Raw genomic sequence first — 115,343 nt, forward strand, 5'->3', positions numbered from 1 at the left:
CGCTGTAGCTCATGAGTTACATTTCGTCCAACCAAACTTGCACATCATCTACATAAGCACTATCAGCAAAGCGTGCACTCAATGGTGTGATCGATGCAAAACCCTGAGCAACCGCTTCAAAATCTTGCATTTTGGATCGCTTAGTTTTTCGAAATGGCCCTGCCGCGCCCAGTCGGTATACGGCATTATCGCCATCCCCCGATTCACGGCTCGATATCAACGGTGCCTCGCGCTCACCAAGCACTGTTGCTTTATAGCCGCGCAAATCGGCGGCAGGCACATCGGGCACATTTACATTTAAAACTGAAATCAACGAACGATAGTGCAAATGTGACATCGCGTTGACCATTTGCACGGCAAGATACGCGGCTGTTTCATAGTGCTGTACATTACGCTCGGTAACCGACAACGCGATAGCCGGCATCGCCAAAAAACGCGCCTCCATGGCACCAGCAAAAGTACCCGAGTAAAACACATCATCGGCTAAATTAGTGCCATTGTTGATACCGCAAATCACCAAGTCAACGGGCTCATCGACCAGATTCAACAAGCCCAGATAAACGCAATCGACCGGCGTTCCGTCAACCACATACTGATCCTCAGCGACACGTTCAACCGCGACCGGTTGACGCAGGCTAATGCCCATGCCGCAGCCACTCCGATCAGACTTAGGCGCGACCACAGTAACGCGGTGATATTGATTCTTTAGGGCTTGATGCAACACCGCTAATCCGGGAGCATCAAAACCGTCATCATTGCTGATTAAAATATGCAAGGCTGGCAACAATCTTAGACTGGGTTGAACGAAGACTGATTCTATCTGGTTCTGCTGTTAACAGGGCTAGTTAACAACAAAAAAACTGCCATTAATTTAGCAACCACACCTTAATCACGCCACTCAGGAACGAATATCGACACCTGCTCACCTTTGGCGCACCTCGGAACGGTGAAATATCGGCAGAGACTTACTCAGGCAAATTTATTGTTCACCAAGTAACCAGTCAGTAATTGCGCCGCCAAACTATTGATGATCAATAGCAAGTAAAGCGCTGATGTTCCGAATCGTTACCTATTGTCGGCTGGCTCATTATACGCACTATATTGCTATACTGATCGGTCCAGGTCGGCAAGTCTTTTACTTGCCCTTTATTGCATGCTTGTGGCGACACAAGTTGATTCAAGAAGTCTTGATTATCAGTCATCAATATCCAGTCAGACGCATAGACGGCGCGCGATTGATCATCCAGATTACTCGCTTTAACTACAGTCTTACCCATCTCTTTGGCAATTTTAATTATCACTGGAGCAATATCTAAGTGCCGGTTAGATATATGCATGGCGAGAATGCCATTGGCGCTGAGGTTTTGCCAATACAGTTCGACTGCCTCGTACGTCAACAAATGTACTGGAATCGCATCGCCACTAAAAGCATCAATCGCGAGCACATCGAAGTCAAATGGCTCTCCGCCGGCCACTGCCCCACTTAATGATATACGCCCATCGCCCTCAATAACATCCACGCTTACTCCAGCCGCCCTCGCCTCAGCTATATTTGAAAAATAGCGCTGTTCAATATCGATTACATTTGGGTCAATTTCAAAAAATGTTAATGTACGACACGACTCGCATAAGCTCGCAATCGTGGCCGCTCCCATACCAAGAACTCCAACTCGCGGGCCAGGTAAGTGCTCTTTGCCAAGCTGATACTCAATCGCTAGCCCTACACCACTCTGCTCACTGTAATAACTGGTCGGTTGAAATAGCGGTTTGCCGTCAAGCGTTAATTGCGAGCCATGAATAATTGAGCCATTTTTTAATAGTCGAATACGACGCGGTTCAGGCGAACTCGCTTCATCGAAGAGGTGCTCGCTTAAAGTCAGAACCCCATAAAATCCGCGCGTCTGCTCACTGACATTGGCTTTACGGTTTTCAATATGTGCATACAACATGAAGCTCAACACCACACACAACAGGGTCCATGCGACCTGCGCCCCTAAATCCATTAAACGCGATTTAAACTTAGCATTAGCGAACAAACACAAACCCACTAACACAAACAGGACAACCCAAACCAAGTGCAGCTCCCAATACCCAGTAAATAACAAGGGCGCTACTAGTGCCACAAAAAAACCGCCTAGCGCACCACCCAATGATACGGTTAAATAGAACTTTGTCAGCAGCGCTGGATGCGGCCTCTTGGCGTACAACTCACCATGACACACCATGCAACCGACAAACAACATGCCGGTGTATGCCAAAATTTGATACCAAAAGCTTGCCGTACTTCCTTTCATTATCGCTATTAAGGCAGCAACCGATGACGCAATCAGCAACGGCACCCAAAAGCGCCGTCGATACCAGGTTGGCTTATCAAAGCAGATAATGAATGAGATTAAGTACAGCGCTAACGGCAATATCCAAAGAAACGGCACCGACGCTATATCCTGTGTAATCTGATTTGTCGTCGCCAACAACAATACCGATGCGGTAGCGGCCAAACCAATCCAAAGCAGTATGGTCGGGAGAGTTGGACGCAAGTTTGACTCATGCGTGTTATCTGCGTTGTGGTCTGCTAAGCGCTCATTCGCTCCGCTGACCGGCACCAAGTTTCGTTTGGCGGACCACAAACAAACTAGGCAAATAGCAAAATAGACCAGAAAGCCCACGGACCACAAATTAGCCTGCTGCTTTAGATCCAAAAAAGGCTCAAACAGCAATGGATACGATAGCAACCCAAGCAACGAACCAGTATTGGAGAGAGCGTACAGACGGTATGTAGCGCCGCTAGGGAAATCATGCTGAAACCAACTTTGAAATAATGGCCCTGATGACGAGATCAGCGCATACGGCAAACCAATCGTTAACACTAACACTAACAAAATTTCGATCTGCGGGTTATCAGTTAGACCTGACACGGCAGCACCAGAGGGTTCAATCGGCAGGAACGCCAGCATCGCCAAACCGACCAAGCACACATGAATCAGTGTCTGGTGTTTGATCGATGCTATCTTGCATAACAAATGCGCGTACAAATAACCGAGTAACAGAAACACCTGGAAGAAAACTAAGCAAACGGTCCAAACACTCGACGCACCGCCAAACCATGGAAGTAAGTACTTTGCCACTATTGGCTGGACTTGAAATAGCAAAAATGCTGATAGGAATACCGCTAGCGCGTACTTTAGCAATTTGTTAACCCTCAGTTAAACGGTTAGAAACGATTTTTATCGTGAAAGAAGTTACTCGGCCGCGAACCCGCGTCAAAGGATGAACGTTATTTGACGGCAATGCGGCACAGCATAGAGTTTCTACAAGAATAGAATGCGCACAATAGGTCAGTGCCGCTTGCTCAGAAAACGGCAGCATTCTAGGCCTCGTGTATCAGATGAAACGAACCAACATAAAACTATCTAGCCACCTATTTAGCCGTCTACGCGAAGACGATAAATGTCTACCTTACGAGCTAAAGACGGAGACCTTCCGGCAACGTGAGTCTCACCACCGCCAACATGGAATAGACGTTCCTTATCAATACCGGCTTGCTGCACTAACGCTTCGACTAAGTGTTGCGCGCGCAGTTCTGACAACGTGAAATTAGTTTGCGCGCTCCCTGCCGTGTCAGTAAAACCTACTACTAAGAAACGATCCGTTGCGGACGCATCTCGAACTCCTTGAATCAGCGCATCCAGCTTTGTCGTATCAGTGACGTTACTCTGACCAACATCAAAATACACACTGCCAAGCTTCTCAGCTGGAGTTTGACCACTGCCTTCCGCTGGAAATGATGCCGCCAGCCCAAGCCCGACCACATTACGCAACGCAAGGTCGTGAACTGAGGTCAACACTAAGCGTGGCCGGCTATCAAACTCAGACACATACACCATTGTGGCACTTAAATATTGACTCCCGTTACTGATCGAACTTAATAGAAAGTACTGATTGTCGCTATTCCCAGCGATATATTTATTCAGATACAAACTCCAACCTTCAACTTCACCACATTCTGCACGCTGGCATTCAAAACTCAGTGATTTGCCATTTTGAAGGTAAGCAGAACGCAGCGACTGGAACACTGATAATGCGCTCGCTGATTCGTCAAAATCATACACCTCTTGACAAAACGTTCCGGCAATATCATGACTCTGACTCGGTCGATAACCGACGGAAAAGCCGTCCTGCACTGACTCTTGATACTTGATCGGACCTTCAATAATGGTGGTCATTGTGTTGGACTTAGCCACTCGACTAAACAGTTCAGCATCAGTGGCCTGGAACCCCGAGCAAGCTATGCTGCTGCTTGAATACACTAGCAACAAACTCAACAGTACGGTGTATCGGTCAAAAGAGAGAAAGGTCACACGTTTCATAGTTTATGTATCGGTTGGTAAAGATTGATTAAGCCAAATGGCTGATTTTCTGCCTGCTACGTTCATACGACTAATTTTCTAATCCGCCGCGGTATATTGGACTTTGCATGCGAACAATGGAATGCGCGGTGATCGCAACATATACGCTGCCAGTGGCGGCTCCAAGCGCATTGCACGAGCGTTGTTCAGCGGAACTTCCAAGCCCGAAGAACCCTCTAAGAATCGTGCGATACGCTAGATCTCGCAACCCCGGCACTTTGAGCCTATGACACCAAAGTGTCTTTATCTTTAATAGGTTGGCATCTTGAATATTGATATCGAGATTCTGGCTACCTATTCGTATACGACGTGTGCGCGTTTCTCGAAATTGCAAATTGTCATTCGGTATGGCGTCCACATACGATACTCGCTGTCGCCGTTCGTCTAACACCGGGATTCGTCTCTTGAACGACTGGAAGACCCGTAGGTTTGGACTAATAATTTCAACTGTGTCTAAGTCTCCAATCGCCGCCACATTAAGACTGGCCTCAAAGGCACGTGCTTCAACATATGCTCGACCTAGACCCGCCACCGATTTATCACCGTCAACAAATAGCGGCATCATGCCATTAGCTAACGCTTGTCGCATTTCACCTCGGTCTGCATTCTTCAACGAACCCAAGCGTGCAGCCTCGAAGGTTGCATTGTTAAGCGTGGCCTTCGAGCGATATACGTAGGACATCTCAACAATGCCAAACAACAAAATGAAAAATAATGGCAGCACATAAATGAGTTCTACCAACGTTGCCCCAGTCTCAGTAGCTCGGTATCTTTGCTTAGAAGGATGATTATGCATTTTCATGACATGACTCCGCTCTATTGCCCACTCGTATCGTCTGTAAATCCAGACTTATTATCATCAAGCTGATCGCTTCCAACACGGCTCGCTGGTTCAATCTCTACTGCCTGCGTGTCACTAATTGGCGTCTCAACCTGCTCAGATTTTTCCGCCACGCGGTTAATCAACCGCTCCTTTAATGCAAGCGCGCGGTCAAAGTAAGGAGAATCATGCGCGATATAGGGCAATGCTTGATCAATCACTTCTACCGATTGGCTAACACGCGTCAGCGCTAAGTTATACCAAGCCTGCTCATAAGCACTATCATTAACTAGCACTTGCTCATAGGCATTAACCGCCGCGGCATAGCGACCAGACCGATAATAGATATTGCCCAGTTTGAACCACGCATCAGCTAGGTTGGGATGATCTGCGACGATATTTAAGAACCAGCGCTCGGCTTCTACCAACATGCCGTCTTGATAAGCGCTGTTGGCTTTTTTGAACTTTTCATCCAAACTTAATGCGCCGGGTATACGTGACGACGAACTGCTGCCGGCGTCAACTTGAGTGGTTCTCGACGCCGACACACAACCAGCACTAAAGCTCAGCGACACCAATAACAAAGTCGCAAACACGGAACGTGTGGCGCATGACACTAAATAGTTAAACATGTTCGATAAACCTCAGTCTTTGTCCTACTGTTATATGTAGCTGATCACTCTGTCCGGCACACACCTCCAACACAGAATGACCACGCCATGACCACGCCACTTGCCACGGTCGTAGCTCTTTATGCACCTTGACAACCTTAAAATCGCGATCCAAAAAAATGGCATCGATTGAAAATGTCATGCCGAACATGTGAACGCTCGAACAGCGATCAAACCAAAAGGCGTCGGATTTACTAATAGAGTTTCGAAACAGCAGCCCTTTGAGGCGCTGGCCAAACGTATCCATGCTGATAAGCGAAGCAAATAATTCATTACCATGTAGGTCAACGACGCGCATTTCGGCTTAGGTTTCCATGATGAATTTGAGCACGATCGGAAAAAACAACACAACGAAGGTGCACGGAAAAATAAATGCCACAAGCGGAAAGGTGAGTTTTACGGGCGCTTCCATGGCCATTTTTTCGGCTTTTTGAAACCGTTCAACACGCCGCTGTGAAGACTGGATACGTAAGGTCTCAGACAGGCTTGCGCCGGTGCTCTCAGCCTGAGCTAGCGCTGCCACCAAACTATTAATCTCTTTTAGATTGAGTCGCGTCGCCATCAACCGCAGTGCGTCAATTCGACTCATTCCGGCACGCACATCGCGCAATACCGTATTAAACTCAACGCCCATTGGCCCCGGCGGCCCTTTCTCGACCGCTTGTTGCATAGCACCACTTAAGTTCATGCCGGCCTCAATCGCCATCGTGATGAAATCTAAGTACACCGGCAATGATCGTATAAGTTGTTTCTCGCGCTTTTTACGTCGATCATTAGCCGAAATGAGCGGTAGAAAAAAACCCAAAATCGCTGCCATCATGACGTACATCCAGGTGAACATATCAATCATATTCAAGGCGACACCGGCTAATACACTCGCGATTAATGCTGAGGTAATCTGCAAGCCAAATAGCTGCTCGGGCTCCATTAAGTAAATCAATTCAGCTCGTTGCAGCTTGCGTTTACTCTGCTCAATATATTCAATACTTAGAAATCGCCCTATGTAGTGCGCGAAAAAATTCGCTAACGGCCAGATCAATTTCATTTTGAACGGCAATGGGTCCTTGTAGCGGCGATCATCTTTGGGAATGGTGTGTCCGATATTGCGGACCGCAAAGATCAACACACACAGCGACACTGAAAACAGTAGCCCAACGACAATAATAAAGAATTGATTAAACATCGATATTTACAATCTTATGAATGAAGAAATAACCGAGACTTAACATGACCACCAAAAACGCGATCGTTAACCAGCCATACCACTCGGTAAAGAGTTGCCCCATATAAAGTTTGGTCGACTCCATAAAGAACAAAGCGATTCCAACAAAGATCGGCAAACACACCATCACAATGCCTTGCATTCGACCTTGCGCGGTCAACGTTTTGACCTTTCCCTCCATCTCGAGTTTGGTACGAATCGTGTCGGATAATCGACGTAGAACATCGGACAAATTGCCGCCGACTTCGCGCGAAATCTTCATCGCGGCTACTACCAGCTGTAATTCTTGCGTGTCCATTCGTAGATTCAAATTATCCAGTGAATCATCAAAATTCACACCGAGTCGCAATTCATTCAAGAACAGATCAAACTCCTGCTGCAACGGACCGCCTTCTTCGCGCGCACTCACCTCGATGGACTGGGTCAAGCCCATACCGACCGCCATGGTGGTCGACACACTCAGTAGGAAATCAGGCAATTGATTAACGAACGCTTCTTTACGACGACTCTTTAACACGCGCAAAAGCAGCGTAGGAGCGAAAGACAATAATGACGCCGCCATCGCGGTAAATACAAAGGAGCGTGTCGCAACAAACAAGATCAGCGATACTAAAAAGATAAGCGCTAGCGATAATATGAATATCTTTTCAGCATCAATAAACAGATACATATCAGCCAAACTCATCTTGGTCTTATCGATAAATTGCATCTTGGCTCGATTGGCCGAATCAAATAGCGGGACCACCACTAAATACATCAAAATCATGATGGTAATGCTGAACAGTAAGGCGACCAGAAAGCTCATATCAACTCCGCTACACCGCTTCCTTTTTGTCATTATTAAAGAGACTGATATCGACCGGCACACCGCTGGCTCGCAGTTCTTCAACCACTCGTGGCACCAGCCCTGATGCGACAAACTCACCCTTTACTTTGCCATTTGAATCACGCCCAGTTTGCTGAAACTTAAATATTTCACCCAGTTGAACCACACCTTGATCGATACCGGTGACTTCACAGATGCTGGTTACTTTTCGTGTACCACAAGAGAAACGCGTTTGCTGGATAATAATATCGACGGCCGATGCAAGTTGCTCGCGAATAGCCTGAATAGGTAAATCCATGCCGGCCATCATGACCATGACCTCGATCCGCGAAATACAATCACGCGGACTATTGGCATGCGCCGTAGTCAACGACCCGTCGTGCCCGGTATTCATTGCTTGCAGCATATCCAACGCCTCGCCGCCACGACACTCGCCAACAATAATGCGGTCGGGCCGCATACGCAGGCAGTTTTTTACCAAATCCCGAATGTGTACCGCACCTTTACCTTCTTGGTTTGGCGGGCGCGCCTCCAGGCCGACAAGATTCGGTTGATAGAGCTTTAATTCAGCCGCGTCTTCGACGGTAATGATTCGTTCGTTATCTGGGATATAGTTTGAACAAACGTTTAGCAACGTCGTTTTACCCGACCCGGTGCCACCAGAAATAACCACATTCTGCTTATGGGTCACTACCGTCTCAATAAAATCCACCATGCGAGCATCCATTGAACCGAAGCCAACTAAATGTTGCGCGGTCAATTTCTCCTTCATGAATTTCCGTATCGTGATGGACGAGCCTTTAAGTGCCAGCGGTGGAATAACGGCATTCACTCGCGAGCCATCTTTGAGTCGAGCGTCAACCATTGGTGAGCCCTCATCAATGCGCCGACCGAGCGGTGTCACGATTCGTTCGATCGCGTACTGCACAGCACGGTCATTAGTGAAGGTTATCTCCGACTTAAACAACTCGCCTTTCTTTTCATAGAAAATGTCATCGGCAGAATTGACCATGATTTCACTGATATCATCGTCCGCAATTAAGTCTTCTAGTGGACCTAAGCCAATCGACTCATCCAGCACTTGCTTAACCAAACTCTTACGATCTAAAGTCTCGGGAAAGTCAGTGAACCCATTAACAATGTCGGTTAACATTTTTTGTGTCATGTCGAGCACATCGTCGTCGCTCATGTCTTTAACATTAACGCGCCGAAGGTCCATTTGACTGAGCAGTGTCTCATGCATTTTGGCACGCCACTCACGACTTAATTCCACCTTTGCCTGATCAATTTTTTGCACCGCTGCCTGAGCCGCGTCGGCAGCCACCTTCAACTCGGTAACCACCGCCGTTGGCGACTCTACCCCAGTCGATTTATCGCGTGCTTCCGATGTCGGTTTAGACTCATTTTGCTGTGAGCGATCGGTGCGGTCTTTCACCGTTAATAAGTACGATTCAATTTGAATTTGGTCCGATTCAGACAGCGGCCCATAGCGTTCAACTTTTTTACCATTAACCAGAACACCGCCAGACGCGCCTTTCATATCAAGCACATGGACGCCGTCATCTTGATTGTAGAACGTTGCATGCTCCTGACCGATTCGCCAGCCACGAAGTTGTACTTCGCAGCGTTTATCCTTACCAACCAGAACTTTTTTTTCCGACGTCACCAAAGTATCGACATGCGTTCCTTTGGTTGTCTTTATGCTGATTTCTAACATAGTTTAATCCGCCAGTTGTTCACTAAAAATCCCACCATTGCCGCGTATTTCACGGAGCTCATCCATGTGTTTTTGCAGCTTTTCACTACGCACCGCTTGCTGCGTCGTATCGACAATTTCGGTGGTCACTAAAAATATAATTTCAGTACGTTGTTCTTGAAAACTTTCAGAACGAAACAACGCGCCAATAATGGGCAACTCACCAAGTAGCGGAATGCTATCTATGTTGCGAGTATCATTAGTTGATAACAAGCCAGAGATAGCAATGGTGTCGCCTGGCTTGATATTGACGGTGCTTTCGGTCTCGCGAATCAATAGACCTGGTACGCCCAAAACCGTAACAGCGGTGTCGATTGAACTCACTTCGGCGGCAATGGTAGACACAATATTGCCCTGACCATCAGCGGTCGGTAATATTTCTAAACGCACACCATATTCTCTAAATTCGACTACTGTCTGTCCGTCGGAATCAGTGAATGGAAATGGTATTTCACCGCCCGCTAAAAAGGTAGCTGACTCGCCGCTTCGAGTACTAAGATTGGGCTCTGCAAGAATACGACCAGCGCCATTTTCCTGCAGAAAATCTAAGCGCGAAGTTAGGGTAGTGGCTAGCCCAGAATAGGGGTAAAAATCTTTGTCACTAATTGGAATTAGGCCTTGAATTTCGCGCCAATCAACCAAATCATTTTCAGGAAAGATACGATAAACAGGGTTGCTTCTGAATGTACCAATAGTGCCAAATAAGGGACCTTCTGCAGAGTCAACCCAATCAATTCCTAGGTCCTTACGATAGCGCTTATCAACTTCCAACACCTGTACCTTTAAACGAATCATCTCTTTCGATTCGGGTACGGGTTTCACGAACGAGATAACGTTTTCTAAGGAAGCGACTAATTTCTCAAAACCATCTACATCGGTTGGATCGACCATTCCTTCTAGCACGATCTTGTCCACCACGATGCGTGATGACACTCGGTCAAAGTTCTGCAAAATTGCATCAACAATAGCCTTTTTATCGCTCATATTGCTGGCCAAGACCTGAACACGGTAACGCTGTTGGCGTTCTCCCGTTTTCCAAACCACCAATTCGGTATCGCCGGGCTTTAAAGGAATCAACATCATTTTGCCGGTGTCTAAGATAGTGGCGGTAACCACTTCATCGTCTCCCACGGCTAAACGCACCACCTCACCAACTTCGAGCAACTGAATGTCGCCCATATTAAGTGAGACTTGAGTCAAATCAGACGCAGTTGCATTAGCCGTGAATGCTAATATTACAGGCAGAAAGATGCCCAAAAATACAATTTTTCTATTCATTTTCAGTTGAACCTTCAGGGTCATTTTCTGGCGAATTTTGCTCTTCGATTTGCTCGTCTTGTTGTGATCCTTGCTCGATATCTGGGGCGGCATCCGCAGCATCAGGCTCAACGCTCGGAACCTCGGGTTCATTATTGTCAACCGTGCCAACGCGTAGGCTTTTAATAAACGCTCTACCTTTGTTCTTGGTCGGTAAATTGCTGGCGATAACACTGCGCGATTCGGGCTTAATGCCACCAGCAATTTGATTTCCTTTTCCGAAAAAGGCGTATGATTTTTTCTGTGTGCCGGAGCTATTCTCCAGAACCGTGGCGCGATCGACAGTAGACCAATTGCGCATCTCAGTATCATTAGAAGGCCGCAGGAGAAATACGATCTCGCCAAGGCTAGATGCAAACGCCAAGTTGTCTGCGTTATCAGCATGGAGAGCGAGCGTGACAGACGTATAGTCAAACGCTTCGTCGTCGTTCAAGTAATCTTGTCGGCGATAGTCTTGCTCGCGGGTTAATAGTGGATGCCGATCAACCGCTACCACTTTGATGCGCTGATACAATGGCACCAAAACCTCTTCGTTCGACTTCGCTCCATCTCCATCCGTTTCAGATTCTGCGAAAGGGCCAGATAAGAAAATATCGACATGATCACCTACCGACAATAAACCAGCGTTGCTGGTTAAAGTGTCGACCTCAATGGTAACCGCGCGCTGCCCGTCTTCGAGCAGCTCCGAAAACCGTTCTATAAGAACCCCTTCTAGAAAATGCTCAAGCAAAGGCTCACCTCGCGACATCGGAACTTTAAGCAAGCTACCATCGACTCCGTCAAACATATCGGGCGTCACTACCGCGCCGGACAGGTTAGCGGTAGACAGTTGCGCCACAGCCAAATTCTGTGAGCTGACAGCATCACCGGGCGCAATGTCTACCGATGCCACCACCACATCGATGGTTTCGCCATCAATGCCAGCCAAACTTCGCTTAATGTTTTCTTCAGCGTCCGACAGATAACTGGTCGCAGTAAAAAACGCCAGCACGCCAACCACTAGGGCTACTAGGAGCATCCCCCAAGACTTCAAAAAATCGCGCATAATGGTCCGTTTAGTTTTCGGGTGAAGGCAAAGAACTTGCGTATATATATGCTGAGTGCTCTTTCTTGATCGCTTCTTCGAGCAACTGAACCACGTTTTTGTTTTTAGTAGGAACCGGCGCCAGCAACACTGTGATTAGCGCTACTAGACCAACTGTGTACTCCACCATGGTAGCGCCCCGCGATCGCGTCGCAACACACCTCATGGTTGGTTTTGTAGTGGGAATGTTTTTCATATTTTAGTAGGGTAGTGAAAATATTATTATTTTAGGGTTACGGCGACACCGTAGGTGACGCCTTGATCTCGGACGAAACTCAGGTTCATCTTTTGTTCGCCCTTGTTCAGCGCGAACGCGCCAAGTTCAGCAGCTTGCTCTGCATTGCTGCCGAGTAACTGCCAACCATCGGACATCATTTTTCTTAGGTAAAAGTTAACGTTTTGACGAATACTTTGTTTATTTGAAAACATTAAGGTCTGTGAGTCTTGGCCAAGATCTTCAGAGCGAATATCGCTAATCACTTGTGATGAAGGCAGCATCGGAAAATCCTTACCAACTGACTTTTGAAGTTTCGCCAACTTTCGATCGCTCTGCTCGGCCAATTTGAACGCCGGCGTAATACCCATGGTGCCATGCGTTAACTGATGATCACCTTGCTCAATTTGCACCGTTAATAAATAGTCGCCATCGCGATGTGACAATATGCGCCAATCACCAAACAACACATCGGTCATTTCCTCGCCCCATTCGCCTTTGTAGAAATCAACAATATGCGCTTCGTCTTTGGACGTTTTAAATTGAAATGCACGCATACGTATGCCGTTAACCTGCATGTCATTTGCCACAATTAGCACATCCATTTCCTTGGAATAAGGAAAGTCAGGAAAACCCTTTGCGGTGACGATTGCACAGCTCATTAGAAGTCCAATTAGACTGAGAAACTTAGTCATTTTTGCTCGCATAAAATAGCTCATAGAAAAACACTCATGGTCGATAACGAGTAAGTCGAGAGGCTGGCACCGGCTCAGAATCAACTTTGCCAATCTCTAATGAAGAGGGCCGTAGCGGGGTAAAAAAGAAGCCAGCGAATTGTTGAATTGAACTGGTAACAGGTCCATTAATCCAATCTTGTGGAAAAAATGGAGTGACCCGAGCTTCGACATCAGATGGACCACCGGCATTCCAACCATCAGTTAACAGTGCTGTGTGGGCAGTAAACGTTGGCTTGACGCCATTAAACTCTGGGAACCAATCAAACTCCTTGATCTCAACGCTCACGGAACCTGTGTAGTAGCCTTTTTTATTTACATTGAAATCGCCGAGACTGCCTAATGTGTTGATCACACCTGCTCCTGCATTGGCTAAGCGACTTGGTGGTGCCCGGTCCGTTTGGGTTAACACGACATAGCTGTCTTTGCCACTCACCTCGCCTTTTTTAACCAGCAATGTATCGTAACGGTCTCTACCGCTTTTATTGCGATTGTGAAAGCGTTGCATTGGGTCATAATCTATATTATTGAGATCGATATGTTGGCGACTATGCACAACACTGTCCGGCTCTGAAAATACCCGCTGATGGATCTCATTTTGGAGTTGCGCATTGGTCTTCTGCAGGTTGCGATTAGGGTGATAGCTGGGTCGTCGCTGAAACCAAACCGTTCTCTCCCAACCAGCATATCGACTACTCTGTTCAACCTTTTGCTTGGTGTCGATCATCTTGCCGACCAGCGGAACCAAGGTGAAAACACTGATTAAAACAAACGAAGACACAACCACAAACTCCGCCCAGACGGCACCAGATTGTTTACCCGGCAATGAAGCGACTGCAATCATTTTCATAGCGAAAACCCCGCTGCGGCCACCATCACTGCCGCTTTATCACTAGTGCTAGTTTCAATCAAACGAGGCTGCCAAAACGGGTTGTACAGATTACCAAATTCAATATTCCTGTCGCCGCGTGCCCACAAGTCATGCGGCCTTGAAAAATAGGGTTCCGCCTTCGAGACGCTCAATATCTGATCTTTGGCAATTCCGCCGTTTTCAGCCACGTCGTAACGCGGTTGTAGATCATAATTAGCCGTTGTTTTTGCTACCTCTTTCCAAACTCGAACAGGCTCTAATGGCTTTTTAAGCACTGCGACCATCGCTGGCCCGCGTTCACGTAAGCCATCTTCTTCTAAATCATAAAATGGCCTGATGCTCTTGGTTCCAGAAAAGTTGTTGCCGCGATCATCCCACCGAGCGATGCTCGCCGCCGAACTATTACGCCAAGCGCCGCCCCACTTCCGCGTATTCCGACGGTAATTATAATTTCGCCCTTGGTATAAAGCGTGCCCCGCCCCCCAACCTAATGGCGAGCTTAATACACAGCCGATAAACGGCGGGCATGGGGGAATTCGAACCCGCATGGTGTCCATAGCGGTCCACTCCCAGACATAGCGATTATTAACGATTCGCCGACTATACTCATTGCCACCAAGCTCACGAATTACGCCAATAAAACTTGCATCTCGGCTTCGTAAAAAACGATCTCTTGAGGCTATCGTTACGTCTGCGAATTCATTAAAACGTTTCAAATGAAGCCGGTTTTGCGCACTATTGTTATACGGTCGAGGCGCACGATTTCTTTCTAGCGTGTCATTATGCGCATCGATAAATTTTGCGATGGTAAAGGCTCCGACAATAAACGAGCTCTCGATATCTGGGTCATTGCGACGTGCCACATCGTCGTAGACTTCTTTACTCGCCACCAACATCGCGCCGTGAAATGTCTGCTGTGCCACCGACAGCACTTGGATGAACCCGTCGTTGATCGGAATAACGATTCTAGCCGCTCTATCAAACGCTTGCTTTAACGCTCGAGCCCCACGTCGCAATGCGTCGGTGATCCGAGCCACAGCAGTACCAACTCCCGGGATCAGGTTAGCGATCTGACCAATCACATTTATATTAAATGCAGTTTGCTCGATCATATGACCGTACGAACTCAACCCCACCATTTGACCAATGGCGACTTGATTCGCAACCATAGCTCGATTGGTCGTGGCCATAAAATTTAAGTCTCTAGAGACGATCACCGCGACGCTGTAAGCTGATGCATCTGCTGCATTTTGCCCGCGTATTTTATGCGTACTCACTTGACCAACGTCATACAGCGAGAAGATAGAAAGCGCCATGGTGGTCATCAGAATAATGCCCAACGCGGTGGCATAGCCACGCTGCCGTGACGGGGTTTGCTTAAAATGTCGCATTCTATTCATCATTACTCCGGAAAAGTTTTAACAGCCTTCAATCACGCGAAGATTATTCGCGGCGGACAATGCTCACGATCTCAAAAATTATTTGGATCAAATGAACCCTCTGGATAACCAAGGCAAATTGCTTTGCCCTTGTTGTAAATTGCATCACGGCCAAGTTTGCCTTCAATCGCAGAGAGAACTTGATCGTAATAAATACGGCCCATTGAACCCTCTTCGGTGCCGTCATACCCAAGCATCCCCTTGGTACCTGTAGCCGGATCCGTATCACCCATCTCGGCGCGAGCCTCATAGTCATCCAACATAATCAACGCAAAATCACCCCAGTAGCCGCATTCAGAGTGCGAGTTAGTCATGGTTTTCAATTCGCCAGAAACGGCATTTAGCGGCGCAAGGCAAGCCATCGCTAAAGTGACAAACGCAAGATTTTTCAGGTATGTTTTTTTCATCATATTGAATTACTAATTCGATTGTTGTTGTCAAAGAATATGTGTCGTTATTTGCTAACCGCGCTATCTGCAACTAACTCAACGCGTCGATTCAAGGTTCGGCCAGTATCGGCCAAATTCGACGATTTTGGTGACAGAGGCCCAACGCCGTAGGCGGTTAACTGCTTACTGGATATGCCATATTTATCAACTAGCGCCGTAATTACCGCAGTAGCGCGACTGGTCGATAGCGCCAAATTATGTTGCAAGGATCCTCGACTATCGGTGTGTCCTACCACAAAAAAGCTTTGCATCGGGCGTTGCTCTAAAAAGTGTGCAAGTGCCTCTAGCGCGGCATTGGATTCAGCGGTCAACTCAGCGCTATCGGTCTTGAAGTAGATTCCATCAAGCACAATTTTGCCGCTACCTTCCATCGCGCCAAAGTCTATTTCTTTAATCGAAATAGCCTCAGGCTCGATAACATCCTGCGCAATAAACAAGCTGTTCCCGCGATATTTATAGAGAAAGTAAATCACGTGCATTACCGCCTCAGCATTGTTTTTCTGCGCAGCGATATAATAAAAATCGTTATACACTGGGCCTGACTGTCTAACCTCGGTGTAACTCGACTTGAGTGATAAATTTGCAAACAAGGTTTGCACCAAATCACCACCACATTGCTTATTCGAGCACTGATAAGAGACCGTAAATCCGTCACCGGCCAGCGCTTTCAAAATACTTTCATGTGCAACTAAAATTGATTCGTCTTCACTTCCCTCATAAAGACGATGGGCTAACTTGCCGCGCACTCTATTTGTTTTCAGAGCGCCACGCTCATCGATCGCGGCTTGTGCTATTGGATACTCGAGGTATTCTCCATCGAAGCCGTCAATAAGTTCCGTGTTGGGATAGCGTGGAATAAGTGGATGATCGGATAACGCCGATTGTGCACACGCAACACCGGCCGTAAACATGCAAGCAATCCCGATTAAGGTAGTTCGAATCATTCTCGTCGCGTTCTACTTATGCCTAATTAGTTATTTGTATTGACCAAGCCCAATTCGGACTTGGCCAACACAACACAAAAACAAACCGACAGACTACTGAGTACCAGTGGTCGCAGTTTGATTGTAGTTATCTAGCTTGTTGTTAGCCTTGGCATTAGTTTTCGCGCCTTTGACTGCTTTATTCACCTCAGTCATGTCCGCAGACTCACCACCGAGTTCTTGTGTCATTCCTGACATCTGACCACGGATAGCTTTACCAAATTGACTGTACACACCAATTGCGGCAATCGCGATTAGAGCCACGATGATGATGTATTCGGTCATACCTTGACCATTTTGACGATTTTTTGCTTTTGAAATAAAACGATTCATTGTAAATAAACTCCTAAAATTAATTAATTAATTAGCGTTAGCTTAAAAGTCTAACCAGAGCAATTTGGCCACTCCGGTATTCACGAAACCCCGCGACTTTCACAAGTAGCCGAGTCTTTTTCACAGTGCGTTTCTTATCATCACGTTTCTCCAGGCAACACTTACCCCGCCCGCCTATCGCGAAATTTTAAAATTGCACCTTATTTATTAAGTATTGATTTAATGCGGAATGCGTTAAGCGTAGACAGCAGTGTCTATCGAGTTAACATCGACTAGAAACAATGTGAGAATGATCGTAGCTCTCCCCCGCAGCAGGACGCTGCCAAGAGAAACCGTGGGTCAAATCAAAAACACAAAGCTAGCCAGAACATTCTGAGCCAACAACATCAAATAACACTTGTGTCTCTCTAGTCCCCCCGTTAGAACCCACGGACTACAAAGCAAGTCAGACCTAAGTCTGATAAACAAAAATTAACACACATCAGTACAGTAACCAACGATTTTTTTTGCTAATCAGAAAATCTGTAGGAGGAAATTACCTAATTTTTGTGACAGTGATATTAAAACACTACTTAATTCGCGAAAAATTCGGCCAAATTATTTTAGTCGCCAATCCATTGATTTTATTACCTGTTTACAGAATAGAGTGCTGACGTAGAGTATTTCTTTTTGAGCCAAAAGGCGCTTAGGTGCTTAGTTTCATCGAAAATCTGCCTCGTTTTAATAGACGAATTGTATGATTTTCTCTAGACGCGTGAAATTGCTGAAATTCATGCCAAATAGGCAAAAAAAGTTCGATTAAATCACTTAGGTCTGAACATATTTAGGACACTAAAACTAACAAGAAAAAATATCTTAAAATTTAGTTTTGGGGAATGAAAAATGTCTTAATTGTCATCAAGTGAACAAAAAATTGATGGTCGGACTCGGAACATCATTGAATAAGTCGACAGAAAAAGGTTATCGCTGATGCGCGATTAAGACAAAAAATCGATATTGATCGGTCCTTCAGATCGATTAAAAATTGGTCGGGATGACAGGATTCGAACCTGTGACCACCGCTCCCCCAGAGCGGTGCGCTACCAGACTGCGCTACACCCCGATCAATGTTAGGGGAATATATACTATTTTTTGCGGATGACAACCTTGCAAGCCATCTTAACGGAGAAAATTAGTCTGCCAATAAGCTTGGCCAATTCCTATTTGCCCTATCAATGAGATTTACTTTATCTGACAACCACTTTTCATTAACCGATTTACTGTAATTTAGGTACAACTTGCCTTCGTGAATAGTGAATAGTTCCGGCTTAATCGACGCCGTGGTGTTATTTGCCACGGCATAAGCACAATACCCACCAAATTGCGGCGCGTACTGACTGGGGTTAGCGCTAAATAACGCCAAATTCTCGGCACTTGAAAACAACCAAGTTGCATCATTGTATTTCGCTTGATATGCCTCATCCCCTTTGACTGCTCGCCCGACGGTAAAATACGCTACGGTGTCATACCCTCTAATGGCCTTATCCGAGAAAAATTCAGTATAAGTTGGATCAACCGCCTGCGCATTTGCCGAAAGCAATAAGCCGAGGCTAAGCAAAAATATCTGTAAATTGTGTTTCATAATCTAGGTCTCGATTTCTATTCAGATGAGATAAACTCATTCAACTTGTCTGCGACGATTTTTTGGCAGTAATCGGCACAGGCTTTGCGAGTTTCAAACTCGTCGAGATAACAGACCGGATGAAGGTGAACTTTCACACCACATTTTTTCAACGGCATTAAACCGATAAAGTGCGGTGCAAATGGCATTCCCGCATACCAGGCATAGTGATCAAGTATTGCCTGGTCATCAATAAGCCGACCATCGTAATGGGTATAAGCGACAGTGATTGGCTGAATACCAACGCGAACCCCGGCGTGATTTAAACTAGCGGATTCAAACAAGCTGGATTTAAACGGCTCGACGTGTCGGCCTTCAGTACTGGTGCCTTCGGCAAACAAGGTAAGACTTTTCCCCTCACTCAAATGTTCCTGCATCTGCGCTAGCTGTTGCTTTGCGCGTCCAGCTTTACGCTCTACGAACAGAGTGTTTTGCAATCCGGCCAGTTTTCCGAGCACCGGCCATCCGGCGACTTCCGATTTAGCAATAAAATAGGCTGGTAAAAAACCCAACACAAATACATCCAAATAAGAAATGTGATTACTCACGTAGAGCGTAGGAGGGGTAGTGCTCAATGTGCCGGAAACTTCGACGCGCAAACCAAAGATACGACACAGACCCGCATGAAAGATCGGAATAAGGCGCAAATAGCCAGGTACCCTAAAAAGCCGGGCTAGCACGAACACAATCGGCATAAGCAATATCCACAGCAGCATAATGATGGTGCGGGTTAGCCCTACCAAATAATTTTTACGTAATGACATAAGGGTTAGCCAACGGCCTCGATACGACTAGTGGTGAACAGATTTATTTACCAATGCATGGTTAGAACCAAACATATAACTGGCATCTACATAAATAGCAACGAAGGTTGTATTAAACACCGGATCAATCACAGCGTGGTCGCTGATATGTGCCCCAATCTTCAAGTAGCCGCGCAGCATAGTCGGCACTTTACCGCGCTCCTTGCCCTTGCCTGGCGTCTCAGAGAAACTTTTAATCGACACACTGTGCACGGCTGGCTTAGGAATCGGCATCAGTTCGGGCGAGGCGAGATGTTTATCGTACAGATAAGACAGTATTTCAGTATGCTCAAGGTAGTCCGTTCCCTTAAAGCTGGCACAACCCAACATTACATCATATTGATTTTGCTCAATGAACTGCATTGTAAACTTCCAGATCAACATTAAAATCGCGCCCCCGCGACCGTCTGGTGAGACGCAAGCTCGACTCAGCTCAAGAAGCTTGCCATAGCGCGCACGTAAGCCCGTAATATCAAACGCATGCTCGGTGTAAAACTGCTGTGCATCTTTAAGTGCCGTACTGCTCACCAAGCGCATGGTACCAACGACATGATTGTCATTACGCCGGTCGAGCACCACCACGTGATAAGCTATCTCGTCCCATTCATCTTCCTCTTGCTCGCTGTTTAGCATTTGCGGCGTAACCGTGCCGCCACTCTCTTTGTAGAGCACTCGGTAACGAAGCTTTTGCGCATCAATAACTTCAGCGTCGCTTTCAGCTAAGCGCACGTCGTAGCGACCCGCTGACATGCTGCCAGCGATCAACTTGGTCATTTGCTTGAATAGTTTAGGTTTTATCGCCATGGTGTTATCTCGTTAGCGGTAGGTGCGTTTTAAATGGGTAATTAGATGCCCAAGCGAAATTCTTGGTGCACCGAGTTGAATCGCTTGCTGACCAATCTCAAATGCTTGTCGCCATTGTGCAAATAGAATTCTATATGCTTGAAAAATTGAATAACTTGGGTCGTACATATTGGTGGACTCTGACGTTACCCCATTCACTTCGAGCACCTTAATTTCAGAGCCTGCCTGTAAATCCTCAACACTAGGCACACGAATATCATAACGGCCGAAGTTAAACCCATCGATTTGGCGCGACAACCGATCGATCAATGTTGTTAACTCAGGTGTGATGTATCGATTACCGTCCAAAAACACCGATCCACGACAATGAGAACCGATTTCAACAACCTGGAATGTCTCGCCCTTGGGGAGTACCCAACTCAATTTATCGGCATGCAAATCAAGCAAAAATTCAGCCATGTAATGCGTACGCGGATTGTTCATCAGCAGTTGCTCCAGCGACAGCTCCCCGTCACCGATAAGCACCGGAAAGGTTTTCTCTGTAATAGAAAATACCTGCGATGTATCGGATCCGGGATATCGCATGTAGAAAATACCGAACTCTAAGCCAGACACATGCTCTTGCAACAGTATATCAACGGTACTGTTCGCCAAATATGTTGCTAACGATGCGGCACTCCGAATGACGGCAACATCTTGGCCGCGCTGCCCAAAATCAGGTTTAAGCACAACCGGCCACGTCAACGCCAAGTCCTGCATAATACGTTCAGCGGTCTGCACACGCTGCGATACCGACAGCTCAGCGGGTATAACATCAAACCTAGCCAGTTCCGACGCTGGGTCGAGTTGCGCTAGAGTCTGAGCTTTACGTTCACCAATCAAACCGCTCATTGGCAGTCCAGGATTGACCGACAGAAAACTGAGGCCACGAAACCGAACTACCAAGTAAAGGATATAACCGACTACCGGTGTGTAAAAGATTGGCATCGGCCAGAATTCCCAGCGTACGGCACGGCGCAACTTAGATTTTAATATTTGTATAGAACGGGTTCGCATTATCGGGTGGCACAAGCCGGTAAATGGGTAGACTGGTTTTGCAAGGGTTAACGGCAGCAACCAAACTGACAGATAGAACTAGACGTCATCGCAAAGCCAATAAGTGAGGTGCTCAATCGAAGGTCGTCAACTGGCGGCAAGCAACTCTTGCACGTCAGAACAACACGCGTCAGTACTGCTGTTGGGCTGACGTGCAAAACTCATATGAATCGGGTCACTGAGCGCGACTTCGCAAGGTGATCCGTCGGCATACCGAAACTCAATCCCAGACTCTGATACACGCACATGCGACAGACTGACAGTCTTAGCATCATCACGATGCATACAGACCGACTCTTTAGAGCGACTTGGCAAATGACTCGAATGATAATCCACATAGTCAGAACTATTCTGTGACTCAGCCAAGTCAAGACGATTAAACAAATCCCTACGCACCGATTTAACGTGTCGTGCGTCTACCGACGAGGATGACTTTGGCGTCCTCACATTTTGTTCGACGCGCGGAGTATGACCATCCCAGACACATAGATAGTTGCGCCCACTGCGGTCAACTATAAACATTCTGAAAGCACGAAAATCGTGCAAATTGAGCGCGAAAAACCGTTGTTTGATATCGCTAACATCTTCGGTTTCCGCAAAATATCTCACTATTTCGCCACGACTGATCCAATCTTTGTAGGTGGCAATTTGTTCAAACTGATAGTGGTTCAGTAAACACACTGTAACCCCATATGCATTGACCGCTATCCACGTGCCCCCAGCATCGGCATCAGTCGGCGAAAGATAATGAACCTCGCCGTCGGATTTAACACTTGGTGGCTCGGCGCGTCGACGTGAGAGTCGCTCGTCGCGATTAAAAAACAGTTCATAGCCATCATCAGCAGTAAACCAAGTCATTGTGCACATGACGACTTACCTCGCAGTAACGGTGCTGGTAAACCGGATTTTTGATGTTCACGAGTGGCTTCCGCAACGCCAAAATCCACGTCTGGCCGTTCACCTAAGGTTCGAGAGATTGCACCAATCAGCGCGTAATGATGCACGGTATGAGACTGCAAAAACAACAATTCGCGACCGAGATTAGTATCGACCTTACAACCAGACACAAGATCATGCAGTTGAATCGGTCGACTAAACCGGCTGCTATCTAGCGCGTCAAAGGCGGTGATTAGCTCCGCTGCAGTACGCTGTGCGTAGTGAATGTCGCGCTCTAGAATTTGATCACGTTCACGTCGCTCATAACAAATGACGCCACTATTCAATTGACCAAAGAAACACCGATAGTGTTCGAATACGTGCCTAAAGTGAGCACCGATGGTCGATTCAAAAGCCGGGCTTGCGGATTTAGAATAATGGCTAATATGTATTTTCGACAATAAGTCAGCACCTTCGCGCAAAACACGAGCATTGGCTTCCACTAAACATTGATTTGACGACAAACCAGGTCCTCTATTTACCACAGCGCACGAAAACGAACGCGTCGATTTATATTGTCTATTGAAAGACCTTGCCACATTTGAATATCTTTCACAACTAACACCGTAAGTACGACAGACAACCCACATTAACCGTTGTGGATGTATTTAGCCCATTGTGCGAGCGCCGAAACCACGGCTGTTTCAGTGCGTAAAATATACTGGCCAAGCCACAGAGGAGTGACACATTTAGCCTCAAACAACTGAATCTCAGCCGCTGAGAAGCCCCCTTCAGGACCAATAAACAACGTTGCTGCCGTCTTAGGCGGCGCGCAGTCTAGCATGCTTGTACCACTGGCGTCGCAGTACATTGCGGGCTGTTGTAGGGAACCGACGAACTCTTGCAATCGTTGCGAGCTGTCGACCTTCGGTAGCCAAGGATTTTGTGATTGCTTACACGCTTCCAATGCCGTGCGTTGCCATTTTTCTGTGGTGCTTGAAGTGAATTTCGTTACTGAATAGTCATACTCAATCGGCACGATTCGGTGGACTCCCAGCTGGGTAGCCATGTCAATCATGGTCTTTTGGCGGTCCCCTTTGGGAATTGCCACAGCAATTGTCAGCGGTGCTCGTTGCGACTCCTGCTGGCTGACTTGGTCGATAGCTACTTCAAGCTCTGCACGTGCAGCACTAATAATATGGCCGTTTGCAAGCAATCCCTGCCCGTTAATCAAGCGTACTGAATGCCCGACCTTTAACCGCCTAGATTTGAGTGCATGCAAGGATTCATTACGACTCAGGCACACTTGTTGGTCGTCCGCCATTAGCTCAGTATGAAAAAAAGTTGGTGTCGCCACGTAAATTACTCGCTTGAGGTTGATTTGCCGTTTACAGATGAACGAAGATTATGCGTTAAGGTAAACATCATAATGAATAAGCTTACTGGAAAACTGTGTTTGGGGCTGACCCATCAATGGCTCGGCATAATCCGGCCGCTTGACCGCTATGCGCGGGTACCCGGCCTGAATCGCTGAGGCAACCAGCTCGCTGGCATCTGAGTCAGGGCCAACCCACCACTTTAAAAATTGCATAAACTTATTAGTCGCCGCCGACTGCTTTCGCTTGGGCGGAAACATGGGATCTAGATACACACAATCAACGTCATCTAATCGACTAGCTAAATATTCGATAGCGTCCGCATGAACCACGGACGGGCACGAAACGCCGTTCTCCAGCGCCCATGAACTCTGCGACAAACGTGCGAATGCATCGTCTAGTAAACACGCCATCAAGCGATCGCGCTCCAAAATAGTAACCTGATAGCCTTGCTGACACATCAACAACGCGTCGCCGCCCCAACCACCGGTGGCATCTAGCACGTGGCGAGTCTTCTTACCTAATGCTTGATTGAATGCGCCTTGCTTTGGTGCCGGATACGACCGCAGAAGCTGTGTGGTTTTAGCAAAATCAAGATGAAAACGGAGTGGCTTCGAGCCAGCTTGTGTCCATGCAAAATGCATTCCATCAGCAGCCGACGTGACTATCAAATCGACCTGATCCGCTGAGCTGTCACCGATATCAAGCTCAGTCGAGTCCCGTACTAGCTGTGACAAAAGGTCATTATCGACCGCGACATCAATCCTTAGCTGAGCGTGCTTTAATTGCCTATGAAAAATCAATTTGGCCTCACTCGAAACTACACACTACTGCCGTCATTCGATGCTCAAGTAACGACAGTATGAGATTAATAGGTCAAATCAACCTAACGCTATCAGAGAAAGTTAGCTTCGACAATTGGACTAACATCAGCGTCATAGTCGACCCCGTCGATGCCAAAACCAAATAGTCGCAAGAACTCTGCTTTGTAACCAGCAAAGTCGGTTAATTCATTCAAGTTTTCAGTATCGACGCGCGGCCAAATGGCCTCAACTCGAGCTTGCATTTCTGGAGTCAACTCAAGCTCATCGACACGATACCGATTGTCGCTATCAAGGCGCGGAGATGATGAATAAATACACTCCTTAAACAAACGATCTAATTGTTCGATACACCCTTCATGAGTCCCTTCAGCTTTCATTTCTTTGAACAGAATTGACAGATAAAGAGGCATAACTGGAATCGCCGAACTGGCCTGTGTAACAACCGCTTTAAGAACCGATACATTAGCCTGAACAGGTAACGCTGCGTTCAACTCAGCTGCAGTGACGTCTAAGTGCTCTTTGGCCTTGCCGATCGTGGCATGGCCGTAAATTGGTTTAGTTAATTTCTCACCAATATAGGTATACGCCACAGTGTCAGCGTTGTCTGCCAATACGCCGGCATCATGCAAGGCATGAATCCATAAGGACCAATCTTCGCCACCCATGACTTTAATGGTGTTGGCGATTTCTTCTTCGGATGCAGGCTCAACAGTCACTTCTCCGACTACTTGCGAATCAGTATTCAAATTCTTAGCTGTATACGATTCGCCGATCGGCTTCAAGGTCGACATAAACGTCTCACCGCTAATCGGGTCGGTTCGTCGCGGCGACGCCAAACTATAAACAACCAAGTCTATCTTACCCATGTCCGCCTTAATTGCATCAATGGCCTGTTGCTTCGCTTCCATCGAGAAAGCGTCACCATTAATACTCTTGGCATACAAACCATCGGCGGCCGCCTGAGCCTCAAAAGCAGCTGAATTATAGTAGCCGGCTGAACCTGTGCGTTTTTCAGTAGGCGGTTTTTCAAAGAACAGTCCCAATGTTTTAGCGCCGTACCCGTAGGCTGCGGTAATCCGAGACGCTAAACCATAGCCAGTTGAAGCACCAATGATTAGTACGTTCTTCGGCGCGCCATCGGTCGATGCCGGAGCTTGCGATTTTATGTACTCAATTTGCTGTGCAACATTTTCAGCACAGCCGACAGGATGTGCATTGGTGCAAATAAATCCACGAACTTTAGGTTGAATAATCATCGGGGGGTCCTTACTCTCTGGCGGTTGTTTTAAGCGAAGTTAGCCGGTATTACCTATACCGGACTAACATCGACAAACTAATTAACTAACAATTTAACTAACATTTTAACTAACTAGGTATGACTTAGCGCTTACAGTAAATCTTCATTAATTTCGAGCGCCAACTCATCGCTTAGGCTCTCGATATACGTTTCGACCAACGATGCGCCATTGCGTTGTTCAATAAGGCGTCGAGTTGCGTCTTTTACCGCATCACTAACAGACGCCAAATTGCCCGGCGCTATTTGTGTTAATCGCACAATATTAAAGTCACCATTAAGTCCGGTAAACGAAAATACCTTAGTCGACTCATCGCCTAGCTGGGCCTTTACCACTTCGCGCATTACATCCGGCGCGACTTTACGCTCGGTATCAAGCATGGAAATAGTATGGGTTTCAATCGACACCGCTTCGTCTTTGGCCAAGGCAGTCCAGTCAGACTTAGCGCGCGACAACAACTCATCACCTGCATCTTTAGCCGCCGCGATTGCACGCTCCGTGGTCAACGTTGATTTAATCTGCGCTCGGACTTCATCTAATGGTTTTGCTTGAGCTGGGCTAAAATCAAGTTTTCTAACAGCGACATACACACCACTACTCGTCTCGATTAGCTCGGAGTTTACACCATCGTCTAATACCGCCTCTGAAAACGCGGCCTCTCGTACAGCATCAGTTGCTGCCACACCTTGGCCTGCGTCGCGCGCGAAAAAAGCACTCGACTGCACTTCTAAGTTTGCCGCTGCGGCTGCAACCTCTAAGCTGTCGGCATTCTCAAAAAGTAAGTTACGTAATTGCTCAGCTAACTCAACAACGCGTTCTTCGGCTTGTTGCTGCTGCTCTTCTTCAAGCAGCTCAAAGCGCATTACCGCGAACGGCTCAGGTTCAGTCGCATTAACCTTCTCAACTTGAATAATATGATAGCCAAACGGCGACTTTACCGGATCTGAAATCTCTTGAACTGGAAGAGCGAACAAAGCCTCATCAAATTCAGCAACCATTTCGCCACGCTCAACATCACCTAGTGATCCGCCATTACTAGCTGAACCAGGGTCTTGAGAATTAGCTTCCGCCAGCTCAGCGAAGTCAGCGCCGGCACGAAGCTCTGACACCAAACTCTCAGCTTTAGCTAATTGCTCTTGCTCGTCTTCGTCACCGGTGGTGCTCAATAAGATATGCCGAGTAGTCCGCGTTTCATTCGATGCGAAACCAGCTTTATAATCTTCGTAAGCCGCCAATAAAACATCTTCTTCAACTTCAATGCCTTCAGCGACCGACTGTGTATCTAGCTCAATATAGCTAACCGACACTCGATCGGGATTTTGATACCGGTCAATATTGGCTTGATAGTATTCTTGTACGTCTTGTTCTGACACTGACACAGACTCAAGGAAATCAACTTGATTAACGGTGATTAAATCGAAGGTTCGACGCTCGGCCTGAATCTCAAGCAGACTGCGCACCTCACTGGGTAACACTAGAGCGGACTCTTGGTAACCTGAAACGACCTGTCCCAATCGTTCGTTACGCTTTAGATCAGCCCGATAAACTTGCGCTCCAGCACGTCCATAACTCGCCATCTGCGCGTTAAAAACGGATTGGTCAAATTTGCCATCCACTTGATAAAGTGGGTTCTCAACGATCTGCTTATTGATCTGTTGTTCACTCACTTGATAGTTATATTCCTCTGCAACATAGGCGACCAATTCTTGGTTGATCATCGACTGCAAGACACTGGTCTTAAATTCCTTAGAATTGAGCACACCGGAATTTGCTAGCTCAGGATTTTGCGACAAACGTTGATTCTGAATACGCGAGAGGCGATTCTGAAAATCTTCCTGCGTGATTTTAGTGCCGTCGATTTCAACAACAGTTGGTCGCGCTTGCGTATCGGCGTATTGTTGCACGCCAAAAAAGGCCATCGGAATAATAATAATGCCGGCGATGATCCAAGCAAACCAACCAGAAGAGCGGTCACGGATTTCAGTTAACATAGTGTTTCCTTAAGTAAAGGTTTGTTTGTTCTAATATTTGCAGCGCGCCATTATAGTCTAGCCTGTCGCGACAAAAAAGCCGTATTCGCTAAGCTGTCGGCTGCGGTTCAGAGGTTTTATCGTCCGAGTCGCCATCTGACTGGCTCTGACGTGCGGCGTCTTCGGCCAACACAGCATTAAGATCCTCGGCTCGTTGTCGTACAGCACGCCCATAACTTTGGTCATCGCCCCAAAGGTCAGCCAGCTTATACAGCGACTCTTCGTCATGTTCAGCAAATAGGCGACTAACCCGCTCCGCCTCAGAACGTTCAACACCCAGTAATGCCAGAGCGTCGACACTCAACTTCAGAGCGGAATAAAATGTTTCACGCTGGAATCCAGTAATATCCTCATTAATTAACTCATAGGCGTGGCGACGATCAACCGCACGCGACAATATCCGCAACCTAGGGAAATGTTTTTTAGCTACACGAATTATTTCCATCGACTTGTCGGCCGAATCGACGCCAACGACCAGCAATCGAGCATTATCCGCGCCAGCGGCCTCAAGCAAATCAGGTCGCGCCGCATCACCGTAGTAAACTGTACTACCAAAGCGACGCACCATCTCAATTTGGCTAGCACTATGATCCAAAATCGTCAGCTGATAGCCACGACTTGCTAATAAGCGCCCGACAATCTGTCCAAATCGGCCATAACCCGCAATAATCACTTGGCAAGTAGGCTGGACCTCGTCGTCTTGTATTTGACTTGCATGCTGACTAATTCGGCTAGAATAAGCTTCATGCGCAACAAACAGTAACGGCGCCATCAACATTGAGAGCGCCACAACAATTGTGATCAGACTAGCCGTAGCAGAATCAAATACGGCAAATTGCTGACCAGCCGACGTCAATACGAACGCAAACTCTCCACCTTGCGCCAGGGCCAATGAGAACAAAATGGCTTGTTTTCGCTCCATCTTAAACAGCACGCTCAGGAACAACAAAATACCCGCCTTCAACGCCACTAGCGCAATGACTAAGCAAATAATAAGCCCGAACTGGCTCGCCAGTAACGCGAAATTAATATTGGCGCCGACCGTGATAAAGAACAACCCAAGCAATAGGCCCTTAAATGGCTCAATATCAACCTCAATCTCGTGCCTGAACTCGCTTTCGGCTAACACCACGCCAGCCAGAAAGGTGCCGAGCGCCGCAGACAAACCCACCGCCGACATTGCTACCGCAATCGCCACTACCAAACACAACGCCAACACGGTAAATAGCTCCCGAGAACCCGTCTCAGCAATAAATCGAAATAAGGGTCTCGACACAAACCGACCCGACACGATAATGGCGCCAATGACGCCAACCGTCACTAATACTTGCTGCCAAACGGCTAAACCCGCAATCAAACTAGAATTGTGGTCGTCAACTGACTGAACCAACGGCAAGGTAGCCAACAATGGCAACAACGCCAAAATTGGAATAACAGCAATATCTTGGAACAACAATACCGAAAAAGCATTTTTACCGGCTTGCGTCTCTAACTGCCCGCGCTCGGTTAGTGACTGCAACACAATAGCGGTGGATGACAACGCCAAACTCAAACCTATTGCGATTGCCATCAACGGATTGATCGGCGACAACAACCAAATTAGCCCACTCAGCGTAGTGGCAGTAATAAGCACCTGCAGTCCGCCTAGACCCAGTATTGGTTTACGCATACTCCACAAGCGGCTAGGTTGAAGCTCTAGCCCGACTAAAAAGAGCATCATGACGACACCAAACTCGGCCACGTGCATGACATCGGTCTGATCTCCGACTAATTGTAAGGCGCTAGGCCCGATGATAATGCCGGCGATCAAATAGCCGAGCACCGACCCGAGACCAAGTCGTTTTGCAATCGGCACGGCAATCACTGCCGCAAGAAGATAAATAAGCGCTGTTGTTAACATCAAAGAGTGTCCATGACAGTGTTGAGTAATAAGCCGTGATAACCTTGATAGCAAGTCGGTCATACTAAAGCGGCTAGATTGGCTTACTGAGCACTGTGCCTCGCGATTCAGGCAATCAGTACAGTAATTTAATCAGACCAGCCGTTGGCATTCGTTACTATTGGAGTAGCATACGCAACGTTTAGATCCGACAACAAGCTACACCGTGATACTACAAGAAAGATAGGACAAACTTAATGAAGAAACACACTTGGAATGCGCTGATTTGCGCTTTGTTATTATCAGTCTCGGCTGGCGCTATTTCCGCCGAAGCCGAAATCGACATCCCGTTTGAGAAATTCACTCTCGACAACGGCTTAACGCTTATTGTACACGAGGACAAGAAGGCACCAATCGTGGCCGTCAATGTTTGGTATCACGTAGGCTCGAAAGATGAAAAAATCGGTCGCACCGGGTTCGCCCACTTATTTGAACACTTGATGTTTAATGGTTCTGAGAATTACAACGACGATTGGTTCAAACCTTTTGATCGCGTTGGCGCAACCGGCATGAATGGCACCACCAACCAAGATCGCACCAACTATTATCAAGTTGTACCAAAAAATGCGCTTGAAATGACCTTGTGGATGGAGTCCGATCGTATGGGCCATTTATTAGGCGCAATCGATCAAGCCAAACTCGATGAACAGCGAGATGTTGTCAAGAACGAAAAACGACAACGTGAAAATCAACCCTATGGTCGGGCGTTTGGCACTATTTTCGAGAATGTATACCCGCAGGGCCATCCCTACTCTTGGAGTGTTATCGGCTCGATGGAAGACCTTGAAGCAGCAACGGTCGATGACGTACATGAATGGTTTAAGACTAAGTACGGCGCGGCTAATGCAACCATCACACTAGCCGGTGATATTGATGCTCAACAAGCCAAATCATTAGTAGAGAAATACTTCGGTCATATTGATGCCGGACCACCGCTGGTGAGACAAACTAACTGGGTTGCAAAACGCACGGGAACCCACGAACAAGTGATGTACGATCGCGTACCACAAGCACGGATTTATAAGGTTTGGAATATTCCGGCATGGGGAACCGCCGCCGCTGACTACCTTGATTTGGCCTCCGGCGTATTATCCAATGACAAAAAATCACGACTTTATAACCGCCTGGTATACAACGAAAACAAGGCGTCGGATATTCAAGCCTTCTCGTTTAACTCAGAACTCGGTGGCTTATTTGGAATTGTTGCCACCGCACTGAATGAGCAAGACCTTGACTATATCGATCAGGCGATAGACGAAGAATTGACGAAATTCCTCACTAAGGGCCCGACTCAAGAGGAATTGGCCAGAGTCAAAGCGAGCGCCAGAGCCGGCTTTGTCAGAACCCTGGAACGAGTAGCAAACAAAGCCGATATTTTGGCTCAGCACGAAGTGTTCTCAGGCACGCCAGCTACTATTTCGAGTTCCAACCAACGATATCTAGACGCAACAGTACAAGATGTACTGCAAACCTCCCGCGACTGGATCGCTGACGGAGAATATAAATTACGCATCCTGCCCTACGCCAAACACCAAGTCAGTGAAAGTACCGTGGACCGCAGCAAAGGAATACCCGAGGTTGGCGCTGCACCAACGGTAAGTTTTGACACGCTGCAACGCGCAACGCTGAGCAATGGCTTGCAAGTAATTCTCGCCGAACGAAATGATGTGCCAGTAGTCGGAATGCAATTACTGATTGATGCCGGCTACGCAGCCGACCAAAGCGTCAAACCAGGCACAGCAAATCTAGCGATGGCAATGCTCGATGAAGGAACTAAGAAATATGATGCGCTCGAAATTAGTTCAAAATTAGCGCAAATGGGTAGCGCAATCAGCAGCGGCGCGTCGCTCGACTCATCTAGCGTGAACCTCAATAGCTTAAAAGAGTACTTGGAACCAACGCTCGATATATTTGCCGACATGGTATTGCATCCAACGTTTCCACAAGATCAGCTTGATCGCTTAAAGAAGCAACAACTAGCGTCTATCTCTCAAGAAAAGAACTCACCGTTTGGCGCAGGGCTGCGTTTACTGCCTAAATTGTTATATGGCGACGGGCATGCCTACTCTGCACCGTTCTCAGGCTCAGGCACCGAACAGAGTGTCGCATCAATGACGGTATCGGACCTGCGCACTTATCACTCGACTTGGTTTAAAGCAAACAATGCGACGCTCATCGTGACCGGCGACGTTAGCCTAACGCAGCTGGTGCCGATGCTTGAAGCACGCTTATCGAGATTGCCAGCCGGCGAAGTGCCTAGCAAAAACATCGATAAAGTCGAGCCACTTAGCGAGTCTATCGTCTACCTTCTTGATCGCCCAGACTCAGAACAATCGGCGATATTGTCTGCAAAAATGCTGCCCAAATACGGCTTCGACGGTGAACTCGCGCTAGAACTCATGAACGAAGTATTAGGCGCTAGTTTTAATTCGCGAATCAATATGAATCTACGTGAAGACAAAGGCTGGTCGTATGGCGCACGAAGCTTTATTCGTGGCACTGCGTCAGAACGCCCGTTTATCGCCTACGCGCAAGTTCAAACCGATAAAACCGCAGAGTCTATGTCGGAAATTTACGCAGAGATGAAAGGAATAATGACGGACAAACCCGCCGCCGCTGAAGAGCTCGCTCGATCCTTAGACAAACGCACACTGACCTTGCCCGGACGATGGGAAACTGCCGGCGCGGTACAAGCAGACATCGCCACCATGGTCAGCTACGGCTTGGAAGACGACTACTGGGACTCCTATGTCACACAGCTGCGAGAAGTAAATTTGGAGCAAGTTAATCAAGCCGCTAAGGAGCATTTAACTCCCGATGCAATGCTTTGGGTTGTGGTCGGCGACAAGCGAAAAATTGAATCCGCAGTGCGTGCTGCGAACTTAGGGAAAGTTGTCATCGTGAACACTGAAGGCAGCGCTATTGAGGAGTGACACTAGCCGCACGAGTACCTAATACGTAATATAGAGCTGCAATATAAAGCCCTGACAAGCAATCTCTGTCAGGGCTTTATTATTTGTATAATTAATTTTGGCTGCTGACCGCCCTTAACTGGCAGGGAAAGGAATCCTTTCATCATCATCACCAATGACTGGCGGAAACTCACCACGCTCCCATTGAGCCGCAGCCGCCGCAATTCGATTACGATCAAACGATACAAAATTCCATTCGAGGTGAGGCTTTGACTCCCACTGCTTGCCACCAAGCAGAATCATGCGCGAAAAACGCAGCACCTCGATGTTGGCGTCGGGCTCAACCAACACAGACGCTCCCGCTTGAATCACCAGTCCATCGACACGCAAACCGCCCTCCTCTAAGTAAATCAAACACTCTTGATCAGGGTTAGGTCTCGCCAGCTTGACGCCTTGATTAGCAGTCACATCGAGCAGGAACATCGGCGAAAAAGTTTTAAGCCGCGACTCAAGTCCATACGCTTCGCCAATAACTAAACGCGCACTGACGCCTTCAAATAAATAATGCGGGAGATCAAACCGCGAAACATGCTCAAAGCTCGGATCGATTTCAGCATACTCCTTTGGTAAAGCTACCCAACACTGCAAACCATTCAAGCTATGCTGCGACGCTAGCGTCTCCAGCGTCTCTCTTTCTGAATGAGTAATTCCTTTACCAGCCACCATCCAATTAACGTCGCCAGGATGAATCTCAAGGCAATTCCCCAAACTATCGCGGTGCAGAATGCTGCCAGTAATTAAATAGGTGAGCGTCGCCAAACCAATATGTGGATGTGGTCGCACATTCACGCCTTGACCCGGAGCAAACTCTGCCGGCCCCATATGATCTAAAAAAACGAAGGGGCCGACCATTCTCTTTTCACTATTAGGCAATATTCGCGCCACAGAAAATTCGCCCAAGTCCGTTACAACCGGCTCTAAGTGCTTAACCATACGCTTTCCCTCTTACAATAATCGATTAGCAAGAGAACTAGATTAACAAAAACCTGGAATAATCTTATGAAGAATCAACGCCCACCTAAATTTATTCGCCAACCCAGTGCGTTCCATGAACGAAGAGCATTTAGCGGAATAAAGCACCCTCAGCAAAACCAAACCACCAATACGTTGACGCAAGGATTAGGCTGAAACCTTAGTTTAACGACTCAATGAATATCGTGGACAAAAAAAACGACCGCCTAAGCGATCGTCTTTTAAAGTTCGGACAATTTAAGTAAAAGTGGCGGAGCGGACGGGACTCGAACCCGCGACCCCCGGCGTGACAGGCCGGTATTCTAACCAACTGAACTACCGCTCCGCATTTTACTTAAATCTGGTGGGCGCTAGTGGACTTGAACCACTGACCCTCGCCTTGTAAGGGCGATGCTCTACCAACTGAGCTAAGCGCCCGAATCTAGCAGATTTGGGAGGGCGATAATAGCAGAAGCTACGTCTCTTGCAAGCATGTTTTTCAACTTTTTTTGCAAGCCTCAACCCCTCCGAAGCGGCGCTAGTTTAATGCATCCTTAAGAGCTTTACCAGCCTTAAATTTAGCTAATTTTGATGCCGCGATTTTAATCGTTTCACCAGTACGTGGATTACGGCCATCACGTGCCGCACGGTCACTTACAGAGAACGTTCCAAAGCCAACAAAAGTAACACTATCGCCCTTCTTTAAAGCACCTGTGATCCCTTCTAGAACTGCGTCAAGCGCATCGCCAGCTGAAGATTTAGAAATATCCGCTTTCGCAGCAACGATGTCGATAAGTTCTGATTTATTCACACTTAATTCCTCAAGGTAATTTGTTTATATTTATTTTGTGTTTAGGTAGTTGTGTAAGCATCAAAGTAAAACTCCAACACCTACGTAAGTTTCTGCTAAAAGACAATCTCGATCTTCAAGCATCTTGGGCTTCGTTAAGACCAAAATCGGCCCCAATGAAACCTGCAGACTTACTTACACTATGGTTAAGGTGTAAGGCGTCACAGTGCAAGAAAATTAGGCCTACAATACCGGTAAATAGCCGGTGACCATGAGCACAGCGGGTATCATGTTCTTTTTGACAACAAAAAACAATATTGACTTATGAATATTTTTTTTGTAAACCCAATAACGACGCGGGTTTCCGGCCATTTGGCCATTATATAGCTTTAATCTGGCGTTTCAATAACACGCCAGATCATATTGATTTACAATAGAAAGTTAGTGGCGAGCCGCTGGTTCTGGCTTTTTTGCCTCATCCGAGCTCGTTACCGATGTTTCATCGTCTCCACCGCCGGACTTGGCCGCTGGCGCATCCGTGAGTGCAACTTCGAGAACCTCATCCACCCATTTTACCGGCACAATAGTTAAATCTGCTTTTATTTCATCGGAGATTTCCACCAGATCTTTTTCATTCTGCTGCGGAATAATGACGGTTTTAATCGCTCCTCGATGTGCTGCCAACAACTTTTCTTTCAGCCCACCAATCGGCAACACTTCGCCACGCAACGTTATTTCGCCAGTCATCGCTACATCAGCTCGAACCGGTGCGCCAGTCGCTGCCGAAATTAAAGCCGTGCACATCGCAATTCCGGCGCTAGGACCATCTTTCGGTGTGGCGCCCTCTGGCACATGAATATGAAAATCGTTTTCAGCAAAAAAAGCTTTATCTAAGCCTAGTGCATGCGAACGCGAACGAACCACGGTAACGGCCGCCTGAATAGATTCCTGCATCACATCGCCAAGCTTACCAGTGTAAGTTTGCTTACCCTTACCGGGTACGATCACAGCCTCAATCGACAACAGCTCGCCGCCTACGGAGGTCCAAGCCAAGCCAGTCACCTGACCAACTCGATTTTCTTCCTCGGCTAAACCAAAGCTATATTTTCGAACCCCAAGATACTCACCAGCATTGTCGGAATTAACGATAACTTTTTCGAGCTTGGCATTCATTACCAACTGCTTCGTCACTTTTCGGCAAATTTTAGCGATTTCACGCTCCAAACCACGAACGCCCGCTTCACGAGTGTAGTAGCGAATAATATCGAGAATTGCTGACTTATCAATTTCGACCTCAGTTTTGCGCAAACCATTATTCTTAGTCTGCTTAGCCACAAGGTAACGCAGCGCGATATTAAGCTTCTCGTCCTCCGTATAGCCTTCCAAACGGATCACTTCCATACGATCTAGAAGCGGCCCCGGAATATCGAGACTATTCGCAGTCGCAACAAACATGACTTCAGACAGATCATAATCGACTTCTAAATAGTGGTCGGCAAACGTACTGTTTTGCTCAGGATCCAACACCTCCAACATAGCTGAAGCTGGATCACCGCGAAAATCGGCTGCCATTTTATCTATTTCATCTAGCAAAAACAGTGGATTACGCGTCTTAACCTTAGACATATTTTGCACGATCTTGCCTGGCATCGAACCAATATAGGTTCGACGGTGGCCTCTGATTTCGGCCTCGTCTCGTACCCCACCTAAGGACATTCTAATGAACTTTCGATTAGTCGCCTTGGCAATAGATTTACCAAGTGACGTCTTACCGACACCTGGAGGGCCAACCAAGCACAAAATGGGGCCTTTCATCTTTTTGAGACGTTGTTGAACCGCTAAATATTCAAGAATTCGCTCCTTAACTTTCTCTAACCCAAAGTGGTCTTCGTCGAGAATAACTTGGGCACCTTCGATATCACTTCTCACGCGTGAACGCTTCTTCCAAGGAACTTGAACAATCCAATCGATGTAGTTTCTGACTACAGCCGCCTCGGCGGACATCGGAGACATCATTTTAAGCTTCTTGATTTCGCCATCAACTTTTTCGCGAGCCTCCTTACTCATGCCCGCGGCTTCGACTTTGGCTTGAATTTCTTCAAGCTCACTTTGGCCTTCTTCGGTTTCGCCTAATTCATTCTGAATCGCCTTCATTTGCTCATTCAGATAGTATTCCCGCTGGCTCTTCTCCATTTGCTTTTTGACACGACCGCGAATCTTTTTCTCAACGCGATGCATGTCTAGCTCAGATTCCATAAATGACAGGACATGATCCAAACGTTCATTCAGATCATCCGCCTCTAGCAAAAACTGCTTATCCTCAAGCTTAAGCTCTAAAAAACCCGCAATGGTATCGACTAAGCGATCAAGATCATCAATAGCTCGCAGCTGACCAAGTGCTTCTGGCGCAACCTTAGAATTTATCTTGCTGTAGTTTTCGAACTCCGACGATAACGTCCGAATCGCAACTTCAGCTTCATTCTTATCGATTTCATTTGTGTATAAAGGCTCGACCAACGCAGAAAAACACTCAGCTTCGACAACTTTTTGGAGATGCACACGCTGCTTACCTTCGACTAATACTTTGACCGTACCGTCGGGTAACTTGAGCAGCTGAAGTATGTTTGCTAGCACACCGACTTCATAAATTTCTTGTTCGCCAGGCTCCTCGGTCGACGCATCGTGCTGAGCGACAAGCGCGATCTGCTTACCGTTTTCCATGGCTTGCTCAAGCGCAATTATCGACTTCTCCCGACCGACGAACAATGGAATAACCATATGCGGAAAAACCACCACATCGCGTAACGGAAGCAGTGGGAACGGCGTGGCGTAATCTATAGCTGTGGATTCTTCTGACATAAATGAAACCTATATTTGGTGATACTGGCCACGCCCTACAACGGGGTCGACCGTACGCATTAGTCTTGGGCTAGTTATGGGATCGCAAACCGACGTTTCAAGTAGGCCATCACTTATGCTAGCGTCGCGTCACAAACTTCGACGGAAATATTGACATCAGTGTCAGTTCGACTAGTGATGGCGCGCAGTAGCGCGCCACACACCCGAACATAATGATCTTCCGCCTACTAAAGTTGGCTTAACAGTAATTGTCGGCAAGCGCTGACTATGCAGTTTTTTCAGCGTCTGCTTCTTCGTAAATAAACAACGGACGAGCGCCCTCTAAAATCGTGCTCGCATCCACCGAAACCTTCTGAACGCCTTCTTTAGATGGCAATTCATACATTGTTTCAAGTAACGCGTTCTCGAGTATTGATCGCAGGCCGCGCGCACCGGTTTTTCGTTTCAGTGCTTTTTTAGCCACAGCACGCAACGCATCCTCGCGAATTTCCAACTCAATATTGTCGAGTTTCATGAGCCGTTGATACTGCTTAACCAGCGCATTCTTAGGTTGCGTCAAAATCGTCATCAAGGCTTCTTCATCGAGTTCTTCGAGCGTTGCGATGATCGGTAAGCGGCCAATAAATTCAGGAATCAGACCGTAGCGAACCAAATCTTCTGGCTCTAATTTTTTGAGGTGCTCAGAAAGAAACGGGTTATCAGTCTTGCTGTGCACTTCGGCACCAAAACCAATACCACTTTTCTCAGATCGATCACGGATTATTTGATCAAGACCGGAGAAAGCACCACCGCAAATAAACAAAATATTGCGCGTATTAACCTGCAAAAATTCTTGCTGAGGATGCTTGCGGCCACCTTGTGGTGGCACTGACGCGGTAGTACCTTCAATCAATTTTAGTAGCGCCTGCTGAACGCCCTCGCCGGAAACATCACGAGTAATCGATGGATTATCAGACTTACGAGAAATCTTATCGATCTCATCAATATAGACGATACCAGTTTGTGCTTTGTCGACATCGTAATCGCACTTCTGCAACAATTTTTGAATAATGTTCTCGACATCTTCACCAACATAACCGGCCTCTGTTAAGGTCGTTGCGTCGGCAATGGTAAACGGCACATTGAGCTGTCGAGCAAGCGTTTCGGCTAGCAGTGTTTTCCCCGAGCCAGTCGGGCCGATCAGCATAATATTACTTTTAGCAATATCGACATCGTCCTCAAGCTGCTGACTGCGAATACGTTTATAGTGGTTATAAACAGCAACTGACAGTACTTTCTTAGCGTCTTCTTGCGAGATTACATAGTCGTTCAACCCAGCATGAATTTCCTCTGGCGTTGGAAATACTTCCTTCTCCTCCGCCTTAGAAACATCATCAATAGCTTCTTCACGAATGATATCCTCACATAGGTCCACACATTCGTCGCAAATAAACACCGATGGTCCGGCAATCAGCTTGCGTACCTCATGTTGGCTTTTGCCACAAAATGAACAATAAAGTAGCTTATTATCGTCGTTACTTTTATTGTCGTCACTCATAAAGACCCCTTAGGTAAAATCCACGAAATTCTATAGGCTCAAAGTCGTGTAAAACTTGTCATCTGAAATACAACCGACTTTGAGCGGTAAATTGGCGGTGACGAGCGTGTAAGCCGTTCACCTTAAAAGCCATCCTGCTAAATATCTGTCTAGTCAGGAATGACATGAAATTGATGCTTTGAGCCTTCATTTTTGTAGCTGTCACTAAATTGTAACCCAATTGAAGACCTGATTACATCGTCAAAACCTACACTTATGGCAATCTAACTGTTAACCGACAACGCCAATCAGGCTGCGTTAATCAGCAAGTTAAGTCGGTTATTAGCCACAAAACCTTACTCTTCTGCGAGCTGCCTGATCGCCCGCGCGTCATCAATACCGCCGACACTGGTCACATCCGTGTAGCCAACGCTCCGGAGCTGCTGCGCCGCTTTAGACGCTCTACCACCAACAGCACAGTACAGTCGAATAGGCGTAGCCTTATCGGGGAACTTCTGCTGAATACCGGAAACAACGTCGCTCATTGGAATGCGAAGATCACCATCGATACTGTCAAGCTGGTGCTCAGCCCAACTACGCACATCCACGTACTCGGGCGACTGCTGCGCAGCAACATTGCCCGAGATTAAGAGAGCTACGGCGATTAATACAATTTTTTGAGTAATATTCATAGCGCTAAGTATAGCGAGCGATTATTTAATCAATGTGAGCAATGTCAGACAGAGCGCTTTAACGGAAAATTCTTAGCTTACTCAGGTCGTTGCGCAATGACGTCATCAATTAAGCCGTACTCCTTCGCTTGCTCGGCACTCATGAAGTTGTCACGCTCAGTATCGTGCTCTATACGCTCAAGATCTTGGCCTGTGTGTTTAGCTAAAATCAAATTCAACTCCTCGCGAACTCGAAGTATCTCACGCGCATGAATGTCAATGTCAGTCGCCTGACCTTGAAAGCCACCTAAAGGCTGGTGAATCATGATACGCGAATGCGGCAACGCATATCGACCACCAGTCGCACCAGCGGTTAACAACAATGAACCCATGCTGGCGGCTTGACCAATACAAACGGTATTCACCTTAGGCTTAATGAATTGCATAGTGTCATAAATCGCCATACCAGCAGTCACCGCACCGCCGGGACTATTAATGTATAGACTTATATCTTTATCTGGATTTTCTGATTCCAAGAATAGTAACTGAGCCACAATCAGATTGGCCATATAGTCTTCAACCTGACCGACCAAAAACACCACACGCTCTTTTAATAGCCGTGAGTAGATGTCATATGCTCGTTCGCCACGCCCAGAGCTTTCCACCACCATCGGAACCAGCCCTCCCGCTGCTTGCGGATCAAGACTATTTCCAAGCCGCGGATCGGCTGAATTTGCATGGATAATATGGTTTAAAGGCAAATTAGTGTTTGTCATACGTATATGTCGTTCAAATAGGATAGCTCGAGTATACCCCGTTCAGGTGTTTAATGGATGTAGTACCGGATTTGAATATCACAAGCCCTTATATAAAAAAGCCACAATAAAAAAATGGGCGCTCAATCTGAACGCCCATTACTAATCACTCTATATACTACAAGCTAGGCAGATCTAACATACCGATATGACCCAGCCCTTATGTCGGATATTAACCCTGCATATTCAGCAGAGTCGACGCCTCAATTTTTTCTACTTCCACGTCAGCATTCTTGATCAAAAAGTCAACAACCTGCTCTTCAAGAACAATAGATTGAACTTGCGCAAGCGCTTCTTGATTGCTCTTGTAGTACTGAACAAATTCTTCCGGCTGCTCATACGAAGAGGCCATTTTTTCGATTCGTGCGTTAACCTTCTCTTCGTCCGGCTTTAGCTCTTGCTTACGAATAATTTCCATCATAAGCAGTCCTAGCGCGACACGCTTCTCAGCTTGCGGGCGAAGCACTTCGAACTCAGGATCTGGGAAATTTTCCAGCATCTTGGCATCAATACCTTGCTGAATCATTTGATTTTTCTGCTCTTTAATCATGCGGCCAGCTTCTTCGCGAACCATCTTAACTGGCACATCTGTCTTATTCTGCTCAACTAGCGCATCAAATGCTCGCTGACGAAGCTGTGAACTAAGCTGTGACTCCAAATTAGTCTCTAGATTGCTTCGAACTTCGGCGCGCAACTCATCGACATCGCCGCTTTCAATACCAAAGCTCTTAACGAATTCTTCGTCTACTTCGGGTAGCACTGGCTCAGAAACAGTTTTAGCATCAATAGTGAAAACCGCAGTCTTACCGCCCAACTCTTCGTTATAGTCGTCAGGGAAAACCACATCAATGTCTTTGCTCTCACCGGCTTTCATGCCCTTTATACCAGCTTCGAAATCAGCCAACATCTGCCCTTCACCGAGTACTACCGGGTAATCAGAAGCCTTGCCACCGTCGAATTCTTCACCGTCAATTTTGCCAACAAAATCAACAATAACGCGATCACCTTTCTTAGATTTACGCTTCAATTCCTTCCACGTTAACTGCTGTTTACGCATGTTATCGACCACACGATCAATATCAGCATCTACCACTTCACTCTCAGGCTTAACGACTTTTATGCCTTCAAGATCCAACTTTTCAAACTCGGGATACACGTCAAAACTAGCCGTGTAAGTGAAATCTTTACCCTTTTCGACCGGCGCATCAGGCGTAATGTCTGGCTGTACCGCCGGCACTTCGTCCTGACCACTTAATGCTTCTTGCAAACTTGATTGAATCAAGTCACCCAATACATCGTTAGTGGCGGAACCACGGTATTGCTGCTCGACAATTTTCATCGGCACTTTGCCAGGGCGGAAGCCTTGGATCTTAACTCGCTTTGACAGCTGCTTCAATCGAGCCTGAACCGCTGTTTCAATTTTGTCGGCCGGCACGACCACACTAAGTTTGCGGCCTATGGTACTGGTTTTTTCAACGGAAGCTTGCATCAGTTACTCGCAGTCAATAATAAGTTAGTAAATAAAGGTGTTTTGTCGCATGTTTTCACACACCTTAAGCAATATGCTCAAGATAAATCAGGGGCGGGATTCTACCACCAGATAGGTCGCGATAAAATGTCTCTAAGTGGAAAAAGTACACGGATACCGACTCAGTTCGCTTACAAGCCCGCTGTGGACCTTAAAATCCAGTACTGAGCTCGCTCTTAAAACACAAAAAGCGCCCAAAAGGCGCCTTGTGTATGAGACCTAAGCACCCCGCTAACGCAGGAAGTCTTGGTTACCATATTGGGCCACTTAGCCCTTCGCTGCATGATAGCTAAATCAATTTCGTGAATGGTGCGAGAGGAGAGACTCGAACTCTCACGCCGCAAGACACTGGAACCTAAATCCAGCGCGTCTACCAATTCCGCCACTCTCGCATTCACGGTTTACAACGATCGCTACTCAATTTGAATAGCACCCTCTCGGGTTAATAAAACTGGGGTGACTGATGGGGCTCGAACCCACGACCACCGGAATCACAATCCGGGGCTCTACCAACTGAGCTACAATCACCATATAGCTTTTTCAGAAGCCAATCTAGAACTTATTCAGCTCTTAACCCTCAGTGTCACAACCTCTTAAATAACGAGGTTAAAACAGCAGAAAGCACAACGCATTATAGAGCACTACCACTAGCCAAAAGGTTATGGCGCGCCCGACAGGACTCGAACCTGTAACCTACGGCTTAGAAGGCCGTTGCTCTATCCAGTTGAGCTACGGGCACTCAACTTAAAAGCATTGAGCCCATCAAACACTACATAGACTCTTTGCATATAACAAACAGCATTCTAAAAGCACATCAAGATCATTGCTGCCTTTCAAAATACAGACTAGCTCGACACTGCGCACTATTCCGTCAACACTATTTATCAAAAAAATGGTCGGGGTGAGAGGATTCGAACCTCCGACCCTCTGGTCCCAAACCAGATGCGCTACCAGGCTGCGCTACACCCCGACGGTGTGTGATCAATATTCAGGTCTACGCGCTACGCGCTTGGGAAAATTAGACCGAACATTCCCTGCCGAAGCAGAAAAGATCACGCTGTAATGCGTTGAGGCGCGACTATACTCAGAGATTCCGAAACCGTCAACAAAAAGCGCAAAAAAAAGTCATTAAGTAGCAAATTTATTTTAACCACGCAAATTAATAGCGTTAGCTCGCAACGCACCTTGGTGAGTTTGAAGAAAAACTTGAAAATACTTGAGCAAACCCCATGAACTGAGACATCAATGATTGTATTAACCTGACACATTAGAACTACTATGAGCAAACCACAAACTCACGCGTTTCAGACCGAAATAAGTCAACTTCTAGACCTAATGATCAACTCACTCTACAGTCAGAAAGAAATCTTTCTGCGAGAGTTGATTTCAAACAGCTCAGACGCAATTGATAAGCGGCGCTTTGAAGCGTTGACTGATGCGTCCTTACTTAATGATGAAGAAGAACTCGCGGTGACAATTACCACCGACGCCGACAACAAAACGCTAACCATTAGCGATAATGGCATTGGCATGAGTTACGACGAAGTAATCGAGAACATAGGGACCATCGCTCGCTCAGGCACCAAGAAATTCGTTGAAGCGGTTAAGAACAGCAACAAAGATCAAACCGATGTCAGCCTGATAGGCCAATTCGGAGTTGGGTTTTACTCAGTCTTTATGGTTGCAGATCGAGTTTCCGTTTTAACCCGCAAAGCTGGCACCGATAGCGCAACATTGTGGGAGTCTGACGGCAAGGGAGAATTCACCATTAGCGAAGCCGACAAACCAACAATCGGCACGTCAATCACCTTACATTTGCGTGATGAAGAAACTGAATACTTAGAAGACTATCGACTCAAGCACATCATCCACACGTACTCGGAACATATTTCACTACCGATAAAAATGCTTGGCGCCGCACCGCTCGACGATGAGGGCAAACCGATAGAAGATGGTGAACGCGAATTTGAGACGGTTAATTCCGGAACTGCGCTATGGGCCAGACCGAAAAATGAGATCACTGAAGAAGAGTACCAAAGCTTTTATCAAGGCTTAAGTTACGACATGCAAGCCCCACTCTCGACCCTACACCACAAAGTCGAAGGCAATATGGAATACACCTCATTATTGTTTATTCCAAGCAAAGCGCCGTTCGATATGTGGAATCGTGACAACAAAAAAGGTATCAAACTATATGTTCGCCGCGTATTCATTATGGATGATGCCGAACACTTGATGCCTAACTATCTGCGCTTCGTCAAAGGCGTGATTGACTCTCAAGACCTACCTTTGAACGTATCTCGTGAAATACTCCAAGGCGACCGAGATATACAGAAAATCAAAAGCAGTTCAGTCAAACGAATTTTAGATGAATTGACAAAACTAGCCAAAAACGAGACCGAGAAATACCAAGGGTTTTGGAACGAGTTTGGTCAGGTCATCAAAGAAGGTGTTGTTGAAGACCACGCCAACAAAGACAAAATCACTTCTTTATTACGATTTGCTAGCACTCATAACAGCGATGACGAGCAGAATGTCTCACTCGAGCAATACATCTCTCGCATGCAGGACGACCAAGATGCAATCTACTACATCACTGGTGAAAGCTACAAAGCAGTTAAGGGCTCACCTCACTTAGAGATGTTTACCAAGAAAGGCGTCGAAGTGCTGCTATTGACGGACCCAGTCGATGAGTGGTTAGTGAATAGCTTAGGCGAGATCCAAGAAAAGTCATTAAAGTCAGTTGCTAAAGGCGACTTGTCAATGAGTGAAGAGGAAAAGCAAGCTCAAGAAGCCAAGAAGGAAGAGCTATCCTCAGTGACCGACAAGCTACAAGAAGTCTTATCCGAATGGGTAAAAGAAGTCCGCTTAACTAATCGACTTACCGAGTCTCCGGCCTGTCTTGTTGCAGACGAAAATGACCCAGGAGCGAACCTAGAACGAATCATGAAAGCGATGGGACAAGATGCACCGAGCTCTAAACCGATCCTCGAGATCAATCCAGAGCATGCGTTAATCAAGCAGCTTGATGCGTCCAACGACTCGTTCGCGGATTGGGCTCAAGTATTGTTCGACCAAGCCGCATTGAGTGAAGGCGCACAAATCAAGGATCCAGCCAACTACGTGAAATTAGTCAACAAGCTACTCGTAGCGTAAAACGCCTAATCAGATGCCGGCGGACTAAGCAGTACCGCCGGCATTTTGGCTTTAATCGCGGAATAATTTGAAGCAGCAAACGCAGGACCAATAAAGCTAAGACCGCTTACGAAGCCAAGCCAACAAAGCGGTTAGCTTCAACATCTTTGCGAACCTTATCGCCATCAAAAACTTCGCCGTTCATCACGATATAAACTCCAGCAGGCTTAGATTGAGCCGCGGCCAAGGCGCCACCAACATTAAAGGCCGCGTCGCTGTCACGGAAGATTGCCGGCGCCAAAGCGCCAGTCAACACGATAGTCTTTCCATCGATACCTAATAGCGCTCTAGCCGTTTCCGGCATAGTATCCGTACCATGCGTGATCAATATTCGGTCAGAACTAGAATTCATCACGGCTTCACGAATCAAACGCCGATCTTCATCTGTCATTTCCAGTGAATCCTTGGCCATCAGCGAATCCACTTTATAACTAAAGTGAATCGATAACTCAGCAAGTAATTTACCGATTGCCGGCGACCCAACTTCGTATTTACTCTTGGCGTCGAAATAAATTTTATCGATGGTGCCGCCGACACAAAATATCTGAATTTTCATAGGCTTACATTAAACTATATTGGTGTTGTCATACTAAGCAGCTGCAATCATCAACCGCTCACCTTATGCACTCTAATTAACGGTGCAGATATATACTGAGTTTGTCGAAACTCCCCCAGAATAAGGATTATCAAAGGTAATTAAATGCGCATCGGTATACGCAAACACTTGGTTTAGACGATCAATAAATGCTTGATCAGGAACGTCGTTAGACCAAAGACCAAACACACCACCGGATAAAATTTTATTAGCAACTTTTTGCAACGACTCTTCTGTGTAAAAAGCCGCATTGCTATCGTTCAACCAGTGCTGCGGCGAATGATCAATATCCAGCAACACAGCATGCACTTGCAGATCGTCTTGAAATCCAACATGTTGATCGGTGGCAATCTCAAAAAAATCGCCTAACACTAATTCACAGCGAGCATGCGCCGCCAACACGTCACCAATTGGCAAAACGGCATCTCGATGCCACTGTATAACTGGTGCCATAACATCTATCACTCTGAGCTTGCCAACCGAGTCATCTTGCAGCGCTTTCAGCGCGGTATAACCGAGCCCAAGCCCACCAACAATAATATCCAATGGATCGTCGTGGCCATTTTCATGCAACTTGGCTAAACCCAATTCAGACAACTGTTCCTCGGCCTCAACGAAGAGGCTCGACATCAAAAACTCCTCACCTAACTTAACCTCATAGATTAGCTTATTATCCAATCTCGGCTCGGTGCGGCGACGCAGACTAATGTCACCCAGCGGCGTCTTTTGAAAGTCTATTTCTTCGAATATCAGCGACATAACAGTTTTGCTTTACACATTGAGAATGCTTGCACTATACCCGTCAAACATGAGAATCCAAGCATTTTTATACGCAACCATCGCAATGTCAGCGACCATTCAAACCCACGACAAACTTGACAGGCGAGCCAGCTAAAGAGACAAGTCACTGGCAGCCAGAAGCCCTCCCAGTAAACAACCCCCCATAAAAAAGCTGGATTACCTTTCGGCAACCCAGCTTTCCAATAATTACCTCGCAGCGTAACGCTGCACGATAAATTAGCTTATTAAGACAGTGCTTTTTTCAACGTTGAGCCCATTTCAGAAGGATTCAATGTAACGTGAACACCAGCTTCCTCAAGCGCATCAATTTTAGACTGAGCTGTGCCTTGGCCACCAGAGATGATCGCCCCAGCATGCCCCATACGCTTTCCTGGAGGCGCTGTAATACCGGCGATAAATCCAACTACGGGCTTAGTCATATTTTCTTTAATCCAAGCCGCGCACTCTTCCTCGTCAGTACCGCCAATCTCACCGCACATTACAACAGCGTCCGTGTTTGGGTCGTCGTTGAACATTTGAATAACATCTTTGTGCTTCAGACCATTGACCGGGTCACCACCAATACCGACGCACGTAGACTGTCCTAGCCCGAGTTGCGTTAACTGATGTACTGCCTCATAGGTCAATGTGCCAGATCGAGAGACCACACCGATATTACCTTTCTTGTGAATATATCCCGGCATGATACCAATCTTAACTTCATCCGGAGTAATCACACCCGGACAGTTAGGACCAACCAGAACAGTTTTGCTATTCATCTTGCGCATACGGTCTCGCGTTCGGATCATATCGGCAACCGGAATACCTTCGGTAATACAAATAACTAGGTCTAACTCTGCATCAACCGCTTCATCGATGGCCGCAGCCGCAAAGCGTGGCGGCACATAAATCACTGAGGCGTTCACACCGTGCTGGGCTTTCGCTTCTGCAACAGTATTCAGTATCGGCACACCCAATACTTCTTGACCGCCTTTTCCTGGTGTTACACCTGCAACAAAACAATCTTTACCATAAGCATAGTCGAGGCACTGACGAGTATGAAACTCTCCGGTTTTGCCGGTTATACCTTGCGTAACAATGCGAGTATCTTTATTAATTAAAATTGACATATCTGTACTCCTTACGCTTTAACAGCGGCAGCAATCTTCTCTGCAGCATCGGCCATTGTAGTAGCCGTTTGTAGTTTCACATCTGAGGCGTCAAGAATTTGACGTCCTTTTTCGACGTTGGTGCCTTCAAGACGCACCACTAACGGCACATTTAGACCCACTTCTTGAGCTGCTGCTACCACGCCTTCGGCGATTACGTCGCACTGCATAATACCGCCGAAAATGTTGACAAGAATTCCTTCTACATTTGGATTCTTCAACATGATTTTGAATGCTTCGGTCACCTGCTCTTTATTAGCACCACCACCAACGTCCAAAAAGTTAGCCGGCTCACCGCCGTACAACTTAATAATGTCCATGGTTGCCATGGCTAAACCAGCGCCATTTACCAAGCAGCCAATATTGCCATCTAAAGAAATGTAAGATAGACCCCATTTAGATGCTTCAATCTCATCTGGATCTTCTTCGTCCAAGTCACGATAAGCGACAATTTCAGGTTGACGATACAAAGCGTTTGAATCGATATTGAATTTTGCATCCAACGCAATCACACGCTTATCACCAGTCACCACAAGCGGGTTAATCTCAGCTAGAGACGCATCCGATTTAACAAACGCTTCATACAAACCAGCCAAAAAGTCAGCACCTTCGGCGACCGCTTCACTAGGAATACCGATCTGAGCACAAACACGCTCAGCTTCAGCTCGATCCAGACCGTCGGTCGGATCAATATAAATTTTTATGATTTTTTCAGGAGTCTCTTCCGCTACCGTCTCAATGTCCATGCCGCCTTCAGAGCTACACATCAACACTACTTTTTGAGTTTCACGGTCGACCAGTGCACCCACATAAAGCTCATCAGCAATATCGGCACCCTCTTCAATATACAAACGCTTAACCTTGGTGCCTTCTGGCCCGGTTTGATGCGTAACCAACTGCATACCAAGAATGTCATTAGCGTACTCGCGTACTTTCTCTAAGCTTGTGGCAACTTTCACACCGCCGCCCTTACCGCGACCGCCAGCATGAATTTGTGCTTTGACTACCCAGACTTTACCACCCAATTCTTCTGCAGCCGCAACCGCTTCATCAACCGTGAAGGCTGGGATGCCACGTGGAGTAATAACTCCGTATTTCCTCAGGATCTCTTTACCCTGATACTCATGAACATTCATTTAGTCTTACCTACTAACTGTGTGAGTTTAAGTTCGTATTTCGAGGGCCTGCAACTAACTTGCAACTAGGAAGCTGGCTCACAAAAGTGGCGAAATGATACAAGGTTTTACACACTTTCGGTAGGTGCAAACCGTTAAACAGCCGGGCAAATGGCACGATTCGGCCAAATTTGACGGCGTTCAACGACTCAACGCAATTAATTCTTGGTTTGATTGAGCGATTACGGCATGATCGGCTCTACCACTCGCTCCAAACACTCCCCACATACCTATGGACTCGCACAAAGCGATTTCCCCGACCACTATCGGCTTTATATTTGCGATTGCGAGCGCCGCGCTGTTTGCAATCCGCCCAATTTTCGTCAAGCTTGTTTATGCCGAGGGGGTCGACAGCACCACCCTGATTGCATTCAGAATGCTATTTTCTTTGCCGATATACGTATTGTTATTAGCGTGGTTTTTACGTGAAACCGAGCTTAAAAACCGACTTAACGCGAAAAACATTCTGGCCATTAGCATAGTAGGTATGTTCGGGTACTATGCAGCAAGCTTTCTCGACCTACTCGGCTTGCAATATGTAACCGCGCAGCTTGGGCGGATGATTTTGTATATCTACCCAACCTTCGTAGTGCTACTCGGTGCAGTATTTTTCGGTGAACGCATCACTCTACGCGTAGTGATCTCACTGCTGATAACCTACTCTGGCGTCGCCATAATATTTGGCCATGACCTAAATGTGTTCGGCAACGACGTATTCACTGGTGCGCTCTTCATTTTAGGCGCCGCGCTAACTTTTTCGTTCTACTTGCTGTTTAGTAAGTCGCTGATCGCAGAGGTTGGCAGCCGACTGTTTACTTGCGTCGCGTTAATCGCCGCCAGCACCGGCATACTGATTCACTACGCCCTAACCCGCTCCATTACTCAACCTGAAGTAACGCCCAACGCCTTGTGGCTGATACTTATTATTGCGATCTTTTGCACGGTAATCCCAACCTTTTTCACCACCTCTGCAGTGGCTCGAATTGGCGCAGACAAAACCGGCATCGTGGCGATGGCTGGCCCAGCATTCACAAGTATTTTCGCTGTTTCAGTGTTGGCCGAAAGCTTTACTATTTACCACGCCACCGGCATTGCGCTGACTATCGCTGGAATCGCCGTTCTCAAGGGAAAACCATAGACCTCGACGCATAGACGATGATCATACGCGAATCGTCTATTCAACGTCCTCTAACGGGGAGTGCTCAATAGCTTTGATCCGCTCCAATGTCTCGGCCATATCATCAGCCTGATCATCTAAGCGTGTTGTAGAGTCTTGCAAGGTATTATCGATCAAAGCCTGACGCTCGCCATCGGTTTGCGTAACTAACTCGTCACCAATTTCCTCATCGAGTGCGCGACTTTGCTTTTCACCCAACTCAACCGCAAGCCCCATTAACGACGACTCCAGCGCACTAGTCCCTGCAGTATCAACGGACTCGTCTACAACAGCTGACCGTTCGTTTGATTGTGACGTGACCTCCTGGTCAACCACTGCTTCACTTGACGACTCATGCTCGCCTACTGGCGCATCACCAGATTGTGAGCAGCCAGATAGCAGCATCAGAGCCAGCAGAACTTGTGTAATTTGACGAGAAACTAGCATTACATATCTTAATAAATAACCTTAACCGAAGTTTCGTGGCCAATCGAAATCCGACTAGGAAACTTGATAGACCACACCCTTATTAACAATGGCCCCGTGAATTGGACGCAAAGTTGACACAATCGAGTTTGGCATAACAATCGTATCGGTTAAAGAGACATTAGGTCCAATCAACACATCACGATTTAGTATGACAGTGTCCAGCGACGCATTTTTGGCAATACGACAACGCCGCTCGATCATAACCTCTTTGGGCACCAATACCGCACGCCGATGCACATATGCCTCCCAATGCTGTCTGCGACCTACGCGGCTATTGTGATGAACACTTGGCAACAGGCCAGCTAGATCACCTGATACCACAGAAAAATTAGCGGCCTTGAAATCCCCAGCACTACTGAGTGAATTCACCACCACATCGATTAACTCAATTGGCGCTGCATTAACCATAACGTTAGAGGCATGCGGCTTAAGCAAGGTTAATCCCAATAATTGCCCTTTGGCTGTGGCTGCCAACAGCCTACCTTCAGACCTATTGGCCTCGGTAAGAAATTGGTCAACACAATGACTGCGGAGCCGATCAAGATTGATCACCAACAGGCCATTTGGATCACCTAGAGACTGGTACTCGCTGAGCACTTGATCAGTACTAAGTTGGTAGTCCATCACATTAATGCTCATACCCCATCGCCGAGTATCGCCAATCAGGGTTTGAATTCGGCGAGCGTCATTTTTGGCTAACACCAAGCATTGATCAAAGCCAAGATCTTCTAGCTCCATCAAAAGGTGCTCAATTACCGAATAGCCAGCCACCATCAACGATGCTTTACCATACCCAGAGAAAATACTCGCAAGATCACTGCCTACCATGTCATCAGCTAACACGATAGCCGTCGGCCGAATAAGTCTTTCTTCATTATTCATTTTTGATTTCTCTTAGTAAGCGCCGCGTGCCAACAGCACCGCGGGAATAGTTTTTAATAACAAAAGCAGATCGAACCCGATAGATTGTCGTTCAATGTACTCAACATCCAATGTAACCTGCATTTCAAATGGAATATCCGACCGCCCAGAAACTTGCCATAAGCAAGTAATGCCTGGGCGCACAGTCAAGCGCGCTCGATCAACTCGCCTATATTGAGCAACCTCAGACGGTAATGGTGGACGCGGACCGACCAGCGACATATCACCGATTAGCACATTAATTAGCTGTGGCAGCTCATCGATAGACATTTTGCGAATTACCGCACCGACTTTGGTCACTCGCGGGTCCTTCTTGATCTTAAATAGAACCCCTTGATCAACCTCGTTGTCGGCAGCGAGTTCGGCTTTACGAGCTTCAGCATCCGAATGCATAGAGCGAAACTTCCACATCATAAACGGCATCCCGTCGAGGCCAACTCGGCGCTGTCGAAAAAATAGCGCCCCCGGAGATTCGAGCTTAATAGCCAAGCTAACCACCATCAGCAAAGGCGAGAGCAGAATGATCGCAAGCAACGACACCGACACATCCAGCACTCTTTTAGAGATTGGAAACATCGCTAACCGACATTGCCAAATCAAACGCTTAAGCTGCTGAACAAAGGTTATCTGATTTCGGTAGTGCGTCATTGGGATACCTCTCTTCGATGCACTACACGGCTGGTAGCAGTGCTTTTAATTAGCTTGTCTCGCAGCACACGAACCAAGAAAAGCGGTGTGCCCAACAGATAACGCCTCGCCTTCGCCTTCGGCTGCATGGCCAACCTCCACACCCACTCTAATGACAGCTCGCGTATCCACTCAGGTGCTCGAGCGACCTCCCCAGAATAAAAATCAAACAGCCCACCCACACCAATCATCGCAGACACAGACAAATTGCCACGGTGCTCAGCCATCCATTTCTCTTGCATTGGGGCGCCAAGCGCGACCAGCACGACATCAGCATTACTGGCATTGATACGATCACAGACGTCCGTGTCATTACCATGTAATGAGTACCCATCTAGATATCCGACAACCTCAGCGCCGGGGTATTCGCACGCCAATTTATCGGCAACCTTACTCACCACCGCTGTCGAACCACCCAATAAATATATGCGTGCCCCGGATAGACTCAATCGATCACACAACAAAGGAAACATGTCGGTGCCGTTCACATTTTCAATAATCCGAACACCGCTCGCCATGGCTGCTAGACGCACTCCAATCCCGTCGGCAAATACGCTTGAGAAATCGTTTAACACCTCTCGATAAGACTGGTCATCGCAATATTGGTTGACGCATTCGGCGTTAACGAACGCAAAGCAAGCGGGCTGCTCCGACCCGTCACCCTCATCAATCGACGCACCCACCTCGGCGACCGCATCGGCCATCGATGTGTTACTAATACGTACACCAAAAAGCTGAAAAGTATCAGCCTTACTAACGCGCCTCGTAGTAGAACCAAGACAACGCTGAACTAACCAAACCAATAGCAATTGACCGCGCCGGAGCAGACTGTCGTTTTGAATAAACTCAGCGACCACCGCAGATTCAGAGCTGTATGCAATTCCGGCAGACTGCTTAATAGCATATGGACATAAAACTCCGGGAGCGACGGTAAACCGAACGCGTTCTCCCCCTTTATATTTAGATGACTCGCTCACTCGTACTCGGCGGGGGCCGACCAAATCATAATTTGCTCGAAGGTAATGCAACCAACGATCAAAGTCCGCAAGCGGTCTATTCTCTATCAGCACGGTCTGATGGACAACCCACACACAGCCCTCGCCAAGGTATTGCTCACTGTAAAGTGAAATTCGCTGTCGACGAACTAAGGCAATTAAACAGCTAACACCGATATGCATAAAAGCATAAGCGAGCATTGGAAAAGCAATTAGAAATCTCATTAAACACCCCACTACAAGTATCATTTTGCGTTGAACTGGTTATCATTATTATCATTTAATAGGATATGTCAATAAAATATTTAGCTTATTTATCACATTGAGATTGAAGATGAAACTTTCAAACAAGCAAAAATAGGCCGAAATATGACCATAAAGCACTGATATTAAAGGATTTTATATCTACAAAACGATAAAACCAACAAATAGAAATTAAATTTGACATAAATGATAATAATGATAATAATGGTTTCATTAATATCATATTCGACCAGCTAGCTATGAAAACACCACACAAACTCATAAGCCATCTTTGCGTACCTCTACTAATTCTCTTAACTGGATGCTCAACGGTACCTCAGAGCTTAGACAGCCTGCAGCAAGACAACGGCGAGAGCTTTATTCGAATCGTAGATCATGCAGATACACCTATAACGCATCGCAAGCCCGCCATGACATCGCATTCAGGCCAGCACAGCATGAATACACTAAGTACCGCCGAGCCGCTTCTTACAATTGGCGACGTAATTCGCTTGAGTATTGATGGCATGCCTCGCTTTGACGGCGTATATCAGATTGACGCCACTGGTCAGCTAGATTTTCCATTCGCGCCTTCGGTCAGCGTGCTCGGGCACTCACGCCAAAGCTTGCAATTACACTTAGAGAACGAGCTAGTACGCATCAAATGGTTCCATCAAGACACCGTCAACGTTAACTTAAGTGTCGTACGCCTCGGCCCAGCCTTCATTCTGGTTAGCGGTGCAGTATTTAACCCCGGTGGAGTCACCTTAAACTCACCAAATCTGGACACACCAGAAGCGCCGATTCAGCAAGTTGCCGGAACACTTTCTACACGCAGGGATCTCACCTCGGCGCTTAGTGCTGCAGGCGGCGTGCGCCCTGATGCGGATTTATCAGCGATCTATATTCAACGCGGCAACAACCTATTTAAGGTATCGGCCTCAGGCATCCTGACTGGTCAGAGCCGCGCCGACAACATCATGTTGAACGATGGAGATAGAGTATGGGTCGATTCACAAGGGTTCGAAAACGCAGCACTCATCCGTCCGAGTCAGATTACGCCTCCGGGGATGCGAGTTTTCATGTCAAACTTAACAGCACCGGCATTGACCAATGCGCAATCTGCCGTCGGAGCTGACGCCACTAGACTGCCATATGGCTCATCATTATTAGACGCCGCTGTGTCAGCTAATTGTGTCGGCGGCACACACCAAGCCAATGCCTCGCGAAGTGTCGTGTTAATCACCAAAAACTACGGCTCTCGCCAACAGATAGTTGTCCGGCGCACGATCAACCAACTAATGACTGCGAGCTCGCAATCCAGCGTCAACCCCTACGTGATGCCTAACGACGCGGTCGCGTGCTACGACTCCAAATTCACTAACTTTCGTGATGTCGCACGTGGAATTGTTGAAGTTATTAGCCCCTTGATCCTAGGAGCAGTACTGTGAATTGGCCACTACTCTTTGACTACGCTGTAGTCGCAGCATTAACAATAAAATATCGCTTGCTCGGAATATTTATAGCCATCGTGGTAATGCTTGCACTCTATCTAAGCCTTGCCGCGCCTAGCTATAAAACTTCATGGGTTATGTTGTTACCGGGAACTGAGCGCGGTTCAACCATCAACCTCGACAATCTTGGCGAAGCACGAAGCAGTGGCGCCAATGCATACGGTAGCGTATCTATTAGCCCCAAAAACACCTACAAAGAAATCGCTCTGAGCGACGCCGTAATCAAGCAAGCGGCAACCGAATATGGCGTTGAAGCATATGCATTTAGCAAACCGCGTATCACCTTGATTGACCAAACTCCAGCAATGCAGTTCACCTTGAAAGGAGAATCCAAGGAAGAGCTTGCGTATCGTGCGAAACTCTATAATCGAATCTTTCATAGCGTATTGGATCAACTCCGAGACAATGAAATTGAGCGCGGTTATGAAGGTGTGGAAGATAATCTAGCAGACGCTAAAGCAAGACTAAGTAAAGCGCGATTAGACATCGTGCAATTCCAAAGCAACACCTCGTTAATCTCTGAAGATCAGTTAAAACGATGGGTTAGCGATGCAGAAGAATTGCGATCTAAAGGCACCACCACCTCAATCGAGTTAGCCAGCGCCGAAGCATCGCTTAAGTCACGCCTGCAGCAACTAGGCATTACACAGAAGCAGGCTGAAGCACTGTTGATTACCCAATCAAACCCGGAGCTAGCAACAACTCTCGACAGCTTGAGTGTCAAGCTAGCTGAGCAATCTAGCTTACACACCACCTATGGCGCAGCAAACCCTTTGAGAACCGCCATCGACAGAGAAGTAAGCGGCTTAGCCAAACGAGTTCGCACCCTACTCAGCGATGTTCCCAACCTCAATCGCCTGAACAATAAACAACTGTACGCATTGGCATCGCCAAGCAACGCAAAAAACATTCAAATCACCAACAATTTGATAACCGAGCTAGCCAGCTTAAAAGCACAATCAGCATCAATAGCTGACAACTTTGAACGCTACTTAGCGCGCGTTAGCGATCACGCAGAAGATGCCGCAACGCTGGCTGACTTACAGCGATCGCATCAGATTGCTGAGGCAATTTTCAGCTCCGCGCTAGCAAAACTAGACACCAACCGTTTAGACATTTATGCCACGTATCCACTTACTCAATTGTTAACAGAACCTGGCTCGACATTAAAGCGGGATCGCCTGCAATCAAAATTAATGATCGTCGCCGGCATTCTGATCTTTGGCTTGTTATCGATGGCTTTACTGCTTATCGAACTTCGCAAACAGCTCACTACAACAATGATCAAAGCAAATCATCCAAGCATGCCAGACGCAGGAGCAACATTATGAACTCGGCAGCCAAACTGTCGCCAAGCGCTGTCACGGCTTGGTTTAATCAGCGGTGGGATTTTATAGGAACTCCCACGTGGCAAGAGAAAGCGCTTTTGTCGAGCATTACTTTTACGTTTGGCTTCTATCTTATTGGCGCACTGTATCTGGTTGCCCCCTTAGTCGGCTGGACACTCGCCGCCGCACTGCTTACCCAGATAGCCTCACCGTTATCGATTAACCCGACTAGGCAGCAAGCAAAACAAAATGCACATTGGCTAATCATTCTTTGGTGTTGCTCAGCGATTCTATTAGAAATCGCGTTAATCGTAGGGCACGTAGACTTTAATCTAGGTTTTGGCAAAATTATCAAATCAACCATTGGTTGGGCCAAGGGATGGGCCTTGTTGTCGCTGTTTATCGTGCTTGGATATGCGTTTCAAATCCGCTATCGACTGGTTTGCCGAGCTGCTTGCATAGTCGGGCTGCTGGCACTCATCGTCACTCCGTTCTTGGTTCTCGCCTACGTGTTAGGTCTTCCTGATTTTCTATACGTGTCACCACTTAAGATATTTGGTGGGGCTGGCGCAGAATTCTTCACGGTCATCCTTTACGAAATCGATCCAGGCAATGGCGCCCCTCGCTGGCGCTTCTTCGCTCCTTGGGCGCCCGCGGTAGGCTTTGTCGCGAACATTTACTTTCTGTGCGCCTGGTTTGAAAAAGACCAAAAGTGGCGTGCCATCGGACTCGCCGGCAATGCCATCATGATCGTATTAGCCGCATCGCGCATGGGCATGATCGTGATGCTACTTGTACCAATCGCTGTTTGGGGCTTGTCACGGCTCACTCGCCCATGGGTAATCATCTCGGCCTGTGTCGGGCTGCTGATACTCGCTGTCTTTAGTGACCCTATTTTCCACACGATCACATCTATCCTTGATGATATTAAGGGAGCACGAGCCGACTCCACACGGGTCCGCGCCACCCTCGGCAACATCGCGCTATACCGCTGGGAGTCAGAAGCCTATTGGTTCGGTCACGGCGTAGTTGAGCGTGGCACACACCTAGTTGAATTTATGCCTATTGGTTCGCACCACAACTGGTATGGACTACTGTTTGTCAAAGGCATGGTCGGATTACTGAGCTTCTTAGTCCCCTTTGCACTGACAACCCTAACCTTACTAGTCAAAGCACAATATCAGGTCAGCGCACGCTTAGGATTGGGTATGTGCTTGATTTTAGGCTTCTTCTCAATGAGTGAGAATATTGAGGCGCTGGCGTATATGACATGGCCAGCTTGGCTATTGATTGGTGCCGGCTTACGCAGCACTCAACGCGACATTGACACTAACAAAGACAACATCCTCGGCCAATTTTGGCTACTGTCGCGAGAACACGGAAACTCGCCTGCGCTTGCGAAACACACTACAACACAATCCCTGCGACAAAAGACCAGTTAATTATGAAAATCACTACCATCATCCCCCTATACAATAAGGAAAAATCCATAGCTAGAGCCATGCAGTCTGTGCTGAATCAGCACCTAGCTTGTGACTGCGAACACGAACTGATCGTGATTGACGACGGCTCTACCGACAACTCTTTGGCCACTGCAGCCCAGATTAAAGCGGCTCATACAGATAGAGAAATCACGATCTATGCACAGAAAAACGCTGGCGTTTCGGCTGCTCGCAACCAAGGAATTCAGCTAGCAAAAGGACAGTTCGTCAGCTTTTTAGACGCGGATGACACCTACGACGCCGAGTTCCTAAATGAAATATGCTCACTCATTGCCAATTTTCCCGATGCCGCCTTGTTTGCCACTCGCTATAGGTTCATCGACGCGATATCCGCAAGCTCGCGCGATGCACAATTCGCCAACACGTCAGAAAAGCGGCAACAGTATCTAGCGAATTATTTTGACTCAGCTACACGCGGTGATCTTCCAGTCACATCATCATCGGTTTGCCTGGATCGAGCCACCTTACTGGAAATAGGCGGCTTTCCAGTCAATGAAAATATGGGCGAAGACCAAGCAGTGTGGTCTCAGTTTGCGCTCCAACACCCGATTGCGATTAGCCAAGAAGTTTTAGCGAATTACTATACGCTCAGTGACAACTCACTTATGAGTGCGGTTAAACCTTGCGCTGAAATGCCCTTCTCGATCAGGCTACAAGAGGCACTAGATCAACAACGAATTCCGACCCACTTGATAATTTCTGTGCGTGCGTACATTGCTGGCCATTTACTTGATTTGGTGCGCCGAAATATCGCTAACCAGCAATTCAATAGTGCCAGACGCTTGCTCAACGATCCGCGCACTAAGAACCTTGGCCTACGAAAAACTTATTGGTCGATGCGACTAACGCTAGCGCTTATTACACATAACTTGCTTAGCCGCCAACAACGAGGTTGAGAAAGCCGCGAAAACAAGAAAGCAACGAGCCAGTAACAAGTATTCGAATGACTCGCTCAACACTAAATTAAACGATTCAGTATTCGTAATTGAAGTGCTTGCGGCAACGCCACCAAAAGCAGACCTAATCCGAGCGTCTCAATAGTCTTACGAAATTCAGTCAATAGAGCCACTGGGCGAGTTTGGAATGCCCGCACCATTAACACTAGGGCATCTTTGGCGCGCCCCTGTAACAAACAACGCCGCGCTAAATACCGATACTGGAAAGCCTTAGCCACAGGCCCATACTCAGCAGCAAAGTCTGGCGAATAGGTTTCGAGCTTGCGCAACAAAAACATCCAAGTAGAAAATTGCTTCTCCACATCTGCAGATAGACCGCCATTATTAAGTCGGTAATACGTTAGTGGCTTGTCGATAAACTCAAACTGAGTGTCCGTTATCAGAGCAATTCGGGTCCAACAATCCACATCTTCCGACTGCTTTAGCGACTCATCAAAGTATTGCCCAGGCACATGAGCAGAGCTCTTGTGCAAACCTGTTGGGTAAGCAATCATTTGCAAAATATCTTTACGAATTACCGGAGCAGAGCCGTTACCGATGGGGTTTCGACAAAAAATATCTTTAGGTTCAAAACCGTGCTTCTTGAGCGGCGCTTGAAATCGCCCTAAATGACGACCCTGTTCGTCAATAAATTCTGAAGCCGAAAAGCTGATCCCACACTTAGGATTCGCTTGCATCACATCAACGTGTTGTTGGAGTTTATCGAGACTCCATGCATCATCCGAGTCAAGAAACGCGATTAATTCTCCCTTGGACTCTCGAATCCCTGTATTGCGTGCGCCAGCTAAACCAGTGTTGGCTTGACGAACGATCCTCAATCTAGGGTCGTTAAATTCACGATGTATCAAGTCTATTGAACCATCAGGGCTTTCATCGTCAACTACCACCACCTCAAGGTTTTGGTACGATTGTTTGAGCACAGAGTTTAGCGCTTGGGAAATGTACTGCTCAACGTTGTAAACCGGAATGACGACGCTAACTAGCGGCGCACTCGCCAATGTCGATTTAGCGAAATTCATTGATGGCACCTACTGTTGATTGATTGCTAACCGAGTCTGCTGGCGTTGAAGGACTACTGAATACATGCCTCCAGACGTACCACAAGTACAAAGGATGAGTCACTAAATACAAGCCAAATATGGTAGCGGCTATGACCAATAAACCGCTGGAGGAAGTTAACCAAACGGCGACAATAAACATAGTAGTAAACAGCGCATTCCAGTAATAGTCTAGGCGAATTCGATCGGTGGCCATGGCCAAGGCCGATCCGCTCTCGGCAAGTGGCCGCGGCAGTGCCGACAAACATAGCAATGTCAAAATCGGCACGGCATCGACCCACTGCTCACCAAAAACGATCGGCACATAGATAAACGCGAGTCCGGCTTGCAACGTGATTAACGGAAACACAATCAGAGCGATTTGACGCATATTTCGCAAAAAACGCGATTTCAAAGCACTAATATCGTGCTTCACCTCACATAAATTGGGATACAAAGCCGAGTTAATCGCGTTGATCAAAGTGAGACTAAATCCCAAGCCCGCATTACGCGCAAAATAATAGATCCCCAACGCTTCTAACCCGAGCACTCGGCCAATGATCATATTGTCTAGGTTGAGTCGAGCCGTCTTGAGAATTTCTATCGTTAAGTAATAACGTCCAAATTGCAGTACGTCTCGCCATTGATCAAGCCTGAAAAAGCGACCAGTCGGCGACCACTTAAGCGCGCGTCGGTAACCCAGCACCCAGATAGGAGAAGTCAGAAATTTGGGCAGTATAATTGCCCAAGGGCCTAGCCCCATCAACGCCAAACAAGCTGTCATAACATTGTCGATACCGACCTGCCCACCATCGATCAGCGCCGCCACTTTCATGCGCTGCGCTCGTTGCACTAATGCTGCTTGCACCATTCCGAATGGCATCAACAAATAGGTCAACGAAAGCACTTGCAACATCGGTACGAGCTCAGGCAATTCGTAGAACTGTGCCAACGGATACGCGAGCAGGCACTGCACAATAAACAGCGACACACAAAACACAAAATTAAGTCGGTACGCAGTGTTAGTAATGCTATCTAGCTCGTCGGCATGGCATTGCACGATTTTGGCGCCAATGCCGTTACGGTTAAAGACACGAATTAACTCATTTACCGTTAATACCAATGCCGCTACACCAAATACCACTGGGTCCATTAAACGAGCGAGGACTACCGCCGTCACTAGTCGAGTGACCCGCACAAACATCTCACTCACACCTAACCAACCGAGGTTTCTTAAAAATTGATTCTCAGCGGCATTGAAACGGCTGCGCAAGGCAGTAAGTATTGAGCGCAGCTTCATTAACTATGCCTCACCACCGCTAATCTCACGCTCGATAACAGGCTTAACTTGAGTCATCATTTGCTCAACCCGATCAAGCTTTTGGGTGATATCAGCCGCGGCGGGCTCACTTTCGATTTTCATTAGCATGTTAGCCAATAGATTTAGGCCAATACTACTCGCAGCGCCCTTCATTGAATGACTAGTGCTCCTAATCTGCTCAGTATTGCCCTCGACTATGCTCTGTTTCAGAACCTCAAACTCTTTAAATGCGTGGTCTAGGAATGATGGTGCGACTTCCCGAAATATTGTTTTATACGCATCACCAAACTGGGTCTTGAGGTAGCTATAGTCAAAGCTAACTTGCTGAACTTCATCTTGGCTTGACTGATCCGGCGTCAAATCGGTAATGGCTTGCATGTCTGATGTAACCCACAAGCCTTGAGGGACGTCATGTAACGCTTTTGATAGCTCAACTAGGCTCAATGGCTTACTGAGGAATTTATCAAACCCTAGCTTCAATAACCGCTCGCGTTGGTCTTGAAAATTTGACGCCGTCAGCGCAATACAATAATGCTGAGATATCTCGCGCCGTGCTGAACGGATGGTCCGAATTGCTTCTTCACCATCCATCACAGGCATCAAGATATCCAGTATGACAACGTCATATTCTTGCTCGCGCAACTTAGCGATTGCTTCTGCTCCGTTGTTAACCACATCCGCACGCTGACCTAATTGTGCTAATTGAGCGGTAATAACCTTTTGATTCGTCGGATTGTCCTCTGCCACTAAGATCTTCATGGTTGGCAGGGAACCAAGCGACGAGACCGGTGTGTCCACCACCTCGTTAACTGGTGCCTGCAGCACTTCAACTGGCAAACTTAACTCAAAAATACTGCCGCGCCCCAGTTTGCTGGTGCATCGAATCCGCCCCATCATCAACTCGCTAAGTTGCTGACAGATAGCCAACCCCAGCCCAACACCTTGGTCAACGTTGCCAATTTGCTCGTAAGCATTAAATATACGTTTGAGCTGATCCTCTGGTATCCCTATGCCGGTATCGACCACCTTAACGATCATCGAACCCATGTCCGGTGCGACAGGACTGGCATCGTATGCGACATCGACAAAAACTCGACCTTTTTTAGTGTTTTTCAGCGCATTGGCAATTAAATTATTGATAATTTGCTTATAGCGGCCTTTATCGACCCGAACCAACGCCGGCACCGTGTTATCAATTCTCAATTCGAGCTTCAGTCCGCGTTTTTTTGCATCGAGTGCGAACATTGACACAATATTTTTATGCAGTTTATGCGGATCTTCCGGCTGCGGATTAATCTCAACTCGACCCGCCTCAATCTTAGTGATATCGAGCATATCATCCAGCAGCACCACTAACGATTTCGCACCATTATTGATAGTATCGATATAGTCAGACTGTGCCTCATCCAATTTTGAATCTAATAATATTTCAGACAGCCCGATAATAGCGTTTAACGGAGTGCGGACTTCATGACTCATCTGACCAATGAAGGTCGAGCGCTCTGACAGAGCCGACTGCAAACGTTTGTTAGTCACACTTAACTCATAAACCGCTTGCTTTACCTCATCCTCTAAGCGCTTTTGTGCACGTTCGAGTTCTTGATTCGCTTCGTACAATTCTCGAGACTTTTTCTCTAACAGAGACTCAGCTTCATTCTTGGCCTGCTTGTGGCGAGCGCTTCTCGCACGTGCAAGTTCTAGTTTTTGTTGTAGATCATCCACCTTGTATATTTCAGCAACTAGCTCGCCGCAGCCATTTGAATCACAAATTCGGCTGACTTCAGATCTTCCGACAAGGTGTAAGCGGTCAAAACTTCTTGATCACCAAAATACTTAAGGCAAGCCGACACAAGAGCCTTCGCCACCAACGCCAACGGACGGGGCGACTGGTAATTAAGTATCAAATTGGCGCCGTCTTGTCGGTAATCAAAACGTGGAAGTTCAGCATCTGGATACAACTTTTCAACTTCAACGTGAATATGATTGTCAATTTGCATTAACATCTGCGCCGCATTGCCGATGCCTTCAAAAAACACACCGTAGTCGCGCTTGAACACCGCAAATAAATGATTAGAGAACCCGTCGAGCATCTCTTCGGCGCTCGCCCCTGTCTCGGAGACCGACTCGGTAAGGAGCTGAATCAATTCATGATAGTCATATAAACCTACCCTAGAATAAGCGCCATCTGACGCCAACTGACATTGATCAATAATTTGCTGCGCTGCATCTTCCCCCGCATGCTGCTCGAGAAACTCCACAAATTCCGACAAAATAATACCCTTCATTACCTGCGCTCCTTTCGTTTCTGACGGCTAGTCACTGACTGCTAAATTCTGACTCTGGTCTAAGCCCAAGGTTTGAAACACCTTTCGCTTGAGTCCTTCAATATCTACTGGCTTTCGAAAAAATGCAACCTCAGATGGCACGCCGCCGCGCTCGGCAATATTGTCTTCCGACAAACCGCTAATGACCACGATCCGATCGCTCGCCAGCAACTCAGCCTTATACAACGCTCGAATCATTTGAAGTCCATCCATGCCGGGCATGTATATGTCCGCAATCAGTAAGTCTGGCGCCTTGCGGCCCATTTCGACTAAGCCTTCAAAGCCGTTATGCTTAACCACTATATCAACAGGGATTTTCCATGATTTTATCGCCGCTTCGTAAAACTTACTGACGGTAGGATTATCTTCCACTATCAAAATACGCAGATTACTACTCTCACTCGGCGCTTTCGTTTGATGTCGACTAATATACTCTTCCACCGAACTTGCCAGTATACGACGATGCCCCCCGGCGGTTTTCCATGCCTCGAGCGAACCGCTTTCAACCCAAAGCTGTACAGTTCGCACCGACACGCCGAGTATTTTTGCTGCTTCGATGGTTGAGTAAAATTCTTTATCTTGCATTCTATTGTGTCCTTAAAGACTTTTCATAATTATTATAAATATCATTATTATCATTTAATGACCTAATTTCAATAGATTCCAACCAAATAATGATAGTTTCGAGTAAAAATATCGAATTGGAAACAAAAAAGCCCCTGAACCATTCAGTTCAGGGGCTTTTTAAAACAGCTTGGTCTAGCGGGCTTTACCGCTAGCCAATCACAGCGATCTATTTCGCAGCGTCTTTCAACTTTTGAGCAGCGATTACTTCTTCTGCCACGTTACGCGGACAAGGTAGGTAATGTGCGAACTCCATTGAGAACTGACCACGACCAGACGTCATAGTACGCAAGTCACCAATGTAACCAAACATTTCAGCAAGCGCCACGTCGGCTTTAATACGCACACCAGTTGGTGTTAGATCTTGCGATTTGATCATGCCACGACGACGATTCAAGTCACCAATAACGTCACCGACATTATCTTCTGGTGAGAACACGTCTACGCTCATAATTGGCTCAATGATTTGCGCACCAGCTTTTGGCAATGTTTGACGATAAGCACCTTTTGCTGCGATTTCAAACGCCACAGCAGAGGAGTCAACGGCATGGAAACCACCGTCCACCAAAGTTACTTTAACATCTTCAGTCGGGAAGCCCGCTAACACGCCTTTTTCCATAGACATGGCGAAGCCTTTTTCAATTGCAGGCCAGAACTCGCGAGGTACGTTACCACCCGTGACTTTCGACTCGAATTCAAATCCAGCGCCAGGCTCATTCGGCTCGACGATGTAATCGATCTTACCAAACTGACCAGAACCACCAGATTGCTTCTTGTGCGTGTAGCTATCTTCGACGCGCTGAGTAATTGACTCACGGTAAGCAACCTGCGGGGCACCAACCGTACACTCAACACCATGCGTTCGCTTAAGGATATCAACTTTAATATCCAAGTGAAGCTCGCCCATACCTTTGAGAATTGTTTCACCAGACTCTTGGTCGGTTTCAACGATAAATGAAGGATCTTCGGCAACCATTTTACCTAAAGCAAGACCCATTTTCTCAGTAGCGGCTTTATCCTTAGGGAAAATAGCCATAGAGATAACTGGATCTGGGAACACCATTGGCTCCAAGGTAATAACGTCTTTTGGATCACACAAAGTGTGTCCAGTCTGAACATTCTTCATGCCAACGATAGCGATAATATCACCAGCTTGCGCAGTGCTTAGCTCGATACGATCATTCGCGTGCATTTCAACCATACGACCAACCCGCTCTGTCTTCCCAGTAAACGAGTTCATAATAGTATCGCCTTTGTTCAACTTACCCGAGTAAATTCTCACGAAGGTCAAGGCACCAAAACGGTCATCCATAATTTTGAACGCAAGTGCTTTAAACGTTTCATCCACAGACACAGTAGCAAGACGGCCAGTCTCGTTGCCCTCTTCATCAACAATTGGCTGCGCAGGCACCTCAGTTGGGCTTGGCAAGTAATCAACAACCGCATCCAATACTAACTGAACGCCTTTGTTCTTAAACGCAGAACCGCAATAAGTTGGGAAGAACAATAACTCGTTAGTACCTTTGCGAATACAAGCTTTAACCTGCTCTATTGTTGGCTCTTGGCCTTCTAGATAAGCTTCCATTACATCGTCGTCCGCTTCAATCGCTTTTTCGATCAGCGCTTCGCGGTACTTCTCAACGTTATCAACCATATCTGCAGGAACTTCGCCTACTGCATAGTTAAGCGGGTCGCCAGAGTTATCCCAGATATAAGACTTGCGCGAGAGCAGATCAACCACACCAACGAAATCATCTTCAATACCGATTGGCAACACCATAACCAACGGATTCGCCGCTAGCACGTTTTCGACTTGATCAACCACACGGAAGAAATCAGCGCCCATGCGGTCAAGTTTATTCACAAAGATAACTCGCGCTACTTTTGACTCATTCGCATAACGCCAGTTAGTCTCAGATTGTGGCTCAACACCACCAGATCCGCAAAATACGCCAATGCCGCCATCAAGTACTTTTAATGAACGGTAGACCTCTACAGTGAAGTCAACGTGTCCAGGAGTATCGATGATGTTCATGCGATGACCATTCCACTCACAGCTTGTCGCCGCTGACTGAATAGTAATACCGCGCTCTTGCTCCTGCTCCATGAAGTCAGTAGTCGCTTCACCATCGTGTACTTCACCAGTTTTATGGATCTTGCCGGTAAGGCCTAAGATGCGCTCGGTGGTGGTTGTCTTCCCCGCGTCTACGTGCGCGAAGATACCAATATTTCTGTATTTCGATAGGTCAGCCATGTCGATCTCTCAATGAGTTTTACGGTTTTAAGTCGAACTGGCGGCGCTTTAAACTAAAGCAGGATTCCGGCCAAACCCGACGTTTTTTGTGCATGCAAAAAATTAAAGGTGCTGGGCAAATTACCCAACACCAAGTGGGTCGCGATTCTACATCAAGTTGCAGCCTAGGTCTAAGCCAAAATCTCAATTTTCTGAGTATTTATTATGCTGGATCAGGTGCAAATTATTAAGGATTACTTAAGTTACACGAAAATCCTTGCTTACACCTCCCGTGTTTGATAAAAAACACAGATAACTCAATGGGTTGAGGTAGACAAAAAGCGTCGATAGTAGGTGAATCGCGACAATCTAGGAACTTAGATATGAGGGGTATATTCCCAATATCAACCTAGACTGCACGCTCTTCACTGCACTTTCGAGACTTGCATATTGTCAAGACAGAAGTTTCGAGAACCTGTTCTACACTGGTAATTGTCTGTAATGGTATGACTCCGCACGGGCAAGAGCAGTAATGAACACAAGATCGAACCAGTCTAATTCATATGCGTATGACCATCACCCAGGAGTAACTATGAATATTGATCGACCTATGGCCAGCCTCTTTTTCGAGATAAAACGTGAGGCTCCATTTGAAGAGCGCGCCGACATGAAGATTTCCTCACCGGATGTTGGGCAGCGTCTCGTCACCCTATATCGAGCCACAGATAACAAGGCCCTCAAAACAATGATCAAAACATTTATGGAACACGCGGGCGAAGACTGGGCACAACAACTCGCAGAGCCAAAAAAATCTAAATTACTATTTTATCGTAGCAGCGCATCGCGCTAACTCTCGCCCCCTACCATCAAGTTGTCAACAGATAGCTTAGTCATACCACTATGACTAGCTATCGCGCTATGAGTAGCGATTTCAGCAATTGACCAATTGCCACTCATCTGCCGATGATAAAACACAGAATCCAGCAGCAGCCCTGCCTTAGCGAGTCCGCTCCACCATGGGAAACCGATTAGATTGAAAGTTGATAGGCGGTAAAAAGTGAACTTCAAAACCAGACTGTGACACGATAATTCTTTGGATGTTCTAAGAAAACATTCTATAATCTAAGTCACTTGAAAGTGCGATTGATTTTTATGCACAGCTGAGTGCCTTGTTTTACACTCATAGATTTATCTTTGTGGTGCCACGCCACAAACCGGATCTATAGGTTTTTGCCTTGGTGTTTCCTGCGTATTTCGGTTCTCCATTATTCTAACGCTCCATTTCACGTAACAAACGGTTCGCCTGTTGTGCTTCGCGCTCAGCAATCGAACTCAGCACAACCTCTAAGGTCATATTGAGCTGACTCTGCAAATACAACAGACAGACGAGTGGCTGAAGAAAATCGAAATTATTTTAGGAATTATCATTATGGCAACATCAACTGGCACAGTTAAGTGGTTCAACGAAACTAAAGGCTTTGGCTTTATCGAACAAGAAGGCGGCCCCGACGTATTCGCTCACTACAGCGCAATCACCGGTGGCGGATTCAAGACTTTGGCGGAAGGTCAAAAAGTTGAATTCGAAGTTAAGCAAGGCGATAAAGGCCCGCAAGCTGAAAACATCGTTGTCGTTTAACTCGATGCCGCTTCCACTAAGTTCGGTACGCATGATTTAACATCAGAACTGTAGTTAAACTGAGCAAGGCAAATGCCCATGGAAGCCAGACAAAAAGCCTCACTATAGTTAGTGAGGCTTTTTTGATTAGCCGTTCAATGTTTCATGCTCACCTCAAGACACACACAAGCTATTGCCAGCAATAGTTTAACGACGATCCAAGCTTCGATACCCAACAGCCTCAGCCAAATGCGCTTGATTGATCGATTCCTCGCCCGCCATATCAGCAATAGTTCTAGCAAGCTTGAGAATTCGATGATATGCGCGCGCCGAAAGGTGTAATTTTTCGCACACCACTTCCAAAAACGACAAACACGCTTGGTCTAACCGGCAGTACTTATCAATACCCTCAGATGATAATTGGCTATTAAGTTGTGTTTGCCGCTGCTGCTGCATTGCCCGAGCGACACTGACTCGTTGCCGAATCGTCGCCGAACGCTCATTACTACTCGACGGCACACCTTGCAAAGTCTTTATATCGACCCGCTTGAGATGTAAGTGCATATCAATTCGATCGATCATCGGGCCAGACAACTTACTGCGATATTGCTCAATACTCGACGCACTACACTGACAACGATCAGTATCGTCACCAAGGTACCCGCAACGACACGGGTTACACGCTGCCACAAACATAAAGCGCGCTGGATAACTCACCGAGTGGACCGCACGAGCAATGTTAATTTCGCCGGTTTCCAATGGTTCACGCAACTGCTCTAACGTCGCCCTAGAAAACTCAGTAAGTTCATCTAAGAACAGAATTCCATGATGGGCGCGCGAAATTTCGCCTGGTCGAGGGTTAGAGCCGCCACCGACCAACGCCGCGGCCGATGCTGAATGATGGGGCGCTCGATAAGGGCGCCGACGCCAATCAGCGATATCAAACTCACCATTTGCCACAGACTGTATTGCCGCAGCCTCAAGCGCTTTTGCAGTGCTCAGCTGTGGCAATAATCCCGGCAATCGAGTCGCCAACATGCTCTTACCTGTTCCAGGCGGGCCTATAAATAGAATACTATGATTACCAGCAGCAGCGATCTCCAACGCTCGTTTGGCTTGGACTTGACCCTTGACATCACTGAGATCGGGATAGGTATCAGCCGAGTCAGAAAATGAAGACTTCGGCAAACATCGCGGCATAATAGTCTGCCCAACAAGATGAGCACATACCGATAACAAGTGAGGTCCAGCAAAGCTATCAGTCTGCTCTGCCAAGCTGGCTTCCAGTTCATTCTCACTTGGCACTACCAACTGGCGAAGCGACTGACCGCAGGCCAGCGCCGTAGGTAACACGCCAGACACCTTACGCAACTGCCCATTCAACGCCAGCTCACCAATCATTTCTAGATCCGCCAACTGAGCACCAGGCAGCTGGCCAGATGCGACCAAAATGCCGATCGCGATAGGTAGGTCAAAACGCCCGCCAGCCTTTGGTAAGTCCGCAGGAGCCAAATTTACAGTAATCCGCTTGGCTGGGAACTCGAACCCTGAGTTAATAATCGCGCCACGTACTCGATCTTTACTCTCTCTTACCGCTGTCTCCGGCATCCCAACCGTAGAAAAACTCGGTAAACCATTGGCTAGATGCACTTCAACCGTTACCGGTACAGCGTTAACACCGAGCACCGTTCTAGAATGCACCATTGCTAACGAACGAATATTTTCAGGCACATCAAAGCCTGTCTGTGTGGAATTCATCAATAACGCTCCTTGTTGCGGGCTCTTGCGTCATCCATTGACGGAGCCTGAGACTTAACTGTCTAGCTGAAAATCATACCACCCAAACCTGCACTGCTCAACACAGCCAGGCTCGATGACCGGATTGCTAAACGAGACGCGCGGCTTCTTCCGCTTGAATTTCATTAGCCACTTCGCGAATTACGTTACGAAACCATTTATGCGCAATATTGTGATGCAGCAATGGACTCCAAACCATATGTAGCTCGATCTTTGGTATATCGAATGGTGCAGGCAAAATGGCTAAATTGTCGAAATGATCAACCAAATGGGTAGATCGTGTCGCCACGGTCGCAATTAAATCTTGTTGTTGGGTAAGTTGGATTGCCGAAATGTAGTGCCGCGTATACACCGCAATTTTGCGCCGCTTACCGACGTTGTCCAGCGCTATATCAACCCAACCCAGCTTCTGAATATCATCAGGATTAACACCAGTCGCGACCCCCATGCCCGTTTTATTGACCCAAACATGACTGGCTTTTAAATATTTCTCAAAATCGAAATTCTTACGCAACGGGTTATCTTGCCGCATGACGCAGGAAAAGTCATCTTGCCACAACACCGACAAATGCAGAGATTGGGGAAGTTGGTCAAACCGATTGATAACAAGGTCGACATTGCCCAATTCAATATCTTGAAACGTTACATCACTAGGCGTCAGAATATCCAGAGCGGTATCCGGGGCTTCTTCCGCCATACGTGTACGCACTCTAGGTAACAACGTGGTTTCAGCATAGTCACTCGCCATAACTCGAAACAAGCGCTTACTATTAGTGGGGTCAAACTCAATAGTTGGTTGAACGAACAACTCTATTTGCGACAAGACATTCTGTACCAAAGGCTGTAGTTCCTTGGCTTTGTCGGTTGGCATCATGCCATTGCTGGTACGTACTAGTAGAGGGTCGTTAAACACCTTGCGCAAGCGGCGCAAACCGTTACTCATTGCCGGCTGACTCAAGCCTAAATGCTCAGCGGCTTTAGTTACGTTACCTTCTCGCAACAGCACACTGAAATAGACGAGCAGATTTAGATCAATATTTGAGAGATTCAAGCTATATTCATTAAGTGAATGTATTTCCAAAAATCATAACTGAAAATGATTTATATGCAAGCCCCGATTTAAACTCGCCAACGCTAAGGGCAAGTGCTTCCCACGCTAATCGACGTTTTTATGAGATACACTTAATAGCCCTTGTTTGTCAGCCCTTGGTGATTCGCATTACATTACTCAGCAACTCACCAAGCTGTTCTGCGTTGCTGATAGAAAGCGTCAACAGCACAGTGGATACAACAACCAATATCATCCATCGAATATCGTTTTTCATAGCTCTGTCACCGCTCACCTTATGCATATTCAGTCTCACCAGTTCTCGCCAACGTCTAACTTCAAATCAAGATTTAAAAATCTATCCGAGCAAACTTAAGTTACTGTGACTTCGGCGCCTAATCGACGTCACAAATACACAACAATAGTGCCGCCGACGCCAGATTCCTCTCATCAAGTCGATACCTTGCCTAGACAAACATGCCGGTTAAAGCGACATGACGATGTTTTTTGCAAAAAAAAAGAGCAGCCCGTAGGCTGCTCTTCTATTCAAACCGCTTTGTAAACGTTAGTTAGAGAATTCAGGATACGCTTCCATGCCACACTCTGACATATCGACGCCTTCAAACTCTTCCTCTGCAGAAACTCGAATACCCATAGCCAACTTGATTACGTACCAAACAATCAAGCTTGTTACAAATACCCAAACAAAAATCGTTGCTGCACCGATCAACTGACCACTAAAACTGGCATTCTCGCCGTTAGTTACTGGCACCAGCATTAATCCCAATAGACCGACCACACCATGAACCGATATCGCGCCAACGGGATCATCGATTTTCAACTTATCCAAAGTCAAAATGGCAAACACAACCAGTACGCCACCCATGCCACCAAACAGGGTTGCTTGCAATGCTGTGGGCGTAGAAGGTTCAGCAGTAATTGCGACTAAGCCAGCCAACGCGCCGTTCAGCGCCATGGTCAAATCAGCCTTACCAAACAAGATGCGCGCAACAATCAACGCAGCGATCAAACCACCAGCAGCCGCAGCGTTAGTGTTCATGAAGACAACAGCGACTGAGTTCGCACTCTCGACAGTCGCGGTAGCCAATACTGAACCGCCATTAAAACCGAACCAGCCCATCCATAAAATGAATGTTCCTAACGTTGCGATCGGCAAGTTAGCACCTGGAATCGCTTTAGGCTTGCCATCGGCTGAATATTTGCCAGCACGAGCACCTAGCAGCAGCACACCCGCAAGGGCCGCTGCAGCACCCGCCATATGGACGATACCAGAACCTGCGAAGTCAGAAAAATTACGATCGCCAAGCGTGTACATGCCGAATACAGCTTCGCCACCCCAAGTCCAGCTGCCTTGCATTGGGTAAATAAAGCCAGTCATCACAACAGCAAATACAAGAAACGCCCAGAGCTTCATGCGCTCAGCGACAGCACCTGACACGATAGACATCGCGGTTGCGACGAATACAACTTGAAAAAAGAAGTCAGCTGATGGCGCATAAGTAGCAGGCTCTTCTGCTCCGGCAACGCCGTCACCAACGATACCGCTGAGGAACCACGTAAATTCGTCCCCGCCATACATGATTGAGTAACCACAAATCATGTACATGGTACAAGCTACCGCGTATAAGGCGACATTTTTGGTTAAAATCTCTGTGGTGTTTTTAGCTCGAACTAAACCGGCCTCGAGCATCGTAAAGCCAGCGGCCATCCACATTACTAGCGCGCCACAAATTAGGAAGTAAAAGGTGTCAAGCGCATACGAAAGTTGAAAAATTTGGTTTTCCATGATGTTGTCTCTCTATTCTTTAGAGTTTGAATTAGGGGCTAAATCGCTTCTTCGCCGGTTTCACCGGTACGAATACGGATAACTTGACTAAGTTCCACTACGAAAATCTTTCCATCACCAACTTTGCCGTTGTTAGCAGATTCGGAAATCACCTCAACGGTTTGGTCTAGCATGCCGTCTGACACCGCCACCTCTATTTTTATTTTTGGCATGAAATCGACGTTATATTCAGCACCTCGATATAGTTCTGTATGGCCTTTCTGGCGTCCAAAACCTTTAACTTCAGTAACAGTCATGCCCTGAATCCCGATGCCAGCAAGTGCATCGCGCACATCATCGATCTTAAATGGTTTAATAATTGCTGTGATTAGCTTCATAGCGCTTCACCTTTTTTTGTTGTTAAGATTTCGGCTCTTGCAGATGGAGCAGCGCAAGCCGTGATTAGTTTATTGAATCAGATGTCCGAGACGTCGATTCACCGCCTAACAATGATCCAATCTTTTAACTAGATAATTGCCCCAACACCGACGATTGATGCTGATGGATCAGAGTAAGCAAGAGGCGTGCCAACACTACAATTAGCGATTTTCATGCCGTATAGCGCTAGGTACTGAAGGTATTCCAGCCCGAATTCACCATCAATCGACAATTGATGCACCAAATAATTGCATTCTACAATTTCACTGCACCACATTAGCGCACAATTAGCGGAAAGCGTTAAACAATAAGCACTCATTCCTTCTATTAACCACCAAAATGCAAACAGATATTTTCAAATTCCATGTTGGCACAACTCTTGCTTTGACCAACTCGTCACACTATTTAGTTTGATGACTTCGATTAACAAAACCTATATTCCTAGAAGAAATACGAGAGGACAATATGAAAAACTCATTAAAAGCAGTTTCAGCTTCCATCCTGGCCGCCGCGATTTTAGCGCCTACTGCGCAAGCAGAAATTAGCGCCAACGTCGCTCTCACCTCTGACTACGTGTGGCGCGGCATATCGCAGAACCAAGAAGATCCAGCCATTCAAGGCGGCTTTGACTATGCTCATGATTCTGGTTTCTATATCGGCACATGGGGATCCAATGTGAATTTCGGTGGTGCTAGCACCGAACTCGATGTATATGCCGGCTGGTCAACTGAACTAGAAAGCGGTGTAGGTCTTGACTTCGGAATCATCGAATACACTTATCACGGCAGCGATGTCGCCAGCGACTTGAACTTTACTGAGTATTACGCAGGCATTAGTTATGCAGGCTTTGGAGCATTGTACTCAGTTGGCGACGAACTAGATGATCAATGGGAAATCAGCTACGGCTATGACTTTGAAAATGGTTTATCGCTTGCTGCTGCTTATGGCGACTACACGTTAGGTGATGACTACCAATATTTCTCTGTCGGCGGATCAATGGAAGTCGGCGGTGTTGGACTAGACTTAACGTTCTACTCAACCGACACTGAATTGGTAGACGACATTCCTGATGCAGATGATCGCTTGGTATTTACTATTTCGAAAGAATTCTAAGCCTTAGCCATATCATTTAGACACAAAAGGCCGCTCCTAGAGCGGCCTTTTTTTGCATTCTATCTGTCTCCAGCACGGCAAGGACTCACAATCGACTCCATAGATAGAGCCAATCACCGGCGAAGATAAATCACGGTACAGATAAAATGCTTAGAATAAAGCGTAATTTGAGTTTACTGCCATCCAAGATATTGAATGACTAGTAGCGGTCCTAACCTTACTAACCTAACAGTACAGTCTAGTTAGACAATATAGCCACGACTTCGTCGATTTCTGAGATCAGTTCCGCTACGACTTGGCGTTTAACCTGTGTAGTCGGTGTAGATTGACCGCCAGCTTCCATTTCGATTTGATTCTTTGCGCCACTGATAGTGAAGCCTTCAATATATAAAAGACTTCTAATTCGGCGAATAAGCTGAACTTCGTGACGCTGATAGTAACGGCGATTACCACGGCGTTTGACAGGGTTTAGCTGAGAAAACTCTTGCTCCCAATAACGCAACACATGCGGTTTGACCATACACAACTCACTAACTTCGCCAATCGTAAAATACCGTTTACTCGGTATCGGCGGTAGAGTTGCATTATCCCCTTGGTCTAACATTGTAAATTAATCCAATTACGTGCCTTGTTATAGTGATGACTGGAGTTTATCAGCTCGACCCGTCTCTCGTACAGAGCAAACACCATAAACTAATTATTTTTCATTAACTTCCGAGAGTTTACTAGATGTTTCTCAGACCCATTCTTGGTTTCACCACATTCAAGTTCTCAGTGAAATCGTCAGCTGACTGTTTAGAGCCGCTGACTTTATAAACTCTCTCGAAACCAATGAAACTCAAACGCTACTTAAACAGCGCCTTAAGGTTAGCTGCATTTCGCTCAATTCCTTCCTTGAGTTTTTGACTCGCCTTGAAAGTTACGACTCGCCTAGCTGAGATTGGTATTTCTTCACCAGTCTTCGGGTTTCGGCCAGGCCGTGCAGGCTTATCTCGCAGGCCAAAATTACCAAACCCAGACAGCTTAACTGACGAACCCTCTTCTAGGGCTGCTTTTATTGATTCAAAAAACTGCTCAACAAACTCCTTGGACTCTCGCTTGTTCAAGCCAAGTTCTTCGTGCAAGGAAACTGCTAATTCTGCTTTGGTAATTGCCATAAAATAACCCTCTACTGGAATTTAAACTCCAAATCTAACTAACTACCTAATTAACTAACTATTTAACTACGCAGTCGTGCCCCAAATTCACTCTCTAACACGGAGTGAGCTTTCCCCATCAACTTTTCAGCTTCATCATCAGTCATGGTTCGGTCGGTGTGACGCAACTCAAAACTAAGTGACACGCTTTTACTATCATCGCCGACACCGTCACCGCGATAAACATCAAACACGTCGACCCTAGTCAATACTTTGCCAAGTGCTTGCCCAACGGCAAACGACAATGCCGAAACAGCAACGGCCTCATCAACAATCACTGATAAATCACGCTTTATGCTTGGAAAGCGAGAAATAGGAGTAAATACTGGTTTTTCTGCATCTAACGCATTATCCAACACGAGTTCAAATGCAAAAACATTGCTCACCCCATAGTGTTTTTCCAAACTGGGATGCAATCGACCCAACCAACCAATCTCAACAGCATCTTGCGCTGCGCCATTGGCCGCAACTTTTCCATTGATTAGCTCACCGCTTGTCGCTCTTACGATCTTAGCTTGCTGACCGGGATGCAACGCAACGCGAGTACCAAGCTCAAATATAATGGGCTTTGTATGGCCGGTCAAGGACAGCACAGCTTGCAAGTCTGACTTAACGTCATAAAAATCAACGTTTTGCGTACCACTAACACCCCATTGCGCAGGCTTAGAAGGCCCGCAGAGCACACCAGCAAGCCGTTGTACTTCGCGATACTGCGCGCCATCATGATGATAACTAGCGCCAATTTCAAAGAAACGCACTCGCTCACGCTGGCGATTTACATTGAACTGCAGGGCATTCATCAGGCCGGGCACCAAACTAGTACGCATGACCGACATATTTTCGGCCAATGGGTTAGCTAATTTAACCGGAGTTTCATCATCAAATAACGACTGACTCTTGGCATCGATAAAGCTATAGGTGATGGCCTCTCGATAATCCCGCGCAACCAGTGATTGCCGAACCTGACGCGTACCAATTGAGGACTCTGACGCTGTTTGACTGCGAGGCGCAATACGCGGCATAGCAGTGGGAATACTATCGTACCCCTTAACTCGAGCCACTTCTTCGACCAAGTCGGCTTCGCGTTCTATATCAAAACGATAACTTGGAGGAACTACCGACCATTCACCTTCATTGATCGCTACGTCATCGGCAATGCGTGCGAGAATGCTTGAAACATCAGCTTGCTCCAAAGGCATGCCCAGCAGGCTGACTAAGCGATCTAATCGCAATTTAACCGGCGGTTTAATCGGCAACCCAGATTCGCACTGTTGACGAGCAGTTAGACCCGCCTGACCACCGCAAATTTCTAATATTAGTTCTGTGGCTCGCTCAATTGCCATAGCCGGCAACAAAGGATCTACCCCGCGTTCAAATCGTTGCGAGCTCTCGGTATGTAAACCATAACGTCGGGCGGTACCTGCCACTGCTTTTCGCGTAAAATGGGCGGCTTCGAGTACGATATCTTGTGTACCCTCACCAATAGCGCTATCGGCACCACCCATCACACCCGCAATAGCTATCGGTCCAGCGGAATCAGCAATCACCAATGTGTCCGCTGTCAGCGACGCTGAGGAGTCATCAAGCAAAGTGAACTGCTCCCCTTCCGTCGCTAGGCGAACGGTGATGCCACCATCGAGCTTATTCAAGTCGAAAGCATGCATCGGTTGACCTAGCTCCAACATCACGTAATTCGTAATATCCACGATCGCGCTAATCGGTCGCACACCAGATCGACGCAGACGTTCTTGCATCCATAACGGGGTCGTTGCAGCCTGATCCACTCCCTTAACAATTCGACCTAAATAACTCGGGCACAAACTGTCCGCTTCTAGCTGAATGCTGACTTGTTGATCAAGACTACTCTCAACTGGAGAGATATCTAACGGATGATACTGACCATCAGCCAAGACCTTAAGCTCACGCGCCACCCCTTGCACACTAAGGCAATCACCTCTGTTCGGGGTAAGATCGATATCGATCAAGTGATCATCTAATTGCAGGTATTCGTCTACTCGTTGACCGACTTCAGCGTCTTCGTCCAATTCAATCAAGCCGGACGACTCTTCTTCTAAGCCCAGCTCAGATGCCGAGCAAAGCATGCCATGGGACTCGACACCACGAACCTTGGCCTTTTTAATCTTTAAACCATTTGGCAGTTTGGCACCAACCATAGCGACCGCAACCAACAAGCCTTCGCGCACATTAGCCGCTCCACAAACAATATCTAAGACTTGCTCACCAACGTCGACAGTCGTTAGATTCAGGCGGTCCGCGTCAGGGTGCTTTGTCACCGTCAGCACTTTACCGACTAACAACTTATCAATCGGAGCGGAAATAGCCTCAACGGCATCAACCTCTAACCCGGCATTGGTCAGACAATCGGCAATCTCTTGGGCAGTCAAATCGACTTTTACCCAATCGCGCAACCACTGTTCGCTAATGATCATTTGAACTGCTCCAGAAAATTAAGATCGTTATCGAAAAATAAACGTAAATCATCGACGCCATAACGCAACATAGTGAGGCGCTCAACGCCCAAACCAAAAGCAAAACCAGTGTACTTCTCGGAATCGATGCCAACTTTGGCGAACACTTCAGGATGCACCATGCCGCTGCCGAGGATCTCTATCCAACCCGTCTGCTTGCAGATTCGACATCCGCTAGTACAAAAAACACAACTTATATCGACTTCGGCGGACGGCTCAGTAAACGGGAAATAAGACGGCCTCAAACGGATCTTTAAATCGGTTTCGAAAAATTGCTGCAGAAAGTGTGTCAACACACCTTTGAGGTCAGCGAATGAAATCCCCTCATCCACCATCAAACCTTCGACTTGATGGAACATTGGCGTGTGGGTTACGTCAGAATCGCAACGATACACTCGACCCGGCGCAATAATATTGATCGGCGGCTCCTGTTCAAGCATGTAGCGTGCCTGTACCGGAGAGGTATGCGTGCGCAGCAAATAGTCTGCCGGTGACGACTGACCAGAATCGTCCAATGACTCGACATAAAACGTATCGTGCATCGCGCGAGCCGGATGCTCTGGCGGAATATTCAATGCTTCAAAGTTATGAAAATCATCCTCTATTTCAGGCCCAGTAGCCACACCAAACCCCATTGCCACGAAAATATCTTCGATACGCTGCATGGTCCGTGTAACTGGATGAATTCCGCCAGCGCCAATACCACGACCTGGCAAGGTTATATCAATAGACTCCGCGGCAATGGCAGCGGCCAAGGCTTGCGCATCAAGCGTCGCCTTTCGCAGGTTGAGATATTCAGCAACCTGTTGTTTTACATGATTAATGCGATCGCCAAATGCAGGACGCTCGGCCGGTGGAAGACTACCGATTTGTTTTAACTGGCTAGTCAAAGCACCTTTCTTACCGAGATAGTGCACGCGTAATTGCTCTAACTGATTAGGCTCTAACGCCTCGTCAATCGCCCGCTTTGCATCTGCCAGTAAGGCATCTAATGTTCCGTCTTGTTGTTCCATCATCGCAGTTTTACTTCGCTTAATGATAAAAAAGGAAGGCCTAGGCCTTCCTTTTATAGGGATCCAAATTCTGCCTTAACAGAATCTATGCAGCCAATGCAGTCTTCGCTTTTTCAGCAAGTTGTGCAAAAGCAGCTGAATCATGTACAGCAATATCCGCTAATACTTTACGATCTAACTCAATACCCGCTTTCATCAAACCATTGATAAAGCGGCTATAGTTCATACCGTTAATTTTCGCAGCCGCTGAAATACGCGTAATCCACAGACGACGGAACTGACGTTTGCGTTGACGACGGTCACGATATTCATATTGACCAGCACGGGTAACAGCCTGCTTAGCAACACGAAAGACGTTCTTATTACGTCCACGGTAGCCTTTTGCTTGGCTGATGACTTTTTTATGTTTGGCTCGGGCGGTAACACCGCGTTTTACTCTAGGCATTTTCTATCTCCAAAAAAGAACCCATTGGTTCTTCTTAAAATCTCTAATGATCTAATCGATCTATGGGTAAACGCGTTATGCGTATGGCAACATGCGTTGGATCAACTTAGCATCACAAGGCTCAGCCATGGTGCCGTGGCGTAAATGACGTTTACGCTTAGTCGATTTCTTGGTCAAAATATGACGCAAGTGAGATTGAGAGCGTTTGAATTTGCCGCTTCCCGTCTTTTTGAAGCGCTTGGCCGCGCCACTGTTACTTTTAATTTTAGGCATAATTACTCCGAGTGTTAACCACCGTTGCCGTTAAAAATTTAGTCGAACAAGTTTAAAAGTTGACTCATCCGACTTCTCAACACCTCAAAACTTGAGGTGACTGCTGAGCTCACGCCCAACACCAAATATTGGTATTGAACGGCCCGACTCTCTGCCCAATCAGCTTAAATTGACTGGACCAGAGAAAATTTCTGCTACTTCTTTTCTGCTACTTCTTACTAGGACCAAGCACCATAATCATTTGCCGGCCCTCTAACTTAGGGTACTGCTCAACACCGCCGTAATCCACTAAGTCTTTTTCGACTCGCTTCAACAAAGCGATGCCTAAATCCTTATGTGCCATTTCGCGCCCGCGGAAGCGGATTGTTACTTTGGTCTTATCACCATTCGCCAAGAAAGCCTTTAACTTTCCGACCTTGATATTGTAGTCACCAATGTCGGTGCCAGGACGAAACTTAATCTCTTTGACCTGCGTCTGCTTCTGATTCTTGCGCGCAGCAGCTTTTCGCTTACTATCTTCATACAAGAACTTACCATAATCCATCACACGGCAAACTGGAGGGTCTGCATTTGGTGATATTTCTACTAGATCTAGGCCGGCTTTTTCAGCCATTTCTAATGCGGTGGCACGGTCAACGATACCAGCTTGCTCGCCGCTCGCGTCAATCAGTCGGACGGTTGGCGCCGTAATGTTATCGTTCAGGCGCTGCTTCTTTTTAGTGACTATGGTAATACCTCAATGCTAATTAATAAAATACTGTCGTGTCTCACGAGTGGGAAACATTTCAGCCTTATAGGGCGCGAATTTTAAGACGTAAACTCAGCATCCTCAAGGGGTATAGCCCCTAAAGATGAGAAAAAAGTCATTAACCTTGATAAAAAGTCATTAACTTGAATGAAAACGTCATTAACTTGAATAAAAAAGTCGTTAACTACGATTAAATCGACCGCAACCCAGACTAAATCAAGCCCAAACTCGCACCAACCTTCGCCAGCATTCAACCTCAGCACAGCAGCAACACAACAAAGCGTGTCAAGCCATCAGCCCTAACCGGACAATAAAAAGCGCCAAATAACAGGTATTTAGCGCTCTCTGTTTTTTCCGAACTATGGAAATCAGCCAACTTACCCAACCAAGGTCGAGCATCTGACTTTTGGTATTCTGGTAGACGCGATTGGATTCGAACCAACGACCCCCACCATGTCAAGGTGGTGCTCTAACCAACTGAGCTACGCGTCTAAAATTCTAGGAGCGCGACCATATCAAACAGCGTGATTGGTTTCAATATGTTTTAACAAATAGTTTTCCATCAAGGTCAGAATTACTCACCTATGTATCAGGACAAACTGTCAAACTATGTCACATTGTGCCCGCATCAATTGTAATTATTCTGGCAATCGGGATACTAAGGGTCATCAAGTCGACTCACCCGAGTCCACAGAATTTCATACAGATAGAGGAAAAAAACATGGATTTAATGGAAATGGCAACTAGCATGCTTGGTGCAAAATTGGGCGGTTCGGCGGACAATAATAGCAACGAGCTAATTCAATCAGTCATCGGCAACCTAATGGGCGGTTCAGGCGGACAAGGCATAGACTTGGGCTCAATCGTCGGCAACTTGCAAAACAGCGGTCTTGGCGATCTAGCAGCATCATGGTTAGGCGATGGTAACAATGAAGGCATCTCTTCTTCACAGCTAGAGAGCGTATTTGGTTCAGACAAAATTGCCCAAGCGGCACAACAGCTTGGCACAGATCAAAGCGAAGTTCTAAAAGGACTACAAGACATGTTGCCACAATTGGTAGACAAGTCTTCAAGTGGCGGCAGTTTGTTGGACTCTGTGGGCGGTCTAGGCGGACTGGCTAGCATGGCCAGCAAATTCCTAAAGTAGGACTACTTCCCAGACGGTTAGTATTCAATGCGGTGCGCTCCATTCATAGAGTGCGCCGCATCTTACCCATCTTTGCCCCACCCAATTTGATTTACCCCTCCCTTCGCTTATTCATTAGCTAGCTCGATAACATCACCACATCCATTTGCACACCTAGCGACTTACCTGTCGCGAGTAGAGGATAGTTAGCGCAAATCAGTCTTATATTATAGACTACTCACAATCGCTAGCAGCTACTCCAACATCACCTTAATGTCCTGCTAGATCCGTCCACTAAACAGGAATAACTATGAATCTTGCAAACAAGGTCCTAATTGCACTCGTGCTCGGCATCATTGCCGGCTTTTTAATCAACGCATCTGGCGCCGCAAGCATCGGTTGGGTCGACGCCTATGTCGTCAATGGCGTCTTTCACGTAGCGGGCAAGCTATTCTTTAATGCGCTACAAATGTTGGTTGTGCCATTAGTCCTGTTTTCATTGATTCCCGGCATCGTTGGGATCGGCGATATCCGTTTGTTAGGCAAGGTCGGTACTAAGTCGTTCGCGCTTTACATTGCGACAACCGCCATCGCCATTTCGTTGGGCATCGCGCTAGCCGTCACGTTCGGAATTGGCCAAGGTATGGAAATACCGGTCGGCGACGCTTTTGCCGGACAAGCGGCCGCTCGCAGCTTTATTGAAGTCCTCATTGGAATTGTGCCAAAGAACATCATCTCCGCGATGGCCAATGGAGAAATGCTGGCGATTATATTTTTTGCGATCTTTTTCGGCATAGCGCTGTTGATTAAAATCAATCAATCCCGTGAATTGGTAAATCTTATCGAGCAGCTTAATCGCGTGATTATGCAGATGGTCGAAATGGTTATGTGGTTTGCGCCGTATGCGGTTTTCTGCCTAGTTGCTAAAGCCGTAGCCGAGCTCGGCTTTGATATCGTAGTTAACCTTGGCGGCTATTTTGCGACGGTGATGCTGGCTCTCATACTGCATGCTTTTGTCACACAAATGGCAATCTTAAAGCTATTCACCGGCCTAAGCATCCGCACGTTCCTTAGCAAAATTCGCGCAGTTCAGATATTTGCATTCAGCACATCGAGTTCCGGCGCAACAATCCCAGTAACCTTACGCACCGTTCAAGAACGCTTAGGAATTGATCGAGCGGTTTCATCGTTCACCATTCCATTTGGCGCCACCATTAACATGGATGGCACCGCGATTATGCAAGGGGTAGCAACAGTGTTTGTAGCAAATCTATACGGCATTGAGCTGGGCGTGGCTGGCTATGTCACAATCGTGCTGACCGCAGTCCTAGCATCGATTGGAACGGCAGCGGTTCCCGCTGTTGGGCTCGTTATGCTTACCCTAGTATTCAAGCAAGTCGGGCTACCGATTGAAGCGATTGGCATCATTCTAGGTATTGACCGAATAGTTGACATGACGCGTACTGCCGTCAATGTCACTGGCGACGCAGTCATTACCACCATCGTGGCAAAGAGCGAAAACAAGATGGACTTAAGTGTCTACAACGACCCCAATGCAGGTGAAGTGCACGAGGTTCATATAGAAGACGTTACCCCAAGCAAATAATCTTCACCGCTCAGAAGCGTTGCTCCGGCAAACGCATTCGAACATCAAAAAAGGCCGCTCAAACTCACATCTGAGTGGCCTTTTTCGTTTCAAATCAAACGTTATTTAATGCAAACTTTAGATGCCTAACGACGTGTATGAATCTCGGATGCGCTCAATCGCAATCATCATTGCGGCTGTGCGCAGATCGGGGATACGCGGATCGCTGTGCCATTTAGCACTAATCACTTGATATCCTTCACGCATCACATCATCTAAACCTGATCGCACCAAATCCAATTCCGTGGGGCCTTGAATAATCCGCGCTAGCAAACGTTCAGGGAACTTAGCGCCGGTCATTTCTTCAACCGCCGCAACCATATCCATGGTTTGACGCTCGTGCTGGCGACGCTGCATACGCCCAAAACGAATGTGACCGATATTCTTTACCCATTCGAAATAAGACACGGTCACACCACCCGCATTGGCGTACAAGTCGGGAATAATCAAACAACCACGATCTCGCAACATTTCATTGGCGGTGAAGGTAATCGGACCGTTAGCCGCCTCAATAATAATGTTCGCTTTAATGTCATCCGCATTCTCTTTGGTGATCACGCCTTCTAATGCAGCGGGGATAAAAATATCGCAATTGCAGGTCAGAACACTATTCGAGTCATTGGTAAAACCCTTGAAACCCTTAACCCCACCAGTCTCGTGGATATGTTTGTGCAAACCATCAACGTCGATGCCATCTTCATCATAGACCGCACCATCTCGCTCCATCACACCGATGATCAAAGCATCATCCTCCTGTGACAAAAACTGCGCCGCATGGTAGCCAACATTACCTAGGCCCTGCACCACAATCCGCTTGCCGGCTAAGGTGCCAGACAGACCAGAGTGCTCAATATCTTGGGGATGCCGAAATGCTTCTTGTAGCGCGTATTGCACGCCACGACCAGTTGCTTCGACACGCCCACGAATCCCCCCTTTGCTGACCGGCTTACCAGTAACACATGCCCAGGTATTCAACTCGTTAGGATTCAGTCGCTTGTATTCATCAGCCATCCAAGCCATTTCTCGTTCACCGGTTCCCATATCAGGAGCTGGAACATTTTGCGCTGGACTGATCAAATTACGCTTAGCAAGCTCTTGCGTGAAACGACGCGTAATACGCTCTAATTCATGCGGCTCCCATTCGTTAGGATCAATCACCAACGCGCCCTTCGATCCACCAAACGGTGCCTCAACAAGAGCGCATTTATAGGTCATCAAAGCGGCTAGTGCCTCAACCTCATCTTGGTCGGCATATGGCGAATAGCGAATTCCCCCTTTTACCGGCTCACGGTGCTCTGAATGCACTGAGCGGTAACCAACGAAGGTATAAAGCTTATTACGCAAGCGAACCCCAAAACGAACAGTGTACGTGGAGTTAGCGACCTTAATCTTATGCCGCAAGTCATCGGGAATACCGACTAATTCTGCAGCTTGGTCAAACATCCTCTCTACGGAGGATAAAAAGTCCTGGTTTCGTGTATTCATTTTTCCTCCTGAAAGGAACATGGATCAAGTATTTTCGTGGATTTCTTGGTGTCAGCGCCAAGCGTACAGAAATTCAGAATACGCTTCTAGCGCTGCACCAATTTCAGTTCGACTTGTCTCTGACATAAGCCTTGTATCCGCAATTTCGTCTTGTTACAAGCGAAATATCTCAGAAGCATTGATATCAGTCTTATTGTCCAAATACGAGGTGAAAAACCGCAGAGACTGAACATATTTGAGCGTACCGAAAGCACTTTTCAATGTGCTCATTCTGGTTACTGACATTATTAATACACTTGGCTAACTAAAAATTTAGTATCCCTTTCAAGTACCAAGATCCACCTTCATAATTAGCCGCAGTTCGACGAGGATATTGCAGTCCGACTTCTTGACGATTTGCAAAGACTCCGTCATCAGCAATTTCATCGACGTATGAATCAAACAAGTTCGACACACCCAACACTAGCTCGAACTCATCGCTGTACTGCCAACCCAACTCGGCATCAACAAATACAATCGGCTCAATTTTTGCACTGCGATCTCCGGGTAGTCCGTTGATCATTCCGCGTTCATCAAAATGCGATCCATAGTAGGCGGCACGCAGCAATAAATTAAGGTTCTCTCGCAACGACGTATTGGCAGACAAGGTAAAGCGGTCATCCGGATAATTATTTTCAATATCCTCAATGGTTGAAGCACTCACTGGATTAATACCAGCTACCGGCGTCTGCCCACTCACTTTAATTTCGTTGTGCGCGTAGGCAAAGGTCAGCGTGGTATTGGTGGTGTCACCCCAATCAAAACTGCCGTTCAGTACCACGTCAGCGCCTTGATGCTCAATATCTAAGGCATTGGTATAAAACGACAATGTTCTTCCATTAGCGCCCAATATGGGAATGTCGCCGGTACGGTAAATACGATCTTCAACATCGACACGATAAAAGTCCACCGTCAAATCCCAAGCACTACCCAACGATGTAGTGAAACCAAAACTCAGATTTGTGGAGACCTCCTCTTTGAGCTCGGTACCTCCGGCATCACGAGCAGCAGCTGAATTCGCCGGCACCAAGCCTTCTTCAATTTGAGATCCTGTGCGGCCGTCAAAGGTGGTGATGACCGAAGAAATATTTGCTTGACCAGGGGTCGGTGCATGAAAGCCGGTCGATATCGCTCCTCGCAATGTCATCGCTTGATTTAGGTTATAGCGTGTCGCGATCTTACCGTTTGCCGTACCACCGAAATCAGAAAAATTCTCGTATCTCAACGCATACTGCATCAACCATCGGTCAGAAATATCATGCTCAAGATCGGCGTAAACGGCGACGTTATCTCGGTCAAAAGAACCGGCACTCTCTAAACTAGGAGAACTGAACCCACTTGGCCCCTCCCCGACCAACGAATTCGCGTCGCCCGGCACCAAGGTAAACGTCTCTTCGCGATACTCAACACCATAAGACAACGAAACTAAGTCAGTTATCTGAGTGGAGAAATCAACGCCAATATTAATCTCTTCTTGTTGATAGGCACCTACGTCAAAATCTCGCACCGCGCTGCCATCTGCCAATAATGGCAGGCTTGGATTCAAGGTGTTAAACAAAAAGTAGTCCAATTTGTTTTTACCGTAACCCCAACTAAAGTCAAAAATACTGCCCCCCGTAAACTCGCCACGCAAACCGCTTACCAAACTCATATCCGTCTGCTCACCGTCCAGATATGGGGTATAGCCAGCAGGCAACGCGTCGAGCAAGCCTAAGTCTGAAATGGAAGGATGTGACACGTCACGGTAAAAAAAGCGGTAACGACCATGTGTGTCCGCATAGTTCCCAAACGCGTAAAGTTCCGCACCATTAGCGAGATCATAACCACTATTTACGAACAAGCGTGAGCCCGACGATTCCGGCCGCCCCCAGGTTTGCGTAAACGGAGCATCACCAAAAGGTGAATCGGCACCAACACCGGACACCCCAGCATCAATCAGCGCTTGGGTATCTGGGCGGATCACTCCGCGCGACAAAGCCTCATTATCTACCACCTCTAAACTGGCGTTCAAAAACCCATAATCACCAACACCAAAACCTAAGTTAGCTGCGACTTTGGTACTCATTTCGCCATCATAAAACTGTCCGTAGGCGGCTCGTATCTGGCCGCCTTCACGAGCATCGCGCAGATCAAAATTTATAACGCCAGCAATAGCATCAGAGCCGTATTGCGCAGCCGCGCCATCGCGCATTATCTGAACATTTTTTAGAGCAATACTTGGGATCATCGCCACATCAACACCGTGCGATCCGTTGCCAGCCGCGGGCGCAAAAAAATGTACCAGCGCCGAGCGGTGTCTACGTTTACCATTAACCAGCACTAGGGTTTGGTCTGGTGACATGCCTCTCAAGGAGGTGGGGCGAACAAAGGCACTACCATCGCCCGTCGCAGGTGTCGCATTGTAGGATGGAACGAGATTTTTTAGGCTATCGGTAATATCAGCTCCGTTGCCAAGTGCCGAAAACTGCTCAGCGGAGATAACATCAACGGGAACTGGCGAGCCAGTGATCGAACGGGCCTTAGCACTGCGACTACCCAAGATTACTATTTCTTCCACGGAATCACTTAACTCTGGCTCATCAGACTGCGTGGCGCTGTTAGAATCCGCAGTGACTACCGCCAACTTTATCGTGCTAAAACGCCGAGGTTCATTAGCGGCCGTTATAGTTGACTCATCAATCTCCTGACTCAAATCGTCACCCGTCGGCTCGGCCAAATCCCCTACATCACCGAGTCCAGTGCTCAATACAATGTTTGTGCCCGACAACATTAATCGCAACCCATTGTGAATTGTAAAACGGCCGTGGAGCGGGCGAGTTTTGAATTTCTTAACTTCCTGGTACGGGAACAACAGAGTCAAGTCGGCTTGCCGAGCAAACCGAGTAAGCGCCTTATCGGCGGAGAGTCGTGGAATACTAAAGTAAAACTCCTCATCACCATCACGCTCAGCAGCCATAGAGGCTGTTGACGCGGAGAGAAAGAGTACCAAGAAGACCCAACCAGACAGTTTTGAAAAACGAGTCATGGCGGGAATTTTACTCAGTTTTCTACCGCTCTTCTATAGTTAGAAGTGAGTCCTTGCAATCCACCGTCAATCAGACACCGCTAGAGAAGAGTGAAAGTCGAACCCGTTATTCCACTAATTAGGTCTAAAAATCAAGCCTATCCGATACTAACCTGGAAGTTTGGAAAGTAAAATTTGATCACCGTCACGTCGGCTAGCGACACCAAAATTCTGCTGCAGCACCAACAACAACTGGTCAAGGTCACCAGTTTTGAAGTATCCGCCAACCGGAATTTCGGCCAAACTGGGATCGGTGATTTTGAAAGAAAGTGAGGTATAACGATCAATCTCTCGAACCACCTCCGAAAGCGGTTCGCCATTAAACACCACGAATCCATCACGCCAAGCAAGTGATGCCGACGGGTCGTCTTCGGTAGAAATTTTCGGCTGATTATTACGCACCACAACCCGCTGCCCAGGGATTAATAACACGTCAGCGTAATAAGCTGCCTTAGTGCTCGGCGCACGATTTACCAGCACCTTACCCTCAGTGACAATAACCTCCATTGAATGCTCCCCAGTATTGTCGACGCTGAACGCGGTACCGACCGCCGTAACCCGATCTTCACCAGACTCAACTACGAAGGGCTTCTTGGCATTCTTAGCTACATCAAAAAACACCTCACCCTTTATCAACTCTATGTGGCGTTCACTCGCTGAATATTCAACCGCAACTTTGGAGTCTGTATTGAGCTGCATTAAACTACCATCGCTCAACGCAAATGTCGTGGTTTCGCCAACGGCCGTTTGATAATGGCGAATGATTCTAGGCGGCTTGAGCTGCGCTGTACTATTGGCGGCCGAGTCCGCAAACGAATTAGCTCCACTTGGTAGCCAAGACCATAAACCAATCACACCAATAGCCAGAATGACTGACGCGGCTAGCGCACTACCCCAGCCACCCGCGTGTGGAATAGCCGTTTGAACCGGCTCGACAGGCGCATCTACACAAATATCAGCCATTGGCATGAACTTAGACAGAGGCTTGAGCACATCCAGCAGATCCCACATAGACGCACATTTCACTAAGGCTTCGCCATGCAAACTCGATTGCTCTAGCCAGCAACTCAATTCGCGTTCCTCGTGTGCAGACAAACCGCGATCAATTTTCGCAATCCAGAGTGCTGCGCCTTCTGTCACATCGGTGTGACTCGGGAATTGTAATGTATTCATACCTTACTCTACTTACCGTCGCGACCGCCATTGGCCGACTTAAATGCTTTAACCGTCGCGACATTGCGAGGTACATGCTCTTGTTGCGCTGCATAGTGTTGCATCGTGCGCAACAAGCCCTTAGCGACATGTTTTTCCACCGTGCTTTCACTAATTCCTAGTTTTTCCGCGATCTCACGCTGCGACAAACCGTATACTTTCTTTAAAATAAACACCTTGCGGCACTGAGCTGGCAACTCGCTTACCGCCTCACAAAGAAAGCCAAAGTCTTCTCGATTCATCACCAACTGCTCGGTTTGGCTAGCGAACTCATTGGCGTTAAAAGACGGAGCAGTCTCATCGGAACGCTCGTCAATCGCCGCATCACAATCTGCTCGCTGCGCCACCGCTATCTGCCGATTAGCCAAACGAAGAGCGGTCTTAACCATAAAGGCCTTGGGAAAGTTTATTTCCTGTTTCAACGACGCTTGATAAGTATTGATGTAAGTGTCCTGCAAAATATCTTCAATGTCCTGCAATGAGGCGCGCGGACGAATTTTCCGCAACAAGGATGAAATCACTCGTCGGTATTTTAGAAACTCGGTGGTTATTGTTTCAGCCATAGCGACTCTATTTAACTCCCCACCACACTAAAATAATCAAACACAAGGCGATCACCAAGTACCGCAACAGCATCGGGTCAACTTTCAACAACGCTCTAGCACCCAAGCTTGCGCCAATAAACTGACCAATCATCATGGCACCGCCGACAATCCATAACACCTTACCGAAATAAACAAACACCACCAGTGAGGCAACATTAGTCGCAAAGTTTAGGGTTTTGGCAGTAATAGTCGCTGGCACAATCGCTTGACCGCGTAGTGACACGCCGGCCCAAACAAGAAACGATCCGGTACCTGGGCCAAACATGCCGTCGTAAAACCCGATTGCCGGCACCGCACTTAAACCATAGCCAGCATTCGATAACTTCGGCTCGCGCTCCTCGACCACTTGCTTAGGTGAAAAAACGAAATACAGGGCTATAAGCACCAGCACAATGGGAATAACCACATTCAACACTTCACTGTCGAACATCTGAACTGCTATTGACCCAAATAAAGAGCCAACAAACGCAGCCGCCATCAACCAACGCACGTCGCGAAAAAGAACTTTACGTTGAAGCAGGAGCGTTAACGAGGCCGTACCCGAACCGGCAACAGCCTGTAATTTATTGGTACCTAATGCGAAGATTGGTGGCACACCGGCCGCCATTAATGCGGGAATGGTTAGTAGGCCACCACCGCCGACCAAGGTATCGATATATCCAGCCAGGATAGCAACCAACACCAGCCCCAGCACAGTTAACACGGATAGTTCAAACATTTCCATTAAATCGATACTCGCGCGGCATTACGCATAATAGTGTGGTTGTTAGTAATAGGAGCAATTAGGCAGTGTTATCCGCCATTCGATTACGCCAATAAGTAAAAATAATTTGGGAGCTTTTAACCAGCGACTGGGTCTATACAGTTCAAGCAGCTCAAGAATACCCGAGCCGAATATCACCATGCTACTAAATAGACTCAATCAACAATGAAAAAGTACGCCATTATTCTACTCGTTCTCGTCGCTATTGGGGTTGGCCTGACACTCCAATTAGCCACCCAAGAAAAAGGCTTAGATCAAACCGTATTTCTTCAGACTACTGAGTCGATTCGTAATCTGCAAACGCTAGATAAAAACCTACAGGTTTTGCTAACCCAATCACACCTGAATACCGATAGTAATTCTGAACAGCTCATTGAGCTCAATTATCAAATTAGCGAAGAATTTGACAATCTTCGTTACGATGCACTGTTTGAAGAAATAGAGAGCGATGCGGCTCTGAGCACGGCAATTGAGGAGTTCGAAGCAGAATTCATTCGTCGTGATGAAACTTTACAGAACTATCTGGAGCAAAATCAATCAGCTGCGCTAAGTCTCTCCAAGTTACGTGATCTAAATGCAATTTTACAACAAGATCGCACGCTGATGTCAGCTCCGGCAATTGGAATGGTTTTAGCACATAACCAAAACCAACTGCTCGACCTTGCATTAAATAACGCTCCCAACGCGCCATTAGACCTCAAACCGATCAGCGTTGTTCACGGTGCGGTAACTCAACAAGCATCACTCGTCGCTTACTCGAAAGAGATAAAAGCATTTGCAGATCGGTTAGCAATTAGCCGTACCGCCTATACGAAACTGATAGGCATGGATATAAGCGCCTTGCTCAATCATATCGAAGATCGTTATGTGAGTTACCACAATCAAGCTATCGCCGGATCAAACACACAGCGCAACGGACTGATTGCTTACGGCTTGGTTCTATTGTTGGCGCTGATGTTCTTTGCATGGCAAATCCGACGTAACTATGCATCTTTAGAACAACAAGTCGCCGATCGAACAATGGAAATATCCGCGGCATATGACGAGCTTCGAGAATCTCAAGAGCAGCTAATTCAATCCGAAAAAATGGCATCACTCGGGCAAATGGTCGCCGGTGTTGCCCATGAAATAAACACACCATTAGGGTATGTGAACAGCAATATTGAAACACTCAAGCTGAACTTAAAAGACCTTGATCGAGTCATGGCAACACTCACCTCATTAATCACCGCCGTACAGCGTCCACAACGAGACAACCGGCAAATTAGCCAGCGACTGCTAGCCACCATGGGCGACTACACCGCAGTCGATGCCCCCGAACTTATGGAGGAGAGTCAGCGCTTATTGAATGACGGTCTGTATGGGCTAGCAGAAATTTCCAATCTCATTAGCAGCCTCAAGGATTTTGCCCGCCTTGACCGACAGCAGGTCGAACATGTTGACCTAAACGCCTGTTTAGCCAACGCACTCACAATTGCCAGCAACCCAATTCGCGAGCACAACGTCCAAGTTGAACGACGATTCGCCAAGTTACCGGCAATATCCTGCATTCCATCTAAGTTAAATCAATTATTCCTCAACATTATTACCAACGCCTGCCAAGCAATGCGCGAGTCCGGCGGAACACTTACTATTCGCACATCATTGATTGGTCGTGAAATTTGCATAGCATTTACTGATCAAGGCGTAGGCATGGATGAACTAACCCAGAAAAAAATGTTTGATCCGTTCTTCACGTCAAAAGCAATCGGCGAAGGTACCGGCTTAGGCATGTCTATCGCGTACAAGATTGTTGAAGCTCACAATGCACGTATCACGGTTGAATCGAAGCAACACAAAGGCACGACTATCTCTATATTCTTCCCGACAGCGTTGTCGCAAGCAACTAGCTAAATCAAATAATCGGACACTTAATCATGCTCAATTCTCCTCGAAAATACACGGTCCTATTTGTTGATGACGAACCACGTATCACCAGCGCGCTGAAGGCCATTTTTCGCCGCGAATACGCGGTGCTAACCGCCAACAGCGGAGCACAAGCGCTGCAGATTATGGACTCGAATACGGTCGATGTATTGGTCAGTGACCAACGTATGCCAAACATGCTTGGACACCAATTATTAGCCAAGGCAAGTAAGCGGCACCCTCAGACAATGCGTATTTTATTGACCGGCTTCATGGACAAGCAAGCCATTGTCGATTCTATTAATGATGGTGAAGTGTATCGCTTTATCAACAAGCCATGGAAAAACGACGCAATGCGCGAGGTAATTGCCGAAGCGGCGCTGGCATCAGAAGTAGACGTTGCTAGCACACCGTCAGAAACCGAAAATTCGTCAGCATTAACGTCCCCAACGTCGGCCGACACAGTGCGTCGAATACGTGATCAAGCACTATTAATGATGGAGCAGAAACAAGAAATCCGTCACCAGATCAGGCGTTTCTGCAGTGACCATGACATCATGATCTACGGCACTCAGAGCATCCAACAAGCGGTCGCTGCGGCGACCTCGCGTGATGCTATCGGGGTAGCCGTAATCGAGCTCTCAGACAATACCGCAGCGGCGCTTCAAACAATTAGTTTGCTAAAACAAGCGCGACCGGAACTCATTACGATCGCTCTAACCGAGGACTATGACGCGGCTACGGCTGTTGACCTGATCAATCACGGGCAAGTATTCAAATATTTAGCAAAACCATTGGACATCGGCCGATTTCAGTCGGCAATCGAAAACGCCTTTACTCGGCATCGCTTTCTAAAAACCCAACCAGTTGCGAAACAACGATATCGCGTACAAAAGCCGACTGGGAGGCTCGCCAGCGGTCTGCAAGAACTAGTTAACAAATTCCTCACGACTGCACACTGAGGTTATTCCACTGCCATGAAACATATACGCTTAATGCACATCATTCAACGAAGCCTGCTAATTCTGGCTGTTACTCTGCAGGCCAGTCATGTCATCGCCGCGCAACCTATCTACTCAGGTGGAAAAGAGCGCGCCGCAATCCGCGGATATGACTCAGTCGCTTACTTCACACAAAACAAGCCGGTTAAAGGTTCCACCGATTTCAGCTATGAATATCAGGGCGCCACGTGGTTATTTGCGTCTGAACAAAACCTTGAAGTATTCAAACAAAATCCTGAGCAATATATGCCACAGTATGGCGGTTACTGCGCGTATGCGGTGTCTCGCGGCACCACGGCATCCATCAAGCCCGAATATTTTCAAATCTACCAAGGCAAACTGTATTTAAATTACAGCAAGTCAGTGGCTAAACGTTGGCGAAAAGATAAAGATAAGTACATTCAAGAGGCCAACAAACATTGGCCTCAGGTGTTGGACCGCCGATAACGCCAACTATCCGGTCGACCGAATAGCTAGGTCGGCCTAGGATTTAAAGTAGCCAGCTCGAAGCTCCTCGATGCGATCGCGAGCTTGGGCGGCTTTTTCAAATTCGAGGTTATTGGCCGCCTCATACATTTCTTTTTCGAGAGCTTTCATCACACGCTTGAACTCCGCAGGATCGGTAATAATGTCACCAGGCGTACCGGGTTGATTGATCCTCGCATACTCTTGCGCTGCGCTACTGGTGGCACCGTCGATAATATCCCGGACTGCCTTACTAATACTCTGTGGCACAATTCCGTGCTTCTTATTGTGTGCTTGCTGTTTTTCGCGTCGCCGATCTGTTTCATCAATCGCAATACGCATGGACTTAGTTATTCGGTCAGCATACAAAATAGCGCGACCATTTAAATTTCGTGCTGCACGCCCGATGGTTTGAATGAGCGAACGAGTTGACCTGAGAAAGCCTTCTTTATCTGCGTCGAGAATAGCAACCAGTGAGACCTCGGGCATATCCAAGCCTTCGCGTAACAGGTTGATACCGACCAACACATCAAACTCACCGGCACGCAAATCACGAATAATCTCTACGCGCTCTACGGTATCGATGTCCGAGTGCAAATAGCGGACCTTAACTCCGGCGTCAGTCAAGTAATCTGTCAAATCTTCCGACATACGCTTGGTCAGTGTCGTAATCAAAACGCGCTCATTGAGAATCACGCGTTTATTGATCTCGGACAATACATCGTCAACCTGTGTGCCAACCGGACGAACCTCAATTTGTGGATCAATTAAGCCGGTTGGGCGAACCACTTGATCAATCGTATTTGGGTTTTGTTCAATTTCATAATCGCCAGGAGTAGCCGACACGAATACCGTCTGCGGCATTAACTGCCGAAACTCATCGAACCGCAGCGGTCGGTTATCCATCGCCGATGGCAAGCGAAAGCCATATTCAACCAACGTTGTTTTGCGCGATCGGTCACCTTTGTACATAGCGCCAAGCTGCGGAATCAGTACATGACTCTCATCCAAAATCATCAACGCGTTGGGCGGCAAGTAATTAATCAGCGTAGGTGGCGCCTCACCTGGTTGTGCGCCAGACAAATAGCGCGAATAATTTTCGATACCATTGCAGTAACCCAATTCCTGCATCATTTCCAGGTCAAACATAGTGCGCTGTTCAAGCCGTTGAGCCTCGACCAGCTTATCCAGTTCACGTAATTGCGCTAAGCGTTCACGTAGCTCTAAGCGGATTTGTTCACATGCCGACAAAACGCGTGAGCGTGGGGTCACATAATGCGATTTAGGGAACACTGTAATACGTTTTAGGTCTTCTTCGATTGCACCGGTCAGCGGATCAAATTTAGATATCTTCTCGACATCGTCGCCAAACAGTTCAACTCGAAGTGCATAGCGGTCAGACTCCGCGGGGTAAATATCGATTACATCACCGCGCACCCGAAACGTAGCACGCTTGAGCTCCATATCATTGCGTGTGTATTGCAACTCTGCCAGCCGCTTCAAGATCGCCCGCTGATCCATAATGTCACCAACGCTTAGATGCAGGATCATTTCATGATACGCCTCTGGGTCACCTAAACCGTAGATCGCCGACACTGTAGCAACAATGATCACGTCCTCTCGTTCCAGCACTGCTTTAGTCGCCGATAACCGCATTTGGTCAATATGCTCATTGATCGCCGCGTCTTTCTCGATGAACGTATCTGAACTCGGCACATAGGCCTCGGGCTGATAGTAATCGTAATACGAAACAAAATATTCGACCGCATTATGCGGAAAGAAGTCTCGCATCTCAGAATACAGTTGCGCCGCTAAGGTTTTATTCGGCGCCATCAAAATAGTTGGCCGTTGCACCGTTTGAATCACGTTCGCCATCGTGAAGGTTTTCCCTGAGCCGGTCACACCTAATAATGTCTGGAATGCTTCTCCGTTTTGCAGACCCTCAACCAATGCTTTAATGGCATACGGCTGATCGCCCGCTGGCGTGTAATCACTGACTAATTGAAATTGACGTTTCATGCTGGCTCAAGAAAGTTGATGCAGCTGATCATTATAAGTGATCGAACTCAAGCATGTATTTACATTCGACCTAGTTTTGCAGAAGCGTTGATCAATTTGAATTTTTCTTTTAGAGTGTAGGGGTCGCCCAGGGATTGGGTTACGACTTCAACTAAACGTTTCATGGAGGAAACGATATGATCATGCTCTTTTTTTGGGCCGGCAGAGTTCGTGCTAACACACATCAGAACGCATTCACAATACTTGAGGTAATGCTAACGCTGTCAATCAGCAGCACACTAATCATGCTGGCCGTACCGAGCTTTGGCTCCTTGATAATAAAAAATCAGGTAATGACTCGATCCAATGAACTACAGACAGCATTGAACCTAGCTCGTGCCTACGCCATAACAAACTATACTCACGTAGTCGTCTGTGCCGCCGCCGACTCAGATATGACATCTTGTGTGGATCAACCTCGTCGTAACAAGAACTGGGAACATGGCTGGATCGTGTATGCCGACACCAATGCCAACGTTACGCTCGACAGCCAAGACGTCATCGTCAATGTTGGACAAAACGAAGGAAAGATCGCCATAGTATTTAATCAAAATGGCACATTACGATTTTTCCCTGACGGCCATGCGCGAAGCGCCGGTTTTTACCTATGTGACCAAAAATCAGAAACCGAAGGATATTTACGACTGTTGTATACTGGTCGAGTACGTTTTAGCTCTGAATTGGGGAAAACCCGTCGGAAAAAGTGCTTGTTAAGCGCGGTTAACTAAGCCGAAGCGCCGATAGCAAAAAAACTTTCGGATATGCTGAAAAAAAACAGGTAAATAACTTGACCGTAAGCAGTTGAATAAGTACGATTCGCCTTCGTTGAAAGTCTGTTCCCTGATAGCTCAGTTGGTAGAGCAAATGACTGTTAATCATTGGGTCGCTGGTTCGAGTCCAGCTCAGGGAGCCATTCAACATTTCACAGTTTAACTGTGTTAAACGGATTTAAAATTCTAGTCGTTGTACCTATTCTTTTGCACACTAAATTTAAACGCCAGATTTAAAAGCTCGAAAGAATCGCTGATAAAGAAAACTTCAGCTACACCGCGCCAACGTTATTAAGACACCTACGCAACTCTCAAGCTAGGGCTCTATTCACTTCAGTCACTAATAAGCTATTGTTGCTTGTGCATTGCTGTGCGGCATAAATGAACAGTGCCAGACACCGTTCGAACTAAAGATGCCGAGATCAATTTTAGCTTGATTGAGCTCACAGTTAGGAACTGTATCGCACATGACTGCAACCCCTTAATACGGTGCAACCGATAAGGTCAGGAGCCTCAACCAAGAGGCTCACACTCAGGTAACAACTGCCGATACATGGCGTACTTGAGAAAACTTAGACTTTCCCCAGAAGGCATATCAGCAGCAAAACAGCTAGCTGGCAGCAAACCGTGGGCACTAGAGCGATACAAATCGCCTCTTTCTATTTTTTTTTCGGTCTAATCCTTAGTATCAATATTCAGTCGATTGAATATTGAATAAAGTGACGATCTTGGCATCCCCATGGACTCGGCCGTCGCGGAGGCATTACCGCCCTCCTTCTGATATTTTTGCAGCACGAGAATCTTCTCGATCTCATTAATACCATCACGATAAGACATCTTGTCACGTGAATAGCGCGAACAAATATCCATGATTTGATTCGCCGCTCGTCGTTCCGCCGAAAACGGTATAAAGCGTCGGACGTCGGTGAGGTTATGTCGATATTCACTTTTCAGTGTTATAAGCAGAAACAGCGTCGATGCGATAGGAATAAACGCCGAGGCATTAACGCGAACCCCAAGACTCATCAACACGATCACTGAGATCCCCACCAACATCAGCGGAGCAAGCGCAAACATTGTATAAATACTCTGAATTTCGACGATGTGCTCGGTAGCACGTCGATAGCCAACCACGATTACTGGAATAATAGCGAGCAACGTTGCTAGCACAAAAATGCGGAATATCCAGTACTGCTCACCTTGCACCACTGTCATGGTGTATCCCAGAGACTCTGCTCCGGCCACAATCCAATTTGTGTAGAGCATTAACAAACTAACCACTCCAGCAATCGACATAAGCACAGCCCTAAAATGACCATGCTTAAGTCGACTTACTTCAGATGAATAAATGAGCATAAATGCGGCAACCCAGACTGTGGTTGCGTAATACAGTCGCAGCAAATATTCCTTCGGCCCGCTCTCGAAAAACTCCAAGAACCCCAACACCTCGCACAAATTGTGAAGGGCTAGAATCAGAACCATAGTTATAAAAACCGTTGATTGATGCTTTCCTTTTACTGAAACGCCCAAGATCAACAGCTTGATCACTAATGCCAAAATGGCCGGAAGAATATAGATGCTCATTGTCTTTGTTTACCTAGCTAATATGTATAACCAAATTGCCCAACAACTATGCCGGAGCCAGCGAAACATCCACCGATTCGGTCTCCAGGCCTGACGATCCCTTCAGAGGTCATTTTGTGGTAATTCAAAGGAAAAGTAGCTGAGGCCACATTGCCAAACTTATCTAAGGTCTTGATCATTCGATTTGGATTAACTCCCTGCATACCGCCAATCCTATCGAATGGTCGTTGGCCAATTTGATGTGATAATAACCAATCAAATTCCGGCCAGCCTAGTTTACCTAATGTGTCCCTTAACAACCTCTGGTGCAATTTGATAAAGCTTGCGGCCAACGATCCCATCATCATCGTGCCCTCAATTGAACCATCAGCCTTGTGACGGTAAAGACACTTATCGACGTTGTCGCTGTAAGAAGTTGTGTTAAATAGCTCAAATCCAGATTTTTCTCCTGCGGATGTCGGGCCGATTAAAACCGCCCCTCCTGCATCGCCAACAGTTAATGCGCCAATGATATTTTTGGCTGTCTTAATGTCGACACCACGTTTCAACTGCTCTGTAAATGCTCTAGTGACTTTCATAGGCACCTCGCCGGTGACCACCAAAGCATACCGTACAATACCACATCCAACATAGTTTGAGGCAATTTGCATTGCATCAATAAAGCCAAAACAGGCATTAGCTACATCAAACGCGTGTTTCGCGTGTAATCCCAGCGCATTTTGAATGGTATGCGCCGTTGCCGGTTCGGGCTGATCTCTCTCGATACCACAAAAGATAACCAAATCAATCAGTTGTGGGTCGATCTCCGGACAACTATCGAGCGCCGACTGCGCAGCGGGTATGGCTAAATCTGAAGGCTTAGCATCAGCTGGAGCGGCTCTACGCTCAACAATGCCCATGGCGCTAGAAATCCAGTCAGTAGCAATATTGTATTGCTGCTCGGAACGAATCTCTGTCATCAAATCATCAGATTTTACGATTTCGGTTGGTAGGTGAATTCCACTTGAATAGATTTTGGTTTTTATTTTTGGAAATTGATACATAAAGTACTCCGGGTTGTGATGTCTCAAAAGGGACGGGTTAAAAATTCATATTAGCAACCATTTTTTAGGTATTACGAAAATCAAACAGTTGCGGCAGGTCAAAGCTTTGCTGTACAACTACAGCTAGTTAAATGTGACCGTTAGAAACCTTATAGTTACAGGTCACATAGAAATACAACGCCGAGGTCGTGAGAGGGGGACAACTTTCGAGACAACGGGTTGTCGCAAGCCGAAGTCAAGTAGGGTCACTACAGTCGACCGGCATGCACTGACAGATTGTTAGGCGAATACATCGCCAAACTGACGAAGGTGCTTGCTGGCTGACTAACCAAGGCAATAGACGCACAAGCCAGCACATAGAGCGGTGAACTGCGGAGGCTTTGTTGGTAGCAATAGACGAAATTAATTCGTGACGAAAATTAGTAGTTGAAATATTACTTAATCGCTACTTAAACAGAGCACAAAAAAATAGAGGCCCTTGAGCCGAACACTCAAGAGCCTCTACGGAAGGCATGTCCCCCCATGAAGATATACCTTCCTGCCCTCATGAAAGCGTCCATGATTACGCTGAGGGGTCAAAATTTGGCCTGCAAGCACCGGGTTGGGAGACAATGCGAGCAAACCGAAGTCGCATATGAGGGTCAAACATATGCCAAGTAAAGATACCACACCTTGCGTGAATGACTAGGGGTCAACTGCATTTTTTTTGCCTGCTAAAGCCAAATATTTCCGCACATCGACCAGCCGAGGCTTTTTGCGCCACGTTTGTCTATAAGAATCACCACAAACTCCCTCTCGAATCTCGCGCTGCTTAACCCCTGCACAGCAAGCTAGCTGGCAACCATGGTAGAAAAAACTACGCTACCGACACTCAGACGCAAACAAAACTTAGCCCATATATCTCGCTCCATTTGATTTGGAGTTAACAGAAGCTGCCAACAATGGCTAAATAGCTTAAAACGAGCTCAAAACAGGCTTTACGAATGGTGCTATTATTTGCCTTATTCAACACCTTTTTGACGGTTGACAATTCAGCCGGCTAACTATTATGGATGCTTTACACGCACTACACACTCGATCCTCCGCTAACCTGCTCTGCGAGCCAGGGCCGAGCAAACTACAGATCGATAATATTGTTAAAGCGGGACTACGCGCATGCGACCATCGGTGCTTAAGACCATGGCGATACCTAATCATTCAAGGTAGCGCGCGTGATTCCTTCGGTGATTTGATGGTAGACGTGCTCCAAGCACGAGATGGTGCTGCGCTCGACGAAAAAACCAAAGAGAAGGTTAAAGGGAAGCCACAGCGAGCCCCTACAATCCTTGTAGTGATAGCAAAACTAACGCCTCATCCAAGTGTGCCAGAAATAGAGCAACTACTGTCAGCGGGCGCTAGCGCTCAAATGATGATGACGGCTGCGTATGCCCAAGGCGTCGGCGCTATTTGGCGTTCGGGCGGAATCATGTTCGAAGAGGGCTTACGCCAAGGGCTAGGACTAAGCGAAAACGAACGCTTAATCGGCTTTATTTATTTAGGCACACCAAAAGTTAGCAAACCCGCGCCGGAGCTCGACCCCGATGACTTTTTGAGCGCGTGGCCAGCAATACCAGATTAGAACTAAAACTGACTCTCTGGTGTCTTTACGATAAGCCCATCCATCTCGTCGGTGATCACAATCTGACAGGCCAATCGAGAGTTAGCCTCAACCCCTTCAGCAACCTCCAGCATTTCGGACTCCAAGTCTTGTGCCGCGCCCACTACTTCGACCCATGCACTATCAATATAGACGTGACATGTCGCGCAGGCACAGGCTCCACCGCAGTCAGCGTCGATGCCAGGCACATCATTGCTGGTAGCCACTTCCATGACCGTGTCACCGGATGCGGCGTTAATAGCTCGCTCAGCTCCTTGATAATCAATAAACGTTATATTTGGCATAGTTTTTCTACAGTAAATTTAATAGACATTTAGTACGGATCATACGCAAACACCAACGAGATTGCATACCGCCCCGATCGAGGTAAGTTCCAGCGCCACGAATCAGATATCACTACCTTGAGCCAACAAAGCTTTGCTCATTTATAGGTAAAACTTAAAGAAAAACCGACCTGCATAACAGGTCGGTTCTTTTAAATGGTGCCCAGAGCCGGACTTGAACCGGCACAGCTTGCGCTACTACCCCCTCAAGATAGCGTGTCTACCAATTTCACCACCTGGGCTTATTTCTTTCATGCGAGTATTTCTTGACTCTTAGTTGACGCTGCTTATTCAGTTGCGTCTGGAGTTTGCTCGGCTGCTGACTCTACTACATCTTCGGAGACAGCGCTATCAACAGCTTCAGGCAACGTTGGAACCGCATCGGTCGCAGCAGCATCATCTGCCTCAACCTCAATGCTTGGCACTTCACCAACCTGCTCAATAACAATCGGAGCGATGACATCGGCGTCGGCATTACGCTTAGCATAAATATAGGCTAGCGTTAAGCAACTCAAAAACAGCACTGTGACCATTGCTGATGTGCTCTTAGTAAGGAAGTTAGCTGAACCACGACTGCCAAACATGCTTTGTGAGCCACCACCACCGAAAGCTGAGCCCATGTCGCTTTTGCTATTTTGCATCAACACTAGCGCGATAATAGTAATCGCAGCGAATACGCTGACAATGATTAAGATAGTTGTTACGTTCATTTATTAACTCGTTATTACCGTTAGTCTCGCAACCAAAACAGTTTTATGACCATGCACCCATTGGCACACAGTATTTACATTTAGGCATGACCCGCCAACTTCTGTGCGGCGCGGCAGATACCTACAAAACCCTCTACTGTGAGTGACGCGCCACCAATTAAGCCGCCGTCAATATCAGGCTGCGAAAATAGCTGCTCGGCATTACCTGACTTCACACTACCACCGTACAAAATCTGTGTACGCTGGCCAATATTCTCATCTAGCCCAGCTAACTTAGCACGAATAAACGCGTGCACAGCTTGAGCCTGCTCTGGCGACGCTGTCTCACCGGTACCTATAGCCCAAACCGGCTCATAAGCGATAACAGCTCCATCAAGGCCTTGAATGCCAACTGCGTCAATAACCGCATTCAGCTGGCGCTCGACCACCAATTCTGTCTGCCCTTGCTGGCGCTCTGAAAGCGATTCACCAACACAAAGTACAGGTACCACCGACTTGTCAAAATTAACACAAGCCGCAAATTTTTCTGCGGTATCTTGATCGGTTTCGTGAAATAGCTCGCGCCTTTCCGAATGCCCTATCAATACATACTCACACCCCATCTCTGCAATCATCGGCAGAGAAACCTCACCAGTAAACGCGCCCGAAGTATGCGGACTAACGTTTTGAGCGCCAATCGAAATTGGCAGACTCTTAGCGAGAGCACCTGCGTGCTGCAGCAATACCGCAGGAGGGCAAACCAAAATATCGTACGCAAGTTCTCGTTGCTCACTGATCGTTGCCATATTGAGAACCTCACGGGAGATGCCTGAGATTAACTCTGTGGTCATTTCTAAACCACCATGCATCTTCCAGTTCCCAGCCACCAAGAATCGTCTCATGATTGCCTCTACGCGCGGAAATTAGTGAGCGCGGATATTAGCATAGGGCTTTGCCCAGCACTAGAACCTAAGCCAACAATTTTAGTCGAATGCTGCATCGCGAGAAACAACACTTAGATTTGTGCCCGAACAATATCAGATATTGTTTCGCAACACTGCTTCACCAACGCACTATCAGACCCTTCAACCATTACTCGAATTACTGGCTCTGTGCCGGACGGACGCAGCAACACTCGGCCTTCACCTGATAGAATTTTTTCATTATGAGCCACCGCGTCGAGTACATCCTTAAGCTGACATATCTCGGCCGCATTTGTATTTAGTGGCAGCCGAACATTTATCATGGTCTGAGGGTACATTTGCATCTCACCAGCCAACTCATGCAAAGGCTGTTGCATAAACTTCATTTGTGTCAACACTTGCAGCGCCGACACCAGGCCATCACCCGTGGTAGTTTTGTCTAGACAAATAATATGACCCGACGATTCACCACCTAAAACCCAATCGCGAGCAACTAATTCTTGCATGACATATCGGTCTCCAACCTTGGCTCGCACAAACGGAATCTCTCGCTCTTGCAGCGCTCGCTCCATGCCAAAATTGCTCATCAGCGTGCCAACCACACCCCCTTTAAGTCGACCTTGCTTACGCAAGCTATCAGCGATCACAAACAATAATTGATCGCCATCGACGACCTGTCCATTTTGATCAACCATCAGCACGCGGTCTGCATCGCCATCAAACGCAATACCGACATCACAGCCCTCTTTCAGAACTAGCGCCTGCAAGCCTGCAATATGGGTTGACCCGCAACCTTCATTAATATTAAAGCCATTAGGTTTATTATTAATAACCTCAATGTCAGCACCTAACTCATGGAACACCGCCGGCGCTGATTGATAAGCCGCTCCGTTAGCACAATCCAATGCCACCTTGAGCCCCCGAAAATCCATCCTACGCGGGATGGTGCCCTTGCAGAACTCGACATAACGCCCAACCGCATCATCCATGCGATGCGCCTTGCCTAGGTCTTTGGAAGCCACCACCTCCATTGGAGTTGCCATTAACCGCTCTATCTCATCTTGAATCTGATCAGATATTTTGGTCCCATTGGCCGAGAAAAATTTAATACCATTATCGGCATAGGCGTTATGCGACGCGCTGATTACTACTCCAGCATTAGCTCTTGCCGTTTGTGTTAGGTAGGCGATAGCCGGTGTTGGTAAAGGTCCGAGCATCACTACATCCATGCCTGCTGATGACAACCCTGCCTCCATAGCGGATTCAAGTAAATAGCCTGAAACTCGAGTGTCCTTACCAACCAAAATACTCCCTTTGCCATAATGCCGCTTAATCACACAACCCAACGCCCAACCTAAATGAACGATGGTTTGCGGAGTAATCGGCTCACGCCCGACCGCACCGCGAATTCCGTCAGTACCAAAAAATGAAGTAGTCATAAAATCTATTGGTTATCGTTTCGTTCAGCCTGATACAGCACGGCCGCAACGCAATGTAGCGCATCATAAGTGGCACGCACATCATGAACTCGCAGTATTCTAGCGCCATTTAAAGCCGCCTGCACGGCTAAACCGAGGCTCGCCGGAAGACGTTCTGAGACCTCACGCTGCAATAAGTTATCTATCATTGATTTACGCGACACCCCAATCAACCACTCAGAATGCGACTCAGCCTTCAGCCGTGGAATGGCACTGAGCAACGTTAAGTTATGCGTCAGCGTTTTGCCGAACCCGATACCCGGATCCAACACAATATCATTCGGCGCAATGCCCGCCACCACGCACTCAGTGCGGCGCTCCAATAAAAACTCGAGTACATCAGCCACCACGTTAGCGTACTGAGGCGACTGCTGCATTGTCGATGGCAAGCCCTGCTTATGCATCAAGCAAACCGGCACGCCTGCCTCTACTGCCGCAGCAACCGCGCCTTCAGCCTGCAAAGCATTAATATCGTTAATCATCGTTGCACCGGCAGCTACCGATGCAGTCATTACTGTGCTTTTATAAGTGTCAATCGAGATAGGAATGTTTGATTCAGCCCGAATACCTTCGATGACTGGAATAACTCTAGCCAATTCCGTCGGTAGGTCAACTGGCGCCGCACCAGGGCGTGTCGATTCGCCACCAACATCGAGAATGTCGGCGCCTTGCTCAATTAGATCTAGTCCATGTTCGATGGCCGACTGCGTAGAAAAGTAGCTCCCACCATCAGAAAATGAGTCAGGAGTGACATTAACAACGCCCATTATTGCGGCACGCTTGCCCCGCAACAATGAGCGCATTCTGTCCTTCGCCTCGGTTGACCGCGGCATAAACGAACCCTTAATGTGAATTAGGTTTCGTTTGCCGGATTGTCCATTTGCGGCTCAATCGACGGCTTACCTTCACCATCATCACCAGAACCTTTGTTATTTTTTGGCGTTGGCAAATCAGCAGGTGGAGTCGGTTGCTTGCCTTCCATAATCTCCGCAATCTGACTGGCATCAAGCGTTTCTAGCTCCATCAAACTCTTAGCCATTACCTCGACTTTGTCTCGATTATCTTCAAGAATTTTTTTGGCGCGCTCATATTGCTCACTCAAAATACGCTTCACTTCATCATCGATTAGATTGATAGTTTGATTACTCATTCTGACCGAACGACGACCGTCTGGATGGTCTTGCTCATACACGCGAGTTCCGAGTGCATCACTCATTCCCCATCGCGCAACCATATTGTGAGCCATTTCAGTCGCGCCCTCAAAGTCACTCGACGCGCCAGTAGTCATTTGATTCATAAACAACTCTTCAGCAATTCGCCCACCTAAAGCTACGGCAATTCGCGCTAACAAGAACTCTCGGTCATAACCATAGCGATCTTCTTCGGGCAAATAGAACGTCAAACCTAGTGCACGTCCACGCGGAATGATCGTTACCTTATGTACTGGATCATAAATATCTTTGAGCACGGCCCCAACAATGGCATGACCTGATTCGTGGTACGAGGTATTCAAACGCTCTTTCTCAGGCATCACGATCGAACGACGCTCAGCCCCCATCATGACTTTGTCTTTAGCAAATTCAAAATCTTCCATTTCAACCAATTTCTTCGCCCCACGAGCAGCAAACAACGCGGCTTCGTTCACTAGATTGGCGATATCCGCACCAGAAAACCCTGGTGTACCACGCGCAATAACCGCCGGGTCAACGGTTTTACCGATTGGCACTTTACGCATATGTACTTTTAAGATTTGTTCGCGACCACGAATATCAGGTAACGGCACCACAACTTGACGGTCAAATCGACCAGGGCGCAATAACGCTGGGTCTAATACGTCAGGACGGTTAGTCGCGGCAATAACAATAATTCCTTCACCACCTTCAAAACCATCCATCTCGACCAGTAATTGGTTGAGAGTTTGCTCGCGTTCATCGTTACCACCACCGATACCGGCACCACGATGACGGCCAACTGCGTCAATTTCGTCAATAAATATAATACAAGGCGCGCTCTTCTTAGCTTGCTCAAACATGTCGCGTACACGCGATGCACCAACGCCCACAAACATTTCGACAAAATCAGAACCCGAAATGGAGAAAAAGGGAACCTTGGCTTCGCCAGCAATGGCTTTAGCAAGCAGCGTTTTACCGGTACCTGGACTACCCGTTAGTAAAATACCACTGGGCATCCGCCCACCAAGCTTTTGGAAACGCGACGGGTCGCGTAGAAATTCAACAATTTCTTGAACTTCCTCTTTGGATTCCTCCACACCGGCAACGTCATCAAAGGTGACCCGGTTATTTTCTTGATTTAACAGCCGCGCTTTACTTTTGCCAAAGCTCATCGCGCCCTTGCCTGCGCCACCTTGCATTTGTCGCATCAAATAGATCCAGACACCGATAAACAATATGAACGGCAAAATACTGACCAAAAAGCTGGTTAATTTAGAGCTTTTCTCCGGCTGAATAACCTTAAATTTGATATTACGATCTATTAGCGTGTCCACCAGTTTTTCGTCCAAGCGCGAAATAACCGCCCAGACAGGCTTACCAGCGCTATCTTCGCCATAGATCTTTAATTCAGACTCGTCTAGTACAACGTTATCGACGCCACCATTGGTGATTAACGCCATAAATTCTGAATAAGACTTTTCCGCGCTCTGCACCGATGTCGGCGACTTACTCTCCGCGATCCAGGTGGCCGCAACCAGCAGGATAAGACCGACGATGACTATATTGGTGATTCTGTTCACTTCGATGCACCTAAAATGGAGGTTTCTTTCAAATTATGCCTAGTTTACCAGTCTGCCGTCACGGATTGTGAGGCAATGTATACAACTGTTTCTAAACTAGGATGCTAAAACTACGTTAGGCGATACGATTTTTCGCCAAAAAATAAAATTCTCTACTTTTAGGTCGTGAAGCCGTCGGTTTCCTGACGACACCACTGCGATAACGACTCTTAATCTCGCGTCGAAAGTAATGCGCCGCACTACCTTCGAACAACTTGACCAGCAGATGACTATTGCGTTTTAGTCGCTGTTCACAAAAGTAAAGCACCGAATCCAACAGGCTTTCATACTGCGCCTCGTCAACACTCCGTACCCCTGTTATGTTGGGGGCCATATCCGAAATTACAAGATCAATTTTACGCCCATCCAATAGTTCATCGATCTGCGCCAACACGGCTTCGTCTTGAAAATCGCCTTGAATAAATGTCACATTATCAATGGGGTCCATCGGCAACAGATCAATCGCAATCAGCGTTATTTTATTGGCGAATTTACGTGCTAAGTATTGCGACCAACCACCCGGAGCCGAACCGAGGTCAATAACCACCATTCCCGGCTTTACCAGACTGTCTTGGTCATCAATCTCTTTGAACTTATAGACGGCTCGTGATCGGTACCCCTGGCTAGTCGCTTTCTTAACATACGGGTCATTAATGTGCTGCCGCGCCCATTCCCCAGTTTTATTGCCTTTTCGTGCCATTTCAGATGTATTTTTTAAAAGTTTAGGTAGAATCTCGCCTCTGTGTCGCGGCACTATGCATTATTGCAAGCTCGCGGCCAACCCCTGTAATCATCGCATCAAATGCAGACTTGATAAATGACTCTAACTGGAAAACAAAAAAACTATTTACGTGGCATCGCCCACAACCTTAACCCCGTCGTTATGATTGGCGGTAAAGGCCTAACCGAAGCCGTTATGAAGGAAATAGAACTTGCATTGGACCAACATGAGCTAATCAAGATTAAGCTACCCAGCAATGAAAAGGCTGAGAAGGTCGCGATACTAGCGCAAATAACCTCAAAGTCAAAAAGCGAACCAGTACAATTAATTGGCCGAGTAGGTGTTGTTTACCGGCCGAACAAAGAACCTAAGCTGGCATTGCCAAGTATCTAGTCTTCCCCAACGCACTCATAGGATGACCGTCAGGGTCGACGCTAATGGGTCAGCAGCTCTCAACATTGATTTAGTAAAGGCTCTAGCCTTGAAGCTTAATGACCTTGCAGCTGGTCAAACACCGGATAAAATGCTTGGTGCATTGATAGGCGGTTGCATCCAAACAACACCATCAATTAGCAATTAACTCCCGGTTTTAGCGCGGATCGGCACTCCTTAGCCGACGCTGATAACACTCCTTAGCCGACGCTGATAAACAGTGCGGCAATGAAGAACCGCTCGATGCGAACAATAGCTAGGTAATGAATAATCCGCTACCTAGCTATGTACTCAATGAAGTCAAATCAGCGATCAGACTTCGTAAGCAACGCTCATTACTTCATACGCCTTTTCACCACTTGGCGCTTCAAAGGTAAACTCATCACCTTCGTACTTGCCAATTAACGCTCGACCAATCGGTGAACTCAAAGAAATGCGCCCCTTGTCGATATCAGCCTCTAGATCACCAACAACTTGGTAACTTACTTCTTTATCGGCATCGATATCGTACAGCTTAACCAATGCACCAAACACCACCTTACCCTTGGCATTTAGCTTAGTTGGGTCAATTATCTCGGCAACACCTAAGCTGCCTTCTAATTCTTTAATACGACCTTCAATAAAACCTTGCTGTTCTTTAGCTGCATCGTATTCCGCGTTTTCGGAAAGATCACCATGCGAGCGCGCTTCCGCGATCGCCTCTATGACTTTAGGGCGCTCAACACTTTTGAGGTTCTTTAATTCCGCTTGCAGCGCTTCGGCGCCCTTTTTAGTTAGTAAAACTCGGTCCATTTTAATGTCTGCTTATCTCTGTTTTATTAGTTTATGTAGGTCTTGCAACTTACTCACACTCATCTCTTGGTGTGCTTTATGCGCAGCGACCATAGCTCGAGCCGAGGAAATATTAGTGAAATACGTTACCTTATGCATCAGCGCCTCGCGCCGAATGGTATAGGAATCTTTAACCGTATCGTTGCTCGATGTCGTATTAATGACTAAGTTGGCATGACCATCGATGATCATATCCACGATATGTGGACGACCCTCCTTAACCTTATTGATCACTTTGGTAGTGATTCCAGCGTCACGGAATACTTGTGCCGTTCCGCGAGTTGCTACAATATCAAAACCCGACTGAGAGAGATAGCTTGCTAACTCAGTTGCAATCTTTTTGTCTGAATTCCGCACGCTAAACAACACCGTACCACTCACCGGAATGTTTGCACCAGTGCCCTGCTGAGCCTTATCGTAAGCCTCACCAAAACTACGCCCGATACCCATGACTTCGCCGGTGGATTTCATTTCAGGGCCCAACAAGGTATCCACACCAGGGAACTTCACAAACGGGAACACCGCTTCTTTCACGGAGAAATATTCAGGAATGATTTCGTCATGAATTCCCTGCTCATCTAGACTAATGCCAGCCATACACAGCGCCGCCACTTTTGCCAACGGCCTAGAGGTTGCCTTTGAGACAAAGGGTACCGTACGCGATGCCCGTGGGTTGACTTCCAGCACGAAAATATCTTGGCCTTTAATCGCAAACTGAACATTCATCAAACCAACCACATTCAGCGCTAACGCCATTTGCTTGGTTTGTTCACGCAACTCAGCCTTGATGTCCTCACTCAAACTAAACGGAGGCAAGGAACAGGCCGAATCACCCGAGTGCACGCCAGCTTGCTCAATATGCTCCATAATGCCGCCGATCACCACGCGTTTGCCATCACAAATAGCATCGACGTCGACTTCAATTGCATCATTCAAAAAACGATCGAGTAATACTGGTGATTCATTGGATACTTGAATCGCGGACAACATGTAATTTTGCAATGCGGCACGGTCATGAACAATCTCCATGGCACGACCACCGAGCACATAAGACGGTCTGACGACCAACGGATAGCCGACTTCTTTAGCCATTTCTAGCGCATCTTCTTCGCTCGACGCAATGCGGTTTGGTGGCTGCTTCAAATTGAGCTGGTTTAGCAACGCTTGAAATTGCTCGCGGTCTTCAGCACCGTGAATCGCGGTTGGCGAAGTACCAATAATCTTGGTGCCTTGCGCTTCCAATGGTCGCGCCAATTTAAGTGGAGTCTGACCACCGTATTGCACAATAACGCCACCCGGATTCTCTTTATGCACAATCTCCAGCACGTCTTCCAAGGTCAACGGCTCAAAATACAGCCGGTCTGAGGTGTCGTAATCTGTCGACACTGTCTCAGGGTTACAGTTCACCATAATGGTTTGAAAGCCATTCTCACGCAGCGCCATAGAGGCATGTACACAACAGTAATCGAATTCAATACCTTGACCAATTCGATTCGGACCGCCGCCTAGCACCATTATTTTACGCGCATCGACTGGCTCCGCTTCGCAGTGCTGTTCATAGGTTGAATACATGTACGCAGTCGCAGTAGCGAATTCAGCAGCACAGGAGTCGACCCGCTTGTAGACTGGGCGAATATTGAGTGCATGACGCTTCTCGCGAAACGCATCTTCTGAGCATGACAATAATTCACTCAACCGCACATCCGAAAAGCCCTGACGTTTCCAAGCAAAAACGGTGTCGGCATCAAGGTTAGCAAGCTGATGACTAGCGATTTGCTGCTCAGTTTTCATTAAGTCTTCAACTTCAGCCAAAAACCAAGGCTCAATACCGGTCGCTTCGTGCACATCAGCAACTGACAGACCTTCGCGGAATGCATCACCGATATACCAAAGCCGCTCAGCTTTAGGCACACGCAGCGCCTGACTCAAGCGCGTAGCTCGCATATCGCCAGTTAAATCACCGAGTTGTGGCTCAAAGCCGTGGCTACCGATCTCCAGACTCCGCATTGCCTTTTGTAAAGACTCTTGGAAAGTCCGGCCAATAGCCATCGCCTCGCCTACCGATTTCATCTGAGTTGTCAGAGTATCGTCAGCTTGCGGAAATTTCACAAAATCGAAACGTGGAATTTTAGTCACCACGTAATCGATACTCGGCTCAAATGAAGCCGGTGTTAAGCCACCGGTAATCTCATTGCGTAACTCATCGAGCGTGTAGCCAATCGCCAACTTAGCAGCCACTTTAGCAATCGGAAAGCCAGTTGCTTTAGAGGCAAGCGCAGATGACCGAGATACACGTGGGTTCATCTCGATGATGATCATTCGACCAGTCGCCGGATCGACGGCAAATTGCACGTTCGAGCCACCAGTGTCCACGCCAATTTCGCGTAACACAGCGAGGCTCGCGTCACGCATAATTTGATACTCTTTATCGGTCAGAGTCTGCGCTGGGGCAACGGTAATCGAATCACCAGTGTGTACCCCCATTGCGTCAAAATTCTCGATCGAACAGATGATGATGCAGTTGTCCTCGCGGTCACGCACCACCTCCATTTCATACTCTTTCCAGCCGAAAATACACTCTTCGATCAACAACTCTTTGGTCGGAGAAGCGTCTAAACCACGTTGGCAGATTTCGACAAACTCAGTTTTATTGTAAGCAATTCCGCCGCCCGTGCCGCCCATCGTAAAGGAAGGACGAATAATCACCGGAAGACCCAGACCCTCCAGTATTTCAAAGGCCTCATCCATGCTATGAGCAATATCACCACGAACTGTCTCGAGGCCAATTTTGTTCATCGCTTTCTTAAACTTTTCGCGATCTTCGGCCTTATCGATGGCTTCTTTGGTAGCGCCGATCATCTCGACATTGTGCTTTGCCAAAACGCCTTCACGCTCTAAGTCCAGCGCGCAGTTCAGTGCGGTCTGGCCACCCATGGTTGGCAGCAACACATCGGGCTTTTCAGCCTCAATGATCTTCTCCACTGCTTGCCAGCTTATCGGCTCAATGTAGGTAGCATCGGCAAAACCAGGGTCGGTCATAATGGTTGCCGGATTAGAGTTAACCAAGACAACTCGATACCCTTCCTCTTTGAGCGCCTTGCAGGCTTGTACACCCGAATAATCGAATTCACAGGCTTGTCCGATAATAATCGGGCCTGCACCAATAATCAGTACTGTTTGAATATCACTGCGCTTTGGCATGACTATTTCTCCCCGCGAACGCTGGTCGCACTGGTTTGCATCATTTGTATAAATCGTTCGAATAGTGGTGCTACATCACGTGGCCCAGGACTTGCTTCTGGATGCCCCTGAAATGAAAACGCTGGTACGTCAACACGCTCAATACCCTGAATCGTGTTATCGAACAGCGAGCGATGAGTCACTCTTAAGTTATCTGGCATAGTTGCTTCATCAACAGCAAAACCATGGTTCTGACTGGTAATCATCACTTTCTTAGTGTCTAAATCTTGTACCGGATGGTTAGCCCCGTGATGACCAAACTTCATTTTTTCGGTAGCGGCGCCTGATGCCAAGGCTAAAATTTGATGCCCGAGACAGATTCCAAAAATCGGCTTGCCGGCGGCGATGATTTCTTGCACCGCTTTGATTGCGTAGTCACAGGGCTCGGGATCACCGGGGCCGTTGGATAAAAACACACCATCTGGATTCATCGCTAACACGTCTTGCGCGCTAGTCTGTGCAGGCACTACCTGAACATCACAACCAAGATCAACCAGAATGCGCAAAATATTGCGTTTTACGCCAAAATCATAAGCAACGACCTTGTAAGTTCCGTCGGTCTTATCCGAGTAGCCATCCGCCAGCGACCAGACCGATTGCTGCCATGAGTAAGGCACAGCGGTTGTTACTTGTTTCGCCAAGTCCATTCCTTTCAAACCAGGGAAGGCTTGCGCCGCAGCAACTGCTTGCGCGGAATCAATGTTATCACCGGTGACAATGCAGCCGTTTTGCGCTCCTTTTTCGCGCAGTATGCGAGTCAGGTGTCGTGTGTCGATATCCGCAATTGCGACAACCGAATTTTCAATTAGGTAGTCATCTAGATTCTGCGTGTTACGCCAATTGTTAGCAAGGCGGGGCAGGTCGCGAATAATCAAACCCGCGGCGCACACTGAATTGGATTCAACGTCTTCGGCATTGGTGCCGGTGTTACCTATATGCGGATAGGTTAAGGTGACCAATTGTTTCGAGTACGAAGGATCAGTCAAAATTTCTTGATATCCAGTCATCGCCGTATTGAAAACAACTTCTCCAACGCTTTCACCTGTCGCGCCAATCGACTGACCCCAAAAAAGGGTGCCATCTGCTAATGCCAGTAATGCGGTATGTTTCACTTTGATGCCCTGTCAGATAGAGTTTTTTGAGAAACTCAAAATTTGCTTAAAAAAAGGGAGAAGCCTTATAAGAGGCTTCTCCCTTTTTGGGTAATTTGTTCGGCTTGTTCTGGTGGCCTTATCATCGCGCGGTATTTTAGCCGAAGCACTCAATGACATGCAATCCGAAACGACCGTAAATTCGAATTAAGTTTGACTAATCTCAACGTAAACCTAATACATCTTGCATATCGTAGAGTCCAGCCGGCTGATTACCCAGCCAACTCGCCGCTCGAACGGCACCTTTAGCAAAGGTCATTCGCGAAGACGCCTTGTGCGTTAATTCAACACGCTCGCCGTCACTCGCGAACAAAACGGTATGATCCCCTACCACATCGCCGGCTCTGACCGTGGCAAAACCGATAGTTTCCCGCGCCCGAGGTTCAGCGATCCCTTCTCGCCCATATACCGCGCAAGTCGTTAGATCTCGCCCTAATGAATCGGCAATCACTTCGCCGAGACGCATAGCCGTGCCCGAAGGAGAGTCAACTTTATGGCGGTGATGCGTCTCGATAATCTCAATATCTGAATCATCGCCCAATACCTCAGACATCTGCTTAACCAGATGAAAGCATAGATTCATGCCAACACTCATATTGGCTGCCAACACGATGGGCGTAGTGTCACCGGCACTAGCAATTTGAGCCTTCTGCTGCTCGTCAAACCCAGTAGTACCAATAACCATGCTCTTAGCATTCTCTTGGCAATAGCGCACATTTGATAAACAGGGGGCAACCAAGGAAAAATCAATCAAGACGTCAAACTTAGCCTCGGCCAACGTCGCAACCAATGGAATTCCGAGCGTGCCCACTCCCGCTAACTCGCCACAATCAACCCCGAGCATTGAACTGTCGGGATGATGTATCGCTCCGGTCAACCGTAGGCCTGAATTAGCACTTTCATTGACAGCTTGAATAAGCGTGCGCCCCATTCTGCCGGCAGCGCCAGCAATCGCAACATCTAACAAATGGTTTCTCCTGGTTAGGCGCAGTCTATTTACGCGCTGATATTACTAACGAAATACGTCTTTGATTTTACCAAAAACCCCTTCTTCGTTACTGGCATCTGAAAAATCTTCAAGTTGTACTTCATCCGCACGCCGTAAAATACCACGCTGATGACAGGCATTGATCAAACCAAATACCACATGGCGACTGTAACCTGATTTTTGCATCAAGCTATAGGCACTCTCACCACTGACAAACAACAATGTGCACAACTTCAAAAGCACATTATCCAATTCGAGCAATTCGAATTGCGGCCAGCGCTCTAAAATATACTCAGTGGCTTCATCAAGCCCTTCCGCCAAGGCCTTATTCTTGGTCGCCAACGTTGAAGCCCAAAGCAATCGATCGATCGGATACGCATTGAGCCCATCAGTCGGATGCCAATCACCTTTTAATGGGATTTTAGTGATTTCATTATCCACTAACGCCTTTGACCACTTGGCAGGTTCTTTTGTGCTGTAGACCATATCGCGACTAGGCTTAATAAACAGCAAGCTCTCTCGCCCCGAGAATATCTCCAGATCATATTTCCAAAATTCATCGCCTTCATTGACCGGCGTGCCCGCCATCAACCGCTCAGAAATAGCTTTCTCATCACCATCATCGGCAGTGTCAGGCTCTTCGGCCTCGCTGACAATTAGGTTAGTCACCGTATTGTCTTCGAGCTCAGACTCACTCATTTCCCAAGCGTCTAAGGTGTTGGTTTCAATTACCAGAACGCTGTTTGTGGAGGCACTTTCGTCGTCAGTTACCAAAACCACTTGCTTTGGTATCTCTGGCTCTACGATATCTTGCCCGTCCTTGAAGCCCTGAACGTCATCCACGACTTTCATGTACTCACTGTTTGTGAAACTATGATAGTCGATACTCATATTGTCGAGCTCGTAGTCATAGTCTGCCGCTTCAGAAAAGCTTGCGTCATTGACTTCGGTAACGTCGCTCTCGCTCTTCTCGTCCATCTCAGCGATAACAAACTGCATTTCGTCAGGTAAAACACGATTCTCTTCGCCGTCTTCGACCTCAGCCACAGCATCGAACTCAAGGCGGGTTAACTCAGTTTTAAAGTCGCTCCATTGAACCGGTCGCGACAGATACCCTACGCCACTTTCAGCGACATTATTCCCGACTTTAATTTTAGGTAATTCTGACAACCCTTGGTCATCACCAGACGGCTCATACACGGCGTCCACGATAGCAATAT

General features: G+C 47.2%; 102 protein-coding genes and 10 tRNA genes (2 of these 112 cut by a window edge). 20 read left to right on the top strand and 92 right to left on the bottom strand.

The window, feature by feature from the left end; translation table 11 throughout:
- The 30 genes from DFR28_RS09790 to DFR28_RS09935 all read right to left on the bottom strand — a co-directional run.
- Positions 1-13: the beginning of a protein-L-isoaspartate(D-aspartate) O-methyltransferase gene (locus tag DFR28_RS09790; protein WP_113954141.1), read on the bottom strand. It extends 665 nt beyond the left edge of the window; 13 of the gene's 678 nt are visible here — the first part of the coding sequence; the start codon lies at positions 11-13; the stop codon falls past the left edge of the window.
- Positions 14-16: 3 nt separating this feature from the next.
- Positions 17-775 (bottom strand): 5'/3'-nucleotidase SurE, encoded by a 759-nt coding sequence (surE, locus tag DFR28_RS09795; RefSeq protein ID WP_170132050.1) that lies wholly within the window; start codon positions 773-775, stop codon positions 17-19.
- Between the two features lie 256 nt (positions 776-1,031).
- Positions 1,032-3,188, bottom strand: coding sequence for a spermidine synthase (locus DFR28_RS09800; protein WP_113954143.1), 2,157 nt, complete (start codon positions 3,186-3,188; stop codon positions 1,032-1,034).
- 234 nt (positions 3,189-3,422) lie between these two features.
- Positions 3,423-4,367 carry an OmpA family protein gene (locus DFR28_RS09805; RefSeq protein ID WP_113954144.1) on the bottom strand — a complete coding sequence of 315 codons (945 nt, stop codon included), beginning with the start codon at positions 4,365-4,367 and terminating at the stop codon, positions 3,423-3,425.
- Between the two features lie 70 nt (positions 4,368-4,437).
- Entirely contained in the window at positions 4,438-5,208 is a 771-nt protein-coding gene (locus DFR28_RS09810) for a TadE/TadG family type IV pilus assembly protein (protein WP_113954145.1), read from the bottom strand.
- 14 nt (positions 5,209-5,222) lie between these two features.
- Positions 5,223-5,858: a tetratricopeptide repeat protein gene (locus DFR28_RS09815; RefSeq protein ID WP_113954146.1), complete on the bottom strand. Its 636-nt coding sequence runs from the start codon at positions 5,856-5,858 to the stop codon at positions 5,223-5,225.
- Positions 5,851-6,195, bottom strand: a complete 345-nt coding sequence (locus DFR28_RS09820; protein WP_113954147.1) for a DUF192 domain-containing protein — start codon at positions 6,193-6,195, stop codon at positions 5,851-5,853. Before DFR28_RS09820 ends, DFR28_RS09815 begins: the two co-directional genes overlap by 8 nt.
- 6 nt (positions 6,196-6,201) lie before the next feature.
- Positions 6,202-7,080: a type II secretion system F family protein gene (locus tag DFR28_RS09825; protein ID WP_113954148.1), complete on the bottom strand. Its 879-nt coding sequence runs from the start codon at positions 7,078-7,080 to the stop codon at positions 6,202-6,204.
- Positions 7,073-7,924 carry a type II secretion system F family protein gene (locus DFR28_RS09830; protein WP_170132051.1) on the bottom strand — a complete coding sequence of 284 codons (852 nt, stop codon included), beginning with the start codon at positions 7,922-7,924 and terminating at the stop codon, positions 7,073-7,075. The genes DFR28_RS09825 and DFR28_RS09830 overlap by 8 nt, the downstream gene beginning before the upstream one ends.
- Positions 7,925-7,934: 10 nt before the next feature.
- On the bottom strand, positions 7,935-9,662 hold the full coding sequence (locus DFR28_RS09835) for a TadA family conjugal transfer-associated ATPase (RefSeq protein WP_113954150.1): 1,728 nt from the start codon (positions 9,660-9,662) through the stop codon (positions 7,935-7,937).
- Between the two features lie 3 nt (positions 9,663-9,665).
- The gene (locus DFR28_RS09840; RefSeq protein WP_170132052.1) at positions 9,666-10,979 is read right to left on the bottom strand and encodes a type II and III secretion system protein family protein; all 1,314 of its coding nucleotides are present in this window, start codon (positions 10,977-10,979) and stop codon (positions 9,666-9,668) included.
- On the bottom strand, positions 10,972-12,063 hold the full coding sequence (gene cpaB / locus DFR28_RS09845; RefSeq protein ID WP_113954152.1) for a Flp pilus assembly protein CpaB: 1,092 nt from the start codon (positions 12,061-12,063) through the stop codon (positions 10,972-10,974). The genes DFR28_RS09840 and cpaB overlap by 8 nt, the downstream gene beginning before the upstream one ends.
- Positions 12,064-12,324: 261 nt before the next feature.
- Positions 12,325-13,011 carry a hypothetical protein gene (locus DFR28_RS09850; protein WP_147250988.1) on the bottom strand — a complete coding sequence of 229 codons (687 nt, stop codon included), beginning with the start codon at positions 13,009-13,011 and terminating at the stop codon, positions 12,325-12,327.
- A 34-nt stretch (positions 13,012-13,045) separates the two neighbouring features.
- Entirely contained in the window at positions 13,046-13,900 is an 855-nt protein-coding gene (locus tag DFR28_RS09855; RefSeq protein WP_113954154.1) for a hypothetical protein, read from the bottom strand.
- Entirely contained in the window at positions 13,897-15,321 is a 1,425-nt protein-coding gene (locus tag DFR28_RS09860; RefSeq protein ID WP_170132053.1) for a pilus assembly protein TadG-related protein, read from the bottom strand. Before DFR28_RS09860 ends, DFR28_RS09855 begins: the two co-directional genes overlap by 4 nt.
- A 71-nt stretch (positions 15,322-15,392) precedes the next feature.
- A complete protein-coding gene (locus tag DFR28_RS09865; protein ID WP_113954156.1) occupies positions 15,393-15,767 on the bottom strand; it encodes a hypothetical protein in 375 nt (124 codons plus the stop codon).
- A 47-nt stretch (positions 15,768-15,814) separates the two neighbouring features.
- The gene (locus tag DFR28_RS09870; protein WP_113954157.1) at positions 15,815-16,753 is read right to left on the bottom strand and encodes an OmpA family protein; all 939 of its coding nucleotides are present in this window, start codon (positions 16,751-16,753) and stop codon (positions 15,815-15,817) included.
- 93 nt (positions 16,754-16,846) lie between these two features.
- Positions 16,847-17,125, bottom strand: coding sequence for a pilus assembly protein (locus DFR28_RS09875; protein WP_113954158.1), 279 nt, complete (start codon positions 17,123-17,125; stop codon positions 16,847-16,849).
- A 1,025-nt stretch (positions 17,126-18,150) separates the two neighbouring features.
- Positions 18,151-18,227 (bottom strand) — tRNA-Pro (locus DFR28_RS09880).
- Positions 18,228-18,296: 69 nt separating this feature from the next.
- Positions 18,297-18,746 (bottom strand): YHS domain-containing (seleno)protein, encoded by a 450-nt coding sequence (locus tag DFR28_RS09885; RefSeq protein ID WP_113954159.1) that lies wholly within the window; start codon positions 18,744-18,746, stop codon positions 18,297-18,299.
- Positions 18,747-18,763: 17 nt separating this feature from the next.
- A complete protein-coding gene (locus tag DFR28_RS09890) occupies positions 18,764-19,549 on the bottom strand; it encodes a lysophospholipid acyltransferase family protein (RefSeq protein ID WP_113954160.1) in 786 nt (261 codons plus the stop codon).
- A gap of 27 nt (positions 19,550-19,576) precedes the next feature.
- A complete protein-coding gene (locus DFR28_RS09895; protein WP_113954161.1) occupies positions 19,577-20,392 on the bottom strand; it encodes a GNAT family N-acetyltransferase in 816 nt (271 codons plus the stop codon).
- A 12-nt stretch (positions 20,393-20,404) separates the two neighbouring features.
- Positions 20,405-21,379 (bottom strand): ATP-grasp domain-containing protein, encoded by a 975-nt coding sequence (locus tag DFR28_RS09900; RefSeq protein WP_147250989.1) that lies wholly within the window; start codon positions 21,377-21,379, stop codon positions 20,405-20,407.
- 195 nt (positions 21,380-21,574) lie between these two features.
- The gene (locus DFR28_RS09905) at positions 21,575-22,345 is read right to left on the bottom strand and encodes an NRDE family protein (RefSeq protein ID WP_170132054.1); all 771 of its coding nucleotides are present in this window, start codon (positions 22,343-22,345) and stop codon (positions 21,575-21,577) included.
- Positions 22,342-22,887, bottom strand: coding sequence for a DinB family protein (locus tag DFR28_RS09910; protein WP_147250990.1), 546 nt, complete (start codon positions 22,885-22,887; stop codon positions 22,342-22,344). The genes DFR28_RS09905 and DFR28_RS09910 overlap by 4 nt, the downstream gene beginning before the upstream one ends.
- A gap of 125 nt (positions 22,888-23,012) precedes the next feature.
- Positions 23,013-23,720 (bottom strand): RsmE family RNA methyltransferase, encoded by a 708-nt coding sequence (locus tag DFR28_RS09915; protein ID WP_113954165.1) that lies wholly within the window; start codon positions 23,718-23,720, stop codon positions 23,013-23,015.
- A 48-nt stretch (positions 23,721-23,768) separates the two neighbouring features.
- Entirely contained in the window at positions 23,769-24,476 is a 708-nt protein-coding gene (locus DFR28_RS09920; protein ID WP_147250991.1) for a class I SAM-dependent methyltransferase, read from the bottom strand.
- Positions 24,477-24,634: 158 nt separating this feature from the next.
- Complete coding sequence (gene fabV, locus DFR28_RS09925; protein ID WP_113954167.1) at positions 24,635-25,819, bottom strand: enoyl-ACP reductase FabV; 1,185 nt, start codon at positions 25,817-25,819, stop codon at positions 24,635-24,637.
- A gap of 131 nt (positions 25,820-25,950) precedes the next feature.
- A complete protein-coding gene (locus tag DFR28_RS09930) occupies positions 25,951-27,849 on the bottom strand; it encodes a SurA N-terminal domain-containing protein (protein ID WP_113954168.1) in 1,899 nt (632 codons plus the stop codon).
- Positions 27,850-27,937: 88 nt separating this feature from the next.
- Positions 27,938-29,788, bottom strand: coding sequence for a monovalent cation:proton antiporter-2 (CPA2) family protein (locus tag DFR28_RS09935; protein WP_113954169.1), 1,851 nt, complete (start codon positions 29,786-29,788; stop codon positions 27,938-27,940).
- A 236-nt stretch (positions 29,789-30,024) separates the two neighbouring features.
- On the opposite strand from DFR28_RS09935, the gene DFR28_RS09940 reads away from it, so the two are divergent.
- A complete protein-coding gene (locus DFR28_RS09940; RefSeq protein ID WP_113954170.1) occupies positions 30,025-32,760 on the top strand; it encodes a M16 family metallopeptidase in 2,736 nt (911 codons plus the stop codon).
- A gap of 114 nt (positions 32,761-32,874) precedes the next feature.
- On the opposite strand, the gene DFR28_RS09945 is transcribed toward DFR28_RS09940, so the two are convergent.
- Positions 32,875-33,732, bottom strand: coding sequence for a pirin family protein (locus DFR28_RS09945; RefSeq protein WP_113954171.1), 858 nt, complete (start codon positions 33,730-33,732; stop codon positions 32,875-32,877).
- 66 nt (positions 33,733-33,798) lie between these two features.
- On the opposite strand from DFR28_RS09945, the gene DFR28_RS19990 reads away from it, so the two are divergent.
- Positions 33,799-33,927, top strand: a complete 129-nt coding sequence (locus tag DFR28_RS19990; protein ID WP_281268370.1) for a hypothetical protein — start codon at positions 33,799-33,801, stop codon at positions 33,925-33,927.
- A gap of 92 nt (positions 33,928-34,019) precedes the next feature.
- Here DFR28_RS19990 and DFR28_RS09950 read toward each other — a convergent pair.
- From DFR28_RS09950 to DFR28_RS10005, 12 genes are all read right to left on the bottom strand, one after another.
- Positions 34,020-34,096: transfer RNA gene (locus tag DFR28_RS09950), tRNA-Asp, on the bottom strand.
- Between the two features lie 16 nt (positions 34,097-34,112).
- A tRNA-Val gene (locus DFR28_RS09955) sits at positions 34,113-34,188 on the bottom strand.
- A 100-nt stretch (positions 34,189-34,288) separates the two neighbouring features.
- Positions 34,289-34,561 (bottom strand): HU family DNA-binding protein, encoded by a 273-nt coding sequence (locus tag DFR28_RS09960; protein ID WP_113954172.1) that lies wholly within the window; start codon positions 34,559-34,561, stop codon positions 34,289-34,291.
- Positions 34,562-34,981: 420 nt separating this feature from the next.
- The gene (lon, locus tag DFR28_RS09965) at positions 34,982-37,399 is read right to left on the bottom strand and encodes an endopeptidase La (protein WP_113954173.1); all 2,418 of its coding nucleotides are present in this window, start codon (positions 37,397-37,399) and stop codon (positions 34,982-34,984) included.
- Between the two features lie 265 nt (positions 37,400-37,664).
- On the bottom strand, positions 37,665-38,936 hold the full coding sequence (clpX, locus tag DFR28_RS09970) for an ATP-dependent Clp protease ATP-binding subunit ClpX (protein ID WP_113954174.1): 1,272 nt from the start codon (positions 38,934-38,936) through the stop codon (positions 37,665-37,667).
- A 335-nt stretch (positions 38,937-39,271) separates the two neighbouring features.
- Positions 39,272-39,607, bottom strand: a complete 336-nt coding sequence (locus DFR28_RS09975; RefSeq protein WP_113954175.1) for a rhodanese-like domain-containing protein — start codon at positions 39,605-39,607, stop codon at positions 39,272-39,274.
- 77 nt (positions 39,608-39,684) lie between these two features.
- On the bottom strand, positions 39,685-40,257 hold the full coding sequence (gene clpP / locus DFR28_RS09980; RefSeq protein ID WP_245941754.1) for an ATP-dependent Clp endopeptidase proteolytic subunit ClpP: 573 nt from the start codon (positions 40,255-40,257) through the stop codon (positions 39,685-39,687).
- A gap of 316 nt (positions 40,258-40,573) precedes the next feature.
- Positions 40,574-41,890, bottom strand: coding sequence for a trigger factor (gene tig, locus DFR28_RS09985; protein ID WP_113954177.1), 1,317 nt, complete (start codon positions 41,888-41,890; stop codon positions 40,574-40,576).
- Between the two features lie 346 nt (positions 41,891-42,236).
- A tRNA-Leu gene (locus tag DFR28_RS09990) sits at positions 42,237-42,321 on the bottom strand.
- 60 nt (positions 42,322-42,381) lie between these two features.
- Positions 42,382-42,457 (bottom strand) — tRNA-His (locus DFR28_RS09995).
- A gap of 134 nt (positions 42,458-42,591) precedes the next feature.
- Positions 42,592-42,668 (bottom strand) — tRNA-Arg (locus tag DFR28_RS10000).
- Between the two features lie 154 nt (positions 42,669-42,822).
- Positions 42,823-42,899: transfer RNA gene (locus DFR28_RS10005), tRNA-Pro, on the bottom strand.
- A 308-nt stretch (positions 42,900-43,207) separates the two neighbouring features.
- On the opposite strand from DFR28_RS10005, the gene htpG reads away from it, so the two are divergent.
- Complete coding sequence (gene htpG / locus DFR28_RS10010) at positions 43,208-45,085, top strand: molecular chaperone HtpG (RefSeq protein WP_113954178.1); 1,878 nt, start codon at positions 43,208-43,210, stop codon at positions 45,083-45,085.
- A 106-nt stretch (positions 45,086-45,191) separates the two neighbouring features.
- Here the strand turns inward: htpG and DFR28_RS10015 are convergent, their stop codons facing one another.
- The 4 genes from DFR28_RS10015 to sucC all read right to left on the bottom strand — a co-directional run bounded on the left by DFR28_RS10015 (position 45,192) and on the right by sucC (position 48,804).
- On the bottom strand, positions 45,192-45,680 hold the full coding sequence (locus tag DFR28_RS10015; protein WP_113954179.1) for an asparaginase domain-containing protein: 489 nt from the start codon (positions 45,678-45,680) through the stop codon (positions 45,192-45,194).
- Between the two features lie 72 nt (positions 45,681-45,752).
- Positions 45,753-46,478 carry a spermidine synthase gene (locus tag DFR28_RS10020; protein ID WP_113954180.1) on the bottom strand — a complete coding sequence of 242 codons (726 nt, stop codon included), beginning with the start codon at positions 46,476-46,478 and terminating at the stop codon, positions 45,753-45,755.
- 266 nt (positions 46,479-46,744) lie between these two features.
- Positions 46,745-47,629 carry a succinate--CoA ligase subunit alpha gene (gene sucD / locus DFR28_RS10025; RefSeq protein ID WP_113954181.1) on the bottom strand — a complete coding sequence of 295 codons (885 nt, stop codon included), beginning with the start codon at positions 47,627-47,629 and terminating at the stop codon, positions 46,745-46,747.
- 11 nt (positions 47,630-47,640) lie between these two features.
- Positions 47,641-48,804 (bottom strand): ADP-forming succinate--CoA ligase subunit beta, encoded by a 1,164-nt coding sequence (gene sucC / locus DFR28_RS10030; RefSeq protein WP_113954182.1) that lies wholly within the window; start codon positions 48,802-48,804, stop codon positions 47,641-47,643.
- Positions 48,805-49,075: 271 nt separating this feature from the next.
- On the opposite strand from sucC, the gene DFR28_RS10035 reads away from it, so the two are divergent.
- The gene (locus DFR28_RS10035) at positions 49,076-49,981 is read left to right on the top strand and encodes a DMT family transporter (protein WP_113954183.1); all 906 of its coding nucleotides are present in this window, start codon (positions 49,076-49,078) and stop codon (positions 49,979-49,981) included.
- Positions 49,982-50,017: 36 nt separating this feature from the next.
- Here DFR28_RS10035 and DFR28_RS10040 read toward each other — a convergent pair whose 3' ends face one another.
- Genes DFR28_RS10040 through DFR28_RS10055 form a run of 4 tightly spaced genes read right to left on the bottom strand, consistent with a single transcriptional unit; the run spans position 50,018 to position 53,316 of the window.
- Positions 50,018-50,446: a hypothetical protein gene (locus DFR28_RS10040; RefSeq protein ID WP_113954184.1), complete on the bottom strand. Its 429-nt coding sequence runs from the start codon at positions 50,444-50,446 to the stop codon at positions 50,018-50,020.
- 54 nt (positions 50,447-50,500) lie between these two features.
- The gene (locus tag DFR28_RS10045) at positions 50,501-51,370 is read right to left on the bottom strand and encodes an LbetaH domain-containing protein (RefSeq protein ID WP_113954185.1); all 870 of its coding nucleotides are present in this window, start codon (positions 51,368-51,370) and stop codon (positions 50,501-50,503) included.
- 12 nt (positions 51,371-51,382) lie between these two features.
- Entirely contained in the window at positions 51,383-52,057 is a 675-nt protein-coding gene (locus DFR28_RS10050) for a sugar transferase (protein WP_113954186.1), read from the bottom strand.
- Entirely contained in the window at positions 52,054-53,316 is a 1,263-nt protein-coding gene (locus DFR28_RS10055) for a WecB/TagA/CpsF family glycosyltransferase (RefSeq protein ID WP_170132055.1), read from the bottom strand. Before DFR28_RS10055 ends, DFR28_RS10050 begins: the two co-directional genes overlap by 4 nt.
- Before the next feature lie 278 nt (positions 53,317-53,594).
- On the opposite strand from DFR28_RS10055, the gene DFR28_RS10060 reads away from it, so the two are divergent.
- Genes DFR28_RS10060 through DFR28_RS10075 form a run of 4 tightly spaced genes read left to right on the top strand, consistent with a single transcriptional unit; the run spans position 53,595 to position 58,574 of the window.
- Positions 53,595-54,785 (top strand): polysaccharide biosynthesis/export family protein, encoded by a 1,191-nt coding sequence (locus DFR28_RS10060; RefSeq protein ID WP_147250992.1) that lies wholly within the window; start codon positions 53,595-53,597, stop codon positions 54,783-54,785.
- Positions 54,782-56,179 (top strand): GumC domain-containing protein, encoded by a 1,398-nt coding sequence (locus tag DFR28_RS10065; RefSeq protein ID WP_113954189.1) that lies wholly within the window; start codon positions 54,782-54,784, stop codon positions 56,177-56,179. The genes DFR28_RS10060 and DFR28_RS10065 overlap by 4 nt, the downstream gene beginning before the upstream one ends.
- Positions 56,176-57,618, top strand: a complete 1,443-nt coding sequence (locus tag DFR28_RS10070) for an O-antigen ligase domain-containing protein (protein WP_113954190.1) — start codon at positions 56,176-56,178, stop codon at positions 57,616-57,618. The genes DFR28_RS10065 and DFR28_RS10070 overlap by 4 nt, the downstream gene beginning before the upstream one ends.
- Positions 57,619-57,620: 2 nt before the next feature.
- A complete protein-coding gene (locus DFR28_RS10075; protein WP_113954191.1) occupies positions 57,621-58,574 on the top strand; it encodes a glycosyltransferase family 2 protein in 954 nt (317 codons plus the stop codon).
- A 62-nt stretch (positions 58,575-58,636) separates the two neighbouring features.
- Here the strand turns inward: DFR28_RS10075 and DFR28_RS10080 are convergent, their stop codons facing one another.
- The 6 genes from DFR28_RS10080 to fusA all read right to left on the bottom strand — a co-directional run bounded on the left by DFR28_RS10080 (position 58,637) and on the right by fusA (position 66,194).
- Positions 58,637-59,653, bottom strand: a complete 1,017-nt coding sequence (locus DFR28_RS10080) for a glycosyltransferase family 2 protein (RefSeq protein ID WP_113954192.1) — start codon at positions 59,651-59,653, stop codon at positions 58,637-58,639.
- Positions 59,640-60,971 (bottom strand): lipopolysaccharide biosynthesis protein, encoded by a 1,332-nt coding sequence (locus DFR28_RS10085; protein WP_113954193.1) that lies wholly within the window; start codon positions 60,969-60,971, stop codon positions 59,640-59,642. The genes DFR28_RS10080 and DFR28_RS10085 overlap by 14 nt, the downstream gene beginning before the upstream one ends.
- Positions 60,972-60,974: 3 nt before the next feature.
- A complete protein-coding gene (locus DFR28_RS10090; protein ID WP_113954194.1) occupies positions 60,975-62,714 on the bottom strand; it encodes an ATP-binding protein in 1,740 nt (579 codons plus the stop codon).
- 17 nt (positions 62,715-62,731) lie between these two features.
- A complete protein-coding gene (locus tag DFR28_RS10095) occupies positions 62,732-63,277 on the bottom strand; it encodes a heme NO-binding domain-containing protein (RefSeq protein ID WP_113954195.1) in 546 nt (181 codons plus the stop codon).
- A 27-nt stretch (positions 63,278-63,304) separates the two neighbouring features.
- Positions 63,305-63,901, bottom strand: a complete 597-nt coding sequence (locus DFR28_RS10100) for a response regulator (protein ID WP_113954196.1) — start codon at positions 63,899-63,901, stop codon at positions 63,305-63,307.
- 208 nt (positions 63,902-64,109) lie between these two features.
- Positions 64,110-66,194 carry an elongation factor G gene (gene fusA / locus DFR28_RS10105; protein WP_113954197.1) on the bottom strand — a complete coding sequence of 695 codons (2,085 nt, stop codon included), beginning with the start codon at positions 66,192-66,194 and terminating at the stop codon, positions 64,110-64,112.
- Positions 66,195-66,765: 571 nt separating this feature from the next.
- Here fusA and DFR28_RS10110 point away from each other — a divergent pair.
- Together DFR28_RS10110 and DFR28_RS10115 are read left to right on the top strand one after the other, a co-directional pair.
- Complete coding sequence (locus DFR28_RS10110; protein WP_113954198.1) at positions 66,766-67,023, top strand: hypothetical protein; 258 nt, start codon at positions 66,766-66,768, stop codon at positions 67,021-67,023.
- Positions 67,024-67,602: 579 nt separating this feature from the next.
- Positions 67,603-67,809 carry a cold-shock protein gene (locus tag DFR28_RS10115; RefSeq protein WP_113954199.1) on the top strand — a complete coding sequence of 69 codons (207 nt, stop codon included), beginning with the start codon at positions 67,603-67,605 and terminating at the stop codon, positions 67,807-67,809.
- A 186-nt stretch (positions 67,810-67,995) separates the two neighbouring features.
- Here the strand turns inward: DFR28_RS10115 and DFR28_RS10120 are convergent, their stop codons facing one another.
- From DFR28_RS10120 to DFR28_RS19700, 6 genes are all read right to left on the bottom strand, one after another.
- Entirely contained in the window at positions 67,996-69,546 is a 1,551-nt protein-coding gene (locus DFR28_RS10120; protein WP_113954200.1) for a YifB family Mg chelatase-like AAA ATPase, read from the bottom strand.
- Between the two features lie 127 nt (positions 69,547-69,673).
- The gene (locus tag DFR28_RS10125; RefSeq protein ID WP_113954563.1) at positions 69,674-70,636 is read right to left on the bottom strand and encodes a LysR family transcriptional regulator; all 963 of its coding nucleotides are present in this window, start codon (positions 70,634-70,636) and stop codon (positions 69,674-69,676) included.
- A gap of 148 nt (positions 70,637-70,784) precedes the next feature.
- Positions 70,785-70,910: a hypothetical protein gene (locus DFR28_RS19995; RefSeq protein WP_281268371.1), complete on the bottom strand. Its 126-nt coding sequence runs from the start codon at positions 70,908-70,910 to the stop codon at positions 70,785-70,787.
- A 288-nt stretch (positions 70,911-71,198) separates the two neighbouring features.
- Positions 71,199-72,440, bottom strand: a complete 1,242-nt coding sequence (locus DFR28_RS10130) for an ammonium transporter (protein WP_113954201.1) — start codon at positions 72,438-72,440, stop codon at positions 71,199-71,201.
- A 38-nt stretch (positions 72,441-72,478) separates the two neighbouring features.
- Entirely contained in the window at positions 72,479-72,817 is a 339-nt protein-coding gene (glnK, locus tag DFR28_RS10135; RefSeq protein ID WP_113954202.1) for a P-II family nitrogen regulator, read from the bottom strand.
- A gap of 128 nt (positions 72,818-72,945) precedes the next feature.
- Positions 72,946-73,098, bottom strand: a complete 153-nt coding sequence (locus tag DFR28_RS19700) for a hypothetical protein (RefSeq protein WP_170132056.1) — start codon at positions 73,096-73,098, stop codon at positions 72,946-72,948.
- A 224-nt stretch (positions 73,099-73,322) separates the two neighbouring features.
- Here DFR28_RS19700 and DFR28_RS10145 point away from each other — a divergent pair, with 224 nt between their 5' ends.
- A complete protein-coding gene (locus tag DFR28_RS10145; protein ID WP_113954204.1) occupies positions 73,323-73,970 on the top strand; it encodes a TorF family putative porin in 648 nt (215 codons plus the stop codon).
- A gap of 238 nt (positions 73,971-74,208) precedes the next feature.
- Here the strand turns inward: DFR28_RS10145 and DFR28_RS10150 are convergent, their stop codons facing one another.
- The 8 genes from DFR28_RS10150 to DFR28_RS10185 all read right to left on the bottom strand — a co-directional run bounded on the left by DFR28_RS10150 (position 74,209) and on the right by DFR28_RS10185 (position 80,626).
- Positions 74,209-74,574 (bottom strand): MerR family transcriptional regulator, encoded by a 366-nt coding sequence (locus tag DFR28_RS10150; protein WP_113954205.1) that lies wholly within the window; start codon positions 74,572-74,574, stop codon positions 74,209-74,211.
- Between the two features lie 241 nt (positions 74,575-74,815).
- Entirely contained in the window at positions 74,816-75,127 is a 312-nt protein-coding gene (locus tag DFR28_RS10155; RefSeq protein WP_113954206.1) for an integration host factor subunit alpha, read from the bottom strand.
- Positions 75,128-75,189: 62 nt separating this feature from the next.
- Positions 75,190-77,616: a phenylalanine--tRNA ligase subunit beta gene (gene pheT, locus DFR28_RS10160; protein WP_113954207.1), complete on the bottom strand. Its 2,427-nt coding sequence runs from the start codon at positions 77,614-77,616 to the stop codon at positions 75,190-75,192.
- Positions 77,613-78,668 carry a phenylalanine--tRNA ligase subunit alpha gene (gene pheS, locus DFR28_RS10165; protein ID WP_211316979.1) on the bottom strand — a complete coding sequence of 352 codons (1,056 nt, stop codon included), beginning with the start codon at positions 78,666-78,668 and terminating at the stop codon, positions 77,613-77,615. The genes pheT and pheS overlap by 4 nt, the downstream gene beginning before the upstream one ends.
- Before the next feature lie 85 nt (positions 78,669-78,753).
- On the bottom strand, positions 78,754-79,113 hold the full coding sequence (gene rplT, locus DFR28_RS10170; RefSeq protein WP_113954209.1) for a 50S ribosomal protein L20: 360 nt from the start codon (positions 79,111-79,113) through the stop codon (positions 78,754-78,756).
- A 75-nt stretch (positions 79,114-79,188) separates the two neighbouring features.
- Positions 79,189-79,386 carry a 50S ribosomal protein L35 gene (gene rpmI / locus DFR28_RS10175; protein ID WP_113954210.1) on the bottom strand — a complete coding sequence of 66 codons (198 nt, stop codon included), beginning with the start codon at positions 79,384-79,386 and terminating at the stop codon, positions 79,189-79,191.
- A gap of 208 nt (positions 79,387-79,594) precedes the next feature.
- Positions 79,595-80,119 carry a translation initiation factor IF-3 gene (infC, locus tag DFR28_RS10180; RefSeq protein ID WP_342773298.1) on the bottom strand — a complete coding sequence of 175 codons (525 nt, stop codon included), beginning with the start codon at positions 80,117-80,119 and terminating at the stop codon, positions 79,595-79,597.
- 430 nt (positions 80,120-80,549) lie between these two features.
- Positions 80,550-80,626 (bottom strand) — tRNA-Val (locus DFR28_RS10185).
- Between the two features lie 229 nt (positions 80,627-80,855).
- Here DFR28_RS10185 and DFR28_RS10190 point away from each other — a divergent pair.
- On the top strand, positions 80,856-81,281 hold the full coding sequence (locus DFR28_RS10190) for a YidB family protein (protein ID WP_113954212.1): 426 nt from the start codon (positions 80,856-80,858) through the stop codon (positions 81,279-81,281).
- Positions 81,282-81,570: 289 nt separating this feature from the next.
- Positions 81,571-82,866, top strand: a complete 1,296-nt coding sequence (locus DFR28_RS10195) for a dicarboxylate/amino acid:cation symporter (protein ID WP_113954213.1) — start codon at positions 81,571-81,573, stop codon at positions 82,864-82,866.
- 117 nt (positions 82,867-82,983) lie between these two features.
- On the opposite strand, the gene DFR28_RS10200 is transcribed toward DFR28_RS10195, so the two are convergent.
- The 5 genes from DFR28_RS10200 to DFR28_RS10220 form a co-directional block, all read right to left on the bottom strand.
- Positions 82,984-84,390 (bottom strand): Glu/Leu/Phe/Val family dehydrogenase, encoded by a 1,407-nt coding sequence (locus DFR28_RS10200; protein WP_113954214.1) that lies wholly within the window; start codon positions 84,388-84,390, stop codon positions 82,984-82,986.
- A 304-nt stretch (positions 84,391-84,694) separates the two neighbouring features.
- Entirely contained in the window at positions 84,695-87,454 is a 2,760-nt protein-coding gene (locus tag DFR28_RS10205; protein WP_113954215.1) for a TonB-dependent receptor plug domain-containing protein, read from the bottom strand.
- 147 nt (positions 87,455-87,601) lie between these two features.
- Complete coding sequence (locus tag DFR28_RS10210) at positions 87,602-88,666, bottom strand: FecR family protein (RefSeq protein ID WP_113954216.1); 1,065 nt, start codon at positions 88,664-88,666, stop codon at positions 87,602-87,604.
- 8 nt (positions 88,667-88,674) lie between these two features.
- Positions 88,675-89,268 carry an RNA polymerase sigma factor gene (locus DFR28_RS10215; RefSeq protein ID WP_113954217.1) on the bottom strand — a complete coding sequence of 198 codons (594 nt, stop codon included), beginning with the start codon at positions 89,266-89,268 and terminating at the stop codon, positions 88,675-88,677.
- A gap of 7 nt (positions 89,269-89,275) precedes the next feature.
- Positions 89,276-90,034, bottom strand: a complete 759-nt coding sequence (locus DFR28_RS10220; RefSeq protein WP_211316951.1) for a TSUP family transporter — start codon at positions 90,032-90,034, stop codon at positions 89,276-89,278.
- Between the two features lie 204 nt (positions 90,035-90,238).
- Between DFR28_RS10220 and DFR28_RS10225 the strand changes: the two genes are divergently transcribed.
- Genes DFR28_RS10225 through DFR28_RS10235 form a run of 3 tightly spaced genes read left to right on the top strand, consistent with a single transcriptional unit; the run spans position 90,239 to position 93,426 of the window.
- A complete protein-coding gene (locus DFR28_RS10225; RefSeq protein WP_113954218.1) occupies positions 90,239-91,966 on the top strand; it encodes a sensor histidine kinase in 1,728 nt (575 codons plus the stop codon).
- 23 nt (positions 91,967-91,989) lie between these two features.
- The gene (locus DFR28_RS10230; RefSeq protein WP_113954219.1) at positions 91,990-92,940 is read left to right on the top strand and encodes a response regulator; all 951 of its coding nucleotides are present in this window, start codon (positions 91,990-91,992) and stop codon (positions 92,938-92,940) included.
- A gap of 15 nt (positions 92,941-92,955) precedes the next feature.
- Positions 92,956-93,426, top strand: coding sequence for a YHS domain-containing (seleno)protein (locus DFR28_RS10235; protein WP_211316952.1), 471 nt, complete (start codon positions 92,956-92,958; stop codon positions 93,424-93,426).
- 36 nt (positions 93,427-93,462) lie between these two features.
- On the opposite strand, the gene uvrB is transcribed toward DFR28_RS10235, so the two are convergent.
- Positions 93,463-95,463, bottom strand: a complete 2,001-nt coding sequence (gene uvrB / locus DFR28_RS10240) for an excinuclease ABC subunit UvrB (RefSeq protein WP_113954221.1) — start codon at positions 95,461-95,463, stop codon at positions 93,463-93,465.
- A 176-nt stretch (positions 95,464-95,639) separates the two neighbouring features.
- Between uvrB and DFR28_RS10245 the strand changes: the two genes are divergently transcribed.
- Together DFR28_RS10245 and DFR28_RS10250 are read left to right on the top strand one after the other, a co-directional pair.
- Positions 95,640-96,230 (top strand): GspH/FimT family pseudopilin, encoded by a 591-nt coding sequence (locus DFR28_RS10245; RefSeq protein ID WP_113954222.1) that lies wholly within the window; start codon positions 95,640-95,642, stop codon positions 96,228-96,230.
- Positions 96,231-96,339: 109 nt separating this feature from the next.
- A tRNA-Asn gene (locus tag DFR28_RS10250) sits at positions 96,340-96,415 on the top strand.
- Positions 96,416-96,947: 532 nt separating this feature from the next.
- On the opposite strand, the gene DFR28_RS10255 is transcribed toward DFR28_RS10250, so the two are convergent.
- Together DFR28_RS10255 and DFR28_RS10260 are read right to left on the bottom strand one after the other, a co-directional pair.
- Positions 96,948-97,856 carry a hypothetical protein gene (locus DFR28_RS10255; protein WP_113954223.1) on the bottom strand — a complete coding sequence of 303 codons (909 nt, stop codon included), beginning with the start codon at positions 97,854-97,856 and terminating at the stop codon, positions 96,948-96,950.
- Between the two features lie 17 nt (positions 97,857-97,873).
- The gene (locus DFR28_RS10260; RefSeq protein ID WP_113954224.1) at positions 97,874-98,899 is read right to left on the bottom strand and encodes a 3-oxoacyl-ACP synthase III family protein; all 1,026 of its coding nucleotides are present in this window, start codon (positions 98,897-98,899) and stop codon (positions 97,874-97,876) included.
- A 1,048-nt stretch (positions 98,900-99,947) separates the two neighbouring features.
- Here DFR28_RS10260 and DFR28_RS10265 point away from each other — a divergent pair.
- Positions 99,948-100,517 (top strand): nitroreductase family protein, encoded by a 570-nt coding sequence (locus DFR28_RS10265; RefSeq protein WP_113954225.1) that lies wholly within the window; start codon positions 99,948-99,950, stop codon positions 100,515-100,517.
- Positions 100,518-100,519: 2 nt separating this feature from the next.
- Here DFR28_RS10265 and DFR28_RS10270 read toward each other — a convergent pair whose 3' ends face one another.
- The 8 genes from DFR28_RS10270 to DFR28_RS10305 form a co-directional block, all read right to left on the bottom strand.
- Entirely contained in the window at positions 100,520-100,840 is a 321-nt protein-coding gene (locus DFR28_RS10270) for a 2Fe-2S iron-sulfur cluster-binding protein (protein WP_113954226.1), read from the bottom strand.
- A 196-nt stretch (positions 100,841-101,036) separates the two neighbouring features.
- A tRNA-Leu gene (locus DFR28_RS10275) sits at positions 101,037-101,121 on the bottom strand.
- Between the two features lie 45 nt (positions 101,122-101,166).
- A complete protein-coding gene (gene secG / locus DFR28_RS10280) occupies positions 101,167-101,589 on the bottom strand; it encodes a preprotein translocase subunit SecG (protein ID WP_113954227.1) in 423 nt (140 codons plus the stop codon).
- A gap of 80 nt (positions 101,590-101,669) precedes the next feature.
- The gene (gene tpiA, locus DFR28_RS10285; RefSeq protein WP_113954228.1) at positions 101,670-102,470 is read right to left on the bottom strand and encodes a triose-phosphate isomerase; all 801 of its coding nucleotides are present in this window, start codon (positions 102,468-102,470) and stop codon (positions 101,670-101,672) included.
- A 113-nt stretch (positions 102,471-102,583) separates the two neighbouring features.
- Positions 102,584-103,930 carry a phosphoglucosamine mutase gene (gene glmM / locus DFR28_RS10290; RefSeq protein WP_113954229.1) on the bottom strand — a complete coding sequence of 449 codons (1,347 nt, stop codon included), beginning with the start codon at positions 103,928-103,930 and terminating at the stop codon, positions 102,584-102,586.
- Between the two features lie 5 nt (positions 103,931-103,935).
- Positions 103,936-104,772 (bottom strand): dihydropteroate synthase, encoded by an 837-nt coding sequence (gene folP / locus DFR28_RS10295; protein ID WP_211316953.1) that lies wholly within the window; start codon positions 104,770-104,772, stop codon positions 103,936-103,938.
- 50 nt (positions 104,773-104,822) lie between these two features.
- Positions 104,823-106,721, bottom strand: coding sequence for an ATP-dependent zinc metalloprotease FtsH (ftsH, locus tag DFR28_RS10300; RefSeq protein WP_281268372.1), 1,899 nt, complete (start codon positions 106,719-106,721; stop codon positions 104,823-104,825).
- Positions 106,722-106,836: 115 nt separating this feature from the next.
- The gene (locus tag DFR28_RS10305) at positions 106,837-107,460 is read right to left on the bottom strand and encodes an RlmE family RNA methyltransferase (RefSeq protein ID WP_113954230.1); all 624 of its coding nucleotides are present in this window, start codon (positions 107,458-107,460) and stop codon (positions 106,837-106,839) included.
- Between the two features lie 117 nt (positions 107,461-107,577).
- On the opposite strand from DFR28_RS10305, the gene yhbY reads away from it, so the two are divergent.
- Positions 107,578-107,874: a ribosome assembly RNA-binding protein YhbY gene (yhbY, locus tag DFR28_RS10310; RefSeq protein ID WP_113954231.1), complete on the top strand. Its 297-nt coding sequence runs from the start codon at positions 107,578-107,580 to the stop codon at positions 107,872-107,874.
- A 351-nt stretch (positions 107,875-108,225) separates the two neighbouring features.
- On the opposite strand, the gene greA is transcribed toward yhbY, so the two are convergent.
- The 5 genes from greA to DFR28_RS10335 form a co-directional block, all read right to left on the bottom strand.
- Positions 108,226-108,705, bottom strand: coding sequence for a transcription elongation factor GreA (gene greA, locus DFR28_RS10315; protein WP_113954232.1), 480 nt, complete (start codon positions 108,703-108,705; stop codon positions 108,226-108,228).
- A 12-nt stretch (positions 108,706-108,717) separates the two neighbouring features.
- Positions 108,718-111,945, bottom strand: coding sequence for a carbamoyl-phosphate synthase large subunit (gene carB, locus DFR28_RS10320; protein ID WP_113954233.1), 3,228 nt, complete (start codon positions 111,943-111,945; stop codon positions 108,718-108,720).
- A gap of 2 nt (positions 111,946-111,947) precedes the next feature.
- Complete coding sequence (carA, locus tag DFR28_RS10325) at positions 111,948-113,096, bottom strand: glutamine-hydrolyzing carbamoyl-phosphate synthase small subunit (protein WP_113954234.1); 1,149 nt, start codon at positions 113,094-113,096, stop codon at positions 111,948-111,950.
- Positions 113,097-113,298: 202 nt separating this feature from the next.
- Positions 113,299-114,102 (bottom strand): 4-hydroxy-tetrahydrodipicolinate reductase, encoded by an 804-nt coding sequence (gene dapB, locus DFR28_RS10330; protein ID WP_113954235.1) that lies wholly within the window; start codon positions 114,100-114,102, stop codon positions 113,299-113,301.
- Between the two features lie 45 nt (positions 114,103-114,147).
- Positions 114,148-115,343, bottom strand: the 3' portion of a protein-coding gene (locus tag DFR28_RS10335; protein ID WP_113954236.1) for a hypothetical protein. The gene runs 142 nt beyond the window's last position; only the last 1,196 of its 1,338 coding nucleotides appear in the window; its start codon lies beyond the right edge, outside the window; the stop codon is at positions 114,148-114,150.

It is taken from the genome of Arenicella xantha (genome assembly GCF_003315245.1).
In the GTDB taxonomy this organism is placed as follows: Bacteria; Pseudomonadota; Gammaproteobacteria; order Arenicellales; family Arenicellaceae; genus Arenicella; species Arenicella xantha.

Bases quoted from the DNA above. Each gene is read 5' to 3' on its own strand.
- DFR28_RS09805 (WP_113954144.1), bottom strand. From the start codon at position 4,367: ATGAAACGTGTGACCTTTCTCTCTTTTGACCGATACACCGTACTGTTG.
- DFR28_RS09810 (WP_113954145.1), bottom strand. From the start codon at position 5,208: ATGAAAATGCATAATCATCCTTCTAAGCAAAGATACCGAGCTACTGAG.
- DFR28_RS09815 (WP_113954146.1), bottom strand. From the start codon at position 5,858: ATGTTTAACTATTTAGTGTCATGCGCCACACGTTCCGTGTTTGCGACT.
- DFR28_RS09820 (WP_113954147.1), bottom strand. From the start codon at position 6,195: ATGCGCGTCGTTGACCTACATGGTAATGAATTATTTGCTTCGCTTATC.
- DFR28_RS09825 (WP_113954148.1), bottom strand. From the start codon at position 7,080: ATGTTTAATCAATTCTTTATTATTGTCGTTGGGCTACTGTTTTCAGTG.
- DFR28_RS09830 (WP_170132051.1), bottom strand. From the start codon at position 7,924: ATGAGCTTTCTGGTCGCCTTACTGTTCAGCATTACCATCATGATTTTG.
- DFR28_RS09835 (WP_113954150.1), bottom strand. From the start codon at position 9,662: ATGTTAGAAATCAGCATAAAGACAACCAAAGGAACGCATGTCGATACT.
- DFR28_RS09840 (WP_170132052.1), bottom strand. From the start codon at position 10,979: ATGAATAGAAAAATTGTATTTTTGGGCATCTTTCTGCCTGTAATATTA.
- cpaB (WP_113954152.1), bottom strand. From the start codon at position 12,063: ATGCGCGATTTTTTGAAGTCTTGGGGGATGCTCCTAGTAGCCCTAGTG.
- DFR28_RS09850 (WP_147250988.1), bottom strand. From the start codon at position 13,011: ATGACTAAGTTTCTCAGTCTAATTGGACTTCTAATGAGCTGTGCAATC.
- DFR28_RS09855 (WP_113954154.1), bottom strand. From the start codon at position 13,900: ATGAAAATGATTGCAGTCGCTTCATTGCCGGGTAAACAATCTGGTGCC.
- DFR28_RS09860 (WP_170132053.1), bottom strand. From the start codon at position 15,321: ATGAATAGAATGCGACATTTTAAGCAAACCCCGTCACGGCAGCGTGGC.
- DFR28_RS09865 (WP_113954156.1), bottom strand. From the start codon at position 15,767: ATGAAAAAAACATACCTGAAAAATCTTGCGTTTGTCACTTTAGCGATG.
- DFR28_RS09870 (WP_113954157.1), bottom strand. From the start codon at position 16,753: ATGATTCGAACTACCTTAATCGGGATTGCTTGCATGTTTACGGCCGGT.
- DFR28_RS09875 (WP_113954158.1), bottom strand. From the start codon at position 17,125: ATGAATCGTTTTATTTCAAAAGCAAAAAATCGTCAAAATGGTCAAGGT.
- DFR28_RS09885 (WP_113954159.1), bottom strand. From the start codon at position 18,746: ATGAAACACAATTTACAGATATTTTTGCTTAGCCTCGGCTTATTGCTT.
- DFR28_RS09890 (WP_113954160.1), bottom strand. From the start codon at position 19,549: ATGTCATTACGTAAAAATTATTTGGTAGGGCTAACCCGCACCATCATT.
- DFR28_RS09895 (WP_113954161.1), bottom strand. From the start codon at position 20,392: ATGGCGATAAAACCTAAACTATTCAAGCAAATGACCAAGTTGATCGCT.
- DFR28_RS09900 (WP_147250989.1), bottom strand. From the start codon at position 21,379: ATGCCAATCTTTTACACACCGGTAGTCGGTTATATCCTTTACTTGGTA.
- DFR28_RS09905 (WP_170132054.1), bottom strand. From the start codon at position 22,345: ATGACTTGGTTTACTGCTGATGATGGCTATGAACTGTTTTTTAATCGC.
- fabV (WP_113954167.1), bottom strand. From the start codon at position 25,819: ATGATTATTCAACCTAAAGTTCGTGGATTTATTTGCACCAATGCACAT.
- DFR28_RS09930 (WP_113954168.1), bottom strand. From the start codon at position 27,849: ATGTTAACTGAAATCCGTGACCGCTCTTCTGGTTGGTTTGCTTGGATC.
- DFR28_RS09935 (WP_113954169.1), bottom strand. From the start codon at position 29,788: ATGTTAACAACAGCGCTTATTTATCTTCTTGCGGCAGTGATTGCCGTG.
- DFR28_RS09940 (WP_113954170.1), top strand. From the start codon at position 30,025: ATGAAGAAACACACTTGGAATGCGCTGATTTGCGCTTTGTTATTATCA.
- DFR28_RS09945 (WP_113954171.1), bottom strand. From the start codon at position 33,732: ATGGTTAAGCACTTAGAGCCGGTTGTAACGGACTTGGGCGAATTTTCT.
- DFR28_RS19990 (WP_281268370.1), top strand. From the start codon at position 33,799: ATGAAGAATCAACGCCCACCTAAATTTATTCGCCAACCCAGTGCGTTC.
- lon (WP_113954173.1), bottom strand. From the start codon at position 37,399: ATGTCAGAAGAATCCACAGCTATAGATTACGCCACGCCGTTCCCACTG.
- clpX (WP_113954174.1), bottom strand. From the start codon at position 38,936: ATGAGTGACGACAATAAAAGTAACGACGATAATAAGCTACTTTATTGT.
- DFR28_RS09975 (WP_113954175.1), bottom strand. From the start codon at position 39,607: ATGAATATTACTCAAAAAATTGTATTAATCGCCGTAGCTCTCTTAATC.
- clpP (WP_245941754.1), bottom strand. From the start codon at position 40,257: ATGGTGGTGGAAAGCTCTGGGCGTGGCGAACGAGCATATGACATCTAC.
- tig (WP_113954177.1), bottom strand. From the start codon at position 41,890: ATGCAAGCTTCCGTTGAAAAAACCAGTACCATAGGCCGCAAACTTAGT.
- htpG (WP_113954178.1), top strand. From the start codon at position 43,208: ATGAGCAAACCACAAACTCACGCGTTTCAGACCGAAATAAGTCAACTT.
- DFR28_RS10015 (WP_113954179.1), bottom strand. From the start codon at position 45,680: ATGAAAATTCAGATATTTTGTGTCGGCGGCACCATCGATAAAATTTAT.
- DFR28_RS10020 (WP_113954180.1), bottom strand. From the start codon at position 46,478: ATGTCGCTGATATTCGAAGAAATAGACTTTCAAAAGACGCCGCTGGGT.
- sucD (WP_113954181.1), bottom strand. From the start codon at position 47,629: ATGTCAATTTTAATTAATAAAGATACTCGCATTGTTACGCAAGGTATA.
- sucC (WP_113954182.1), bottom strand. From the start codon at position 48,804: ATGAATGTTCATGAGTATCAGGGTAAAGAGATCCTGAGGAAATACGGA.
- DFR28_RS10035 (WP_113954183.1), top strand. From the start codon at position 49,076: ATGGACTCGCACAAAGCGATTTCCCCGACCACTATCGGCTTTATATTT.
- DFR28_RS10040 (WP_113954184.1), bottom strand. From the start codon at position 50,446: ATGCTAGTTTCTCGTCAAATTACACAAGTTCTGCTGGCTCTGATGCTG.
- DFR28_RS10045 (WP_113954185.1), bottom strand. From the start codon at position 51,370: ATGAATAATGAAGAAAGACTTATTCGGCCGACGGCTATCGTGTTAGCT.
- DFR28_RS10050 (WP_113954186.1), bottom strand. From the start codon at position 52,057: ATGACGCACTACCGAAATCAGATAACCTTTGTTCAGCAGCTTAAGCGT.
- DFR28_RS10055 (WP_170132055.1), bottom strand. From the start codon at position 53,316: ATGAGATTTCTAATTGCTTTTCCAATGCTCGCTTATGCTTTTATGCAT.
- DFR28_RS10060 (WP_147250992.1), top strand. From the start codon at position 53,595: ATGAAAACACCACACAAACTCATAAGCCATCTTTGCGTACCTCTACTA.
- DFR28_RS10070 (WP_113954190.1), top strand. From the start codon at position 56,176: ATGAACTCGGCAGCCAAACTGTCGCCAAGCGCTGTCACGGCTTGGTTT.
- DFR28_RS10075 (WP_113954191.1), top strand. From the start codon at position 57,621: ATGAAAATCACTACCATCATCCCCCTATACAATAAGGAAAAATCCATA.
- DFR28_RS10080 (WP_113954192.1), bottom strand. From the start codon at position 59,653: ATGAATTTCGCTAAATCGACATTGGCGAGTGCGCCGCTAGTTAGCGTC.
- DFR28_RS10085 (WP_113954193.1), bottom strand. From the start codon at position 60,971: ATGAAGCTGCGCTCAATACTTACTGCCTTGCGCAGCCGTTTCAATGCC.
- DFR28_RS10095 (WP_113954195.1), bottom strand. From the start codon at position 63,277: ATGAAGGGTATTATTTTGTCGGAATTTGTGGAGTTTCTCGAGCAGCAT.
- DFR28_RS10100 (WP_113954196.1), bottom strand. From the start codon at position 63,901: ATGCAAGATAAAGAATTTTACTCAACCATCGAAGCAGCAAAAATACTC.
- fusA (WP_113954197.1), bottom strand. From the start codon at position 66,194: ATGGCTGACCTATCGAAATACAGAAATATTGGTATCTTCGCGCACGTA.
- DFR28_RS10110 (WP_113954198.1), top strand. From the start codon at position 66,766: ATGAATATTGATCGACCTATGGCCAGCCTCTTTTTCGAGATAAAACGT.
- DFR28_RS10115 (WP_113954199.1), top strand. From the start codon at position 67,603: ATGGCAACATCAACTGGCACAGTTAAGTGGTTCAACGAAACTAAAGGC.
- DFR28_RS10120 (WP_113954200.1), bottom strand. From the start codon at position 69,546: ATGAATTCCACACAGACAGGCTTTGATGTGCCTGAAAATATTCGTTCG.
- DFR28_RS19995 (WP_281268371.1), bottom strand. From the start codon at position 70,910: ATGAAAAACGATATTCGATGGATGATATTGGTTGTTGTATCCACTGTG.
- DFR28_RS10130 (WP_113954201.1), bottom strand. From the start codon at position 72,440: ATGGAAAACCAAATTTTTCAACTTTCGTATGCGCTTGACACCTTTTAC.
- glnK (WP_113954202.1), bottom strand. From the start codon at position 72,817: ATGAAGCTAATCACAGCAATTATTAAACCATTTAAGATCGATGATGTG.
- DFR28_RS10145 (WP_113954204.1), top strand. From the start codon at position 73,323: ATGAAAAACTCATTAAAAGCAGTTTCAGCTTCCATCCTGGCCGCCGCG.
- DFR28_RS10150 (WP_113954205.1), bottom strand. From the start codon at position 74,574: ATGTTAGACCAAGGGGATAATGCAACTCTACCGCCGATACCGAGTAAA.
- DFR28_RS10155 (WP_113954206.1), bottom strand. From the start codon at position 75,127: ATGGCAATTACCAAAGCAGAATTAGCAGTTTCCTTGCACGAAGAACTT.
- pheT (WP_113954207.1), bottom strand. From the start codon at position 77,616: ATGATCATTAGCGAACAGTGGTTGCGCGATTGGGTAAAAGTCGATTTG.
- pheS (WP_211316979.1), bottom strand. From the start codon at position 78,668: ATGGAACAACAAGACGGAACATTAGATGCCTTACTGGCAGATGCAAAG.
- rplT (WP_113954209.1), bottom strand. From the start codon at position 79,113: ATGCCTAGAGTAAAACGCGGTGTTACCGCCCGAGCCAAACATAAAAAA.
- rpmI (WP_113954210.1), bottom strand. From the start codon at position 79,386: ATGCCTAAAATTAAAAGTAACAGTGGCGCGGCCAAGCGCTTCAAAAAG.
- DFR28_RS10190 (WP_113954212.1), top strand. From the start codon at position 80,856: ATGGATTTAATGGAAATGGCAACTAGCATGCTTGGTGCAAAATTGGGC.
- DFR28_RS10195 (WP_113954213.1), top strand. From the start codon at position 81,571: ATGAATCTTGCAAACAAGGTCCTAATTGCACTCGTGCTCGGCATCATT.
- DFR28_RS10200 (WP_113954214.1), bottom strand. From the start codon at position 84,390: ATGAATACACGAAACCAGGACTTTTTATCCTCCGTAGAGAGGATGTTT.
- DFR28_RS10205 (WP_113954215.1), bottom strand. From the start codon at position 87,454: ATGACTCGTTTTTCAAAACTGTCTGGTTGGGTCTTCTTGGTACTCTTT.
- DFR28_RS10210 (WP_113954216.1), bottom strand. From the start codon at position 88,666: ATGAATACATTACAATTCCCGAGTCACACCGATGTGACAGAAGGCGCA.
- DFR28_RS10215 (WP_113954217.1), bottom strand. From the start codon at position 89,268: ATGGCTGAAACAATAACCACCGAGTTTCTAAAATACCGACGAGTGATT.
- DFR28_RS10220 (WP_211316951.1), bottom strand. From the start codon at position 90,034: ATGGAAATGTTTGAACTATCCGTGTTAACTGTGCTGGGGCTGGTGTTG.
- DFR28_RS10225 (WP_113954218.1), top strand. From the start codon at position 90,239: ATGAAAAAGTACGCCATTATTCTACTCGTTCTCGTCGCTATTGGGGTT.
- DFR28_RS10230 (WP_113954219.1), top strand. From the start codon at position 91,990: ATGCTCAATTCTCCTCGAAAATACACGGTCCTATTTGTTGATGACGAA.
- DFR28_RS10235 (WP_211316952.1), top strand. From the start codon at position 92,956: ATGAAACATATACGCTTAATGCACATCATTCAACGAAGCCTGCTAATT.
- uvrB (WP_113954221.1), bottom strand. From the start codon at position 95,463: ATGAAACGTCAATTTCAATTAGTCAGTGATTACACGCCAGCGGGCGAT.
- DFR28_RS10245 (WP_113954222.1), top strand. From the start codon at position 95,640: ATGATCATGCTCTTTTTTTGGGCCGGCAGAGTTCGTGCTAACACACAT.
- DFR28_RS10255 (WP_113954223.1), bottom strand. From the start codon at position 97,856: ATGAGCATCTATATTCTTCCGGCCATTTTGGCATTAGTGATCAAGCTG.
- DFR28_RS10260 (WP_113954224.1), bottom strand. From the start codon at position 98,899: ATGTATCAATTTCCAAAAATAAAAACCAAAATCTATTCAAGTGGAATT.
- DFR28_RS10265 (WP_113954225.1), top strand. From the start codon at position 99,948: ATGGATGCTTTACACGCACTACACACTCGATCCTCCGCTAACCTGCTC.
- DFR28_RS10270 (WP_113954226.1), bottom strand. From the start codon at position 100,840: ATGCCAAATATAACGTTTATTGATTATCAAGGAGCTGAGCGAGCTATT.
- secG (WP_113954227.1), bottom strand. From the start codon at position 101,589: ATGAACGTAACAACTATCTTAATCATTGTCAGCGTATTCGCTGCGATT.
- tpiA (WP_113954228.1), bottom strand. From the start codon at position 102,470: ATGAGACGATTCTTGGTGGCTGGGAACTGGAAGATGCATGGTGGTTTA.
- glmM (WP_113954229.1), bottom strand. From the start codon at position 103,930: ATGACTACTTCATTTTTTGGTACTGACGGAATTCGCGGTGCGGTCGGG.
- folP (WP_211316953.1), bottom strand. From the start codon at position 104,772: ATGCGCTCATTGTTGCGGGGCAAGCGTGCCGCAATAATGGGCGTTGTT.
- DFR28_RS10305 (WP_113954230.1), bottom strand. From the start codon at position 107,460: ATGGCACGAAAAGGCAATAAAACTGGGGAATGGGCGCGGCAGCACATT.
- yhbY (WP_113954231.1), top strand. From the start codon at position 107,578: ATGACTCTAACTGGAAAACAAAAAAACTATTTACGTGGCATCGCCCAC.
- greA (WP_113954232.1), bottom strand. From the start codon at position 108,705: ATGGACCGAGTTTTACTAACTAAAAAGGGCGCCGAAGCGCTGCAAGCG.
- carB (WP_113954233.1), bottom strand. From the start codon at position 111,945: ATGCCAAAGCGCAGTGATATTCAAACAGTACTGATTATTGGTGCAGGC.